General features: G+C 41.0%; 102 protein-coding genes, 1 tRNA gene, 1 pseudogene and 1 riboswitch (1 of these 105 running past the window's edge). Of the genes and pseudogenes, 51 read left to right on the top strand and 53 right to left on the bottom strand.

The genetic code is table 11. From position 1 onward, the window contains the following. Positions 1-761, bottom strand: the 5' portion of a protein-coding gene (gene accD, locus FTU13_RS14170; RefSeq protein WP_180005414.1) for an acetyl-CoA carboxylase, carboxyltransferase subunit beta. The gene continues 136 nt to the left of window position 1, outside the view; the window shows 761 of its 897 coding nt (coding positions 1-761); it begins with the start codon at positions 759-761; the stop codon falls past the left edge of the window. Continuing rightward, the gene (gene trpA, locus FTU13_RS14165; protein ID WP_180128585.1) at positions 758-1,561 is read right to left on the bottom strand and encodes a tryptophan synthase subunit alpha; all 804 of its coding nucleotides are present in this window, start codon (positions 1,559-1,561) and stop codon (positions 758-760) included. Before trpA ends, accD begins: the two co-directional genes overlap by 4 nt. Positions 1,562-1,924: 363 nt before the next feature. Between trpA and FTU13_RS14160 the strand changes: the two genes are divergently transcribed. Then, entirely contained in the window at positions 1,925-3,259 is a 1,335-nt protein-coding gene (locus tag FTU13_RS14160) for a Na+/H+ antiporter NhaC family protein (protein ID WP_180128586.1), read from the top strand. Positions 3,260-3,343: 84 nt separating this feature from the next. On the opposite strand, the gene FTU13_RS14155 is transcribed toward FTU13_RS14160, so the two are convergent. Further along, the gene (locus FTU13_RS14155; RefSeq protein ID WP_180128587.1) at positions 3,344-4,372 is read right to left on the bottom strand and encodes an AraC family transcriptional regulator; all 1,029 of its coding nucleotides are present in this window, start codon (positions 4,370-4,372) and stop codon (positions 3,344-3,346) included. Positions 4,373-4,517: 145 nt separating this feature from the next. On the opposite strand from FTU13_RS14155, the gene FTU13_RS14150 reads away from it, so the two are divergent. Continuing rightward, positions 4,518-5,393 carry a metal-dependent hydrolase gene (locus FTU13_RS14150; protein WP_180128588.1) on the top strand — a complete coding sequence of 292 codons (876 nt, stop codon included), beginning with the start codon at positions 4,518-4,520 and terminating at the stop codon, positions 5,391-5,393. A 51-nt stretch (positions 5,394-5,444) separates the two neighbouring features. On the opposite strand, the gene FTU13_RS14145 is transcribed toward FTU13_RS14150, so the two are convergent. The 6 genes from FTU13_RS14145 to FTU13_RS14120 all read right to left on the bottom strand — a co-directional run bounded on the left by FTU13_RS14145 (position 5,445) and on the right by FTU13_RS14120 (position 11,892). Continuing rightward, complete coding sequence (locus FTU13_RS14145) at positions 5,445-6,437, bottom strand: DUF2804 domain-containing protein (RefSeq protein ID WP_111885385.1); 993 nt, start codon at positions 6,435-6,437, stop codon at positions 5,445-5,447. Between the two features lie 139 nt (positions 6,438-6,576). After that, the gene (locus FTU13_RS14140) at positions 6,577-7,101 is read right to left on the bottom strand and encodes a DUF1543 domain-containing protein (protein WP_180128589.1); all 525 of its coding nucleotides are present in this window, start codon (positions 7,099-7,101) and stop codon (positions 6,577-6,579) included. A gap of 21 nt (positions 7,102-7,122) precedes the next feature. Next, positions 7,123-7,848 (bottom strand): CPBP family intramembrane glutamic endopeptidase, encoded by a 726-nt coding sequence (locus FTU13_RS14135; RefSeq protein ID WP_180128591.1) that lies wholly within the window; start codon positions 7,846-7,848, stop codon positions 7,123-7,125. A 211-nt stretch (positions 7,849-8,059) separates the two neighbouring features. Further along, positions 8,060-9,286 carry a tryptophan synthase subunit beta gene (trpB, locus tag FTU13_RS14130; RefSeq protein WP_180024528.1) on the bottom strand — a complete coding sequence of 409 codons (1,227 nt, stop codon included), beginning with the start codon at positions 9,284-9,286 and terminating at the stop codon, positions 8,060-8,062. Further along, the gene (locus tag FTU13_RS14125; protein WP_180128592.1) at positions 9,270-9,911 is read right to left on the bottom strand and encodes a phosphoribosylanthranilate isomerase; all 642 of its coding nucleotides are present in this window, start codon (positions 9,909-9,911) and stop codon (positions 9,270-9,272) included. The genes trpB and FTU13_RS14125 overlap by 17 nt, the downstream gene beginning before the upstream one ends. A gap of 160 nt (positions 9,912-10,071) precedes the next feature. Next, positions 10,072-11,892, bottom strand: coding sequence for a TonB-dependent receptor domain-containing protein (locus tag FTU13_RS14120; protein ID WP_180128593.1), 1,821 nt, complete (start codon positions 11,890-11,892; stop codon positions 10,072-10,074). 127 nt (positions 11,893-12,019) lie between these two features. Continuing rightward, a riboswitch (cobalamin riboswitch) is annotated at positions 12,020-12,184 on the bottom strand. Between the two features lie 236 nt (positions 12,185-12,420). On the opposite strand from FTU13_RS14120, the gene FTU13_RS14115 reads away from it, so the two are divergent. From FTU13_RS14115 to FTU13_RS14105, 3 genes are all read left to right on the top strand, one after another. Continuing rightward, on the top strand, positions 12,421-14,268 hold the full coding sequence (locus FTU13_RS14115; protein WP_373423912.1) for a TonB-dependent receptor plug domain-containing protein: 1,848 nt from the start codon (positions 12,421-12,423) through the stop codon (positions 14,266-14,268). Between the two features lie 46 nt (positions 14,269-14,314). After that, complete coding sequence (locus FTU13_RS14110) at positions 14,315-14,899, top strand: cob(I)yrinic acid a,c-diamide adenosyltransferase (protein WP_180128595.1); 585 nt, start codon at positions 14,315-14,317, stop codon at positions 14,897-14,899. Between the two features lie 173 nt (positions 14,900-15,072). Further along, on the top strand, positions 15,073-15,786 hold the full coding sequence (locus tag FTU13_RS14105) for a glycerophosphodiester phosphodiesterase (RefSeq protein ID WP_180078781.1): 714 nt from the start codon (positions 15,073-15,075) through the stop codon (positions 15,784-15,786). A 66-nt stretch (positions 15,787-15,852) separates the two neighbouring features. Here FTU13_RS14105 and FTU13_RS14100 read toward each other — a convergent pair whose 3' ends face one another. Further along, positions 15,853-16,386, bottom strand: a complete 534-nt coding sequence (locus tag FTU13_RS14100) for an META domain-containing protein (protein ID WP_180128596.1) — start codon at positions 16,384-16,386, stop codon at positions 15,853-15,855. A 189-nt stretch (positions 16,387-16,575) separates the two neighbouring features. Between FTU13_RS14100 and FTU13_RS14095 the strand changes: the two genes are divergently transcribed. The 4 genes from FTU13_RS14095 to FTU13_RS14080 all read left to right on the top strand — a co-directional run bounded on the left by FTU13_RS14095 (position 16,576) and on the right by FTU13_RS14080 (position 20,429). Further along, a complete protein-coding gene (locus tag FTU13_RS14095) occupies positions 16,576-17,736 on the top strand; it encodes an acyl-CoA desaturase (RefSeq protein WP_078194143.1) in 1,161 nt (386 codons plus the stop codon). A gap of 122 nt (positions 17,737-17,858) precedes the next feature. Then, positions 17,859-19,304, top strand: a complete 1,446-nt coding sequence (locus tag FTU13_RS14090; RefSeq protein ID WP_180103181.1) for a YdiU family protein — start codon at positions 17,859-17,861, stop codon at positions 19,302-19,304. Positions 19,305-19,415: 111 nt separating this feature from the next. Then, entirely contained in the window at positions 19,416-20,021 is a 606-nt protein-coding gene (locus tag FTU13_RS14085) for a murein L,D-transpeptidase family protein (protein WP_180128597.1), read from the top strand. Positions 20,022-20,057: 36 nt separating this feature from the next. Further along, on the top strand, positions 20,058-20,429 hold the full coding sequence (locus FTU13_RS14080) for an MmcQ/YjbR family DNA-binding protein (protein WP_218955154.1): 372 nt from the start codon (positions 20,058-20,060) through the stop codon (positions 20,427-20,429). Between the two features lie 77 nt (positions 20,430-20,506). Here FTU13_RS14080 and FTU13_RS14075 read toward each other — a convergent pair whose 3' ends face one another. The 6 genes from FTU13_RS14075 to baeS form a co-directional block, all read right to left on the bottom strand. Continuing rightward, positions 20,507-21,016 carry a hypothetical protein gene (locus FTU13_RS14075; protein ID WP_180128598.1) on the bottom strand — a complete coding sequence of 170 codons (510 nt, stop codon included), beginning with the start codon at positions 21,014-21,016 and terminating at the stop codon, positions 20,507-20,509. Positions 21,017-21,210: 194 nt separating this feature from the next. Continuing rightward, complete coding sequence (locus FTU13_RS14070) at positions 21,211-22,065, bottom strand: hypothetical protein (RefSeq protein ID WP_180128599.1); 855 nt, start codon at positions 22,063-22,065, stop codon at positions 21,211-21,213. Positions 22,066-22,336: 271 nt separating this feature from the next. Continuing rightward, positions 22,337-23,692, bottom strand: a complete 1,356-nt coding sequence (locus FTU13_RS14065) for an amino acid permease (protein ID WP_180128601.1) — start codon at positions 23,690-23,692, stop codon at positions 22,337-22,339. Between the two features lie 355 nt (positions 23,693-24,047). Next, a complete protein-coding gene (locus FTU13_RS14060; protein ID WP_180128602.1) occupies positions 24,048-25,745 on the bottom strand; it encodes a carboxypeptidase regulatory-like domain-containing protein in 1,698 nt (565 codons plus the stop codon). A 242-nt stretch (positions 25,746-25,987) separates the two neighbouring features. After that, positions 25,988-26,674, bottom strand: a complete 687-nt coding sequence (locus tag FTU13_RS14055; protein ID WP_111885370.1) for a response regulator — start codon at positions 26,672-26,674, stop codon at positions 25,988-25,990. Positions 26,675-26,686: 12 nt separating this feature from the next. Beyond that, entirely contained in the window at positions 26,687-28,357 is a 1,671-nt protein-coding gene (gene baeS, locus FTU13_RS14050) for a sensor histidine kinase efflux regulator BaeS (protein ID WP_180121863.1), read from the bottom strand. 134 nt (positions 28,358-28,491) lie between these two features. Here baeS and FTU13_RS14045 point away from each other — a divergent pair, with 134 nt between their 5' ends. The 3 genes from FTU13_RS14045 (at position 28,492) to FTU13_RS14035 (ending at position 33,215) form a co-directional block, all read left to right on the top strand. Beyond that, positions 28,492-29,121 carry a hypothetical protein gene (locus FTU13_RS14045; protein WP_180128603.1) on the top strand — a complete coding sequence of 210 codons (630 nt, stop codon included), beginning with the start codon at positions 28,492-28,494 and terminating at the stop codon, positions 29,119-29,121. A gap of 316 nt (positions 29,122-29,437) precedes the next feature. After that, the gene (locus FTU13_RS14040; RefSeq protein WP_078194152.1) at positions 29,438-31,240 is read left to right on the top strand and encodes an acyl-CoA dehydrogenase C-terminal domain-containing protein; all 1,803 of its coding nucleotides are present in this window, start codon (positions 29,438-29,440) and stop codon (positions 31,238-31,240) included. A 193-nt stretch (positions 31,241-31,433) separates the two neighbouring features. Beyond that, positions 31,434-33,215 carry an acyl-CoA dehydrogenase C-terminal domain-containing protein gene (locus FTU13_RS14035; protein ID WP_078194153.1) on the top strand — a complete coding sequence of 594 codons (1,782 nt, stop codon included), beginning with the start codon at positions 31,434-31,436 and terminating at the stop codon, positions 33,213-33,215. 113 nt (positions 33,216-33,328) lie between these two features. Here the strand turns inward: FTU13_RS14035 and FTU13_RS14030 are convergent, their stop codons facing one another. Together FTU13_RS14030 and FTU13_RS14025 are read right to left on the bottom strand one after the other, a co-directional pair. Further along, the gene (locus FTU13_RS14030) at positions 33,329-33,874 is read right to left on the bottom strand and encodes a GNAT family N-acetyltransferase (RefSeq protein ID WP_180128605.1); all 546 of its coding nucleotides are present in this window, start codon (positions 33,872-33,874) and stop codon (positions 33,329-33,331) included. 14 nt (positions 33,875-33,888) lie between these two features. Next, positions 33,889-34,524: pseudogene (locus tag FTU13_RS14025) on the bottom strand (FMN-binding negative transcriptional regulator). A gap of 170 nt (positions 34,525-34,694) precedes the next feature. On the opposite strand from FTU13_RS14025, the gene FTU13_RS14020 reads away from it, so the two are divergent. After that, entirely contained in the window at positions 34,695-35,192 is a 498-nt protein-coding gene (locus FTU13_RS14020; protein ID WP_180128606.1) for a phosphate-starvation-inducible protein PsiE, read from the top strand. Positions 35,193-35,260: 68 nt separating this feature from the next. On the opposite strand, the gene FTU13_RS14015 is transcribed toward FTU13_RS14020, so the two are convergent. Then, complete coding sequence (locus tag FTU13_RS14015) at positions 35,261-35,725, bottom strand: RcnB family protein (protein WP_373423913.1); 465 nt, start codon at positions 35,723-35,725, stop codon at positions 35,261-35,263. Between the two features lie 183 nt (positions 35,726-35,908). Between FTU13_RS14015 and FTU13_RS14010 the strand changes: the two genes are divergently transcribed. After that, complete coding sequence (locus tag FTU13_RS14010; RefSeq protein WP_180022420.1) at positions 35,909-36,367, top strand: hypothetical protein; 459 nt, start codon at positions 35,909-35,911, stop codon at positions 36,365-36,367. Between the two features lie 87 nt (positions 36,368-36,454). Here the strand turns inward: FTU13_RS14010 and FTU13_RS14005 are convergent, their stop codons facing one another. Continuing rightward, positions 36,455-37,921 carry a phospholipase D family protein gene (locus FTU13_RS14005; RefSeq protein WP_180128607.1) on the bottom strand — a complete coding sequence of 489 codons (1,467 nt, stop codon included), beginning with the start codon at positions 37,919-37,921 and terminating at the stop codon, positions 36,455-36,457. A 109-nt stretch (positions 37,922-38,030) separates the two neighbouring features. Next, positions 38,031-40,115 (bottom strand): zinc piracy TonB-dependent receptor ZnuD, encoded by a 2,085-nt coding sequence (gene znuD, locus FTU13_RS14000; protein WP_180128608.1) that lies wholly within the window; start codon positions 40,113-40,115, stop codon positions 38,031-38,033. 146 nt (positions 40,116-40,261) lie between these two features. Here znuD and FTU13_RS13995 point away from each other — a divergent pair, with 146 nt between their 5' ends. From FTU13_RS13995 to FTU13_RS13980, 4 genes are all read left to right on the top strand, one after another. Further along, complete coding sequence (locus FTU13_RS13995; RefSeq protein ID WP_180128609.1) at positions 40,262-41,041, top strand: DUF4184 family protein; 780 nt, start codon at positions 40,262-40,264, stop codon at positions 41,039-41,041. A gap of 160 nt (positions 41,042-41,201) precedes the next feature. Beyond that, complete coding sequence (gene aspS, locus FTU13_RS13990; protein WP_180128611.1) at positions 41,202-42,986, top strand: aspartate--tRNA ligase; 1,785 nt, start codon at positions 41,202-41,204, stop codon at positions 42,984-42,986. Between the two features lie 294 nt (positions 42,987-43,280). After that, entirely contained in the window at positions 43,281-44,147 is an 867-nt protein-coding gene (locus FTU13_RS13985; RefSeq protein WP_180128612.1) for a lysophospholipid acyltransferase family protein, read from the top strand. 125 nt (positions 44,148-44,272) lie between these two features. After that, the gene (locus FTU13_RS13980) at positions 44,273-44,494 is read left to right on the top strand and encodes a hypothetical protein (protein WP_180022426.1); all 222 of its coding nucleotides are present in this window, start codon (positions 44,273-44,275) and stop codon (positions 44,492-44,494) included. Between the two features lie 154 nt (positions 44,495-44,648). Here the strand turns inward: FTU13_RS13980 and FTU13_RS13975 are convergent, their stop codons facing one another. Continuing rightward, a complete protein-coding gene (locus FTU13_RS13975; RefSeq protein WP_180024549.1) occupies positions 44,649-45,404 on the bottom strand; it encodes a glycosyltransferase family 25 protein in 756 nt (251 codons plus the stop codon). Positions 45,405-45,505: 101 nt separating this feature from the next. On the opposite strand from FTU13_RS13975, the gene FTU13_RS13970 reads away from it, so the two are divergent. Continuing rightward, positions 45,506-46,390 (top strand): hypothetical protein, encoded by an 885-nt coding sequence (locus tag FTU13_RS13970; protein WP_180024550.1) that lies wholly within the window; start codon positions 45,506-45,508, stop codon positions 46,388-46,390. 1 nt (position 46,391) lies between these two features. Here the strand turns inward: FTU13_RS13970 and FTU13_RS13965 are convergent, their stop codons facing one another. From FTU13_RS13965 to FTU13_RS13930, 8 genes are all read right to left on the bottom strand, one after another. Further along, entirely contained in the window at positions 46,392-47,384 is a 993-nt protein-coding gene (locus FTU13_RS13965; protein ID WP_180024551.1) for a glycosyltransferase, read from the bottom strand. Positions 47,385-47,395: 11 nt separating this feature from the next. Beyond that, complete coding sequence (locus FTU13_RS13960) at positions 47,396-48,040, bottom strand: YrbL family protein (RefSeq protein ID WP_180024552.1); 645 nt, start codon at positions 48,038-48,040, stop codon at positions 47,396-47,398. Further along, entirely contained in the window at positions 48,024-49,043 is a 1,020-nt protein-coding gene (locus tag FTU13_RS13955) for a glycosyltransferase (RefSeq protein WP_180024553.1), read from the bottom strand. Before FTU13_RS13955 ends, FTU13_RS13960 begins: the two co-directional genes overlap by 17 nt. A gap of 182 nt (positions 49,044-49,225) precedes the next feature. Then, positions 49,226-50,704, bottom strand: a complete 1,479-nt coding sequence (locus FTU13_RS13950) for a phosphoethanolamine transferase (RefSeq protein WP_180128613.1) — start codon at positions 50,702-50,704, stop codon at positions 49,226-49,228. 88 nt (positions 50,705-50,792) lie between these two features. Then, positions 50,793-51,686, bottom strand: coding sequence for a mitochondrial fission ELM1 family protein (locus tag FTU13_RS13945; RefSeq protein ID WP_180128614.1), 894 nt, complete (start codon positions 51,684-51,686; stop codon positions 50,793-50,795). An 83-nt stretch (positions 51,687-51,769) separates the two neighbouring features. Beyond that, positions 51,770-52,696, bottom strand: coding sequence for a branched-chain amino acid transaminase (locus tag FTU13_RS13940; RefSeq protein ID WP_078191262.1), 927 nt, complete (start codon positions 52,694-52,696; stop codon positions 51,770-51,772). Between the two features lie 18 nt (positions 52,697-52,714). After that, the gene (gene glnE / locus FTU13_RS13935; RefSeq protein WP_180128615.1) at positions 52,715-55,474 is read right to left on the bottom strand and encodes a bifunctional [glutamate--ammonia ligase]-adenylyl-L-tyrosine phosphorylase/[glutamate--ammonia-ligase] adenylyltransferase; all 2,760 of its coding nucleotides are present in this window, start codon (positions 55,472-55,474) and stop codon (positions 52,715-52,717) included. 117 nt (positions 55,475-55,591) lie between these two features. Next, positions 55,592-56,869: a sensor histidine kinase KdpD gene (locus FTU13_RS13930; protein ID WP_180128617.1), complete on the bottom strand. Its 1,278-nt coding sequence runs from the start codon at positions 56,867-56,869 to the stop codon at positions 55,592-55,594. A 1,120-nt stretch (positions 56,870-57,989) separates the two neighbouring features. Between FTU13_RS13930 and FTU13_RS13925 the strand changes: the two genes are divergently transcribed. The 3 genes from FTU13_RS13925 (at position 57,990) to FTU13_RS13915 (ending at position 62,824) form a co-directional block, all read left to right on the top strand. After that, positions 57,990-60,224: an NADP-dependent isocitrate dehydrogenase gene (locus FTU13_RS13925; protein ID WP_180128618.1), complete on the top strand. Its 2,235-nt coding sequence runs from the start codon at positions 57,990-57,992 to the stop codon at positions 60,222-60,224. 235 nt (positions 60,225-60,459) lie between these two features. Next, positions 60,460-61,374, top strand: a complete 915-nt coding sequence (locus FTU13_RS13920; protein ID WP_180128620.1) for a LysM peptidoglycan-binding domain-containing protein — start codon at positions 60,460-60,462, stop codon at positions 61,372-61,374. A 634-nt stretch (positions 61,375-62,008) separates the two neighbouring features. Then, positions 62,009-62,824, top strand: coding sequence for an HNH endonuclease (locus tag FTU13_RS13915; protein WP_180128621.1), 816 nt, complete (start codon positions 62,009-62,011; stop codon positions 62,822-62,824). 177 nt (positions 62,825-63,001) lie between these two features. On the opposite strand, the gene FTU13_RS13910 is transcribed toward FTU13_RS13915, so the two are convergent. From FTU13_RS13910 to FTU13_RS13900, 3 genes are all read right to left on the bottom strand, one after another. Then, the gene (locus tag FTU13_RS13910) at positions 63,002-63,397 is read right to left on the bottom strand and encodes a hypothetical protein (RefSeq protein WP_180128622.1); all 396 of its coding nucleotides are present in this window, start codon (positions 63,395-63,397) and stop codon (positions 63,002-63,004) included. A gap of 509 nt (positions 63,398-63,906) precedes the next feature. Next, positions 63,907-65,214, bottom strand: a complete 1,308-nt coding sequence (locus tag FTU13_RS13905) for an integrase arm-type DNA-binding domain-containing protein (RefSeq protein WP_180128623.1) — start codon at positions 65,212-65,214, stop codon at positions 63,907-63,909. 186 nt (positions 65,215-65,400) lie between these two features. Further along, a tRNA-Leu gene (locus FTU13_RS13900) sits at positions 65,401-65,487 on the bottom strand. Between the two features lie 178 nt (positions 65,488-65,665). On the opposite strand from FTU13_RS13900, the gene queA reads away from it, so the two are divergent. The 8 genes from queA to secF all read left to right on the top strand — a co-directional run bounded on the left by queA (position 65,666) and on the right by secF (position 73,928). Continuing rightward, the gene (gene queA, locus FTU13_RS13895; RefSeq protein ID WP_180128624.1) at positions 65,666-66,706 is read left to right on the top strand and encodes a tRNA preQ1(34) S-adenosylmethionine ribosyltransferase-isomerase QueA; all 1,041 of its coding nucleotides are present in this window, start codon (positions 65,666-65,668) and stop codon (positions 66,704-66,706) included. Between the two features lie 21 nt (positions 66,707-66,727). Next, positions 66,728-67,756 (top strand): hypothetical protein, encoded by a 1,029-nt coding sequence (locus tag FTU13_RS13890; protein ID WP_180128626.1) that lies wholly within the window; start codon positions 66,728-66,730, stop codon positions 67,754-67,756. Between the two features lie 54 nt (positions 67,757-67,810). Beyond that, the gene (locus FTU13_RS13885; RefSeq protein WP_078191268.1) at positions 67,811-68,377 is read left to right on the top strand and encodes a LemA family protein; all 567 of its coding nucleotides are present in this window, start codon (positions 67,811-67,813) and stop codon (positions 68,375-68,377) included. 81 nt (positions 68,378-68,458) lie between these two features. Then, positions 68,459-69,355, top strand: coding sequence for a DUF4303 domain-containing protein (locus FTU13_RS13880; RefSeq protein ID WP_180128627.1), 897 nt, complete (start codon positions 68,459-68,461; stop codon positions 69,353-69,355). An 80-nt stretch (positions 69,356-69,435) separates the two neighbouring features. Continuing rightward, positions 69,436-70,566, top strand: a complete 1,131-nt coding sequence (tgt, locus tag FTU13_RS13875; RefSeq protein ID WP_180128629.1) for a tRNA guanosine(34) transglycosylase Tgt — start codon at positions 69,436-69,438, stop codon at positions 70,564-70,566. Positions 70,567-70,672: 106 nt separating this feature from the next. Further along, positions 70,673-71,002 carry a preprotein translocase subunit YajC gene (gene yajC / locus FTU13_RS13870; protein WP_078191271.1) on the top strand — a complete coding sequence of 110 codons (330 nt, stop codon included), beginning with the start codon at positions 70,673-70,675 and terminating at the stop codon, positions 71,000-71,002. A 54-nt stretch (positions 71,003-71,056) separates the two neighbouring features. Further along, positions 71,057-72,955: a protein translocase subunit SecD gene (gene secD / locus FTU13_RS13865; RefSeq protein ID WP_111885819.1), complete on the top strand. Its 1,899-nt coding sequence runs from the start codon at positions 71,057-71,059 to the stop codon at positions 72,953-72,955. 10 nt (positions 72,956-72,965) lie between these two features. Further along, positions 72,966-73,928 (top strand): protein translocase subunit SecF, encoded by a 963-nt coding sequence (gene secF, locus FTU13_RS13860; protein WP_111885820.1) that lies wholly within the window; start codon positions 72,966-72,968, stop codon positions 73,926-73,928. Positions 73,929-73,990: 62 nt separating this feature from the next. Here the strand turns inward: secF and FTU13_RS13855 are convergent, their stop codons facing one another. The 5 genes from FTU13_RS13855 to cysM form a co-directional block, all read right to left on the bottom strand. Next, the gene (locus FTU13_RS13855; protein WP_180128630.1) at positions 73,991-74,641 is read right to left on the bottom strand and encodes a hypothetical protein; all 651 of its coding nucleotides are present in this window, start codon (positions 74,639-74,641) and stop codon (positions 73,991-73,993) included. Between the two features lie 79 nt (positions 74,642-74,720). Continuing rightward, positions 74,721-77,027: a bifunctional (p)ppGpp synthetase/guanosine-3',5'-bis(diphosphate) 3'-pyrophosphohydrolase gene (locus tag FTU13_RS13850; protein ID WP_078194183.1), complete on the bottom strand. Its 2,307-nt coding sequence runs from the start codon at positions 77,025-77,027 to the stop codon at positions 74,721-74,723. A 33-nt stretch (positions 77,028-77,060) separates the two neighbouring features. Continuing rightward, positions 77,061-78,449, bottom strand: coding sequence for a 23S rRNA (uracil(1939)-C(5))-methyltransferase RlmD (gene rlmD, locus FTU13_RS13845; RefSeq protein ID WP_180128631.1), 1,389 nt, complete (start codon positions 78,447-78,449; stop codon positions 77,061-77,063). A gap of 6 nt (positions 78,450-78,455) precedes the next feature. Continuing rightward, on the bottom strand, positions 78,456-79,274 hold the full coding sequence (locus FTU13_RS13840) for a 3'-5' exonuclease (protein WP_180009011.1): 819 nt from the start codon (positions 79,272-79,274) through the stop codon (positions 78,456-78,458). A gap of 32 nt (positions 79,275-79,306) precedes the next feature. Beyond that, entirely contained in the window at positions 79,307-80,227 is a 921-nt protein-coding gene (gene cysM, locus FTU13_RS13835) for a cysteine synthase CysM (protein ID WP_180128632.1), read from the bottom strand. 153 nt (positions 80,228-80,380) lie between these two features. Here cysM and FTU13_RS13830 point away from each other — a divergent pair, with 153 nt between their 5' ends. From FTU13_RS13830 to rsfS, 5 genes are all read left to right on the top strand, one after another. Next, positions 80,381-83,188, top strand: a complete 2,808-nt coding sequence (locus FTU13_RS13830; protein ID WP_180128634.1) for an ATP-binding protein — start codon at positions 80,381-80,383, stop codon at positions 83,186-83,188. Between the two features lie 111 nt (positions 83,189-83,299). Then, on the top strand, positions 83,300-84,088 hold the full coding sequence (locus FTU13_RS13825; protein WP_180128635.1) for a crotonase/enoyl-CoA hydratase family protein: 789 nt from the start codon (positions 83,300-83,302) through the stop codon (positions 84,086-84,088). Positions 84,089-84,120: 32 nt separating this feature from the next. After that, positions 84,121-84,990: an NAD(P)-dependent oxidoreductase gene (locus tag FTU13_RS13820; RefSeq protein WP_180128636.1), complete on the top strand. Its 870-nt coding sequence runs from the start codon at positions 84,121-84,123 to the stop codon at positions 84,988-84,990. Between the two features lie 42 nt (positions 84,991-85,032). After that, positions 85,033-85,830, top strand: coding sequence for a hydroxypyruvate isomerase family protein (locus FTU13_RS13815; RefSeq protein WP_078191282.1), 798 nt, complete (start codon positions 85,033-85,035; stop codon positions 85,828-85,830). A 73-nt stretch (positions 85,831-85,903) separates the two neighbouring features. Beyond that, positions 85,904-86,296, top strand: coding sequence for a ribosome silencing factor (gene rsfS / locus FTU13_RS13810; RefSeq protein ID WP_086178424.1), 393 nt, complete (start codon positions 85,904-85,906; stop codon positions 86,294-86,296). Positions 86,297-86,389: 93 nt separating this feature from the next. On the opposite strand, the gene FTU13_RS13805 is transcribed toward rsfS, so the two are convergent. The 5 genes from FTU13_RS13805 to FTU13_RS13785 form a co-directional block, all read right to left on the bottom strand. After that, positions 86,390-87,007, bottom strand: a complete 618-nt coding sequence (locus tag FTU13_RS13805) for a hypothetical protein (protein ID WP_180128637.1) — start codon at positions 87,005-87,007, stop codon at positions 86,390-86,392. Between the two features lie 13 nt (positions 87,008-87,020). Then, complete coding sequence (locus tag FTU13_RS13800) at positions 87,021-88,334, bottom strand: ammonium transporter (protein ID WP_373423914.1); 1,314 nt, start codon at positions 88,332-88,334, stop codon at positions 87,021-87,023. A gap of 365 nt (positions 88,335-88,699) precedes the next feature. Then, entirely contained in the window at positions 88,700-90,154 is a 1,455-nt protein-coding gene (locus FTU13_RS13795) for an NAD(P)(+) transhydrogenase (Re/Si-specific) subunit beta (protein ID WP_180128640.1), read from the bottom strand. A 3-nt stretch (positions 90,155-90,157) separates the two neighbouring features. Next, positions 90,158-90,478 (bottom strand): proton-translocating transhydrogenase family protein, encoded by a 321-nt coding sequence (locus FTU13_RS13790; protein WP_078191287.1) that lies wholly within the window; start codon positions 90,476-90,478, stop codon positions 90,158-90,160. 11 nt (positions 90,479-90,489) lie between these two features. Continuing rightward, complete coding sequence (locus FTU13_RS13785; protein WP_180128641.1) at positions 90,490-91,617, bottom strand: Re/Si-specific NAD(P)(+) transhydrogenase subunit alpha; 1,128 nt, start codon at positions 91,615-91,617, stop codon at positions 90,490-90,492. A 942-nt stretch (positions 91,618-92,559) separates the two neighbouring features. On the opposite strand from FTU13_RS13785, the gene FTU13_RS13780 reads away from it, so the two are divergent. Next, a complete protein-coding gene (locus FTU13_RS13780; RefSeq protein WP_180128642.1) occupies positions 92,560-93,477 on the top strand; it encodes a DMT family transporter in 918 nt (305 codons plus the stop codon). A 123-nt stretch (positions 93,478-93,600) separates the two neighbouring features. Next, entirely contained in the window at positions 93,601-94,797 is a 1,197-nt protein-coding gene (locus tag FTU13_RS13775; protein WP_180128644.1) for an MFS transporter, read from the top strand. 55 nt (positions 94,798-94,852) lie between these two features. Here the strand turns inward: FTU13_RS13775 and FTU13_RS13770 are convergent, their stop codons facing one another. From FTU13_RS13770 to FTU13_RS13760, 3 genes are all read right to left on the bottom strand, one after another. Next, the gene (locus FTU13_RS13770; RefSeq protein WP_180128645.1) at positions 94,853-95,497 is read right to left on the bottom strand and encodes a HEPN domain-containing protein; all 645 of its coding nucleotides are present in this window, start codon (positions 95,495-95,497) and stop codon (positions 94,853-94,855) included. A 97-nt stretch (positions 95,498-95,594) separates the two neighbouring features. Beyond that, positions 95,595-96,005: a hypothetical protein gene (locus FTU13_RS13765; protein WP_180128661.1), complete on the bottom strand. Its 411-nt coding sequence runs from the start codon at positions 96,003-96,005 to the stop codon at positions 95,595-95,597. 187 nt (positions 96,006-96,192) lie between these two features. Beyond that, on the bottom strand, positions 96,193-97,608 hold the full coding sequence (locus FTU13_RS13760; RefSeq protein ID WP_180128647.1) for a methylenetetrahydrofolate reductase C-terminal domain-containing protein: 1,416 nt from the start codon (positions 97,606-97,608) through the stop codon (positions 96,193-96,195). Between the two features lie 284 nt (positions 97,609-97,892). Between FTU13_RS13760 and dusA the strand changes: the two genes are divergently transcribed. Then, positions 97,893-98,924 carry a tRNA dihydrouridine(20/20a) synthase DusA gene (gene dusA / locus FTU13_RS13755; protein ID WP_180024574.1) on the top strand — a complete coding sequence of 344 codons (1,032 nt, stop codon included), beginning with the start codon at positions 97,893-97,895 and terminating at the stop codon, positions 98,922-98,924. A 118-nt stretch (positions 98,925-99,042) separates the two neighbouring features. Here the strand turns inward: dusA and FTU13_RS13750 are convergent, their stop codons facing one another. After that, positions 99,043-99,564, bottom strand: a complete 522-nt coding sequence (locus FTU13_RS13750) for a hypothetical protein (RefSeq protein WP_180128648.1) — start codon at positions 99,562-99,564, stop codon at positions 99,043-99,045. Between the two features lie 389 nt (positions 99,565-99,953). Continuing rightward, on the bottom strand, positions 99,954-101,225 hold the full coding sequence (coaBC, locus tag FTU13_RS13745; RefSeq protein WP_180128650.1) for a bifunctional phosphopantothenoylcysteine decarboxylase/phosphopantothenate--cysteine ligase CoaBC: 1,272 nt from the start codon (positions 101,223-101,225) through the stop codon (positions 99,954-99,956). Positions 101,226-101,337: 112 nt separating this feature from the next. Here coaBC and radC point away from each other — a divergent pair, with 112 nt between their 5' ends. Beyond that, the gene (radC, locus tag FTU13_RS13740) at positions 101,338-102,039 is read left to right on the top strand and encodes a DNA repair protein RadC (RefSeq protein WP_180116424.1); all 702 of its coding nucleotides are present in this window, start codon (positions 101,338-101,340) and stop codon (positions 102,037-102,039) included. A gap of 75 nt (positions 102,040-102,114) precedes the next feature. After that, positions 102,115-103,026 carry a bestrophin family protein gene (locus tag FTU13_RS13735; RefSeq protein ID WP_078191309.1) on the top strand — a complete coding sequence of 304 codons (912 nt, stop codon included), beginning with the start codon at positions 102,115-102,117 and terminating at the stop codon, positions 103,024-103,026. 80 nt (positions 103,027-103,106) lie between these two features. On the opposite strand, the gene FTU13_RS13730 is transcribed toward FTU13_RS13735, so the two are convergent. After that, entirely contained in the window at positions 103,107-103,958 is an 852-nt protein-coding gene (locus tag FTU13_RS13730; RefSeq protein WP_180128651.1) for a PHP domain-containing protein, read from the bottom strand. A 44-nt stretch (positions 103,959-104,002) separates the two neighbouring features. Between FTU13_RS13730 and FTU13_RS13725 the strand changes: the two genes are divergently transcribed. Genes FTU13_RS13725 through mnmC form a run of 4 tightly spaced genes read left to right on the top strand, consistent with a single transcriptional unit; the run spans position 104,003 to position 107,459 of the window. Then, positions 104,003-104,614, top strand: coding sequence for an inner membrane-spanning protein YciB (locus FTU13_RS13725; protein WP_078191311.1), 612 nt, complete (start codon positions 104,003-104,005; stop codon positions 104,612-104,614). A gap of 28 nt (positions 104,615-104,642) precedes the next feature. Next, positions 104,643-104,945 carry a YciI family protein gene (locus FTU13_RS13720; RefSeq protein WP_078191312.1) on the top strand — a complete coding sequence of 101 codons (303 nt, stop codon included), beginning with the start codon at positions 104,643-104,645 and terminating at the stop codon, positions 104,943-104,945. Positions 104,946-104,950: 5 nt separating this feature from the next. Continuing rightward, complete coding sequence (locus FTU13_RS13715; RefSeq protein ID WP_078191313.1) at positions 104,951-105,466, top strand: hypothetical protein; 516 nt, start codon at positions 104,951-104,953, stop codon at positions 105,464-105,466. Between the two features lie 37 nt (positions 105,467-105,503). After that, positions 105,504-107,459, top strand: a complete 1,956-nt coding sequence (gene mnmC / locus FTU13_RS13710; RefSeq protein WP_180128652.1) for an FAD-dependent 5-carboxymethylaminomethyl-2-thiouridine(34) oxidoreductase MnmC — start codon at positions 105,504-105,506, stop codon at positions 107,457-107,459. 35 nt (positions 107,460-107,494) lie between these two features. Here mnmC and FTU13_RS13705 read toward each other — a convergent pair whose 3' ends face one another. Continuing rightward, positions 107,495-107,809 carry a rhodanese-like domain-containing protein gene (locus tag FTU13_RS13705; RefSeq protein WP_078194202.1) on the bottom strand — a complete coding sequence of 105 codons (315 nt, stop codon included), beginning with the start codon at positions 107,807-107,809 and terminating at the stop codon, positions 107,495-107,497. 92 nt (positions 107,810-107,901) lie between these two features. Between FTU13_RS13705 and FTU13_RS13700 the strand changes: the two genes are divergently transcribed. The 3 genes from FTU13_RS13700 to FTU13_RS13690 all read left to right on the top strand — a co-directional run bounded on the left by FTU13_RS13700 (position 107,902) and on the right by FTU13_RS13690 (position 109,554). Beyond that, positions 107,902-108,390 (top strand): YajQ family cyclic di-GMP-binding protein, encoded by a 489-nt coding sequence (locus FTU13_RS13700; protein ID WP_078194203.1) that lies wholly within the window; start codon positions 107,902-107,904, stop codon positions 108,388-108,390. A 27-nt stretch (positions 108,391-108,417) separates the two neighbouring features. Beyond that, complete coding sequence (locus FTU13_RS13695; RefSeq protein WP_180128654.1) at positions 108,418-108,921, top strand: DUF4442 domain-containing protein; 504 nt, start codon at positions 108,418-108,420, stop codon at positions 108,919-108,921. Between the two features lie 132 nt (positions 108,922-109,053). Beyond that, positions 109,054-109,554, top strand: a complete 501-nt coding sequence (locus FTU13_RS13690) for an ester cyclase (RefSeq protein WP_180035982.1) — start codon at positions 109,054-109,056, stop codon at positions 109,552-109,554. Between the two features lie 66 nt (positions 109,555-109,620). Here the strand turns inward: FTU13_RS13690 and FTU13_RS13685 are convergent, their stop codons facing one another. From FTU13_RS13685 to FTU13_RS13675, 3 genes are read right to left on the bottom strand one after another with little or no spacing between them, the layout of a single operon-like run. Then, on the bottom strand, positions 109,621-110,040 hold the full coding sequence (locus FTU13_RS13685; RefSeq protein WP_078191328.1) for an acyl-CoA thioesterase: 420 nt from the start codon (positions 110,038-110,040) through the stop codon (positions 109,621-109,623). A gap of 21 nt (positions 110,041-110,061) precedes the next feature. Further along, positions 110,062-110,493, bottom strand: coding sequence for a thioredoxin TrxC (gene trxC, locus FTU13_RS13680; protein WP_078191319.1), 432 nt, complete (start codon positions 110,491-110,493; stop codon positions 110,062-110,064). Beyond that, the gene (locus FTU13_RS13675; RefSeq protein WP_180128655.1) at positions 110,494-111,390 is read right to left on the bottom strand and encodes an alpha/beta hydrolase; all 897 of its coding nucleotides are present in this window, start codon (positions 111,388-111,390) and stop codon (positions 110,494-110,496) included. 124 nt (positions 111,391-111,514) lie between these two features. Between FTU13_RS13675 and FTU13_RS13670 the strand changes: the two genes are divergently transcribed. The 4 genes from FTU13_RS13670 to FTU13_RS13655 all read left to right on the top strand — a co-directional run bounded on the left by FTU13_RS13670 (position 111,515) and on the right by FTU13_RS13655 (position 115,125). Next, the gene (locus FTU13_RS13670) at positions 111,515-111,850 is read left to right on the top strand and encodes a TIGR01244 family sulfur transferase (protein ID WP_111885430.1); all 336 of its coding nucleotides are present in this window, start codon (positions 111,515-111,517) and stop codon (positions 111,848-111,850) included. Then, positions 111,843-112,265, top strand: coding sequence for a beta-lactamase hydrolase domain-containing protein (locus FTU13_RS13665; RefSeq protein ID WP_180128656.1), 423 nt, complete (start codon positions 111,843-111,845; stop codon positions 112,263-112,265). Before FTU13_RS13670 ends, FTU13_RS13665 begins: the two co-directional genes overlap by 8 nt. Positions 112,266-112,468: 203 nt before the next feature. Next, the gene (locus FTU13_RS13660; RefSeq protein WP_180128658.1) at positions 112,469-113,668 is read left to right on the top strand and encodes a hypothetical protein; all 1,200 of its coding nucleotides are present in this window, start codon (positions 112,469-112,471) and stop codon (positions 113,666-113,668) included. A gap of 83 nt (positions 113,669-113,751) precedes the next feature. Beyond that, positions 113,752-115,125, top strand: a complete 1,374-nt coding sequence (locus tag FTU13_RS13655; protein ID WP_180128663.1) for a dihydrolipoyl dehydrogenase — start codon at positions 113,752-113,754, stop codon at positions 115,123-115,125. Positions 115,126-115,343 lie beyond the last annotated feature (218 nt).

Raw genomic sequence — 115,343 nt, 5'->3', positions numbered from 1 at the left:
ACAGTTTGCTCAATTACACGCTTACCAGCAAAACCAATCATGGCTTTCGGCTCAGCCAAATGAACATCACCGAGCATTGCCAATGATGCAGTCACACCACCATAAACTGGATGTGTCAACACCACTAGATAAGGCAAGCCTGCATCTTTCATTTTTTGGATGGCAGCAGAAGTACGCGCCATTTGCATGAGTGACAACATACCTTCTTGCATACGCGCACCACCAGAAGCAGCGAAGCAAATAAGCGGTTGTTTTGCTTTAATCGCAAGTTCAGCAGCCTGAACAAAACGGTCACCGACAACAGTACCCATTGAACCGCCCATGAAATCAAATTCGAAAGCAGTCGCAATCATTGGAATGCCTTTCAGCGTTCCTTGCATCACCACTAAAGCTTCTGTTTCACCGGTTTTCTTCTGCGCTTCAGACATACGGTCTGGATACGCTTTGCTATCTACAAATTTAAGTGGATCTTTGGCTTTAAATTCTTGACCCAATTCTTTTTGTACTTGGTCAAAGAACCAGTTCAAACGATCACGTGCTTTCATTCGCAAGTGTTCATCACACTGTGGACAAACGTAGGCATTAAATGACATCGCAGTACGAGTCACAAGTGCATGACACTCAGGACATTCAATCGTCGGCTCAGTAAATGTCGCCTTTAATGCTTGCTGTTCATCAGGTACATGAATACCTGGTACCGCACGCTCTGTCCATGGCGTAGATGCGCTCAGAATTTTGCCTGTTTTTGCGTCTTGACTCATACTAACTCATCGAGCGCAGCTCGAAGCTCCTTCACTTTATTCACTGTTTCGATTACAGCTTGTTCTGGTGCTAAGTTTGCAAATTGTTTAACAAAAGCACTACCTACAATCACCGCATCTGCAGCAACACCCATGGCTTTCGCCGATGCTGCATCACTAATACCAAAGCCAACGCCGACAGGTACCTGAGTATACGATTTGATTTTTTGAATACGTGCCGCAGCTTCAGCAACATCTAACGTCGCTGCACCTGTCACACCTTTCAAAGAAACATAGTAGATAAATCCACTGGCTTGTTTCACCACATGCTGAATACGTTCATCAGTGGATGTTGGCGCAAGTAAGAAGATTTGATCCATGTCGTATTTTTTCAATACTGCATCTAGATCTTTTGCTTCTTCTGGTGGAAGGTCCACCAAGAGCACGCCATCTACACCGCATTCATGTGCATAGGCAACAAACTTTTCATAGCCGATTACTTCAACAGGGTTTAAATAGCCCATCAGTACCACGGGTGTTTCTGAATCGTTTTTACGGAACTCTTTCACCATGTTCAAGGCATCTAGAGTATTGGTTCCTGCAGCAAGCGCACGCTCAGCAGCAAGTGCAATAACAGGACCATCCGCCATTGGGTCTGAAAATGGAAGACCCAATTCGATCACATCTACACCTGCCTCAACCATTTGATGTAACAAAGGTACCGTTACTTGTGGATGAGGGTCACCAGCCATAACATAAGAAACCAAGGCCTTACGCTGTTGAGATTTAAGCGTTCCAAATCGAGTGGCTAAACGTGACATAGGGTTATACTTTCCTTGAATGAATCAAAACTATGATGTGGGTTTTGTCGAAATACAAGACATCGCATTGTAACGCTATTTTTTACCCATTGAACAGGGCATACAATCCTCAGTCGGCATTTCTCATGCAAACATAATTTTCCAGAACAACCCGAAAGCATCATTTACCGATATTTCAGTTTTTTTCACAATGATCAAAGATGCCTAATTTTAGGATCTGGCAAAATTATAAGGTTTTAGATTAACTTAATTTTATCATCAAAAAAATGTTAAAAATAACAGGCTTAGCATTTACATTTTAATTTTCCTTAAATTGCAAAACCTGCTTTATACTAGCCGCATACTTTTATTTTTTTATCTCCTATGTCCTCCGATTCACAAGTGAAAGTGCCTGCTCGGGCATTTGCACTGCTCCCGCTTATTGTTTTTCTGACCATTTTTTTGGGCAGTGGTATTTACCATTCCATCATTGGAACTGAGTTTGCGTTCTATCAAGTGAAAGCCCCAGTCGCTGCTCTTCCTGCAATTGTATTGGCAATTTTGCTCTATCGCGGCAAGATAAATGACGCGATTGATACATTTATGAAAGGTGCCAGCCACCCGAATTTGATCTTAATGTTCATGGTCTTTATGCTCGCTGGTGCTTTTGCCAGTGTCAGCAGTGCCATCGGTAGTGTCGATGCAACAGTGCAGTTGGGACTATCGATGATTGCGCCTGAGTTCGTGCTGCCCATGCTGTTTATTATTGCGGCCTTTATTGCCACAGCGATGGGAACCTCCATGGGCACTATTGCAGCCTGTGCACCAATTGCCTTTGGTTTTGCTCAAGTCACCGAAATTGAAGTGGTGTATGCCATTGGTGCTGTGGTCGGTGGTGCTATGTTTGGTGATAATCTGTCAATGATTTCAGATACCACCATTGCTGCAACGAACAGTCAAAAAGTTCAACTTCGCGATAAATTTAAGGTCAATGTCTGGATTGCTGTTCCTGCATCGATCGTCAGCATCTGTATCTATTTAATTATGAGTCAAGGCTCACAAGCGATTGAACACAAAGCTTATAATGCTTGGCTGATCTTGCCGTATTTAGCCGTATTTATTTTGGCCTTTTCACGTTTGCACGTGCTTGCTGTACTGACCATTGGTGTATTGTTATCTGGTTTGATTGGGTTGATCATTCAACCTGAATTTAACTTCTTAAGCTTAAATAATTCTATTTATGACGGCTTTACCGGCATGTTTGAAGTTGCCCTGCTTTCTATTTTCTTGGGTGGTATTTCTGCCCTTATGCAAAAAGAAGGCGGTTTAGAATGGCTGATTCAACGTATTTACAGCATGACACGCTGCTTTAAAGTTGGTGCTGAACGCGCAGGTGAAATTGGTATCAGTTTCTTGGTGATTTTCTCTAACCTATTTGTAGCAAACAACACTGTCGCAATTATTTTATCTGGTGACATGGCACGTGAAGTCGCCAAAGAATATGGTGTAGACCCTAAACGTGCTGCAGCGCTCTTGGATATTTTCTCTTGCGTAGTCCAAGGTCTCATTCCTTATGGTGCACAGCTGTTACTGGCTTGTTCGATCGCAAAACTTTCGCCTGTGGAACTGATTGGTAGTGTGTATTACTGTTGGGTCTTGGCAATCTTTGCCATTCTTGCCATTTTACTTCGGTATCCAAAATTAAAAGCTGCGGCATAAGTTTGGCTTTAAAGAAAAGCGGTCGTTTGACCGCTTTTTTTAATGTTGTTTGAAAGGCTTTTCTTAACGAGCAATCTGCAAGTTTTATTCTAATCTCAAGGCTTTTTTTCGCGCTAATAATGTCTCTCCGCTATATGCCTTAAAAGCACGTGCCAAAGCAGACTGATCTGAATATCCTAACTGCAACGCGATATCCGTCAAATGGGTTTGTTGTGAAAGTAGATATTCACAGCGTTTCATCCGTTCAAGCTCCAAAAGCCGTTTAAAGGAGGTGTCTTTCTCCTTTAACTGTCTTTGCAAGGTTCTGACTGACAGATGTAACTCCTCTGCTAACCACTCTATTTTAGGGGCTTGCTGTTTTCGTTTGAGATGATCAGCGATGCATTGTTGCATCTGTAGAATTGGATCTGCATGTTGCGGACGAGCGGCGATCGCCTCTTCGGCCTGACGTAATAACAATTGCATCAGTGACGGATCAGCAAGTTCTGACTTTAAATCCAAACTATCGGCATGAATCACAAATGAATATTTAAGGGTCGAAAATTCCATTTGGCAGCCATAAAACTTTTCATAGTGATAACGTGCCATCCGCGGCGCATGGGCAAAATGAATGCAGAGTAACTTTAAAGAATCTGGAAAAATTTGCTTGGCCAAATGTGCCATACAGGCCATGGTCAACTCATTCACCAAAGCATATTCATCATCATGCTGTGGCCAAGACAGAATAATTTGATGATCTTGATGGCTCATATTCATTGGCACAATTTGCGCCCCATCAATCACCAAACGACTAAATCGCATCACATATTGCAAAGCATCTGCAACGCTATTACTCAGTGTCGCCATATAGCCTAACACCCCAAAATGCTCCGCACGAATATACTTGGCCATTTCAAAAACCAATTGCGGACAATCCAGATGCTGCTGAGTCAGTTGCATGATGCTGTTAAAAAAAGAATTCGGCGATTGAGAGTCGATCGGCAAAGACAGCACATGCTGAATTTGCGCAGCATACGGCGCAATCCATTCGAGCTGTGTATAGTTTAATTCACGCTCAATTAAGACCATATTCCACAGTTGGAAGTAACCATTTGGGATCTGAATTTCAGCCATCTCGCCCCTCTTTCTGACCTGCCAATTCTGACATTTTATATTTTCATCATGGCGTAAAATGTATAAAAATTGGCAATATCTGTCAAAACAAAGTGCAATTTCTCCGACATACTGTAATCAATACGACTCGCACAGAAAAAATATCATGAATGCTATCGTCAAATATCAAGTCGAACCCATTGTTCGCACAAAACTAAATTTTAAGTTGGAAGAAATCCCGCGCTATTGGTTTGGCGGAGACCCCTTTTTAACTCGTATGTTTGATGCCTTGAGCCTGACCTTTCCTGATGGCGAGCGCTATTTTATTGAATCTGTACGTCTGTTCCGCAGTCAAATTCAAGATCCTGATTTACAGCAACGTGTCGCTGACTTTATTCGTCAAGAAGCGCAGCACGGTATGGCGCATGACAAAATGAATATGTTGATGAAACAACAAGGCATGCCTGTCGATGCGTTCATTAAACGTCTAAATAAAATTTTTAAATTTGAACTGAGCAAGCGCTCACCTGAATACAACATTGCCATGACGGCTTCTGCCGAGCACTTGACTGCGCTGATGGCTGAAACCTTTTGTAGCCAAAAGTCCGTACTAGAATCTGCGCATCCTTATGTCCGTGCATTATTTATTTGGCATGCGATAGAAGAAATGGAACATCGCGATGTGGCTTTTGATGTGATGAAAGATGTGGCTAAGGTCGATGAAAATTTAAAGAAATTCACTCTGGTCTGGACCAGTGGATTGATGCTCGGCTTTACCTTATACCGTGCCAATGTGATGCTGAAACATGACGGCTTCAGTTTCACGGAACGTTTAAAATTAAATATGAAAGGCTTACCGTGGTTCTTTGGTAAAAATGGCACCCTCACCCGAATGAGCAAGTCATATCGAGATTGGTTTAAAAAAGACTTCCATCCGAGTCAGCATCCCATTGTGCAAAACTATGATCTCTGGTTAAAAACTTATGAAGAAACCAATGATCCAATTCAAGCTGCGGAAGTGTTTTGGCAAGCTGCAAAATAAAAACTGAATAAAAAAAGCCGCATCGATTGCGGCTTTTTTATTGGCTTAGACTCACCATTTGGCATAGTGCTGCTCAAGTAAACCATATTCATTTAAGAATACTATTTCTTCGCCATCACGTTGAATTGTACCGCTAATTTTTGCCTGCCATTGACTGAACTGACTACCGACCAATCTTAAGTTCAAGTTTTCATAGCGCCGCCAACCTGTGGTGACGATCAAATTTAAGCTGTTGTCTAAAGAACTAATATTCCATTGATTATCGCCTTGTTGCTGAAACAGCACATCAGACATGGCATACAGATGTCCATTGACCCACAGGCAATTTTCATTGCCAAAGCTTTCATTTACACCAGAGGCAAGATTGATCCCAACGCGTCGATTTTGACTATCCCAAAAGTTACACGACAGCCAGAACCATGCGGTTTCAGGACGAAGAAAACCACAGGTATCATCTAAAGACACCAATGTCCGGTCATGAAATTGAATGGTCTTGCCTTGCTTATTGATAAAGAAACCTTCACAGCCTAACGTCGTCAATTTTTGAGTATAGGTCCAACCATTAATCCCTGTGGGGCTACACATGCTCAGCGGATCAGTCCCCGCACAAAACACTCGAGCGCTCAGTTTGAGTTCGCCATGTTTTGACATTTGAATGTATCGCACACCATTGGCATGCTGAATATCCAGTTGAATCCCTGACTTGATAAAATGACTTTGATTAAATAAAGGTTGTTCATCTAAAACGGTATTACGTGACAGGAAATTAATCGAATTCCATTCCAATACTTCATTCGAAATATGATCATACACATAGACAAAACCGTGCCCCGCCCACGCGATATCGGCGATCGCTAGACCAATCGTATAATGTTCATGCTGAATACAACAAAATTTAAATTTTTTATATTTTAAACGCTTACGCCAACCTTGAAGTCGTTTTCCATACGGTGTCTTATATTCATACTTACTTAAATCGATGCGATTGGGAAGTTCACTAAAACGCCCATAATGCGGCTGTCCATTCGGCCGTATTAAATCCATATACGCCATTCCATTGAGGTTTAAGGTCTAAATCCTGAATGTTATTATGCCTATTATTTAACGCCTGAAAAGACAATCCATCTGATTTCAGGCGAATATCACAAAAAAATATAAAAGCTGACATTTGAGCTCTTAATCATCACAAATGTTCATTTATTAAGATGTAATCATTTTTCCATGAATTTTGCTGGCTATGCGGGGTTTCAACCAATTCGATATAGCGCCCATAGACATGATCAATCGCAATACAATCATCAACATCTAGGGTTCGGTCGGTATGTTGTTTTTGCCAATGTGACTCAAAAAAAGCCTTGCCCCGTTGTTTTGCAACGCTGGCATTTTGTCCCGTCACCAAAACATAACGATGTAATTCACCAAATTCGCGAGCATCATATCCCCCGAGATTAATCAGCCATAATTTTTCATCTTCAGCTCGGGGCGCGGCATCACAAAATTGGATGCGATAATGCCGATTTTCAGTGCTGACTGTATGTACTTGTGCCCAAGCATCAATATGTAAGCCTTTTTGCTCACCAAACCATGCCGTTCTCAATTGAGGATAAACCTCTTCTAATGTGTTACCCACTGCAAGAATGACATCATGTACTTCGATATTTGCTCTTGGATGGCGTCCGCCGAGCATCACCATAAACAAATTGGACACAATCTTCCCCCTATTTTGACTTCAACTGCCCACATAGGGCTGAAGCAATTTCAATAAAATCACGCCGCCTAACGATAGTACTGCATTGTTGACGAAATGAATGAGTAAGACATGCCAAATGTTACGCGTCCACAAATAGATGAGGTTGAGAAATAGACCTGCAACCATAAAACTGATGGTCGCAATCAAATCGCCATCGAAATTATGATAATGAATCAAGCCAAATAAAATTGAGTTCAGTAATACCAATATCACTCGCCACAGCCAAGGCTGTATAAATAGCTTTTGCAGCAAGGTATAGCGGAAAATAATATCTTCGAGCAATGCGGTAAATAATGGCCCAAGGCTGATGATCAGCAAGCTAAAAAACGCAATCGTATTAGGATCAATGGTCGATTCTTTTTCAATGCTCTCACCGACGGGCAACAGACTGCGTGTAAAAGAAATCACCACTTGTAAAGCGACTGCACCGACAACCACCAACAGGCTTGAGCGCCAAAAGGCTTGTTTATACTTTTGCCAGTGCGTATACAGCATCGTTTTATAGAGCCAGCACACGGCAATAAATAAAATGCCGCGAAAGATCGAATCACCCAAAGCAACCTGAGCTGAAACACCAAAAAATTGGTCTAAGACATAACTGTTGAGCAAGATCAGCGGAAGAATACACAGCGCAAAAGTATCACGCCATTGCCAAGAAATATGGGTTGGAAAGGATTCTGCACGAACCAATTGGGTAAACGTCATTGTTATAAAGTCTTTCTAAAGCAATAAAATTTACACAGTATTGTGATTTATTTCACACTTTTATTCTGCATCAGTTTTGTAGTGATTTGCCTTAATAAAATTTTCAGCCAAAAAAAAATCGCGCGGAATTGCTTCTGCGCGATTTTTTAATCCTCACCTTTAACAAAGCAGGGCTTTTCCCCTCTTTATTAAAGAGGGGTTGGGGGAGATTTTACATCTCAACCATTTCCACGCCATCAATGCGGGCAACGGTCATTAAGTCTTTATCACCACGGCCTGATACAGTCGCAATAATGATTTGGTCTTTGTCCATGGTCGGCGCAAGTTTCGTCACATAAGCCATCGCATGTGAGCTTTCCAATGCAGGGATAATGCCTTCAATTTGGGTCAAATCACGGAACCCTTGTAACGCTTCAGTATCATTGATTGGCACATAGTTCACACGGTGCATATCTTTGAGGAAACTATGCTCAGGGCCTACACCTGGGTAGTCCAGGCCTGCAGAAATTGAATGTGTTTCAATGATTTGACCTTGATCATCTGACATCAAGTACGTACGGTTACCGTGAAGTACACCGACATGACCTGCGTTTAATGGTGCAGAATGCTTGCCCGTTTCAATGCCGTAGCCTGCAGCTTCAACACCGTACATTTTCACATCTTCATCATTTAAGAATGGATAGAACAAGCCCATCGCATTTGAACCGCCACCCACACATGCAACAAGAGCATCTGGCAGACGGCCTGCTTGTTCTTGAATCTGTTTACGCGCTTCACGGCCAATGATCGATTGGAAATCACGTACCAATTGCGGATATGGATGTGGACCTGCAACGGTACCAATCACATAATAAGTTGAATCAACATTGGTTACCCAGTCACGCATCGCTTCGTTCATCGCATCTTTCAATGTTTTTGAACCGCTTTCCACAGGTACAACCGTTGCGCCAAGCAAACGCATACGGTACACGTTCATGGCTTGACGTTTTACGTCTTCCGCACCCATAAACACCACACACTCAAGGCCTAAACGCGCAGCAATCGTTGCCGTTGCTACGCCGTGCTGACCTGCGCCTGTTTCCGCAATAATACGTTTTTTACCTGAAAGCTTAGCCAGTAAAGCCTGACCAATGGTGTTATTCACTTTATGTGAACCTGTATGGTTCAGGTCTTCACGTTTTAAATAAATTTGCGCACCACCCAACTCTTTCGACCATCGCTCAGCATAATACAAAGGACTAGGACGACCGACGTAATACGCCAAGTCACGGTCGAATTCTGCCAAAAACTGAGCATCATCTTTCATGCGGAAATAGAGTTTTTCTAAGTCCTTAAGTGCTGCCATTAGAGTTTCTGACACAAAACGCCCGCCATGAATACCGAAATGCCCTTGTGCGTCAGGGAATTGGGTATAGTCGATTTTATTTTGCTGATCCACGATGGACTCCTTGCATAAAGCGCTCTATGAGTTGTTGGTCTTTAATACCTTTTGCCGATTCTACACCACCACTCACATCTACGGCGTAAGCACCAGTGATTTGAATCGCATCTTCAATATTGGTCGGAGTTAAACCGCCTGCCAAAATTAAAGGAATATCGAGTTTTGGGAACTGTGCCCAGTCAAAGCTATGCCCTGTACCGCCTTTCAGTTCTGGATGCCATGCATCCAATAGTACGGCGCTTGCCCCAGCCTGTTGAAAGGCTTGGATTTCGGCAATCACATCCAGTTCAGGTTTCATCTGAATGGCTTTATACCAGCGGCGCCCAACGGACTGCGCAATCGTTTGGCACTGTTCAGGGCTTTCATCACCATGAAACTGCAGGATGTCTACAGGCGAATTTTTTAAAATATCCTGTATGTCTGCAGCCGATGCATTCACGAATAAACCGACGGTCTGCACATACGGCGGCACATGCTGAATCAGTTCAGCAGCCTGCACTGCCGTTACACTGCGCGGACTTGGCGCAAAGAATACAAATCCGATCGCATCTACGCCAGCTTGGACGACAGATTGAATATCTTGAATACGTGTAATTCCGCAGATTTTGGCACGGGTTCGCATGTTGTTTTGGCTCTAACTCCGCCCTATTCATAGCCCATCTATGAATATGAAGGCGAATCATTGTAATGCAATTTTCATGCATTGCGTGGATTTTCAGCATGATTACTGCGCAAAAATAAAAAGCCCTGAATGATCAGAGCTTTTTGAATAATTGATTCAATTATTTCATTGCATAACGTAAGGTTAGCCAAGCAGTACGGCCGTCTTGACGGTAGTAATAGTCATCAAATGAGTCATACACGGTGTAATATTCTTTATCAAACATATTGGCAAGTTTGGCTTGTACAGAAAATTCAGGGGTCGCTTGATAGGTTAAACGTACATCTGCTGTCGCAAAACTGCCAAAGCTTGTTGTATTAGCGGCATCCTTATAACGCTGGTCTTCTGCGTGTACAGAGCCACCTAGCGTCCATTTATCCATCGTATAATCTGCAGATACATTCAATAATTGACCTGCACGACCCGCAATTTGATTGCCTTTGGTCGCCCCCGAATTATATTCAGGCTCTTGATACGTATAGTTTAAGTTCCACGTGAAGTTGTCCAGTGACTGTCCGAACTCAGCTTCCACACCCTTAATTTTTGCTTTCGCAATATTGGTTCCGCCTGAAATCATATTATCAATTTCATTATGGAAGGCAGAAACAGACCAGTTCAGCCATTGCGACCCTTTGAATCCAATTTCAATATTTTCAGACTCTTCAGGGACTAAGTTTGGATTTGACCAGCCCGGATAATATAAGTCATTAAATGTTGGTGAGCGGAAAGCGGTACCGTATGAAACATAAGTGCTGTAGTTGTCATTAAATGAATAACCAACAGCGGCATTGCCTGTGGTGTGATCACCAAACTGTTCGTTATCATCTAAGCGAATAGCAGCTTGCAGGTTCACTCGACCAAAATCACCAAGATATTGCGCATAGTAACCGACATTATCACGCTCTTTTTCATCGTAATTGGTGGTGCTGTCGACTTGATCATTTAAGTAATCCACACCCACCAATAGTGTGTTATTGGCATTGAAAGATAATGTGTTTAACCAGCTAATGCTATCTTTTGTGGTATCAAATACACCAGTTGATTTATCTGCACTAAAGGTTTCGTATTTATCTTCTGAACGGCCAAATTTAAGCTGCGTTTTCCAAAGATCTACAGGAGAATAGCTAAAGCCTACGCCATACACATTTTGCTCAACCTTGTTATAAGGACTTACGTTATATGAACTATCGTAATTTGTTTCGCCATTTACATAGAGAACATTAAAATCAGCTGCAAATTGATCATTAAACTGATGACCCGCTTTAATTGACGCAGAATAGTTTTCATAACCATCTTTATCTGTTTCAGTCGGCAAAGTTGTTACATCTAAACCTTGTGTTTTCAAGCCTGCCAAACTCAGCGTCGCCCAAGAATTATCCTGACGAATATTCACACCGACATTCGCATCGTAAGTTTCATGTGAACCATACTTGAGCGAAGCAAATGGTTTTACGCCATTTTGCGTCCCTTTACGGGTAAAGATTTGAATCACACCGCCTACAGCTTCAGAACCATATAAACTTGAGCGCGGACCTTTGACCACTTCTACACGTTCAATTTGATCAACTGGCAAATGCTCAAATGAAGTTTGGCCTGAAGTTGCCGAACCCAGTTTTTGACCATCCACCAATACCAATACCGCAGTAGAACCTGTACCACGAATTGAAATACTGGTTGGCTGACCTAAACCACCAGAGTTGGTATAGGTTACACCTGGTACGGTACGTAGCAATTCTTGTAAAGACGTAAATTGCTTACGTTCAATTTCTTCACGGTTAATGACTGTGACTGCTGCCAAAGTTTTTTGTGCGTCTTGCTCAACAATATTGGCAACCGTGTTGGTAATCACTGGAAGTTGATGAACTTGGTCTGCTGCCATCGCAGCAGAAAGTGGAGATAAAACAAAAAGCGACCCGATAAGAGTCTTAGAGAAAGAATGCATGCTGTATTCCCCGATCGCACCGCCCGTGCGAAATAAAAGTGGTTAACGCGTGGCGGTTTTTGGGTAAGCGATGGCTTGCCATTTTTCAGACAAAAGCATGCAATCCCGCTATAACGCCCGCCGCATTATGTATAGGTCTGCATCAGGCCGGTCTCCGGACTTAAGGATTTATCGAAATAAAGCCTATTCACCGTTGCGGGGGCAGTGTCAGATAACAACAGCTCTATACTGCTGGACTGACTTCCCAGTTTCACTTCTCAATTAAGAAAGCACCTGAAGCGCAGGCAGATTAATTTCTGCTCCACAGCAAGTCAAGCTGTATATGTACCTATCTTCAAATACCCCATAGTTTCGATTGTTCGATAAATCGGAGTTCTCTATACTTAAGCCATTCACAACAGTTGGCATGGGAAGTTTCCACAACACTGCCCCCGCAACGGTGTGCAAGCAATGCTTTGCCAGTCCGATACCTGCTCACTGTGTTCTATCACTCAATCATTTACGTGGGGTAAATGCATGGAGCATTGTATGCCTTTTCCTTTTCAGCCGACTGCGCTTGCAGCTGGCATATCTGCCCTTTGTATTTTTAGCTCCCAAATATCTGTTGCAGCAGATTCCATTGCACAACCTAAATTGGACACCATTGTCGTCACGGCAACACGCTCACAAGAAAAATTAGAAAATGTGCCTGCGCGTATTTCCATTATTGAACCTGCAACCGTAGCGCAATCTCCTATTTCCCAAATGAGCGATTTACTACGTGACGATGCTTCTATCAATATGGTGCAAAACGGTGGTTTAGGACAAGTGGCTTCCATTTTTGTGCGAGGCACAGAATCCGACCACACCTTAGTACTACGCGATGGCGTACGCTTGAACTCGGCTACATCAGGCATGGCGCCATTACAATTTTTAGATACTACCGATATCCAGCAAATCGAAGTTTTAAAAGGCCCAGCTTCTGTATTGTATGGCTCAGATGCGATTGGTGGTGTGGTACAAATTATTTCCAAGACACCCACAGAAAATACAGCCTTTGCCAGTACAGAAGTAGGTGAACACAAAACCTATAAAAGTATTATTGGCGCAGATGCCGCAAAACATGGTTATTACGCACAGATTCGAGGGCAACGCTTAGAATCCGATGCCACCAAAGTTTTTGATTTAGATGAACTGAGCACAGCAAGCTATGACCAAAAAGGCTGGAGTGCAAAAGTCGGATCAAAACAAGAAAATCATGCATATTCATTGGACTATAGTCATAACGATGGTCGCAGCTTTTATGTCAGTTGTAGCAATGAAGATAAGGACTATAACTGCCTAAACTACAGCAATGTCGCGCAAGACTTTAGCAATGAAATGATCAACCTCCGTGGTGAAGTGCATCTTTTACCTGCTTTAGAACTGCACGCTCGCCTTTCTCAATTTAAAGATGAGCTTGATCAGGTTACAACCGCCGACTTCACCCACAATAAAACCCAAGAAGCTGAAATCTATTCCAAATTTGATCTGACGCCAAAACAAACGATTTTAAGTGGGATCACACACCGTAAAATCAGCGGTGACATCGTGTCATATGGCACGGCCTATCAAGATGATAACCGCAGCACGGGTTATTACTTACAGCATCAATATTATCAAGATGGTCTTAATACACAGCTCGGCATCCGTTTAGAAGACGATGCAAAATATGGCAGCCATACCATTGGTCAAGCTGCAATTCGTCTGCAAGCACTGCCTCTTACCAGTGTATATGCCAATATTGGTACTGCGTTTAAATCGCCAACCTTAGATGAACGCTATAACAGCTGGTCAGGCAATCCAAACTTAAAGCCTGAAGAAAGTATTTCTTATGAGATTGGCGTCGACCAAAAGCTGAATCATGGGCTAAGTACCGGTCTATCCGTGTACCATACCAAAATCGACCATCTGATTGTGAACGGTCCTCATTACACTTTAGAAAATCTAAATACAGCGGTTTATCAAGGCGTGGAAACCTATCTGCAATGGCAAAATGGGGGATGGTCAAGCAAACTTAGCTATCATTATGTGAAAGCACAAGATGATGAGAAAAAACAAGATTTACAGCGTCGCCCACGTCAGAATTTAAGCTTGACTACAGGTTGGAGCAATGACATTTATGGCATGAATGCAACCTTGAATGCCAAGTCAGATACCGTAGATTATCAGGCACGCAATCCCGGTTATGCCACTATTGATATGAGTGCATTTTGGAATATCAATCCCAACCTCAAAGTCTTTACCAATTTACAAAATATCGGTGATGTCGAATACAAAACCTCATCGTATGGTTCAGGTTTGTATTATATGAATGGCGGGCGTTTAACCTCTATAGGTGTCACTGTTAAATATTAATGCGCATCTCTTTATTCAACTTTTAATCAAAAAATGGACAATTAAAATGGGCCACCGTTTAAGTAAAATTTACACCCGCACTGGCGATTCAGGCACGACAGGTTTAGGTGACGGATCACGTGTTGCTAAGGATGATTTACGCATAGAAGCCTTAGGCGATGTCGATGAACTCAATTCAAGTATCGGCATTCTACGTTCGCACATTGCGCTTAGCAGCATTGAAGACAAAGCGACTTGGGACAAATCACTTAGCCTGATTCAACATTGGTTATTCGACCTTGGCGGTGAAGTCTGCATTCCAAACTTCAACTTGGTACAGCCTGTGTCGATTGAGTTTTTGGAAAATGACATTGACCGCATGAATGAAGCGCTGCCAATGCTCAAAGACTTTATCCTGCCTTCAGGCACTTTAGTATGTAGCTTTACCCACCAAGCCCGTGCAGTTTGCCGACGTGCAGAACGCCGTTTAATGGCAGTACATAATCGGGACCAAAACATTCAAGCGCCGTCATTGCAACTACTTAACCGTCTGTCTGACTGGTTATTTGTCGCATCAAGAACTTTACAGCGCGCCGAAGGCGGTTCTGAAGTACTTTGGCAAAAGAATATTAACGACACGATTGATCAATAAGTTTTGGTTCAAATCCTTTGACCAATTAAAAGTCTATTTTACATTGAAATAAATCGAAACATTTCGTCCGATCATTCTTGTAATTCAGAATGATCGGCTCAAAATAATAGTGTCATCTCCCTGTCATGCTTACAGGACACTATGCTTTTATCTTTCAACTTTGCAGGCCCTATATGCGCATAATCGGACACCGTGGTGCTCGTGGCGAAGCACCTGAAAACACCCTTGGCGGTTTTCAATATATTCAAGATTTAGGGATTCGTGCTGTCGAATTTGACGTTCGGCAACTGAAAGATCGTGCCCTAGTGATTATGCATGATGACCAATTTATGCGAACGGCAGGTCAAGATAAACATCTATATGAATGTAGTTCACAAGAGTTAGAACCCTATAACCATGCCGTTACTTGGTCAGAATGGAATAAAGTTGAGCCGACGCCACTGCTCGAACAAACGCTCAAAATTATTCATAACTTCGATCATATTGAAGTCGAAGTGAAAGCAGTGAAGACACAGACTGAAGCTGAAGCACTGACTGAAACCTTGGAACAACAGCTCCAAGGGTTCGAACATTCCGCGGTGATCACCAGTTTTGACCCTAAAATTCATCTTGCTTTGCAACAAAAAAAATCCGGCTTCAAACGCGGGCTTTTGGTTGAAACGGACGTAAAATTTAAAGCGATTGAACAAGCACTTGAATTAGGTTGTATCCAAATCGGTTGGATGAACCAACTTGCCAATTCAGACATTATTCAGGCCACACAGCAGGCAAAATTAAATGTGAGTGTATGGACCGTCAACGACGTTGATCGTGCTAAACAGCTTAAAGATTGGGGCATCAACGGTTTAATTACCGACTATCCTAAATTAATGATGCAGCATTTTTAATGCTGCTTTATTCACCTAGATTTGTGTAATTCACTTCTCGATCAACACGTCGCTATTTCAATCGGTCTATTTTCTTTCCAAAACCAATACAGTTTTTCCCAGACTGTTTTGCATCGTCATCTGTTTCCCTTTTATTTGGAATTGAGTTGCGGCTTGCAAGGCATCTGAAAGTTCAGCCTCTTGAGCCAAAGCCGAATCACAGCTGAAATAACCTGCTCGGGCATTTAGATCAATGCTGTGTTTTAAGGTATCGATCACATAAGTGCCACTGATAATGTTACATCCCGTATTTCCCTGAATTTGTCGAAATTGCGAATTGAACTGAAGATAAGGTTGATGATGAAAGAACTTAGCTTTTTGTCCAGCGATTTTCACAATCGTCCATGGAATGTCTTGTATCCCATCGTTCACGCGAATAACTTTTAATGGCTGCTCAATACTGTTGCCCAGTGATTTTCCGTGTGACTTTGTAGTCACTGTCTGTGTAGGAGAATTTTGACAAGCCATCAGTCCAAGACAACTGATCAGAAAGCTGCCCCAGATGCAGTATTTGATAAGTAATTTCAGATTATTTTGACAAATTTGCTGTTTTTTTGGCATCTTCTTACTCCACAAAAAGTCAAATAACTTCAGTCGTATTATGTTACTGTCTAGAACAATACAACTGTACAATAACAGTGGTGAAAACGGGTTTTCCCGTGCTACTATTCTGTACGTTTAAAATCCCTTAAAAGTTTAATGGGATTCGTCCTATCTATACCTCCCAAGGTTTCAGGAGTGCTGTTGGAGATGAATGCTCCCCTACCCAAAGCCCCAATGAACTGGATTGCCATTTTTGCATTGGTGTTTTTACCTATTGTCGCAGTTATTGCAATTCCGTTATATGCCATTAATCATGATTTTAGTGCCGCTGCTTGGATCAGTATGTTTGTTTTACTGGGTGTCAGTAGTTTAGGTATTACCGCAGGTTATCACCGCTTATGGGCACACCGTGCTTATGAAGCAACCTTGCCTTTAAAAATCATTTTAATGCTCATGGGTACTTTTGCAGTTCAAAATAGTATTTTATTTTGGGCTTCAGGCCACCGTACACATCACCGTCATGTTGATGATGTGGATCAAGATCCATACTCAATCAACCGTGGTTTTTGGTATGCACACATTGGTTGGATGCTTCGTGATTATCCTGCAGCAGCACCAAACTATAAAAATGCACCTGACTTATTAAAAGATAAAGTCGTGATGTTCCAAGACAAATATTACATCCCTCTAGTGATTGCCGTTCACGCAGCTATTTTGTTGCCAATTGGTTGGGCTGTAGGTGATATGTGGGGCGTTCTATTATTGGGCGGTTTAATGCGTTTAATCTTAAGCCATCATGTGACGTTCTTTATTAACTCACTTTGCCATATGTGGGGAAAACGTCCGTATACTGATGAAAATACAGCACGCGACAACTTTGTTCTAGCTATTGCTACTTGGGGTGAGGGTTATCATAACTATCACCACATTTTTCAATACGACTACCGTAATGGTGTGAAATGGTGGCAATATGACCCCACTAAATGGCTAATTTGGTCATGTTCTAAATTAGGTTTGGCAAAGAACTTACGCCGTATTCCAAGCTTTAATATTAAAAAAGCTGAGTTGGCAATGAAGTTTAAATATGCTGAACAAGACCTTGCGATTTATGGTCTGAATATGACCGATGACATTGCAACAGCAAAACAACGTATTTCTCAAGAATATGATGCGTTTTCGCAAACTTTGAATGACTGGGCAAAATTAAAAGAACAGGAAATTCAAGCGAAGAAAACAGCAGTTGCTGAAAAAATTCATCAAATGGATGACAAACTCAAACTTGAATTCCAGCAAGTTGAACAACGCCTATCTCAGCACCGTGAAACACTGAATCAATTAATGCGTAATTTGAAAAAGAAAACCGCTTAACTGTTTTAAAGCTCCTCAAATGATAAAGCCTCCCTTGTGGAGGCTTTATTGATTTTAAGCTACAGTTTTTCTATCTGGTCTTTGCTATAGTTTAAACATAATTTGAATTTTTAAAGATCATTATGCTGTTCAATGCCCGCTATAACACCCTGCCACCTCGCCTGTACCATCATCAGCAGCCTGTACCTTTAAAAGGCGCAAAAGCTGGGCATTTTAATGCGGCTCTTGCAGATGAGCTGCAATGGTCGGCAGAAGATCAAGCTGCGTGGGTAGACATCTGCAGCGGTCAAAAAACCTTTGCTGAATTTGAACCTTTGGCCATGGTCTATGCAGGTCACCAGTTTGGACAATGGGCAGGCCAATTAGGCGATGGACGCGGCTTATTGATTGCGCAAATCATCGATAAACATGGGCAAACCATTGACCTCCATCTCAAAGGTGCCGGCTCGACCCCTTACTCACGCATGGGCGATGGTCGTGCAGTGCTGCGCTCGACCATTCGTGAATATTTGGCAGGACATGCGCTGAACAGCTTAGGCGTTGCATCAAGCAATGCGGTGGGTTTTACCAGTTCTGAGCAAGGCGTACAGCGTGAAAAACTCGAACTCGGTGCAATGATGCTGCGTACATCTGACTGTCATATCCGTTTGGGGCACTTTGAATGGATCAATCAGTATCAGGGTGATTTACTGCCTGAATTCACGCAGAAATGTATTGAGTGGCACTACCCTGAATGCTTGGATGCCGAACAACCTATTTTAGCTTTTGCGACCCAAGTCATTCAGCGTACCGCAGTGATGATTGCCAAATGGCAGCTGATTGGCTTTGCACATGGCGTGATGAATACTGACAATCTGAATATTACTGGTTCAACGCTCGATTTTGGACCTTATGGATTTATGGAGCGCTTCCGCCCAAACTGGATCAACAACCATTCGGATTACCAAGGCCGCTATACCTATCAGCAGCAGCCGAGCATTGGGCATTGGAATTTATGGCAATGGCTGAATAATCTCGTTCCGCTCTGCCCTGCAGATTATGACAAAGAACAGTGGAAAGAAGATTTAGCTAAGTGCTTAGAGCATTTTGAACTGACCTTCTTAGAACATTATAAATTGGGCTTAGCTCAGAAAATGGGTTTGCCAAGTTTTCATAAAGACAGCTTCGACTGCGCTATGGCCTTTTTACGCATTCTGCAAAGTGAGCAACTGGATTACACGCAAAGCTTTATCCGTCTTCAAAATCATGAATACGAAGCCATTAAAGATGACTGTTTAGACCGCCGCGCCTTTGAAGGTTTCTTGGCACAATATGAAAGTATCCGTGAGCATCAGGACACCGATGCTTTAGATGCGGAAATGGCACAGGCCAATCCGCAATATATCTTGCGTAACCATATGGCGCAAAAGGCGATTGAGCTTGCTGAACGTAATGATTTTTCAGAAGTTGAGCGTTTGTTTACATTATTGAGCCAACCATTTACTAAACAACTTGACCTAGAAAAAACTGAAGATTTAGGACCTTTACCAAGTGATGTGCCTGAAGTGATGGTCAGCTGCTCGTCTTAAAAAATTATCCACAAATCCACATTTCACTCGAATCAAAATTGTGGATAATTTAAACATTATCCACAATACCGAAATGGATGGACTGTAATGCCGTCCATCCTCTAAAAAATAATGACAAGAAAACGTATCGCTATTTTTAGTTTCGCTACCCTCTTCTGTATTGTGGCGGCCTACCTTGCCTATCAAAAATTTGAAAAATATCTACCTACACCTACCAATGTACTAGCCTTTCCACCTGAATTAAGCGATGCACAAATTCAAAAAATTCGCACAGAAACGCCGATCGACAGTATTCAAGTACATAAAGCTGAGCGTTATTTAGATTTAAAACATCAGGATCAGGTCATTCGGCGTTACCCGATGCGTCTGGGTTTTCAACCGCTTGGACATAAAGTTCAAGAAGGTGATGGCAAAACGCCTGAAGGAACTTATCATATAGATTGGCGCAATCCGCAAAGCGCATTTTATAAATCTTTGCATATCTCTTACCCCAATGCGGCCGATAAACAGAAGGCTAAAAATCTAGGGGTTTCTGCAGGTGGTGACATTATGATTCATGGTTCGGCGACCAGTTTACAAATGAAAGCTGCACCACAACTGATGACGTATTTCCCGCAAAAAGATTGGACATGGGGCTGTATTGCAGTGCGCAATATTGATATGGATGAAATTTGGCAATTGGTAAATAATGATACCGTTATTCATATTCATCCTTAGGCTTTAACGTTCAAGCTTATTTTTAGGTTATCCCCTATGATTGCATTACACGCTGTAGCTGCTAAGACGGCCTTAGCCCTGCCTGAAACCACGTGCAGCCAGCCATTTGGTGAAGGCTGTGATGTGTTTAAAGTCATGGATAAGGTCTTTATGCTGAGTTTTCATTTGGAAGGCAAAGCGGCCGTTAATTTAAAGGTGCTGCCGGACAATGGCGTGATGCTCAGAGATATTTATCCCTTTATTCGTGCGGGCTGGCATATGAATAAGCAGCATTGGATTTCTGTATTTGCAGATGAAGAATTGGAAGAAGAACTGCTGCAAGATTTGGTGCTAAATTCTTATGAATTGGTGGTGTCGAAGTTAAAGAAAGGACAACGGCAGAGGATTGAATTGCTGAGAAGTGTTTAGATAACACTTCCCTTACGATCAGATTATTTTTTTAATTTCGTGTAATCGCCATTATGTTCAACAACTGGTTTCATAAATTAAAGATTTAGAAATCGAATCTTTGTTTCAGCTTTTCTAATTTCATTACTAGTAAAAGAAATAGTTGTTCCTAATGAATAAGCATAAATTCCTTGGATAGAATCATTAGATGATTCATATGAAATATAAAATCCATTATCAACCCTACCTATCCATTCAAAATTATTTTTATATTTTTCAAAAAGATAATTAATTAATTCCTTTTTTATTTCTATATTATCTGTATCAATCTCATAAGCAATACAATGAAGTTTGCCTTGCCATTCTTGAAGAAAAATAAATCCTACTGGAGTGTTTAATTTATACCATTTTGATTCTTTAATGAAATTTACTCCTGAATTCCTTACTTCTAAGCTAAATTTGCTTTGAATATCTGAAAAATTAGAACCAATTTCAAATATAAATGGCTCTAAAACTTTATTTGCGTTCAATGTATTGGTCTCTGCATATGATAAATTATTGATAGAAGTTGAAACGAAAGCGACAACTAGCATTAAAACTTTGAACATAAGTAATTTTTAAAATTAAGATTTCCTAAAATTAACATATTGCAATCTATACGAGATTCCGAATTTGATATTACACAGTTAATTTTTTAAATTATTAAAAATTAAAGCCTAGACTACTTTATTTCGTATAACAGTCATTTGAAAAATAAGAATTTCAATCATTAGACTAAAAGTTAAATTAGAAAAATGACCCTCTACTCACCTAAGTCTTTAATCAATGTGTAGTAAGAGTCCGATAAATCACAGTTTATTTTTTGCATTAATGCAGAAAAATAATCATCCGAATCATCAGCTTCAAAATAAACAGTTTTATATTTCTTAAGTAATGTTCTCAATTCATTTTGGAAGAAAAACAGATAGTCTTCCATATGATCTTCATCAATCCCTCCCAAATATGCAACTTCAATTGAATTTTCATCTGAACCACCAATAAGAAAGTAAGCACATAGTTGAGAACAATGATTTAAAAGAATTGTTGACTCCATTACATTTATATTTTTTAAATTTTCGAACAATAGGTCAGGTGAAAATTCCTGAGCTAAAGCATTAACACCTTCATGAAATCGCTTGTAGTTTTTATGGAACAACTTCTTTAATTCTTGCCATTCAACTTTCGACATCTGATTTAATTTTTTAGTTTTTATTGTTTTTATATCTGTATAGATTTCAGTTATTTCGGTTAATTCAATCAAGTAAGTTGTTCTAGCAATATAAAAACGATGTGACTCAAACTGTTCACATAAAGAATTATTCCTAGAATTAAGTATGAGTTGTAACCCTCTCGTTTTAGATTTTTTCTCTAAATTATTGATCAATTTTATCAATAGATTAGCCTCTAAATCATTTTGTACATCATGAAATAAAATATAATCACGATGAGGATGGACATGATTAGAATAAAGCATTCCCAGTGCAATAATCGTATCATCTCTTTTCGCAACGACATGATAAAAACCTATCTTTGGTAAATGATGCTCAATTAAATATTGCTGTAAATGCATATTCATTTTTGAATCAAAATGCTGAGAATCTAAAATTTTAATATTCATAATTATTTACCGATTTATTTAAAAAAAATTAATTACTCAGCCCTCAAAAATATTCACAAAATATACTTCTTACCAAATTTTTAATGTTTTTAATTAATATCAATACTTTAACCTAAACCATATAAATTTAAAGCATACTGGAACGACTGCTATTGATACGAACACTCCATAAATATGTTTATTTTCAAAATAATTTAGCAAAGACATTATTTTACAGCACGAAACAAGAACGCCTGCATATCAAAAGGCTCATCCCTAAGCCTTCATGGTATTAAATCTTCTTCGCTTGCATCACTTTAAACAGCACATACAGCAGTAAAATCCATACGGGCTGCATCAGCACCGACAGCATAAAGCCTTGATTCCACATGATGTACAAAATCATCAGCATAAACACTAAGACAAAGTAGTTGGTGAACGGCGCAAATAAGGCAGGAAACTTAGTTTGTATGCCCTGCTGCTTCATCGCTTTTCTAAACTTCAAATGAATCAAGCTGATCAGTATCCAATTCAGCACCGCAGCGCTCACCACGATATAAATCAAATAACTCAATGCTTTTTCAGGCAAGAAATAATTCAGCAGTACACAGCCAAAAATCAGCAAAGCAGAAAATAAAACCGCGGCAATCGGCGTACCGTGTTTATTCACCTGCTTAAATGCTTTTGGCGCATTGCCTTGTTCTGCCAAGCCCAGCAGCATGCGGCTATTGGCATACATGCCGCTATTACAGACCGAAACGGATGCCGTCAAAATAATAAAATTCAGCAAATGTGCCGCCCAATCAATCCCCATCTGATTAAAAATCATCACAAAAGGACTATGATCCAAACCGCCAAGTTTCAACTGATTCCACGGCACCAGCGACAGCAATACAGCCAAAGAACAGATATAAAATAAGAACACGCGGATTACGGTCTGATTCACCGCTTTCGGGATATTTTGATCAGGATTTTCAGTTTCAGCCGCCGCCATGCTGATTAATTCAATGCCGCCAAAAGCAAACATCATAAAGGCTAGCATGTAGAATAAGCCTTCAAAACCGTGCGGGAAGAAGCCGCCATGTACCCATAAATTACTAATCGAAGCGGTAGAGTCTGCGCCTGCTGTAAGTAGCAGGTATATACCAAAAATAATCATGGCAACAATCGCCACAACCTTAATCATCGACAGCCAAAATTCAGATTCTGCATACAGTTTGACATTAGCTAAATTGGCTAGCGTAATCACAGCAAAAAACACCAAAACTGAAACCCAAGCAGGCACATGCGGCCACCAGTAATTGATATATTTGCCTATCGCGGTCAGCTCGGTCATCACTACTAAAATATACAGAATCCAGTAGTTCCAGCCCGTTAAAAAGCCCGCAAATTTGCCCCAATACTTAAAAGCAAAATGACTGAATGAACCTGTGACTGGCTCTTGCACGATCATCTCGCCCAGCTGGCGCATAATCAGAAAAGCAATCAAACCACCAATCAAATAGCCCAGAATTATCGATGGTCCAGCCGACTCAATAATATGCGCAGAGCCTAAAAATAGCCCTGTCCCGATTGCGCCACCCATTGCAATCAGCTGAATATGGCGGTTCTTTAATCGGCGCTGCAGTTGAGGCATTTCGCTGCTCACAACACGTCTCATTTTATAAAAAAGTGGATTGTAGCCTGTGCAGCTCTTTGCAGCCAAATATTCGCAGTTTATTTCTGTATGAATCATTATGGAATACAGCGTGTGAGCTGCATTACTCCATAGCACTTGGTCAAATTGATAGGCTTGACAATACAGGCCATATGATTCCATTACAACATCCGAAATCTTTAGCCGCCAGTGTGCTGAAGTGGCTGAATATATTGCCCTTTCAAATATAAACAGCTCTCAATTGAGAGCTGTTTTTAGCATTCACCACGCTTGATGGTTGATTGATCGCGAATGCAGTACACCTAAACCTATTCTAACCATTCATACTGCGCCACCATGTAAATCGTTATTTACGCTGTGGAACATCCGCCCAACGTGCATAACTATTCGTGCTTTTCAGCACAGCGCCCGCTTGTTTTGCAGCGACGCCAGTATAGTCCTGAGAGAAACTATCTGAATTTTCATCAAAACTCGCTCCATCAAATAATGGGAAAGTTCCGGCTTTTTTCTGAATCACCACATCATCAATCATCCATCCGCGGAAACCGTTATAAAGTTGATCGACCGTTTTGAATTGGAATTTCAGCTGAACATTGGCCTTGCCTGCATATTCATCTAATGAAATTGCTTCTTGCTGAACAGCAGCCGGTGCGAGGTTAAAGCCTAAATTACTGTATGGAATCGGCGCGCGCTCATATGCAGAGGACGGATCTGCCAGCGGGTTTAATCGAGCCAAGGTCTTAAAGCTGTTGCCACCGTCGGTAGAAACTAAAATATTCATCAAATCGAACCCTTGATTATTTGGATTGACCGACTCAATTTCCCACCATGTTTTAAAGCTTAAACTCAAAGGCGCTTGATACTGGCTTAGATTAATGGCAGGTGAGATTAACTCACCCATATTATGGGTATTAGATGTTCCGCCATCAAACTCTGGAGCCATAGATGAATCACTTAAAGCGCCAATAAAGTTGCCATTTACTTTGTCACCATACCAATACGCAGTATTGCCTTGCAGTGGCTCAGGCACCTTGCCTTGACTTTGGTCATTTGGTGCTAAGCGTACACGCTGATTCACTTGATTATTACGGATGTTGTGACCTTTGTTTAGCAACTGCCAATCAACATTGGCCACACTTGGCTGCGACCTTGTCCATGCATTGCGGGTTGCTGAGTCCACTTCAAAAGTTTCACGCCAAACTGCATCTGCAGACACTGTTTCAGGTAGCACTTCAAATTGATAGCCCGATGCAGAAGAAGCAATGACCGTAACTTTTTTCGTAATAGTATTAATTCCTGCACCGTTAATGGTGAGCGTGGCATTTTTCAATGCTTCAAGCAGCGCACTGGATACATTAAATGAAAGCGTGAAATATCCATTGGCATCAGTCAAAGCACTAACAAATGCGCCATTGGTCGCTGTACCGCCAGACAATGACACTTGCGCATTCGCCAAAGGTTTCCCTTTAAAAATCACTTGACCAGACAATGTTCCGACCACTGCATCATTGACTGGTGCATCACTTAGTGTCTGACAGTCTTGGTCTAAGCAGTTGAGAACCACATTCAACACAATGCTCTTATTGGTATTTTTAGGATGGATCAAGAATGCCGAAACTACAGACTGTCCATTTTTAGTGACCAAAACATAATATGTGCCTGCAGCCAATTTAGGTAGTTTAACGATGCCTTGAGCATTCGCAAGGTAACTTTGACCTTTAAAATGAGTCGCTGTCGGTAAACTATTGATCGGTGGAAATAACTGCTCAGAATCATCTGCTGTAATTGTATTCGTTGCTATTTTCAGACTGCCTGCTTGTACTTTTTGCCATTCTTCATCACTTAAAATCTGAATCGACGCAGCATTTAAAGCAAGATTATTCACATCTAATAAAGTCAGCTCTTCTACACTTTTTTGTACCATAGCATCGGCAACTGGCTCTGGCGGTACACTCCCTGTCTCATCACGATCACTACCCCCACATGCCGTTAAACCCAAGACACCCGTGACCATTATTATTTTTACAAAAGCGCTATTTTTCATCTGTTCTGCCCTCTGGCTGTTCCATTTTTAAAAATTGTTATGTCTACATTGAACTCTGCCAGCTCAAACATACTGGTGAATATTCCAGCACAATAATAACCAATTTTCATTAAATGCGCAAATTTCGCATTTTATATCTTTATGGCTTTCGGTTCTTCTTGTATTTAAAATTAATGCAACTAGCTATACACGTAGCAAAAAAAACAGGCCGAAGCCTGTCCTTATAGTATTTACAATCTATTTTAATCTTCTGGATATTCAAAACGGTAGCCGACGCCATACACAGCTTGAATCCACTCATGACGGTTGCCAGTTTCAGCAGCATCCGAAATTTTACGGCGCAGGTTTTTAATGTGGCTGTCAATCACACGGTCAGCCACTTCAAAACTGTCTGGGTTAATATGATCAAGCAATTGCGCACGTGAATACACCTGCCCTACATGCTCTAAAAACAACTCTAGTAAACGAAACTCTGTTGGCGTTAAGCTCAACGCTTTTTGTTGATACCAAATGCGTTGCTGTGCTTTGTCCATACGGAATAAATCATTCACCTCTGGCTCTGCTTTACGTTCTAAACGACGTAACACTGCTTGCACACGTGCCACCAATTCTTTCGGACTAAACGGTTTGCAGACATAATCGTCAGCACCCATATTAAGCCCCAATACACGGTCAATTTCTTCAGTGCGTGCAGTCACCATAATAATCGGCAAATCAGACTGCTCACGGACTTTACGGCAAATGGTTAAGCCATCCATACGTGGCACCATTAGGTCCAAAATCATTAGACTCGGCTTACGCTGCGTGAAGCTCTCATAGGCTTCTTGACCATCATGAAACATGCTGACTTCAAAGCCTGCAGCCTCTAGATAATCACGCACTAGCTGTGCAAGTTCCACTTCATCTTCAACCAACATGATATGTTTCATGCATGCTTCCTTTTAATATTTCATCTGTTTGGGAAATGTCAATTTGCAACGCAAACCGCCCAATGGAGAATGATCAAAACTCAACTCTCCACCCAATGCTCTAGCTATTTTTACGGATAACGCCAATCCTAATCCTGTACCACCAGTTGCACGCGTACGTGAATCATCCACACGATAGAAACGCTCACCTAAACGTGCCAACTGTTCATCAGTTAAACCAAATGGGCTATCATCAACATACACGGTCCACTGGGTTTCATCTTGCTCAGTATGAACATGCACTTCACCACCAGCTTCCGTATAACGAATACTGTTACCCAATAAGTTGACCATAATCTGTTTAAAACGGTCTATATCTAATTGTAATGAAGTCCCTTCGCCCATTGCGGTAATTTTCAAATCTGCTTGCTCAAACTTCGGCTTAAAGCTTTCAACTTCCTGCACAACGACATCCCACGGATTAATCGTAGTGAGATAACAATTTAATTGCTGTGCATCAGCTTGCGCCAAATCTGCCAAATCTTTGGTCAATTTTTTCAAACTACTCACTTGATTCAGCATCGAAGTAAAATGTTCAGGCGTTGGTTTGCGGATGCCATCTTGCATCGCTTCAATCTGTGCCTGTAATACTGCTAAAGGTGTTTTTAATTCATGTGAAGTATCGGCCACCCATTGACGACGTGAGGTTTCATGCTGATCGAGAATTACGGCCAACTGATTCAATTCATTCGATAAATCACCAAGCTCATCATTACGGTTCACCGCAACTTGATGTTGATAATTGCCCTTGGTTAATTCACGTGTTCCCATTAACAAACGCTGAATCGGTTTTTTAAAGTATGTTGCCAATAACAATGCTGCAATCAAACTTGCAATAAACGTAAGCGCATAAACCAATAATAAATAACGTTTTTGCTTACTAAAGAAGTTAATACTGATCGCATCATCTTGATCGAGGACAGGTTTGAGCCCCAAATATCCCACGATTTGATTATTCACCATAATCGGACGATAAGAGATTTGTTCATCTGTCGGCTCACCCACAACAAATTGGCGATGTGCATCATATAAAGATAAACGCGAACTCAAGCCCAAGCGGTCAGGCATTTGGATAAATTGTTTCTTACCACCATTATTACTGTTACTTTGTGAGGATTGATCTGCATCTTTTTCATCTGTGTTCGACTCTTTTGGACGGAATACATTTTGGTTCGTACTTAAAGGAAATTTTAAACCTTCAAAGGGTTGGAACTCAGATGGTAAGTTTTGTTCCAACCATTTCAGCTCTTCAATTTTTTGCTCTGCCGTTTGCTGTGGTGTTGCCAGCATCGATGCTGCATTCAAACTATGATCTTGAAAATAGCGCTGCTGCAATGCAATGTCATATTGACGACGTAACCACCACCGAGAGAGACGATCATAGTCATCTGGCGCTGCCTGCCCTTCAATTTGCAGAATCTGTGCCTGAATCGCATTGCCCCAATCATGATAGACCGTATACACATCGGCTAAATTTTCAATGACATGGTCAAGCTTTTGCATCTCGACATCGGCCACATATTTGGTGAAATTACGCTGCATATTCCAATGCAAAACGCCAAGACTTACCGTTGTGATGACGAGCGTCGTCAACAGCACAGTCAGAAACAAGCGTAGGGCAATCGGGATACGACGTATTTTCAAACGAGAACTCTCATTTTTCTTCTATATTCATTATTGTAGCGAACACGCAACTAAAAAACTCTCCATTGTTTCTACATCTTTATTATTTAATCTTTAACCATCGGAAAAAGATCTAATCTGGTGGGGTAAAGACTATGAAACAAATGACCAAAATTGCTTTAATCGGTGCAAGCGTACTGAGCATGGGTGCATTAACTGCCTGTCAATCGACAACCGCACCAAAAGATAACGATCATGGCCGTATGATGAAACAACATCATGGTGATCAAGATCGTCGTATGTCACCTGAGCAACGTGAACATTTTAAACAAATGCGTGCCGAGCAACGTCAAGTGTTTGCTGATATGCAAAAAGCCTGCGTTGGCAAGGCTACAGGTTCAACAGTTCAAGTAAAAGCTGGCGATAAAAATATTGATGGTACATGTACCATGGTGTTCAAAGCAGACCGTCAAGACATGAAAAAAGCACGTGGTGAACACAAACCAATGCGCGGTGAACATCGTCCAATGCGTGGCGACATACGTAGTCAGATGCAACGCGGTGAGCCACTGACTGATGCAAAACGTGCAGAGCTGACTAAACAGTTTGATCAGCGTTTAGCGGAACGCCAAGCCAAACAACAAGCGATTATGAAAGCATGCCAAGGCAAAACCGATGGCAGCGGGGTTGCGATTAAAGTTGGCGAACAGCAGATCAATGGTAAATGTGAAGTTCGCTTCCAACCTAAAGCCCCTGTTGTCCCAACGCCAGCACCAGTGAAATAATCCAAACTTAGATCACAATATCATTGCTTAAAAAAGGCACTCCCCTGAGTGCCTTTTTTATTGGACATATCTTTTTACGCTTTTTGACTATTTGTGTCATTCATTTTCATCTAAAAGCGTTTACACTCAATGCACTTAGCTTTTTCAAGGGATATTTCTTTGACTTTACAGTCACCAACAAATCACCCTGAAATGCTTGTACCCAATAAGAAGATGTTGCACGATTAGAACCATTCCAATACGTGTCATTGAAGACACGTTCAAATGTTATTTAGGATTACTAACGCTGGTAGAAACCAGTATTGAGGAAAACGATATGCCACAATACAAAGCGCCCTTACGTGATATGCAATTTGTTCTGCATGAACTTTTAAAAGCAGAAGATCACTATGCACAACTGCCTGCATTTTCAGACACCGTAAGCCGTGAGTTGGTTGACCAATATCTAGAAGCTGCTGCTGACTTCTGTGAAAATGAACTTTCTCCTCTTAACCAAGTCGGCGACCGTGAAGGTTGTACTTGGAATGATGGCGTTGTAACAACACCAACTGGTTTTAAAGAAGCGTATCAAAAATATATCGAACTCGGTTTCCCATCTTTATCTGCTGAAGAACAATACGGCGGTCAAGGCTTACCGGTTTCTTTAGGCAACATCATTTCAGAAATGGTGGGTACTTCGAACTGGGCATGGGGTATGTACCCTGGTCTATCTCATGGTGCTGTCCGCACATTAGAACATCACGGTTCTCAAGAACAAAAAGACACTTACCTGCCTAAACTTGTTTCAGGTGAATGGACTGGTACGATGTGCTTAACAGAATCTCATGCAGGTTCTGACTTAGGTATTATCCGCTCTAAAGCTGAACCACAAGCAGACGGTAGCTATGCAATTTCTGGCGAGAAAATCTTTATCTCTGCTGGTGAACACGACATGGCTGAAAATATCATCCATATCGTCCTTGCTCGTCTTCCAGGTGCACCAAAAGGCACGAAAGGTATTTCATTATTCATCGTACCTAAATTCAATGTAAATGCTGATGGCTCAATTGGTGAGCGCAATGCGGTACGTTGTGGTTCGATTGAACACAAAATGGGTATCCATGGTAACGCGACTTGTGTCATCAACTTTGATAACGCAAAAGGCTTCTTGATTGGCCCTGAAAACCGCGGTCTAAACTGCATGTTCACATTCATGAACACTGCACGTATCGGTACTGCTGTACAAGGTCTTTCAGCTTCTGAAGGTGCTTTCCAAGGTGCGCTTGCTTATGCAAAAGACCGTTTGGCAATGCGTTCACTTTCAGGCCCTAAAGCACCTGAAAAAGAAGCAGATCCAATTATCGTGCACCCTGCAGTACGCAACATGCTGCTTACGCAAAAATCATTTGCTGAAGCTGGTCGTGCTCTGGTTTACTTATTATCTTTCCATGCAGATATCGTGGAACAAGGTGCAACGGAAGAAGAACGTAAATTCTCTGACAACATTTTGTCTCTACTAACACCAATTGCTAAAGCATTCTTAACTGAAACAGGTTCTGAATCTGCAAAACACGGTGTTCAAGTATTTGGTGGCCACGGCTTCATTTCTGAACATGGTATGGAACAAATCGTACGTGATACACGTATCTCTTGCTTGTACGAAGGTACGACTGAAATTCAAGCAATTGACTTGTTAGGTCGTAAAGTATTGGGTACTCAAGGTGCAATGTTGAAAGACTTCACCAAGATCATCCATAAATTTGTTGAAGCTAACAAAGACAACGCTGCCATGAAAGAATTTGTTGAGCCGCTTGCTGCGCTAAACAAAGAATGGGGCGACTTAACCATGCAGATTGGTATGAAAGCAATGCAAAACCCTGAAGAAGTAGGTGCTGCTGCAGTCGATTACCTCTACTTCTCTGGTTATGTAACGCTTGCTTATTTATGGGCTCGCATGGCACTAGTTGCACAAGAAACTTTAGCTGCAGGAACAACAGATGTTGATTTCTACAATGCAAAAGTAACGACTGCTCGCTTCTACTTCAAGAAAATCTTACCACGCGTTCGCTCTCATGTAGAAGTGATTGCAGGTGGCCTAGATCCTCTTATGGCATTGGATGCAGAACACTTTGCATTCTAATGTGAATATATAAAACATATTCAAAAAATTGTACTCTTGAGTGCAGAAATAGAGAAAGGACGGTCATAGCATTGGCAGTCCTTTTTCTTTATAAATAGTCTCATAATTTTACTTTGGTCAATTTTCTCCACGCTTTATGTCGATACAAATTGCCCCAAGTCCACAGATTCAAACAATAAACAGGTGAACGAACATGCCAATTTATAATGCGCCGCTTGCAGATATGAAATTCATCTTAAATGATGTTTTTAAAGCAGAACAATTCTGGCAAAACAACGAAAATCTTGCTCACGTTGATGCTGCAACTGCAGAAGCCATTCTTGAAGAAATGGCAAAATTTGCGCAAAACGTCACTCATCCTTTAAACCGCACAGGTGATGAAGAAGGCGCAACCTATAGCAATGGCAATGTCACGACTCCTGCTGGTTTCAAAGAAGCATTTAAACAATATGCAGAAGGCGGCTGGATTGGTCTAGGCGCAGATGAAGAATGGGGCGGTCAAGGCATGCCGAAAATGCTGACTGTTCTGTCTGATGAAATGCTGTTTGCAACCAACCCATCATTCATGCTCTACCCGCTTCTTTCTGTTGGTGCAGGCATGGCGTTAAACAGCTATGCATCACAAGAGCAAAAAGAAACTTATTTGCCAAAAATGTATACAGGCGAATGGTCAGGCACGATGTGCTTAACTGAACCGCATGCAGGTACAGATTTAGGTATTATCAAAACTAAAGCTGAACGTAATGAAGACGGTACTTATAACATTACTGGTACGAAAATCTTCATCACTGGCGGTGACCATGACCTTTCTGAAAATATCATCCACTTAGTTTTAGCGAAAACGCCTGATGCGCCTGCGGGCTCACGCGGAATTTCACTATTCATCGTACCTAAATTCTTGGTGAATGCAGATGGTTCATTGGGAGAGCGTAATGCTGTAGGCCCTGGTTCTATTGAACATAAAATGGGGATCAAAGCGTCTGCAACATGTGTGATGAACTTTGATGGCGCGAAAGGCTACCTGGTTGGTAAAGAAAATGAAGGCCTTGCAGCGATGTTCGTCATGATGAACTACGAACGTCTGTCTATGGGTATTCAAGGCCTAGGTGCTTCTGAATTTGCTTATCAAAATGCAGCGCAATATGCGACTGATCGTTTACAAGGTCGCAGCGCTTCTGGCGTTCAATCGCCTGCAAAACCTGCAGACAGCATCTTAGTTCATGGTGATGTACGTCGTATGTTGCTGAACGCACGTGCCAACAATGAAGCGTCTCGTGCATTTGCGGTTTATGTCGGTCAACAACTGGACATTACCAAGTTCTCTACTGACCCAGAAGCAGTCAAAGCAGCCAATAACCGTGTTGCGCTATTAACACCGATTGCAAAAGCGTATTTAACTGATACAGCTTTCCAAGCAACGCTAGATGCCCAAATGGTCTTCGGTGGTCACGGCTTTATTCGTGAATGGGGTATGGAACAATGTATCCGTGACCTCCGTATTGCACAGATTTACGAAGGGACCAACGGTGTTCAATCGCAAGACTTAATTGGTCGTAAAACCATTAAGTGCAATGGTGAATTCATTGCTGAATATATCCAAGAAATCCGCGATTTTGCCAATAACTTAGATGCCAGCTTGAACTACATCAAAGATGCAACATTAGATGCAGCAGCTGAAGTTGAAGCAGTGACTCAATATGTACTTGAAGCTGCTCGTGAAAACATTGAGTTCCCGAACTCAGCAGCAGTTGATTACCTACATGCTGTAGGCCTACTCAGCTTTGCCTATATGTTTGCCCGCATTGCAGATGCAGCAAAAGACAAAGATGGCGAGTTCTACCAAAACAAACTTGCACTGACTCTTTACTTCACGCAGCGTATTTTGCCTGAATTGGCTTTACGCATTGCTAAAGTGAAAGCAGGTTCTGAAGTGATCATGAACTTCTCTGAAGATTACTTTACCAACCAAGCTTAATTAGCCGTACAAAATCAAAAATGCCCGATTTATCGGGCATTTTTTTTTATTTTACTGCTCTTATTACATAAACACTGAGTGCAACTTTTTCAAAAAATCATAAGCATACTTACTTATTCACAATCTCCTAATTCCATTCGATATGTAAAACAAGAATGGAGCTGATCGTCTAGCATTGGAAATGTAGCCCAATGCGTTTTATCTTTATCTTGTTTAAATCCTGCCTTCATTAAGACATTTTGTGATGCTAGATGTTCCTCAGCACAAAACGATGAAACAACCTTCGTGACCTGATTCTGCTTTAAATACTTAATTCCCCCAATTAAAGCCTCAGTCATATAACCACAACCATGAAAATTCACCCCTAACCCAAAATGTATTTCCCCACGGTTGTCTTGATTGAAGAAATACAGTAAGCCCATCGCTAAATGCGTATCCTTATCACTAATCACCCATGCAAAATCAGGATTGTGTATCGACCAACAATGATCTGCCCACTTTTCTAAAACACTCTTCGTCTGTTGAATCGTTAAATGTGGCAACCGCTGCAGATAACGAGTAGCTTCTATATTCGAAAAATATGTATCAAATAATGAAATTTCATCTCCTAACTGATACTTTCTCAGGCATAAACGTTCCGTTTCAATCCTATTGGGCATGATTCTTTAGCCTGTTATTTCATGGGATAAAATTTTTTGATCGACTCCGCCATTTCAGCATTCGACATTTCCAAAGCTTTTGCCACATTCATCGCATCTATAGTGCTGCGATTTTGACTCACTTTAAACTTACCCAAAATTGAGTCTATTTCGATTTCAATCGCTACAATTTTTTTCAGTTGTTCCGCAATAAAATCATTCGGTGCATCACCCATTTTCCATGGCACGGGTTGGCTAGTTTCATGTTGTCGAGTCAGCCGAGCCAAAACTCCTCGTAAATATTTTTCATCGTCAACTTTACGAATTGTGCCTTTGACATGTACCACGCGATAGTTCCATGTCGGCACAACGCGATGATGTTCCTGCTTTCCTTCATACCAGCTTGGCGAAATATATGCTTCGTCGGCATGAAAAATCACATAGGTTTGTGCTGACTGATTTAGCAATTCAAACATTGGATTGGCCTTGGCAATATGACCGCGCAATATGCCCAATTCGCCTGACTCAGCGTCATATTATTCTAGTGGTAAATGATTCACTTCCAACTCACCATTGGGTGCAGTCAGTATTACTGTCGCCAAAGCATACTTACGCATAAGATCAATCAGATCAGGCAGTTCATCATGTTTAAAATGCGTTGGTTGATACATCGTCGCTTCATTCTTATAGGACAAAATTTAAGCTCAAACTTAACATTAAAACCTTTATTGAACCTAAAAAATATTTTTGTCATATTCGCTTCATGTGCATGAAATTTGCTTGGTACTTAATGACTTGTTCTTCATTGAATATTCACGCAATTTACACAGGAGGAATATATATGACACACCGTGATCCCAAAGTAGAAAAAATCGAAGCCCTCCTCGACCGTTTTGGCAATCTTGCAGTGGAAGGTTTCCACTACATCGCTTTATTTGTGATTGGCTGTATGATCATTTGGTCTGCAGGCCATACTATTTTTGAAATTATTACGATTAAACAGTTCGCCACAATTGATGATATTTTGCTGTTATTTATCTATCTTGAACTGGGGGCCATGGTCGGAATTTACTTCAAGACCAACCATATGCCTGTACGCTTTTTAATTTATATTGCCATTACTGCCCTAACCCGCTTGCTCATTGCGGATATTCAACATGACCATAAAGCAGATATGGGCTTGGTCATTACCACAGGTTCGATCCTCATTCTTGCTGTGGCCATTTTGATTGTGCGCTATGCCTCTTGGACTTACCCTTCGGTTATTCGAGACAAGCATTCCGAAAAGCCACTGCCTGAAGGAAAAACCCCTCGCCCACAAGATGATGAATTGGCTTAAACACTAAATCGTTCCCTCTCCTTTTAGGAGATGAGTAGCACTGCTACGCAAGGGAGAGGTTATAAACCTTATCGATTAGGCACCAGCACATAGCGACCATTTTCAAAAATCCAGTACATGCCACTTGGGGGTGCAGGTAAACCTAAACGCTGCCAATCACTAATAAAGGTATAGGTCGAACTCGAAATATTAGCGCTGGCAGGATCGCCATTAACCCAACTATAGCTCTGCGAATTTTGAGTAATCGTGGTCGGCGCATTGTATTGAATACTAATGCCACTTTGTGGATACTGCGGATAAGGTCGATTTGGATATTGCGGATAAACCGGCGGGCGACTTGGATAATGAGGATAATGTTGAGGATAATTCGGCGCATGCTGCGGATAGCCAGGCCGATTCATCGACGGTGGGCGGTGTTGTGGTTTTGATGTATCCACACCTTGGTAGTTTGCCCATTTGTTTTCCGCAAAAGTACTGGCCGAAGCACTGATCAGCATCACACCTGCAATCGCATAGAATAATGTGGTTTTCACTTAAGCTCTCCTCGACGGTTTATACGCTCAGTATAAATTCCATTGTAGGAGAAAAAATGAATAAAAATCCATCAAGTGCAAGAATTTGTTAATTTTCCGACCAAGCTGATCGCACCTTCAGGCTAGCCTGTTTTTGATTGGATTATGCTAAGATTGATTTTATTTCGTAGTGGATCAAATGCTGTGTCTGAATTAAGTTTTGACCGACTTCATCAATTTTTTTCGAAAGTACCAAGTATCCAAGAAGCCTTAATCGACTCCTACGGCACCGATGGTAAAACTGCTTGGTGGTTTAAATTTCAAATTAATGTAGATCACCCTTTAGCATGGCAAACTGTTCAAGAATTGGGCCATGTATTGAACTATATTTCTAAAAATGAACGCTTACCGACTCAATTTTTACCGGTTTCTCCGCCACCATATATGAATGGCGAAGCAAAACAATTCTTGTCTTGGGTGATTCAATGTAACCACGCCGATTTTCCACCAGATGTCATCTGTGACTGGTTAGAAGCTCGTTTGCCACAACCAGTAGATGATGCCGATAAATGGAAAATCAAAACAGATATTAAAGAATTGGATCAAATGTCAGATAAAGATTTAGATCAAATCGTTCCGCCGAATCCTGTACCGAAGAATTAAAACTGATTAAATTCCTCCTAACCTCCCTTTAAAAAAGGGAGGAAAGTCCCTCTTTTCAAAAGAGGGATTTGGGAGATTAAGACAATTCTAAAAAGTAGATATTCCGCTCCATTCCATAAAGCGATACAACACATATTTCAAGGTCGATTCATCCGCATATTTACTATAATCGACACTCATTTGTTTACCATCCAGATTTGACCAAGCGGTATTAAAGTACTGTGATGCATCTTTAAAAACTTGAGCATTTTTCAGACCGATCACGCGTAAATCAGTTTCTAAATTATAATTTTTCAAGTTACGCGCCGTGAAATTGGCAGAACCTAAAATCATATCGGCTTGATAAGCAGTACGTTTTAAAATCATCTTGCTATGGCACTGCTCACCTTGGGTATTACACCAACGTACATCAATACCGGCATTATGTAGTTCTGAAGCAACAGGACGGTTTGGAATACCATTTTTGGTTCGACCAAAAGCATCTTTATTCGGATCGAGTAATACACGAACTTTCACGCCACGTTCATGCGCAGCTATGAGTGCTTTGATAATTCTACGTTCTGACAAGTAGAACATCGCAATATCAATTTCTGTACCCGCTTTTTGTGCCGTATTAATCATATCTAATACGCCATCATAAATGGCTTTTTCAGTCAGCACCTGTACTTGAGGCTCAGTTTTCGCAGCTTCAACATCTTTAATCACCACAAAAGGTATATTGCCTTTCGACATCATGCCGACTGCTTGCTCAGTTTTTAATAGGTCAACTGCAGTCATTCCCTTCATAGTCAGAGCAACATTCGAATGTCGTGAACTTCCATCGTGCGGGTTCATTGAGGTCACAAGACCTTTCCAGCCATCGATGGTATCTACCACCAAAGTTTTTCGGTGATTCGCTTTAAAGTTAAACAGATCCATATAACTTCGAATCGTCACTTTCTCGGTTCCCAATGGATTCGGTAACCAGCCTTGTTCAGGATTATTGCCAATATCTTGACAGCAGATATACCAAAAGCCTGACCATGCAGGATTGGAAGCACGAAGCGGTACCAAATTGGTTTCCATCAACTCAATGCCCCCTTGTCGTAATTGACGATAATGCTCGGGTTGAATGCCGCCATAGACCGAATTGACCGGGTCAGTAATCACAAAAATTTCCACTTGAGGAGATAGTCGACGCTTCAAAATCAGTGCATCGGTCAACTCCTGTGTTAATTGTTCATGTTTTAATTGAGAGTCACCAACTTGCGGATTAAAGAGAAACATATCCAACACAATGGTCGACTGTGCTTCTTCGATCATTTTCAGCATTTCTTTAAAAATGCGATGTTCCTGTTGCTGCTTTCCTTGCGCATCGATATAGGTTTCATCCACTAAAAAGTTCACTTCAGCATGGCGAAGTTTTCCCGTGTAGTTCAACCCTTCTGGGAGTGGCTTTAACGTATGATAGGTTGCCGATGCCAAATAACCTAAAACCAATAAACCAATGACCACACCCACATAGCGACGACGTGACCAATTGAGCTTGTGATGTATTCGTTGAATGATGCGCATAAGAAAAAACCTAGTCTAATGCGCTCAGACTAGGTTTTATTCATTGATTTTTCAAGAGGATTTCTGTGAGTTTACTTAGACTTACTTAGAGAAGTCTGTGCAAATTCAATTAGAAACCAAATTCAAGACCAACCGTAAAATTACGACCGACTTGTGGAATATTGGCAAGGAATGACGTATGAGAGTAAACATCTTCATCCAATAAATTATTGGCTTTGAAATAGACTCGATAATCATTTTGGTCTTTCAATTGACCACTATAGGCCACACCCAAATTCACCATGTTGTAGCCATCTGTTTCACGCTCAAATGCAGTAATTTTGTCTTGTTTGAATACATGTGAATATTCTGCAAGACCTGACCAACCATCGGCAAAGTCAACATCGACCTTGGTTCCTAAGCGCCCTGCAGGCACACGTGGCGCATTTTCACCATCAATTTTGCCGCGAACATAATCACCAAAGACACTGAGTTTATACATGTCATTTACTGCATAACCCACTTGAGCTTCCGCGCCATAGAACTTGGCTTTGTCTTGGGTGTAATCAACTAAGCGGAAGTTTTCAAAATTATCTTTGGTTGCAGCATAAATGTAGTTGTCATACCAGTTGTGATACACATGAACGTGATAATCCAACTGATCTTTTTCATAATGGAAACCTAATTCGAGATTATTGGATTTTTCAACATCTAGATTTTCATTTCCACGTTCATAGGTATTGGTCGCAAAGTGCTTACCGTTTGCATAGAGCTCTTGCGCCAATGGCAAACGCTCTTGATGAGAACCCACCAAGGACAATTTATAATTGGGTGCAAATTCCCAGCTCACTGCACCTGAGTAGGAAATACCATAATCGTCATAATCTTTTTGTTCTGAGTCAATCTCAATTTTTTGCTGATCTACACGGGCACCCAGCTCGACATGGAAATCGCCAAATTGTTTATGCTCTAAACCAAACACGCTCCATTTTTGCGTTTTGTTTGGGTTCATCAATGACTCTTCGCCACTGATATTGAGCTTTTGCTGATTGTATTGTGCGCCTATCACCCCTTCCCAATCCGCAATCGGGTTATGCACCAACTCTAAACGACCATCATAGCCCTGACTTTTAAAGGTTGTTGCCGCTGTATCGCCTTCAATTTCATCATGTTGATAATCGGTATAACTTGCATGTGCACGGATTTTTTGGAAGCCCGCAAACGGATTCGCAAGTTCGGTACGGAAATCATAGCGTTCTGACTTTAAGTCGACCCATGGGCCTGCGGCATCATGATCGTGATCATGTTCGTCATGGGCTGAATGATCATGCTCATCGGTATGCCCATGGTTGTCATGACCATCACAATGTAAATGATCATCATGTGGATGGCAGCTTTCATATTCATGACTATGCCCCGGCAAGCCATATTGGTCTTGACGGTTGCTATAAGACAGTCCAGCAAAACCACGATCATGAATCCATGACGCACCCACACTGACATTTTGCCCTTCTGCAAAGGTGTTGCCGACACGGCGTTCTTTTTCTAATTCGCCATCATGATCATGAAAATAATTGGGTACAATATAGTCATTGGCTTTACGTTTCGAGCCTTCTACACGGATGGCAAATTGCTCACCTAAAGCAGCCGTCACACCGGCACTCGCCAATTTTTCATCACTGCCTGAGTTATAACGAACCCCAACTTGCCCTTCATAACCTTTATCAGGAATAGAGGTAGGAATCTTTTGATCCGTCACGTTGACCAAACCGCCGACTGTTCCTGCCGCATATAACAGTGTTGATGGTCCACGGATCACTTCAATTTGTTTTGCCAAAATCGGATCTACCGTAACCGCATGGTCAGGAGATAAAGTCGAAACATCTGCTGTTTCAGATGCATGCTCCAACACTTTGACACGTGGCCCATCTTGCCCACGTATTACAGGTCGACTTGAGCCTGCACCAAACTGATTTGAATACACTCCAGGTTGTCCGGCAATGGCATCACCAATAGTGACTCCACCTTGTGCCAAATCTTTATGCTTAATAATGTTATCTGCAACCGCAAAATCTGCAGCACTTTGATTTAAAGGATGAACCTGAACATTAATCGCCTCTAAAGTTTGTACCTGTTGTTGCTGATCATCAGCATAAATATTGGGTGCAATCACTGCAAAAATTGAGATTGTGATTAAATTCTTATGAAAAGACATTTGGAGAGACTCAAATCTGGCTAATTTTGAATAATGTTATAATATAACATTTCATTACTTTTGCAATAAAAAACATTCTAATCTGCCCAAATCATATAGACTCACCGATACCACATTGTATTTATTCATATATTTATTTTAGTTCAATGCCTTTTACCATATCCCATGCTGTACTCGCACCGCCTATTTCCAAATTAAGCGGAAATCGCCTGCCTATTGCAGCACTCGCAATTGGTAGCATGGTGCCAGATTTATTCCGTTTATTTACTAATGCTGACTATGCAGGTTCACATCAATGGTCGGGGTTAATTGTTCCAAACTTAATCCTTGGTTTGCTGTTTTGTGTGCTGTGGTATGTGCTCTATCGCCCGATGTTATTTGCTTTTTTTGGTTTAAATAAGCCGCTGAATCTACAGAATTTCAATCACTGCTGTGGGTTTATGCTCAGTCTCATCCTCGCACTCATCATTGGAACTTCGACGCATATTGTTTGGGATGGCTTGACCCATGTTGACTTTCGTACCTTTGCATTTAAGGATCTATTGAGTCTACCGATTCAATTTTTTGGTCATTCATATCCCCTACATCGCGTGTTGCAAATTGGATTATCTGGCTTGGCACTCCCCGTTTTGGCATGGATGATTTATCGTCATCATCTTCACTATCGAAGTACTGCAAACGTCCCCACATCCATCAAAGTCTATGTATATGGTTTAGCGGCCCTGTCTTTAGCTGCGGGAATCGCTAGTTATTTTTATTTTGCTGACAGTATTTATTCAGATGCATTTGTGCATGACTTGTATGCCTATGTCGGCAAAGCCATTAATTATTTTTTCCGTGCATTTTTAGCCACGTTTAGCCTCGGTAGTCTGATATTTCTGATCTTAAGCAAGAGCACCAATATTTTTTCAACGTCATCGGCTTAAGCCCATCATTGACCGAAAATTTGCTGTAAATTTGGCTGTTTTAGCAATAAGTCCTTGTGACAAAACAGCCAAAAAGAGGCATAATCCCCTATTCGAATAAAAGCGGTACGCTGTTTACGTATTCGCTGACCTTAACCCATATAGTTGGATTTCTAACGCTATGATGCGAACTCATTACTGCGGTTCTTTAACCGAAGCTCAAATTGACCAAACCGTTACCTTATGCGGTTGGGTTCACCGTCGCCGTGACCACGGTGGTGTAATCTTCCTTGACATGCGTGACCGTGATGGTCTTGTTCAAGTGGTTATTGACCCAGATACTCCTGAAGCATTCGCAACTGCGGACAAAGCACGTTCAGAATTCGTATTAAAAATTACAGGCCGTGTACGTCGTCGTTACGCAGGTACTGAAAACGCGAATATGACTAGCGGTCAAATCGAAGTTCTTGGTAAAGAAATCGAAGTGCTTGCTGGTTCAGAAACTCCGCCATTCCCATTGAATGACGACAACACAAATATTTCTGAAGAAGTACGTTTGAAATATCGTTTCTTGGATATCCGTCGTCCAGAAATGTTAGATCGTCTTCGTTTCCGTTCTAAATTGACTAACCTAATTCGTAACTACTTCGAAGAAAATGGTTTCTTAGACGTGGAAACACCGATTTTGACTCGTGCGACTCCTGAAGGTGCGCGTGACTATTTAGTACCAAGTCGTGTTTCTAACGGTAGCTTCTACGCACTTCCACAATCTCCACAATTGTTCAAACAGTTGTTGATGGTGGGTGGTATTGATCGTTACTACCAAATCGCGAAATGTTTCCGTGATGAAGACTTACGTGCTGACCGTCAGCCTGAATTCACACAAATCGACGTTGAAACATCGTTCATGAGTGACGATGACATCATGGATTTAATGGAACGTTTAACGGTTAAGATGTTCAAAGAACTTCTAAACGTTGAATTCGACAAATTCCCTCGCATGACTTATGCAGACGCAATGCGTGACTATGCATCTGATAAACCTGACTTACGTATTCCTTTGAAACTTGTTGATGTTGCAGACATGATGCAAGACGTTGAGTTCAAAGTATTCGCAGGTCCTGCAAAAGATCCTAAAGGCCGTATTGTTGCGCTTCGCGTACCAGGTGCTGGCGCGCTTCCACGTAGCCAAATTGACGAATACACTAAATTCGTTGGCATTTATGGCGCGAAAGGCTTGGCTTACATCAAAGTCAACGAACTTGAAAAAGGTATTGAAGGTCTTCAATCTCCAATCGTTAAATTCATCGAGCCAATCGTGCTTGATCTATTGAAACGTGTTGGCGCTGAAAATGGCGATATCGTATTCTTTGGTGCGGACAAAGCGAAAATCGTAAATGATGCGATGGGTGCTTTACGTATTAAAGTCGGTCACGACATGAAACTTGCAACTTGCGAGTGGGCGCCACTTTGGGTTGTTGACTTCCCAATGTTCGAAGAAACTGATGACGGTAAATGGACGTCTGTTCACCACCCATTCACGCTGCCAAAATCAAGCGTTGAAGAAGTGAAGAACAACCCAGGTGCTGCACTTTCTGTTGCTTACGATATGGTATTGAACGGTACTGAAATCGGTGGTGGTTCACTTCGTATTTATAACCTAGAAATGCAAAAAGCGATCTTCGAAGCGCTTGGTATTTCTGAAGAAGAAGCAGAAGAGAAATTCAGCTTCTTGTTAAATGCGTTGAAATTCGGTGCGCCTCCTCACGGTGGTTTAGCATTCGGTCTTGACCGTTTAGTGATGTTGATGACTGGTGCATCGTCTATCCGTGACGTGATTGCATTCCCGAAAACTAAGACTGCGGAATGTCCTTTAACTCAAGCGCCTGCGCCCGTTGAAGCGAACCAATTACGTGACTTAGGTATTCGCTTACGTGAAAAACCAAAAGCTGAAGAATCTAAATAATCTTACATTTTAAGATTTAGATTTTAAGGTTCAAAAAACCCTGCGCTATGCAGGGTTTTTTTATGTCAACCTACAAAACATAAATTAAAGATTTGATTTACTTTGCTAATATCAAAACGCTTCAAGTACGTTATGATGTTTCACTACATCCTTTGAGCAATGGAAAGCTCAATTTTCCACTTCCAATTATTTTGTTTTTAGATTCAGATCTTTTTGTACTTTTCACTGAATAAGTCCGGTCTCTTGGCAAAATTTATTTTATCCCATGCTGTCAATTTTGAGACCTTGTGATTCATGTACTTTATATTCAAAATCATCGCGCTATTGCCACTTTGGCTGTTACAAAACTTGGCCTTGATGATCGCGTTTATTCTTAACCTGTTTAACTCATCAATCAAACGTATCACCAGCATCAATATTCAACTGGCCTACCCAGATATGTCAGCGACAGCGAAGAGACAGCTCGTCAGTCAAAGTATCCGCAGCCAATGCTTGACCTATATTGAATTTATTAAATGTTGGGGTATGCCACCAAGTTATAGCCTGAGCTTACTGAAAAATATTTATGGTGAAAATATCCTCACGGAAGCACTTGCGAATAAAAAAGGTGTCATTGTTGTGGTTCCGCATTTTGGCTGTTGGGAACTACTCAATGCATGGCTGAACTTGTATACAGAACCGATGATTATGTATAAACCGAATAAAAATAAAGGGATCAATCGGTATCTGTTAGAAGCACGAGAGAAGTTCAATGCAACCTTAGTCCCAACAGATGAAACAGGGATCCGTGCCATTTTTAAACATTTAAAACAAGGCGGCCTAACGGTGATTTTACCAGACCATTTACCAAAGCCTTCAGGCGGCATTTATTCCAATTTTTTTGGGCAAAATACTTTATCGATCACACTTGTTTCAAAGCTTGCTGCAAAAACCCAATGCAATATCATCGGCTTAAGTTGTATCCGACAACCTAACCTACAGTACTTTGATGTGCATTGCCAAACCTTATCAGACGAGATTTTATCTAAAGACTTACAATCCTCTGTCGACGCATTGAACATCGCGATGCAAGACACCATTAACCAAGCACCAGAACAGTATATCTGGTCTTATAAACGCTTTCGGGTCTGCTTTGGCAATATCAATATGTACCGCAAATAAAGGTGATCTAAGAACTTCTCAACCTTTAGAGTTGTGTTCCACAGGCTTGGATTAATCTTATTGAATTGAGATCGATTATCGACAGTGGCATAATAGCCTCAATTTCCACTTTAAGTGATTCTCCTATGGCTATGCGTCCTGAAGTCCGTCGTCGTGCAATCGTGTTGATTGTTTTTTCTGTCGTACAATGGTTGTTCATGCGCTACATTTTAGCCAATGAATTATTCAACTTAACCACCTATAACCGAATCGTTTTATTCTGTGTCAGCAGCCTTGCAGGTGCATTATTAATCTTTGTCGGTTTGATTTATATGGTGTTGAAAGGTAATGCGGAAAAGGACTCTTAAAACACTCTAAAGTCTCTTTTATAAAATTAAATAGTTTAGAAATTTTATAAACTGTTAACTAAAAATTTGACCTACTTTATATTTACATGAAATTTTATTTAGAAATAAAGTAGGATATAATTTTATAAAAACAGAATAAATTATTCGTATTCAATTATTTATACTTACTTAAGAATATTTTCATAATTTTCTTTTTATATTTATTTATATATCTTTTTTTCTTACGTATTGTTAATTGTATTTGCTGTCTTTCTTTTTGCAAGTGACTATCTTTATCTACATCTAATATAGGAGGATGTTCAAAAAGATAAGATGCATAAAAATTTACTTGAGGGTATTCAACAATTAAGTCTGCCCATTGATCAGAGAGGTTCGGTGATTCATGATATTTAACTAAAACTTCTGCCATTGCTCTATCTATAACATAAGCATATGCGGACGCCATATTTTCAATAAAAAAAGGATGAATCTTCAATATATTGCGCCCAAATATTTTTTGCTCAATAAATCTACCATAGACATTTTTAGAACAACTGAGCTGAATACCACCTAAACTAAGAAAAAATGTAGATTTTAAGCTCAATTTTTTTATATGTGAATAAAACTCATCAAAATCAATCTCACTTAATAGTGAAATTGCATCATCTTCAAATACAAATGCCAATTTAGCATCTGTATCTAAAAAGTCTTGATAAGCTTTTAAATGAGAAAGTGTACAACCTAATTCACCTGGCGTTAAAGGTCTGGTTTTTCCTAATACCCCCAAATGAAAATACTCATCAACTGTTAATTTTTTACCAGCAACGCCAATTTTATTAAATGAACTTGAATTTCTAAATATTCTTTGCTGAAAAAAGCCCACTAGTCGTTCACTATTTTCTTTCTCAATAGAAATCACATATTTTTTCATGAACTGTTTCAAAATAAATGCTAAATTTATAGCTAAATCATATCATTTGTCTGTTTAATTATTCAATTGTTCGAGAATCTTAATTAAAAATAGAGTTATATATGCGGTTTATTGTAAAAAAATGGTTTTCATTTCTACAAAAAAAAAGAGAGTTAAAATTTAACTCTAGATGGTATCTCCGCTTTGGCAAACTACACCAGCCTTTTAAACCACAGCAAATTCCATCCTTACATGAAATTCATGCACCAGAAGGGCACGTTTATGCCGATCCATTTATCGTAGAAGAAAATGGACGTACATATATTTTTATTGAAGAAATTTCACCTGAGCATCCTGTTGGTTATTTATCTGTCATGGAAGTTTTTCAGGATGGTCAATACAGTCCACCTATTCCAATTATTCAATGTTCTTATCATCTCTCTTATCCCTGTGTATTCAAACACGAAGATACGTGGTATATGATTCCTGAAAGTGCAGCCAATAAAAGTATCGAGTTATGGAAATGTACAAATTTTCCATTTTCATGGGAATTTGATCGCATATTAGTAAATGATGTAAACGCTGCGGATACTACCCCTTATTATCAAAATGGAATGTGGTATCTATTTACTGCAATCAAAAATAAATATTCAAAAAAGTATGGCAATGAACTCCATATTTTTTATAGTGACCATCTACTGAGCAGCGATTGGAAATCACATCCCCAAAACCCTGTTAAAAAAGGAATTGTGCAATATCGCCCAGGGGGTCACTTGACCACAATTAATGATAAGTTAGTCCGTCCATCACAGGATTCTCTCAAGCGCTATGGTGGGAGTTTAGACCTCAACGAGATTACCAAACTTTCCCCAGAGCACTATGAAGAAAAATTTTGGATAAAATTAGATAGTGAATGGCATCCAAATGATAATGGCTGTCATACCTTTAATATTTTTAACCAGCATATGGTGATAGACGCAATTCGTGAAACGCCTAAAGATTTGTAACTTAGTTTCGATACAGATTTTCAGTTTGTGCCAACATTGACTCAAATTTTAGGTTCTGTTCTGCTTTTATAAATGCTTTCTCAAATAGAGGAAGCATTTGTGCTTTTGGTTTTAACGCGATAGAAATTAAACTCGCCATCTGTTCAACAGAGTCCGGTTCACATATAAACTGCTCATCAATAAAGTCGGCAACCATTCCCACATTAGAAGATAACACCGGTGTATGACTCAATAATGCTTCGGCCAGTGTAATCGGCCCCCCTTCTTTCAAAGAAGAAATCACTAAACAGTCTGCTTGCGTTAATAGCTTTGGAATGTCTGAACGAAAACCCAGTAATTTCACGCGGTCATTTAAATTAAGCTGAGCAATTTGAGTTTTTAAAACTTGATATTGAGTTCCGTCCCCCACTATCCATAGTTCGCTATTGATGTTTCTCCATGCTTCAATCAGGATATGAAACCCTTTGACCTTTTCTAAACGTCCAATCGCTAAAGCAATAATAGGCTTATTTTTCTTTATAACTATATCTTTGACTGGGCTAAGGAGTTGATTCCCGCCATTCCAAATCACTTGAACCGACTGTGAAGCAGGAAACTCCTCTTTAATTTTTCCACTTACAGCAATGATCTGATCAAAGGCCATAAAAGGTTTTAAATTGCTCTTCATACCATGCACGGTCACAATTTTTTTACATGAAAATTGCTTCAGCCAAGGGGCTAAAATGCTTGCTGCTTTACTTGCCTGCACATGCAAAATATCGGGTTGCAGCTGTTTTATTTTTTTAACTAACTCATAAATAAGAAATGGATTCCATCGGCTTCTTGAAAAATCAACAGCGTGCAATGTGATATTCGAACTGAGCTTTTGCTGATAAGATTGATCTGCAATTAAATGAACTTCATGATGTTGTGCTAATCCATGACATAAATCCAGGGTATGTTTTTCAAGCCCCCCCATACCACCACTTGTTGCCATAACTTGTACAATTTTCATGGTTACCCCGACTACATAGTTTTTCGTATTAACTGTTTAAGACGCTCTGCACGACGACGAATTTTCTTATGCATCAATACTCTAGACCAGTAAGATAATGGAATAATTTCTTTGCTCTTGAATGTGGATTTCACATCAATACACTTTAATCGAATGCCTTCATGATGGTGTTGGACAACTAAATTACCCGAATTTAAGTCAAACAGAGGAATATTATATTGAATCAGCCAATCGGTTAATTGATCTATCGATTGAGATACGCCATCTATATTTAAAGGCATTTTATGCTTTAAATAATGATGTAGGCTCAAAGAAATTTCCCCGTGTTCATCTCGAATTAATTCACAACTTAAAATCAGTTGATCTTCAATAACCTCCAGTTTTAAACACGCTGCAATAAATCTATTTAATTCTTTCTGATCAATGCGAGCTTGTAAACGTTGATAAGCGCACCATTCAATATAATTTTCATTAAACCGATAAAACTGAGTACTTAAAAAACGCTGTAGCTTTTGACGCCAATTTTTAATTTGACGGCGTTCTTTAGGCAAATCTATTTTCAAACATATCTTGGGGTCAGATGGAGAAACGACACAATAACGATTTGCACCTTCGCCCAGATAATGTGCAGATTCCAACTCAGCAATTGAAAACATGTGCCTTCCATTCATAGTCTTCAGTATAAGGCTGCTTAAAAATTGTCTCTAACATAAACTTTGTTACGCGTTTAGAGTTATAACTAGAATGTGTCCGGCTCCAACCTGCTTTTGCAACTTCTTGAGCTTCTGCCGGATGATGTGCAAAATAATTGATTTGATCTGCCAATTCATCAACATGACTAAAGTAGACCACTTCTTTATCCGAAAATAAAGTTTCAAATCCTGGAATACGAGGTGTAAAGGTCAACAGACCATTACCTGTAAGTTGCGTGATACGGTCTGAAGTATATAAGTCTAATGAATTAGCCCGTGAATAATTTAATCCCATACGAGACTGACTGAGGACTTTAAAATAGCCCGCCCCAAAAACCTTTGGATCTTGGTCAAATCCACAATAACGCGCCGGAATATGTTTAATTTTCGCTTGCAAACTACGGATAAACTTGGTTCGCTCTTGATCAGATGATGAACCGCAGAATACCAGTTCATTTTCAAATTCATTTTTTTCAAAATTTTTTAGGCTATCGATAGTATCTAGACTCATATTTGGCATATAAGCCACCGTATTTCCATGACCCAACGTTTTGAGGAGTTCACCACTTGTTGTCACAAAAATAGTATCTAAATATGGCGACCATTCTTTAATAAAATTCGCTTTCTTATCCACACAAATCCAGTCTACATACCAAAATGCAATTTTAGTTTGTGGATAAACTGATTTGATTGTTTTTAATGTTTCACTGCTTAATAAAGAAGAATGTCCAATTAAAATTAAATCCGGCTCAAAGTTTTCAACAATTTTTATAACTTCTTCATTCGCCCACTTTTTGCCAACTTTTTTCGTTCTCCATACTGTTCCATAGTACGCCATATCATGAAAAGAGAAATCATAAACATGATGACCATTTAAAACCAAACCTGCCGAGATTTTTCGATCAGTATTGTAGAATTCTGCACCTGACTTTTTAAACGCAAAGTTATTAATATGTAATATTTTCATAAATTAACTCAGTAATGATCTACCTGCATCGAACAACAGATTTCTAAAACTTATCAGCAATAAAAAAACCTAGACTATCTTACAAAAAAAACTTTCAAACTTTAATAAAAATTTATGTGTATTTTTCCTGCAGCCTAAACAGTAAAATTTTAATTTTATTGATTTTTATATTTAATTATGAATCATCTCATTTCACTCTCATCTAACTCTTGATAAGAAACATACGCATCCCAATCAAAAACGGTGACATTTTGATTGTCTTCGATATTCGCCAACGATTTTTTAGGATCTAATAATGGTGTTTTCACCCCCAATAAATCTGCATAAATATGCATATAATCATAGGCACTCACAGTCTTGTTATAGTGGTTTTTTGCCTGTGCATCGCTACGTAATACAAAAAACGGAACTTGATAATTATCTTTATAATCATTATCAATGTGATATGAATCTTCATCTACGGTCATACCATGATCTGAAAAATAGGTCACACTGAAACTACGCTGATCAGCATTCAAAGTGGTATATATCTGTTCTATAAAGTGATCCAACTTATTGATCGAAGATAAATAACAATTAATCGTTTCAGGTTTATTCGCATACATACGTGGTGCATTAAACAGACGTTCACAAGCATCCGGATGTGAGCCCATCATATGAATAAAAATTACATTTTTTTGATTGGCATATTTTTTTAACTGGGCCTGTAATATTTCGACCATTTTGTCGTCATCAATATTACTCGACATATAGTTACCACTTTTCAGGAAGAACTGATGATCGGCATGAATGGCAATTTTAGAAATCGCCGTATCATTTTTCCCCATAAATCCCTGATTTGAAATCCAAATGGTGTTATAGCCCGCTTGTTTTGCTAGCGTCACAACATTTTTTGCAATCTGCGGTTCACGATTTTGATCAACCAGAGTCAGCGTTCGAGTCAGACTAGTTACTGTATTCGGTGCAGTTGCGATGTAATGATCTACAACATCTAGTGGCATCTCATTTAAAAAAGGTGTGGTATCGTCTTTCGAACCGTAGAGTGATAAATGATCTCGCTGAACACTCTCACCAATGATAATCACTTGATTGTCATAGCTAGCATTCACCTGCTGAATTTCCCAATCGATATCTTGCAAATTATCTTCAAGGAGTTTGGCCTCTTCTTGTTTATATTTAACCGTCGCCATTGCAGTTTGAATACCAAACACACTAACGCCGTTAGCAATAAAGATAAGTGTCAAAATCAGCTTGGGATAATTTCCCTGATTAGATTGATTAAAAAATAAAATATAAAAACAAAGGCTTAAGAAAATAACAAAGGCAAAAACAATATATTTAGGATCGACTACAGATAAAAACTCAAAGGCTTCATTGGTATTACTTTGAAACATCGATGCCACGATTCCCAAAGACATATGCCCTTGTAAGAACCCTGTCCCACTTGCAATATACAGGCTAATGACAAAAAATAGCGCAAGGAAAATGTACTTAAAAATAGAACTATGTAGTTGTTTTACTGCAATGAAAAAAAACGTACTTGAAAGAACCAAAACAATGAATAAAGGAGCATCTTTGATTTCAGATAAATAGTCCCAAAAACCTAAGCCAACACAAAACCCAATTGAAAGCAAAAACGGAAACAAATAGGTTTTTAGCATTGACCGGACAACCCTGTAATATTATTCAAACATTTCCAAGATAGACTGAAATGTTGGTAGAAATTTTTCGTCGGGTATTATCTATACTTTAGGGACCGAGTACAATCTTTTTGGCGATACGGTCAGTTTCTTTAAATTCGCTAGCGAGATTCAAGTCAGTTAAAGTCGTCTGTAATGACACCAAACCTTGTTTTAAAATTTCATCTACAGACTTGGTAATCCGATCTTCCTTCAACCGATCCACTTCAATCACCCCGACTTTACAACCCGCGGTGAGAGCCTCGTAAATCATTGAAACACTATCTTCAGTTACCCAAACCGCTTCGGCTTTTTGCATTTCTTCGAAAATCCAACCTTGCGGTGTGTCTTCAACTGGGAAAATCTGTACTTTTTCAATATTCTTTAACTGTTTTAATTCTGCTAAAAACGCTTTTGGTGTGCGCCGTGAAGTGGTCAAAATGATTTGTGAATTTGGATTGTGCTCGACTATTTGTTCAATCGCTTGGAGTACTTTAGCCGCATTCCACTGATGGCGTTTTGACGAGCCCCCCAAAGCGATCAAGATTCGACCATGCTGATGCCGCTCTTCATTTACAATAGGATTTAACGCACCTTGTGTGGTTAGTACTTTATTAGATGCCTGAATACCATCGTGCTGTGGAATCACAGCATAATCAAACCATGCAAACGGCAAGCTTGGCTTCATTAAAATAATGGTTTTGGCTTTGTTATACACTTTGCCTAACAGCCATACTCGAAAATGTGTGTGGCTACCGACGCCAAAAATATAGGTTGGCTCGTGTTCAACAGTATGAAGCTGATGGCTAAACAGCGCAGAAATAAGTGTCACTATAGGCAAATCATCAATTGAAATTTCTTGAAATGTGACTGCTTCCTGAGATTGGCGCTGCATGGCTTTAAATAAACCCAAAGCTTGTGAGCGATGTCCTGCTTTACCATCACTGACATAAACAATATGCATAGTCTCGTTCCAAAAAATTCAATATCTTCAAGCCAATAAAAAAGGCGAAACTTAGTTTCGCCTTTTCATCTTAACCGATCAGCTTATTTTACGTAAGTTAACCAGTGCGCATATTTAGGGTCTTTACCCTGAACCGCATTAAAGAATGCAGTTTGGATTTGCTCAGTGATTGGACCACGACAACCTTCACCAATTTGACGGTCATCATATTCACGGATTGGCGTCACTTCAGCAGCAGTACCTGTGAAGAATGCTTCATCAGCGATATAGAATTCGTCACGTGTAATACGACGTTCAACCACTTCAAAACCAAGGTCTTTCGCAATCGTAATAATGGTTTGACGGGTAATACCATCAAGTGCACCACCCGCGATGTCAGGAGTATGAATCACGCCATCACGTACTAAGAATACGTTTTCGCCTGAACCTTGACATACATAACCTTGTGGGTCGAGTAACATTGCTTCGTCATAGCCAGCATGTGCCACTTCTTGGTGGGCAAGAATTGACAAAGTATAGTTACCAGATGCTTTTGCTTTACACATGGTCACGTTTGGATGATGGTGCGTAAATGAAGACGTTTTAACACGAATACCCTTCGCCATCGCTTCATCACCAAGGTAAGCACCCCAGCTCCATGCAGCAACAACGGCATGAATTGTATTGTCAGTTGCTGCAATACCTAATTTTTCTGAACCAATAAAAATAATTGGGCGTAAATAGCAAGAAGCCAATTTATTTTCACGAACCACATCAATTTGAGCTTGTTCTAATGCTGCATGATCAAATGGGACTTTCATTTGATAAATTTTTGCAGAATTTAATAAACGCTTAGTGTGTTCTTTTAAACGGAAAATAGCCGTTCCATTCGGAGTTTCATAAGCACGGACGCCTTCAAACACACCCATGCTGTAATGCAATGTATGTGTTAATACGTGAGTTTTCGCCTCACGCCAGTCAACTAATTGTCCATCTTGCCAAATAAAACCATCACGATCAGCCAAGTTCATGGCACACACTCCAAATTTTTATACACAGTCATTTTTATCCAATGCAAACGTTGCAGTTGGATCAATTAATCTTTGCCATAGCTTGCAAACGACCACTCGGGTATCGTGCCAATCGTCAGCTGAAACTTGCATGGATTGATTCGCAAGTGCTAAACGGTGGCTCTCGGCTCGTTCACGGAGATAAGCTTGAATCAATGCTGTCGCATCGGCGCTGGATAAGCAATCCGTTCTTGCGGCATCCTCAAGGATTCGTACGTTGTCAGAGTAATGGGCGAGATCGGGATTCGACCCACTCCATGCTAATACTGCATACTGTGCCATAAATTCGATGTCAACGATACCACCTGCATCTTGTTTTAAATGAAAAATTCCATCTTTTTGCTGCTCTTTAGAAGAACCTAGATGGTCTTTCATTTTTTGGCGCATTTTTAGCACTTCTGCACGAACATTGTTCTCATCTCGTGGCTGAGTCAAAATATTGCAGCGCAAGTTTTCAATTTCAATCCGTAAACTGTGCTCACCTGCAATCGTTCTGGCACGTACTAAAGCTTGATGCTCCCAGACCCAAGCATTTTTATGTTGATATTGCTCAAAGGCTTTTAAGCTGGTCACCAATAAACCCGCCTCTCCCGAAGGTCGTAAACGTGTATCCACCTCATACACTCGACCATCTAGGGTTTGCGTGGTCATTAAGGACATAAATTTTTGTGCCACCCGCATGGCAAATTCAAAGCCACTAATTGGTTTCTGTCCATCGGTATCCGCTTGTTCGTCCATATAGTGAATAAACACCAAATCCAAGTCCGAACCATAACCCAGCTCGATGCCACCCACCTTGCCATAGCCAATTACCGCGAAAGCCGTGTGATCAATCGAACAACGCTGCCCTTCTGCATCGATTGGATAGCCATGTTTTTTGGCAACAATTTGATATGCCAAATGCAAGGTTGCATTCACCGACACTTCAGCAATATCGGTCAATGCATCCGACACTTTCATCAACGGACTTTCTGCCAAAACATCACTAGCAGCTACTGCTAAGACATTGGATTTTTTAAATAATCGAAGAACACGCATTTGGTCTTCGACTTGATCAATTTCAATTCGAAGCAGTTGTTGACGTAGAGAGTCTTCTAAATCTTTACGCTTTGGCAGCTCAAAATCCATCGATAAAAACTCATCCAACAGCACGGGATAATGCGTCAATTCTTCGCAGATCCACGGACTCACTGTTGCCATTTTCACTAATCGTTGTAATGCCCCTTTGCTCTCAATCAGCATCACCAAATAGACCGTACGGCGCAGCACCGACTCCACCAAAGGCATGAGACGTAGTAAGGCCACCTGAGGTTTATCTGACTGTAATATCGCTTCAATGAGATGTGGCCAAAAGGTTTTTAAGCGCTGTACCGCCTTGGCAGGTAATTTTTTCAGTGCATGTCCATACCAAAATTCGTGAATTAAGTTTTTGGCATCATCATCTAGAACATCGTTCAACTGTGCTTCTAAATGACTAAAACTTTCTAGTAATGGATCGGGTTCTTTTTCTTTAATAAGATGCTCAAATTGGTAAATGACTTTGGCGCGTTTCTGATTGAGCACATTCAAAAAGTCATCCCAAGATACAAAACCTAAAGTATCTAAGATACGTTGGCGGGGTTCAGGCTCATGTGGCAACGATTGGGTTTGCTGATCATTGAGTGCTTGAATCGCATGTTCAATACGACGTAAAAATAAATATGCATCCTCTAAATCAGCAACCGCGGTTTTTTCTAATAATCCAACTTCACCTAAATGATGCAGACTCACTAAACATTGACGGTCTTGCAGCTCGAGTTTTGAACCGCCATAGATGAGCTGAAAGACTTGAACAATAAACTCAACTTCACGAATTCCGCCTGCACCGAGTTTAATATCATCTTCGATATTACGACGTAGCACTTCACGTTCGATCATGGCTTTCATGTCACGCATAGCTTCGAAAGCGGTGTAATCGACATATTTGCGGAAGACGAAAGGTCGGGTCATTTCCAGTAACTCGGCGCCTTCTTTACCGCCCGTGACGATACGTGCCTTAATCCAGGCATAGCGTTCCCATTCGCGTCCATGCTGGCTTAAATATTTTTCTAATGCCGCATGACTGATTGCCAAGGCAGAACCATCACCCCATGGGCGAAGGCGCATATCTACACGGAAGACAAAACCATCTGCGGTAATATGGTCAAGCAAGTAAATTAATTTTTGTCCCCACAAAATACAGAACTGCTGTACATCAATACATTTTCGACCATTGGTTTCGCCCTGTTCATCAAAGGCAAAAATAAGATCAATATCACTTGAAAGATTAAGTTCCTGTGCACCAAGTTTTCCCATGGCAACCACAATTAGGTCTTGAACTTTCCCCTTATAGCCTAGCGGTTCGCCATATTTCGAAATCAACGGCTTTAGTGCAAAATCTTTTGCCGCACAGATGGACGCATCGGCAAAGTCTGAAAGCTCTCGCGTTAAGGTGACGACATCGGTGAGTTGATTGGCATCTTGCCAAATCCAACGAAACATCAGACGTGCGCGCAGCACACGAATTGCACGCATCCAACTATTTTCATCTTGGATATCGGCAAGGCTGCTTGCGACAAAATGTTGAATTTGTGCTGTACTGAGCGAGGTTTGAAACTGATCAATTGCATAGTCTTGTTCTAAACTGGCCTGATGGATTCCGAGCACCTGTTCAGCATATTGACTGGCACGTAATGTTTTCTGCAATTGCTCCGCATTCATTTCACAAACCCTAGCGTGATTTTTTTCTAGTTATAACAGTTGATAACGCTTAGGGAAAAGTATTTTTAGGCTTTTATACCAATAGATGCGTATTAAAGTTCACTTAAGGTCCCATCTTTATAAGGTCGCATCTTTCTGTGCACTGCTACTCTCGGTATTTAGGGTTTGATGCAGGCTCGTCGCCTGTGGCAACCAGACTTTAAATTGTGTGCCTTCACCTTCTTTCGAGTTCACCACAATTTCACCCTGATTTAAGTCCACAAAACGTTTACAAAGGACTAAACCCAACCCCGTACCACGTTCTCCTGCCGTACCTTTAATACTAACCGTCAGTTTTTGCTGAAATAAATCATCGATCTGAGCTTGGGTCATCCCCAATCCAGTATCTTGAATAGTGAATACAACCCGTTCTCCATCTCGATCGGCTGAAATCCTCACCACACCTCTACCATCGGTATGGGTAAATTTCAATGCGTTTGACACCAAGTTTTGTATCACTGATGTGATCATATTGATATCTGCATTGACTTTAATGCCTTCAGGCACGGCATTGATCAGTCGAATATTTTTCTTCACAGCCAAGCTATTTAAGACATCACTTACGATTTTTGCAGACTGATGTAAATCAAAATTAATCGGATGATAAACAAAGCGACCACCTTCTGCCATTGCCCAGTTCAACAGGCTTTCTAAGAGGTTATACGTCGATTGTGTGGTGTCATATAAATAGTCTGCAATATTTTGCACGCTTGAATCATCTAAGGTATGACGCTCCTGTGCCAAAACTTCAGAAAATCCAAGTAGACCATGAAAAGGTGCTCTTAAATCATGCGCAATAATTTGGAAAAATTTAGTCTTACTAAAATTCAGTGCCGACTGCTGTTCATAGGCTTCTTTTAATTCGGCATTTTCAACACGAAGTTGAATAATATTGACTAGACTTTGTACAAATTCTTCAACGATCTTTAATTGTTTGGCTTCAAATGCAGTGACTTGATCATCAAACAAAATCACTTTACCGATAGATTCTTGATCATATTTTAAATCGAAAGCGACTAAACGCTGATGCCCTAATCCAAGTTCTTGCATATAGTCGGAATAAGCTTGGTAATTTTCAGCGTCTCGGTCTATACGAGAATGTTCAGCAAAAAACTGATCTAGACGATCATCATCAGCTTCGGCCATAAAGGCCTTAAATATGTGCTCTGACGCATACCATATATAAGGTTCATTTTTAAATGCGAGGACAGCATTATCGACTTGCACAATACCACGCGCGAACTTTAAAAATTCTGCAATGCGGTTGTCGTCGGTATAAACCCCCATCAATAAAGACAAACGACAGGCAGTTAATAATTCGGTTTGTGTACCAATATCCAGTAAACGTAAAGCCATCCCGTTGCTCTCCTCAGGGTTTATCTTAAAGATAAAAACCAACTGTTATGTTCAAGATTAATAGCAAAAATAGCCCAAACACTCAATAACAAAACCCAACAAAAAGACAAACATCATTTACGAATGCGCTATTTAATCGAACTTTCATCCAATTAGAAAATAAAAATATCTATAAAGAACATCATATTAAATGCAATACAAAAATTAAAACAATAAAATTAGAAACTAAAATTAATTTAAATTTTATTGACTGTTTATTTTAAATCGTACTTTTCGCGTTTTATTCAAACTAAAAACATGACCAAAAGAAATATTCATTTACATAAGACCTAAAAAACTGGGTTTAATTTTCTTTAAATACATCACAAAAAATAGTGAGTTTTATGACTATTCTAGGACCAGATTACTCATCAGGATGCTCGTTTCAGTCAGCTACACTAAATGAATCTATTATTAATCTTTTCTATTAGACTAATTTATTAGTTTTTATCAGTTGTGTGTCATTTGAGCATTAAACCATACTTGCTCGCTTTTACTTTATTAAACTGAGCTAAAGATTCGTTTCATGCTTCTAATGCACATGAACTCATTCACCCAAATGACTGAAGCTGAATAAGTGCCATGCCTTATTCATCAGATATATAAGTTATCGCATAAACATTCCGCGACCGCTCAAAGTCAAACGGAGCATCAAACTCACGTCGTTCTTTAATAAAGTCCCCAACCCTGACTAATTTTTGAACTTCCGCACCAAATCTACATCTAAAAGTTAAGGCATTCGGTTTGACCTATCAACCGCTTTGCTTTACAACTAAAACTTGAACGAGCCATAAAGAACAGATCAGCCCCAAAAAAATGATATAAATTTAATTGTTCAATAGCTTTAAGCTATGAATAACAAGCTTTCAATATTTCCCTTCTCGGTTTTGCGCTAAAATTGGGCGTCAAACCGCACTTCTTTTGTATCATTTTTCTACGAAATGACCACATCACAGGATCTTGCGTTGACTGAAAAGCAATGAACCCCGATACTTTCATAGTTTTATTTAAGCAAATCGGTTCATAGAGGCGAGCCACAAGCTCGGACCTCAAAGACACAATCTAAAGCAAGGGGCTATATATGGCTGGTGGAAAGTCAACTATCATCTACACACTGACCGACGAGGCGCCATTATTGGCGACTTACTCTCTGCTGCCGATCATTGAAACCTTTACTAAACCTGCTGGCGTTGAAATCGTTAAACGCGATATCTCAGTTGCAGCACGTGTACTCGCTGAATTTTCAGACTATCTAAGCGAAGAACAAAAGGTGCCAAATAACTTGGCAGAGCTTGGACAATTAACCCAAGATCCAAGCACAAACATTATCAAACTTCCGAACATCAGTGCTTCAGTTGGCCAATTAACTGCTTGCATTAAAGAATTACAGTCTAAAGGTTTTGCAATTCCGAACTACCCAGAAAACCCAGCGACTGAGGAAGAAAAAGAAATCAAGGCACGTTATAGCAAATGCCTAGGTTCTGCTGTAAATCCTGTACTTCGTGAAGGTAACTCTGACCGTCGTGCGCCTACTGCAGTAAAAAATTACGCGAAGAAACATCCGCACTCTATGAGCGAATGGAAACAGTGGTCACAAACTCACGTTTCTCACATGGATGAAGGTGACTTCTACCACGGCGAAAAGTCTATGACTTTAGACCGCGCTCGCAATGTAAAAATGGAATTGATCACGAAGTCTGGTGAAACTATTGTTCTTAAGCCTAAAGTTGCGCTTCAAGACGGCGAAATCATCGACTCAATGTTCATGAGCAAAAAAGCACTTTGCGACTTCTATGAAAAAGAATTAGATGATTGTAAAGAAGCAGGCATTTTGTTCTCTCTACACGTAAAAGCGACCATGATGAAGGTGTCTCACCCAATCGTTTTCGGTCACTGTGTGAAGATTTACTACAAAGATGCATTCGAAAAACACGGCAAATTGTTTGATGAGTTAGGTATTAACATCAACAACGGTATGTCTGGTCTTTACGAAAAAATTGAAACTCTTCCGACTTCTCTTCGTGAAGAAATCATTGCTGACTTACATGCTTGCCAAGAACACCGTCCTGCACTTGCAATGGTTGATTCTGCAAAAGGCATCACTAACTTCCACTCACCTAATGACGTAATTGTAGATGCATCTATGCCTGCAATGATCCGTGGTGGCGGTAAAATGTGGGGTGCCGACGGCAAACAGTACGACTGTAAAGCTGTAATGCCTGAATCTACTTTCGCGCGTATCTACCAAGAAATGATCAATTTCTGTAAATGGAATGGTAACTTTGACCCACGCACTATGGGTACAGTTCCTAACGTTGGTCTGATGGCGCAAAAAGCGGAAGAATACGGTTCACACGACAAGACTTTCGAAATTCCTGAAGCGGGTGTTGCCAACATCACGGATCTGGAAACAGGTGAAGTGTTGATGTCTCAAAACGTGGAAGAAGGCGACATCTGGCGTATGTGTCAGGTGAAAGACGCACCAATCCGCGACTGGGTGAAACTTGCTGTGACTCGTGCACGCAACTCAGGCATGCCTGCGATCTTCTGGCTTGACCCGTACCGTCCACACGAAAACGAACTCATCAAGAAAGTTCAAACTTATTTGAAAGAGCACGACACTACTGGTTTAGACATTCAAATCATGTCTCAAGTCCGTGCTATGCGTTATACACTTGAACGTGTTGCTCGCGGCCTAGATACAATTTCTGTAACTGGTAACATCCTACGTGACTACCTCACAGACTTGTTCCCGATTATGGAATTGGGTACTTCTGCGAAAATGCTTTCTATCGTGCCTCTAATGGCTGGGGGCGGCATGTACGAAACTGGTGCGGGTGGTTCTGCGCCTAAACACGTACAACAACTTGTAGAAGAAAACCACTTACGTTGGGATTCTTTAGGTGAGTTCTTGGCGCTTGCGGTTTCTCTAGAAGAAATGGGCATCAAAGAAGACAACGCGAAAGCGAAACTTCTGGCGAAGACTTTAGATGCTGCAACAGGCAAACTGCTGGATAACGACAAATCTCCATCACGTCGTACTGGCGAGCTGGACAACCGTGGCAGCCACTTCTACCTTGCTAAATACTGGGCTGAAGAACTTGCTGCGCAAGACGAAGATGCAGAGCTTAAAGCGAAATTCGCTCCTCTTGCTCAAGCACTTGCTGAAAACGAAGAAAAAATCGTTGCAGAACTTGCTGAAGTTCAAGGTAAAGCCGCGGACATCGGTGGTTACTACGCTGTAGATACAGCAAAAGTAAATGCTGTAATGCGTCCAAGCGCAACTTTAAATGCTGCTCTTGAGGCTGCTCAATAAGTTGATGCAAAACTAACTCGAGTTAGTGATGTAAAAAAACCAGCGCGAAAGCGCTGGTTTTTTTATACCCTCATTTATATAGTGTTATGCCAACTCTTTCATTTAATGCTTAGATCTAAATTTTATGAATGTGAGTGATCAAAGATTAGGATTTTTCATTCAACTATAGACTAATGAGCTTATATATCATCGAGTTGTTATAATTAGCATTCTCTTAATCTTCAACACATAACTCATGAAAAAACTCATTTTCATAATCTTAACTTCATTATTCAGTGCTGATATTAAAGCAGAAGATTTCTTACAAGGGATATGTGATTCAGCGACAGACTATGCATCTAGAGCAATGTCAGCAAGACAAAATGGTATTAGTCAAAAAAATGCAAACGAATTATTGGGAACCATAAAGCACAACAATGGGGAACATGTAGATGAAATTGCTAAAGACATACTGTTAAAAGCATACTCAGCTCCAATCTACAAAACCTTAGCTGAGAAACAAAATGAGGTTAAACGTTTTACAGATAAAGTCTCTGATTACTGCTCATCGATATCAAATGATACGAATCAAGAAATCAATGAACTAAAAGCTAAAGTCGAGTCATCTAAGGTTACTGAATACAAAGTACAAAAAGGAGACACTTTGGCTTCTATTGCTATAAAGCATAATGTAGATTGGCAGGAAATTACCGAATGGAATCACGTATCCCCCGAATCACCTATATATGTTGGTCAGATTTTGAAAATTCTTCCCTCTCTATCAAAAGATATGGTCGAAGAAAAAGCCAACATCAAAGAAAAGACTACTCTATCCAAGAAAGAAGATGAGACTAAGTTAAAGAAACCCACATCACTCTCTAGCTCTGACATTGATGATGACCAATATTGTAAGGCAGAGAGTTGGTTTGCTTTACAAGCAATGACTCTTAGACAAAAAGGGGCACCAAAAACTAAAGCTCTTGAGCTTAACCACGAAATGTATATAGGCTTAAAACAAAGAGGTTATGATGACAAACAAGGATATGCTGAGCGCATTACTCAAGCCAGTCGAGCCTACACACTACCTATCAAGAAAACTGAGCAAGCAAAGAAACAAGCTATCGTGGACTTTGCTAATGAGTATTACTATAAGTGTTTAGGTAATCTTTAATTACCTTAATACTTAGGATTGAGCAATTTAGTATGCTTAATGTTAAGCCCAACTAACGGATCTAATTTTAAGCAATCAATTAGCCCATCTATTGCTCTTCCTATTTTCACACCATACATTCATTAAACCTTTTCAGTTGGTGCGTATGTTTGTTTCGAGCCAGGAGTTTGCATAACGTGATCTCTTGGAAAACAGTGCCAAGTGTGGAAAAGCGGGGGAATGGAAATTGCCCTGCTTTTCTTTTATCTACTTACCATTCCAAGCAAATATGATTGGTATCACAGAGAGACCAATTTAATAAATTTTAGCTAATTGACTAGATTCAGAGTATCAGCCTGAGAAAGTTCCAAATAAAGTGTCTCAGATTGAGACACTTTGGGTATCCAAAATATTCCTTTCACAATCCAATAATTTCGCATTTCAACCACTAATAATAATTAGTCTAGGCAAGATGTAATTTAGCCAACAGAAAGTATTGATTACCAAAAGATGATAAGCATAATCAGATCACTAGCTACCTGACACATGTAGAGTCAATGAAACTTGGTTCTTCACCTTTCCAAGATTGTAGTAATTGATAAGAGTGCAATGTGTCCAATGATATTAACTTTTAATAATAAATGGCGTGAATCAAATGGCATTTTCTCCAAACGACCTGCAAGAACATTTAACCAACTATTATGGCTTTAAGCTTAAGCTCAAACCATCTGGTGAACCAAGTAATAAAAAGGTTCACAGATTACAACATCCTACCCTAGACTTCACTTTACACATACAGGATGAAGACTACACACAAGCTAATTTCGCTCTACCATTCATCCCAAAATATACTACTAAAATCGATGAATGCTTATCAATTAAAGGAGTATCCGGTGGTTATGATTCAAATCGATCATGCTTCCAAGGTTATCCAGATAAAGAACCACTCAAGCCAACCACTCAAAAACAGGCTCTTTGCTTCACAATACATGATAGAGATGCTCTACCTCAGTTCATGAAGCTGATGTTTGCTTTAGAGCCCACTAAAGACATACAAGCAAGTATTGATGATCTTCCTCTAACTCAAACTGAAAAAGAAGCGTTAGTTAAACTTCGCCTGGGACAAGGTAAATTCCGCGAGAAGTTACTTGAATACTGGGATGGTAGTTGTGCCGTTACAGGCTGCACATTAAAAGCTCTACTAGTATCTTCTCACATTAAGCCTTGGAGTATAGATAAGGGTGCTCGATTAGATCCTTTTAATGGGTTGCTACTTTCTCCCACGTTAGATCGAGCCTTCGATCAAAGATTAATTAGCTTTAATGATGATAGGTCTATCATATTAAGCCCTGTATTAACGAATATTGATCTTGAGTTATTACATTTGAGCTCCGACCTAAAACTACGAAAGCTAGATAAAAGACACCTACCTTATCTAGCATGGCATAGAGCCAACTTAGTAAAAGAGTAACAGACCTGGAATCAAATCATAATTAAGACCTTACCAATCAAATCTGAAAACTTATTTAACTCCCACCTCAAATAAGTAACCAGACTGATTGGTAAAGTCAGTGGTTTTAACAAAGGAACTCTCTATTATTCTTATAATCAAGAGACTCGCTCAAGGCACCGGAGGTGCCTACTAGTTTCACAAGATGTAATAGACATTGCTTACATAAGTACCCATTCTCTTCTTTCCCTGTTTAATGCTCTTATTAAAAATCAACATCTCTAACCGATCTCTTATAAGGGCAGGACTAAGCTCGCTACTTAGGCTTAGATAGTCGTAAAGCTCTTTAGTAGTAACACCACCTAACCCTTTTGATGCAATAAATGATTTAATATGTTCTAACTCTTTAACAATTTGATATAGCGGATGACGGTATTTTTCAAAAATTGATAAGTCGTGTCCATCCTGCTTTGGCTCAATAATGGCTAACTCCTTGAGAAGTTGCAGCAATAGCTGAATTGTCTTTTGGGGATCTGTTTTCATCCCCTTTTCAAGCAATTCTTTGATAATTTGTAGAATAATTTGCTGTGACATGTTGAGCTCCACTCATTTTGAATGGACTCGAAATTACACTTAAGAAACAGGTCATGTCAAACTATTTTATAATTAAAAAACAATAAGTTAGTCAGCGCTGACTGATCTATTTCTCCAAATAAGTACGTACTTACGTACGTATATGAAATTTGGTATAAACCCTTTATAGCCTTTAAAATATACGTATCTTTTAACAGACAAGGAAAGTCGATATGTACCCAATATCTGAAGATACTGTCATACTTAACACCATAGCTAACTGTGTGGATAAGGCTAGTTCTATAGGGCCTTTTCGTCATGAGGATGCAAAATCTACGTTCTATGTTGAACCAAAGATGCATCGCAAATTAGAGGTAATCTGTGAATATACAGGTCTTACAAAGCAAGAGATCTACTCTAAAGCTTTAGGCAATTACCTTCGTGTTGGCTATCTTAACGATATAGACATAAGTCAATTTAAAAACGACTTAATCTAATGAAAAAGCTCCCAAGGATGGGAGCTTTTTCATTTAAGCGATCTCTCTAAACTTAGTTAGATTGTCTTGGTTTGCATATTGGTATGGCGAAAGATAGCCCTTACTCTCGATATCTAATAGGTACTGACTCCACCATTGCATCATCTTCTTTCGTTCGTATAAGTACTCTGCAACATGAGTGTAAGCACCTACTACATCATTGCGCTCCTGATGGCTCATCTGCTTCTCAATAGCATCTCTTTGGAACAAGCCACACTCACCCAAGGCTGATCGTGCCATCGCTCTAAAACCATGAAAACAGATGTCCTTTTTAGTGTCATATCCCATACGCCTTAAAGCTTCATTAAACGTATTCTCACTAAGAAAAGCAGTTCCATTGTATGAGCTCGGAAAGACTACCCCTGAATTACCACTAACTCTCTTTACTTTCTGTAGCAAGCCTATCGCATGATCAGATAATGGAACAATATGTGGCTCTCGCATCTTAGCTCCACGGTCAGAATGTTTAATCCCATTTACTTGGTTTCGCTTTGCAGGCAATACCCATTGTTGTTTATTGAAATCAATCTCATCCCAACGAGCAAATCGTAATTCAGATGAGCGAATGAAAATATGTAAGCCAAGCTCCATACATAGCTTTGTTAACTCATCCCCTGAATCAGCTCTAATCCGTCGTATCAGCTCAGGTAATCTGTGTAGTGGTAATGCAGGTCTGTGATTCTTAGGAGCTGAGAGATCAAGGCTCTCCATTTCTCGTGCATGGTTTACTTCAATAAGCCCATATTGCACGGCATAGCTAAAGATCAGAATGAGGTCCGCTCTAATTCGTTGTGCATTATCAGCACTCTTTTCATAGATATGGTTTAGCACTTTACAAAGATGTTTGGGACGAAGATCATCAATTGGGTAATGGCCTAACATTGGGAATAGATGATTTTCTAGTTTACGAATGCGCTTATGCTTTGTATGTTCTTCTAATGGTTTGCGCTTGGCATATTGTTCAAGCCATTCTCTTGCAACAGATTCAAGAGAGTGATTTACCTTATCAACCTTGTATTCACCTCTCCCAAGAACCTCATCAACCTCTTTACCTAAAGCGATTGATCGTCTGTATTCAGCACCCTTCTCTCGAGCTAGAGCCAATGGTACTTCAGGAAATGTTCCTAACTTGATCTTATGAGTTTTACCTAAATCATCTCTCAGCCGAAGTATCCAAGTTTTTGTACCAGAAGGACGTACTACAAGATAAAGACCATCTCCATCAAAGAGACTGTATTCTTTGTCTGTTGGTTTAGCTCGTTCAACTTGTCTTGCCGTTAAAGGTTTTGTAATTTTAGCCATCTGATTTCACCATGAAAAACAAGGGAAAATCAGGTACTCATTTAGGGACTTATTTGCCAGAATGACCACCTGAAATCAGGCTAATGAAGTCATTAAGTTTTGAACGAATGGTTAACGCAGATTATTGATTTTAGACAATAAAAAAAGGCTCTAAGTCTTAATGTGCTTAGAGCCTTTTTAGGTAACTGGTCCCGAGGGTCGGACTCGAACCGACACATCATCTCTGATAGTGGATTTTGAATCCACCGCGTCTACCAATTTCACCACCTCGGGAAGGTGTTGAAACGTATAATAAACTGTTTCAAAAACTTGTCAACGCATGATGTTCTCATTTGATTAAAAATAAACCGTATAAGAATTTTTAGATGGATAATCCATCAATTTCAGCGTTAAAACCCAAAAAAGCTTATACTAAGCCAAATTTCATTATCCCCTTTTCAGATTTCTTAACATGCAACTTTCTGACTTTAACTTCAATCTCCCCGACGAACTCATTGCCCGCTATCCGCTTGAAACACGTAGTGCATCACGCCTGCTCCATCTCGACATCAATGGTGAATATCACGACCATCATTTCACTGACATTTTAGACTTGCTCAATGAAGGTGACTTGTTGGTACTGAACGATACCAAAGTGATGAAAGCCCGCTTGAAAGGCAAACGTGCAACTGGTGGTGCAGTTGAAGTCTTGGTTGAACGTATTCTTGACCCAAAAACCGCACATTGCCACATTAAAGCCAGCAATACGCCTAAAGAAGGTGCGGAATTATTTATCGGTCCAGACGAAGTTAAAGTGACCGTTCAAGGCCGTCATGAAAACTTATTTGTTGTGGAATTTTCACAGCCTATTTTACAAGTTTTAGATTTATACGGTGCTTTACCGATTCCGCCTTACTTTAACCGTGAAGCAGAAGCGATTGATACCGAACGTTATCAAACCGTGTTTAACGACCCAACCAAATTGGCGTCTGTCGCAGCACCAACAGCAAGCTTACATTTTGATGAAGCGCTACTCAAAAAATTGGCGGACAAAGGCGTAAATAAAACCTTTGTTACCTTGCATGTGGGTGCAGGTACATTTTTACCCGTGCGCACCAATGACATTGAAAATCACATCATGCACAGCGAATGGTGTGACGTGTCAGAAGAATCTATGGCTTTAATCCGTGAAACAAAAGCACGTGGCAATAAAGTTATTGCTGTCGGTACTACAGCGACTCGTGCGACTGAAAGTGCCGCTCAAGCCAATGGCGGCGAACTCAAGGGTTGGACTGGTGATACACAAATCTTTATCTACCCAGGTTATGAGTTCAAAGTAGTCGATCGTTTAATTACCAACTTCCATTTACCTGAATCTACCTTGCTCATGTTAGTGTCAGCGTTGTCCAGTCGAGATAATATTTTGAATGCCTATCACCATGCCGTCGAAAGCCAATATCGCTTCTTTAGTTATGGTGATGCGATGTTAATTGATAATATTAACCATCAATAACCATGCGATGACTTAGTCCCCATGCCGATCGATTCTGTAAAGCACTCCATCCATATTCGTCGTAAGAAGAATGCTGTGGTATTTCAGAATATCGCTCGGCTTTGGGATATAGGCCGAAACGCAAAAACTCACCAAGAACTCCTCGATGGGCTGCATCCATGGAATGCACCCATTACGCTCAAATTTGAAAACTTACTCCCCTTAGCTTTAGCTGCGCTGGGTATCGGCTTCATGCTGTTTATTGTGATTCAGCCCGATCATGGCTGGGCACAGCTCTGCTTTGCTGCGGGGTTGGCCATGGTGTTCTGGGCTTATATCAGCTATGAAAAAGATGATCCGCTCGAAGAAGTTATTGCGTTTTTAGAAACCGAATGCATCGCAAAAAAATACCAATTGGCTTTTAACCGACAGCCTCAATACATTTCGATGCCACTGAATAATCTACAATTTATTGGCAATCTTAAACGTATGTTCCCCGTGTTTAAACAAGGCAGCCTTTCGAATGATATTCAGACCTTCGCGAGCACCGTTTGGGAAGACGAAAATCAGCAACAGTATCAAGTCATGGTCTTTCATTATCATTATGTGAATGAACTGAAAGTACGTGACAAAGACGGTGATGAAGTCACGGTTAAAGAAATTCATAAAGACCTGTGGGGCGTATTTGTTTTTGATATTGGTATCCATGGTCTTGCCGTATCTGCAACAGGCAAAAACTTTGGCTATCCTTATAGTTTTCCTTGGCACAGCAGCGACATTCAAACTAATCAAAAATTAAAGTTTTATGGCGAGAACCAAATGGAAATCGCTAAATTGCTCAGCCCGGGCTTTGTCCTCCGACTAGCGGATTTTTTTCAAAACCGTGAAGGTGATCTGCTATTTCATCCGAGCCACCGCATAATGTGCTATCTTGGCTCTACAGATTTATTTAAAGTCAGTAGTAAAGCAAAACGAATTCAAGATGTTTCGGCATTGCGTGGACATCTCAGAACCTTTAAATTAAATGCTTTAGAAAATTTGAAAAACGATTTAACGCAGTTTTTAAAATAGATTTCATACAATAATGTTTTAACTTACGACCTTTTATCTTGAGGATAAAATTTTATGGGGCTTTTGATCTTTGTTTTAATCATCATTGCATTGGTGATTGGTGCAATCATGATTCGCAACAATATTGTTCGACATCACAATGCAACCATTCGTGCATGGTCAGATGTAGCTAGCTATGAACGTCAAAAAATCAAAATTTTAGATGGATTACAGCCTTTGGTTGAGCAATATTCCAATTTTGAACAAGGGACTTTGGCAAAAGTCACTGAACTCCGTCAAAACATTATGAATTTGAACGTAAACAGTACCGATGTCAGCCAATTACAGCGTATTGAAGCCTTAAATCAAGATCTAATGCGCAGCCTGAATGTTGTGGTTGAAAACTATCCAGAGCTCAAAGCCAATGATATTTATCTGAAAATGATGAATGAAATTGAAGAACAAAACGAAAATGTCGGTGCGGCGATTACTATTTTTAACCGCAACGTTGAGTTGTTCAACAACCACATTCAAGTGTTTCCTAACAATATTATTAATACGCTATTGCTGAGTAAAAAAGCGGTTCGCCCTTTCCGCGATCAAGCTGCCAGCCAAAATTTTGATTATCGTCCGAACTTTTAAGTTCGGGCTTTAATGCACAAAAGTAAAAAAAATAATGATGAGGTGATCAAGCACCTCCAAAACTAGAAAGAAAAATAAAATATGCAAAATCAAATTAATGCACTGAAAAATGTGCTGATTCAGGCGTTTTTCAAACTCTATGAGCAGCACCAAGACGACCATATTTACGCATGTACGTTGGTGTTCAATCCCTATTTTTCCATGGACTATATCGCAGTCTCTACGCAGCGTAGTATTTTTGCCGAAGATGAAGATTCTGCTCAATATCTTGCAGCGCATGATCGATGGAATGTGTCGAAATGGCGCTATCGTAGCCTACTGGCTTTAAGTCAAGACTTGGCGCAGTTTAAACTGACATCTGTAAATGAAGTGGGCCATTTAAACCTTGATCCATCTTCTATAAAAAGTACGATAAAGTCTGAATCGGCTAACCATCTTTCAATCTTGCTCAATGCCATACAACAAACAAAAGTCGACTTGGTTCAGTCCTACGGCATAGAACTGGACAATATTCTGTTTTTTATCACGGTCCAGACACAGCCCGAAATAGAAATTTATTCAGCTCAGGTTTTAAATACTCCAAGCACACAACTTGACGATTTTCTCAAATCCAAACAACCACTCAAGCTCGACAGCTTACCCAAGCGTATGAAGCTGTCTCAGTATGATAAAGACCTGCTGATTGATTTAGCACAAATCGTTGAAATACAACCTTATAACTATTTACATGTAGCTAATGAAGTCTATCTTTTAAGCTTAGAAAAAAGCTATGCAACCACGAATCCTTATATTCAAAAGCTTATTGACAGTATCGTGGCCATGACATCGGACCCGAAAGGCACATTTGCGATGGAAAAAGAAGAAATTTTGCAGCGAATTAACCAGTTCTATTTTAATGCCAATAGTTCAGATGAAGCCTTGTCACAAGACGCAATCTATAAATTTACAGACTTAACACCCGACAAAGCTAGCGTTTAACCGCAGAATCAAGGAAAATAGAGCACTTTTAGCACTCTTACCATCAGCGAACTGTTTTTTCGCCTTGATCTGGACCTTGTATGAAGTTTGAAAAATTGGCGCAATCGGGCCGTGCTCGTCGCGGCCGTTTAACCCTTGAACATGGTGTTGTTGAAACACCTATGTTCATGCCTGTCGGTACTTACGGTACTGTAAAAGGCATGCTCCCACGTGACATTAAAGAAATTAAATCCCAAGTTATTTTGGGCAATACCTTCCATTTATATCTTCGCCCAGGCCTAGATGTCATTCGTGAACATGGTGGTTTACACCAATTCATGAAATGGAATAACCCGATTTTGACAGATTCAGGCGGTTTCCAAGTCTTCAGTCTTGGCGCTATGCGCAAAATTAAAGAAGAGGGCGTGACTTTCCGCTCTCCGATTGATGGCTCTAAAGTCTTTTTATCTCCTGAAATTTCGATGGATATTCAGCACACACTGAATTCTGACATCGTGATGATTTTTGATGAATGTACGCCTTATCCTGCGACACATGAAGAAGCGCAAAAATCCTTGCAGCTTTCATTGCGTTGGGCGAAACGTTGTAAGACTCAACATCATGACGTGCTGAAAAACCGTAATGCACTATTTGGTATTATCCAAGGCGGCATGTATGAAGATTTACGTGATGAATCTTTAAATGGTCTCAAAGAAATTGATTTTGATGGTTATGCCATTGGCGGCTTGTCTGTTGGCGAACCTAAAGAAGAAATGATCAAAGTATTGGATTATCTTCCAGAGAAAATGCCTGCGGATAAACCACGTTACTTGATGGGTGTCGGTAAACCAGAAGATATCGTAGAAGCGGTTCGTCGCGGTGTCGATATGTTTGACTGTGTAATGCCAACTCGAAATGCACGTAATGGTCATTATTTTGTGACCGACGGTTTAGTGCGTATTCGTAATGCCAAATATCGTCATGATCAAAGTCCACTTGACCCACATTGCGACTGTTATACATGTACAAACTTCACCAAATCTTATCTCTTCCATCTTGAGAAATGCGGCGAAATGCTCGGTTCGATGCTCGGTACTATTCATAACTTACGTTATTACCTGCGTCTGACTGAAGCGATGCGTGATGCACTCGATAACGGTACATTCGATGAATTTGTTCAGGACTTTTATCGTCGTCGCGGCATGGAAGTGCCACCTTGTCCTCAAGATTAATTCTTTCAGCATTTGCGCTGAAGAAAAAGACAAGGTAAATTGCTGAACAAGTCCAATTTATTTATCAAAGTATTGATAACCAGTTTTTTTAGTTTAGGAAAATGAAATGAGCCTTTTTATTTCTACTGCTCACGCGGCAGGTGAAGCTGCACAGCAACCAAGCATGATGGCAAACCTGTTGATGATTGCGGTATTTGTCGCAATCTTCTACTTCTTGATCTGGCGCCCTCAATCAAAACGTGCAAAAGAACATCGTGCACTAATTGAAAGCCTAGGTGTTGGTAGTGAAGTTGTTTTTGCGGGCGGTTTAATGGGTAAAATCACAAAAATCGAAGGTGATTTTGCAGTTGTTGAACTGAACCGTGGCGTAGAAGTAAAAGTACAACGCGCAAGTGTGATTTCAGTTCTGCCTGAAGGCACTCTAAATAACCTTTAATCAAAAAATAAGTCGTGCACCCGCACGGCTTTTTTCATTTTAAGAAGAAAACGAATGCGTTACCCAGCATGGAAATATCTACTGATTCTAGTGGTACTAGTCATCAGTACATTATATGCCCTGCCAAGTTTGTATCCTGATGAACCTGCTGTTCAAATTTCAGGTGCCAAAGCCGGTACCCAGATTGATCAAAGCATCGTACAAAAAGCAGAGCAGATTTTAAAATCTGAAAATATTGCCAGCCATGACAATAGCTTCACCAATAATGCCGCTTTATTACGTGTTGATTCGAGCGAACAACAATTAAAAGCGAAAGAAGCACTACGTCGTGGGCTCGGTGAAAATTATGTCGTCGCACTGAACCTTGCGCCTACTACGCCAGAATGGCTACAAAAAATTGGTGCTAAACCAATGAAGCTAGGTCTGGATTTACGTGGTGGTGTACATTTCCTACTTGAAGTGGATATGGATAAAGCCATTTCACAACGTATGGAAACGTCTGCGGCTGACTTACGTCGCCAACTTCGCGACAATAAATTAAAATTCAATAGCTTATCTTTGAACAACAACACCATTACGATGCAATTTGCAAATAATGATGATCGTTCTGCAGCTATGGATTTCCTTCGTCGTAACGGCAATGAATATACTCAACAAGCGGTTGCAACAACTGAAGGTTCAACACTACGTTTAAGCTACACAGATACACGTAAACAAGAAATTCAGTCTTATGCTGTCAACCAAAACTTAACAACTTTACGTAACCGTATTAACGAGTTAGGTGTAGCGGAAGCATTAGTACAAACTCAAGGTAGCAATCGTATTGTGGTTGAATTACCGGGTGTGCAAGATACTGCTGAAGCAAAACGTGTACTTGGTCGTACTGCGAACCTTGAGTTCCGCTTAGTTTCTGATTTAAATGATCAATATATCGATCCTTACACAGGTCAAGCAAAAGGCTCATTACCGCCAGGTACAGAAGCTTTTGCTTATGAATCTTTGGACAGTGGTCGTCAATTATTGCTTAACCGTAACCGTATCTTAACAGGTGAACGTGTACAAAATGCGTCATCAGGCTTTAGCCAAGATACAGGTGGTGCTGAAGTAAACATTACTTTGGACACTGCGGGCGGTAAGTTGATGTCTGAAGCTACTCGTAATGCTGTAGGCAAACGAATGGCTGTTCTGTTCATCGAGAACAAACAAAAAATTAGTTATGTTGCAGATCCTGCAACAGGTACACAAACTGAAGTTCGTACACCTTATACCGAATCTGTGGTCATCAATGCGGCAACTATTCAAGCCGTATTAGGTTCTCAGTTCCGTATTACTGGTCTAGATTCACCTCAAGAAGCGTCTGAACTTGCATTGATGTTACGTGCAGGTGCTTTGGCAGCGCCAATGTACTTCGTTGAAGAACGTGTGATTGGTCCGAGTCTCGGTCAAGAAAATATTGACAAAGGCGTATTATCAACTCAAATCGGTTTCTTATTGGTTGCGATTTGGATGGTGGTCTTCTTCCGTGTGTTCGGTTTGATTGCCAACTTTGCTCTCGTGGTTAACCTTGCCATGATTTTAACCATCATGTCTTGGATTGGCGCGTCCCTCACCCTTCCGGGTATTGCAGGTATCGTGATTACCATTGGTATGGCGGTCGACGCCAACGTACTGATCTGTGAGCGGATACGAGAAGAAATTAAATGGGGTGCCTCGCCGAAACAGGCGATTGTTGCGGGTTATGATCGTGCGTATAACACCATCTTTGACTCCAACTTAACCACATTCTTAGTGGCTTTCATTCTGTTCGCAATTGGTACTGGCCCAATTAAAGGCTTCGCGGTTACCCTAATGATTGGTATTGTCTGCTCAATGTTCACAGCAATTACTGTGACACGTGCAATCGTACAAATCATTTATGGTAAAAAACGTAACCTGAAGAAGTTGAGCATTTAGGAGATCGAAGATGACTGAAAATACTCAACCGAAACAATACGGCCGTCCGGACAACGAGCGCATTATTCCATTTATGAAGATTGCCAAACCGGCAGCCTTGATATCGATTATTTTAACGCTCGCAAGTATCTTTTTTATTTGCACCAAAGGTCTAAACCTCGGTTTGGACTTTACTGGCGGTGTGGCAGCAGAGTTGAACTATAGTCAACCAGTAAAATCTACCGATGTGAGCTCAGCGCTGACAAAAGCTGGTTTTAAAGACCCTGTGGTACAAACCTTAGGATCTGACCGCGACCTGATGGTTCGTATGCCAGTTCAAAAAGACATTGAAGCTGAAGACCTAACCAAAGCCATTACGACTGCCGCTCAATTGCCAGGCAATAAAGCAGAAGTACATAAAGTTGATGTGGTTGGTGGTCAAGTCGGTAATGAACTCTATGTGCGTTCTGCGGGCGCTGTAGGTCTTGCCCTACTGCTCATGCTGGTTTATGTCACTATTCGCTTTGAGTTCAAACTTGCAATGGGTGCTGTATTGTCTTTATTCCACGATATCGTGGTAACCATTGGTATCTTTGCCATGATGCAGTGGCCGTTTGACTTAACAGTTTTGGCTGCGCTACTCGCGATTATTGGTTTCTCGCTCAACGATAACATCGTTGTATCTGACCGTATTCGTGAAAACTTCCGTAAGATTCGCGGTGCTGAACCTCTTGAAGTTGTGAACAGTGCTTTGACTGAAACACTTCGCCGTACCATTCACACCTCTATGACACTGTTACTGGTTGTTGTGGCGATGATGGTACTGGGCGGTGATGGTCTGAAATGGTTCTCTGTTGCAATGTTTGTTGGTGTATTTGTGGGTACATATTCATCAATCTACATTGGTACAGCCTTCGCGTTATGGCGTGGCCTGAACCGTCAAGACTTCATTGTACAAGTGAAGCCTGAATTTGAAGAAGAAGAGATTCCTTAAGCTTTTCAACTTATAGTTCAGATCAAAACCCATCTTCGGATGGGTTTTTTTATGCGACTACCTTAAATAAATGAGCTAGGCAAAATCGCAATAATAGGATGTAACTTTTTAATATCGGATTGCAGGAATTCTACCTGTCGTTTTTGGTCTAGACTTGCAAATTGCCATGTATCATCTGTTTGCTGTATCACGTTTAAAATTAAATTTAAGCCATTTCGCAAATATACACAGGCTAGATCCGATCTCTCTACCCCTCGCCGTTCATCACAGACCACAAGCCAACCCTCTTGTAATATAGGTGCATAATACGACGCTGTGATGATAATGAAATACAGGTCTTGAGTGTTTTTAAATAATGCTGAATATTGAGATGAATCATTTGAAATCGGTTTTAACGAAAATGCCTGTGTCTCAACCACCTGCATTTCAAAAAGGACCAAGCTTGCTTGCTCCTCAGTGCACTTGTCTTGTTCTATAAACTGAACCTCATTATCTAAACTTCCCTTAATGAGTCCCAATTGTGACTCTAATTCACGTGCAAATTTCTCTCCAATCTGCCGATGACTATTTAATAATTGGGAAATTAAAGGAACCGCTAAGCCAAAATGTTCACACACAGCTTTACCATTTTTAAAGGGGCCTGTTGCAACCCAATGGTCAATGGCTTGTGTTAGATTCTGTCGACGCTTTTCAAAAAGCTCTGAAGGCAGCATAAGTATTCAATTTTATAATTTCTCTCCCCCAATATAATAAAAAACCCGCATGCAGCGGGTTTTTTATACAACTTTATTTTTAGCTACCTTGTACCAAGCGACGTGCGCTGATAATGCCCGGTTGTTGCTCTAGACGTGCCAATAGTTTCGATAACTGCGCCAAGCCCTTCACTTCAATCAACAGCTTCATATTGGCAATACCATCACTCTCGGAAATGGTATTCACCTGACGAATATTGATTTGGTCTGAGAAAATCACTTGAGTCAGATCTTTAAGCAAACCACGACGGTCATAAGCTTCCACCACGATTTGCACACTTTGACCACGAGTTGGTTGCATTTCCCAATCCGCTTCAACCGCACGTTCAGGCTCTTGCCCAATCATACGGATATAATCCGGACATGCGACCTTATGGATACTTACGCCACGATTCAGGGTGATATAACCAGCAATCGATTCACCATGCACAGGCTGACAACACTGAGCAATGTGTAGTTCTACATTGTCCAAACCATCAATCAAAATACCATGCGCCGAAAGCGTATGACTTGCACGTGGGTTCAAGGTTGGTTTTAACACCAGTTCAGGCTCATCCTGATCGAGGTGCATATGACGGTTAACCTGATTGATTAAAGCATGCAAGCTAATGTCACCACTCACCAAGCCAATCAATATATCTTCACCCAATTTCACATTAAAATGATTGCAGTAATCATTCAAATCGATACTTTTCGGGTGAATCGCCAAACGTGACAATTCTTTATTAAGAATCTCACGTCCCACTTCCAAGTTTTTACTACGGTCTTGCTGACGGAACCAATGACGCAACTTATCACGTGCACGAGCCGTCTTGATATAACCCAGCGAGTTTACCAACCAATCTCGGTTAGGCTCACGATCTTTCTTGGTTAAAATCTCGACCTGTTCCCCAGTTTTTAGGGTATAGGTTAAAGGTACATAACGTTGGTTCACCCGTGCTGCATAGCACTTGTTGCCCACTTCAGTATGCACATGATAGGCAAAGTCAAGCACGGTCGAACCGCGTGGTAATTCTTTGATATCACCATCACGACTAAACACATAGATTTTCTCAAAATCTTCAAACTCTTGGATTTGTTCGAAGTTTTCAGAAGCCTCATCTTCTTTATGGGCGCTAGCATCATTTCGTTCTTGATAATGTTCAAGCACTGCACGTAAAGAATGTAAGCGATGATTAAATGAATAATCTGTGGTTTTAGAACCTTCTTTATAGTTAAAGTGCGAACACACCCCGAGCTCAGCTTCTTCGTGCATATTATGTGTACGAATTTGCACTTCTAAAGATTTGTTCTCTGCAATCACGGCCGTGTGCAGTGAGCGATAACCATTGGCTTTCGGGTTGGTAATATAATCATCGAACTGATGCGGAATATGACGCCAAATCTGATGAACGATCCCCAGTGTGTGATAACACTCAGGTACATTATCCACCAAAACGCGAACTGCTCGAATGTCATAAAGCTGATCAAAGCTCAGGTTCTTACTCTTCATTTTTCGATAAATCGAATAAATGTGTTTCACCCGTCCATTAATCTCGGCCTCAATGCCATGATCTAAGAGTTCTTTACGCAACTTTTCTGTCACGAACTGAATATATTGCTCACGCTCTAAACGTTTTTCATTCAGTAAAGAGGCAATTTCTTTATAGCGTTCAGGTGCTAGATAACGGAAAGCAAGATCTTCAAGCTCCCACTTAAGCTGTGCAATCCCTAAACGGTGCGCGAGCGGCGAATAAATGGTTAAAATTTCTCGTGCGACACGCTCTTGTCGCTCTTTGGTTGAGTGCGCCAACTCACGTAATGCATAGGTACGTTCAGAAAGTTTGATTAATACAACACGAACATCTTCGGTCACAGAGATCAGCATTTTATAAATGCCGGTCAAATGTTCACGCTGATTATTATTAAAATGATCTTCTAGACGTTTATTTTGCTCGATCAGATCAGACAACTTACCCATGGCAAGCGTGCCTTTCACCAAAGCATGCACTTGATCGCCAAATTTGCTTTGGACTTCTTCTAAACTGGTTACGCCTTCACGAACACTTCGATACAGCATGGCTGCTGATAACGTATCTTCATCCGCATACAGATGAGCAAGAATATCCGCCATTTCAATACCGGTATAGAAGGTATTCGAGCGATGGTTGACCGTTGTTTCAAGTTCATTCTGTAAGGTCAGATGGGCAACTTCTTCGAGTTGCTTTAGAGGAGCCCCGTCAAACATGCCACTCACACGCTCTAGCCATTCAGCCAAATCATGCTGTGCTTGCTCGGCATGTTCTACAGTCGTTTCCTGAGACAGCTCATTGAGACGTCCAGGTAATTGTTCACGTACTGTGACCATACCCTACTCCTAGTTTTCTACGCTTCATAACTTTTAATCGTTTATCTGATTTTCTTTTTCGAACAAAGCAATCGATTCGACATGCCCTGTATGGGTAAACATGTCCATGACACCCGCTTTTTTCAAACGGTAGCCTTGTTGTACCAGCATTCCAGCATCGCGTGCTAGTGTTGCAGGATTACATGACACATAAACGATTCTTTTTGCACCAAATTTGGGCACATAACGCATTATTTCTTCTGCACCAGATCGTGGTGGGTCTATCAATAATGCATCAAATCCTTGTTTTGCCCAAGAATGATGCGAAAAATCTTTTGTTAAATCTTGTGAATAAAATTTCAGTTGCGAAAGGCCATTGTTTTGTGCATTTTCTGCACCACGCTGAACCATTTCTTCACTCCCTTCAACTGCAACGACTTGACCCGTTGAACCCACACATTGAGCAAGTGGTAAAGAAAAGTTTCCTAAACCACAAAACAGATCTAGAACTCGCTCACCTTGTTGTAACTGAAGCAATTCACATGCCAGTTTCACCATTTGCGGATTAATCGTGGAATTCACTTGCGTGAAGTCTTGAGGATTAAAGCCAAATTCCACACCAAAGTCACTTAGACCATAGTGCAGACGCATCGGTGCATCGGGATGATCCACACGATGTAAGCTGTCTGGCCCTTCAGGTTGTAAGTACAGTTGCCACTCTTTATGTAACGCAAATTTTACTAATTGGTTGACATCTTCCGCGCAAAGTTCCGCCGTATGACGAATCAGGAGAGCAATTTCTTGATCTCCCATGGCCAGTTCCATATGCCCAATATCTGCTTTACCTTGCAAACCTTGTAACAGTTGTTTGAGTGTGGTGATGGAGCCAAACTCACGATCCAACACCATACAACGGTCAATCGAAGTCAGTTTATTTGACTGGCTCTCACGAAAGCCGACCACGAGCTTATCTTTTGCAGGTAGGTAACGCACACCGATACGCGCTTTGCGACGGTAATCTTCACGCAATGAACGTAACGGAGCTAACCATTGATCAGGTTGTATCCCTGCAAAATGTTGCAAATGTGATTGTAAAACGTCTTGTTTTAAACGAATTTGCTCGTCGGGATGGATATGTTGCATGCTACAACCACCGCAGACCCCATAATGTGGGCAGGCCGGTTTTACTCGTAGTGTAGACTCTTCACTCAGCAACTCCAGACTGTCTGCTTCTTCAAGGCGCTTAACGACATTGGTAATACGCGCACGCACGGTTTCACCCGGCAAGGCATAACGGATAAAGACTTTCTTACCGTGTTTTTCTGCAGGATGATCTGGATGCGTCCCAAAGTGCGCTATGCCTCGCCCCTCATGTGAAAGCGATTCAACCTGAAATGTATAAATGGGTTGTTGGGCTTTTTGGGGTTTGGCTTTGTGTTTCATGCGTACCTAATGTGTGGAAGATGGGAAATCAGATTGGGTGAATTCGGTACGTTGCGAGGTTTGCTGCCATACCAATAAAAAGTCAGCGTGTTGCGGCTGAGTTTGTAAATATTGAATCGTACTTTGAATCAAGTGCTGATGATCATTTAACAATAACTGTCCTTTCAGCAACAGCCAGCGTAAATAAATCAACCATGTATTGAGCACATCACCTTCACAGTAGCTGGTCAGTTCCATCCACTGTTGTTCACGTACATATTCAGGCACATGGTAGCCACCATCACCACGTTTACCGGGGAAACCAAGTAAATGTGCTGCATCGTCGAGCTTTTGAAAATGACGACCATGGAACATGGCCATGACATCCATCAAATCTACATGACGATGATGATAACGATTCTGGTAGTTATTATAGCGCTTTTGCGTATCAATCTCGCCCTGATCGAACAAACTTGGTGCAGATAGTCCGTGATACATGGCACGGAACAAAATCACAGGCAAATCAAACTGTGAACCGTTCCAACTGACCAAGGTCGGATGACGCTTTTCAAAAATAGAAACGAATTTTTTTAAAATTTCAGCTTCGCTATTGTCTTCACGGCTAAATGAAAACAACTTCATGCCCTTTTCATCAATCCATAGTCCAGAGATACAGACAATTTCATGCAAGGCCAAACGCTGAAAATCCGTGCCCGCCTCTTGGCGACGCAGTTTAGTCAGCGCAGCATCTAGATCCACCTCAGGCAGATCCAGTCCATACAAATGCGCACCTGACTTCAAATCTGTCAGTGTTTCGATATCAAAAATTAAAACAGGTAAACGCATAAGTACTCACCAGTGCCGATCGGCCACTGTAATTATTCAAGATCAACAACAGAGAATAGACCAGTAGACAAGTAGCGGTCACCACGGTCACATACGATGCAAACAATCACGGCATCCGGATTTTCTTCAGCCAATTTAACTGAAGCCCATACCGCACCACCCGATGAGGTACCTGCACTGATACCTTCTGTACGTGCTAAACGACGAGCCGTTTTTTCCGCTTCAATTTGCGGAATATCCATAATAAGGTCAACGCGTGAAGGATCAAAAATCGTAGGAAGATATTCTTGTGGCCAACGGCGAATACCAGCAATGTTTGAGCCTTCAGACGGTTGTAAACCAACAATTTGAATATCCGGATTTTGTTCTTTTAAATATTTCGAAATCCCCATAATGGTCCCGGTGGTTCCCATTGAGCTGACGAAATGTGTAATTTTACCGCCTGTTTGTTTCCAAATCTCAGGCCCCGTAGTGAGGTAATGTGCTTCCACATTGTCCGGGTTACCAAACTGGTTTAGGACTAAACCTTTGCCGTCTTTTTCCATTTGAAGGGCAAGATCACGTGCTTCTTCCATGTTTTCAGATTCGATCAGTTCAGCACCGTAGGCACGCATGGCATCTTTACGCTCTTGGCTAGAACTTGCAGGCATGATCAAGGTCATTTTATAGCCACGCATTGCTGCAACCATAGCTAAAGCAATCCCTGTATTTCCGCTCGTCGCTTCAATCAACGTATCACCCGGTTTAATCTGACCACGCTTTTCCGCTTGCATAATCATGTTATATGCAGGGCGATCTTTGACCGAACCCGCTGGGTTATTGCCTTCTAACTTGGCTAATACTGTTGCTTGAGTATGACTTGCCAGACGCTGTAAACGCACTAACGGCGTGTTGCCGACGTAATGGTCTAATAAAAAATCGTCTGCTTGAAAATCAGGGGTTGTATTACTCATTATTCACACCTATATCGAGGTGCGCCTATTGTATGAAAAAATGCCTTTGCCTGCACCCATTTGCCTCGCTTTTTCGCGAAAGTGATTAAAGCGCAATCAGTTTTAAATAATCCATGCTAATATTCGGGGCATAAGGAATAAACTGCTTAAACCATGTCAAATATCAACAAAAAGCTTTTTAAACGCCTACACTTAAATCATGCCTATGGTCAGTTGATTGCACTTATTTTCGTGCCGATCACCATTTTGGCTTGTGTCGGTGCGATGTTGGTAATAACAGAAACCTCCAATGCAGCCAAAGCACAACAAAAACAAATGGCTGTCGCGATCCTGACGCGTTATCAACCGACATCAGAATCTGCCATAGAGTTGCTCAACCATTATCCGTGGCAGTTTGATCAAGCTCGTAATGCCATGCAAAGCATGTTGAACGAAAAACATTTGATTCGTGCCGCGATTTTAGATCTCAAAGGCAACAACCGCCTGAGCATTGGCTTTCAAGATCAAGATATTTGGCCTGCTTTAAACAGTAAGGCGTCTTTTATCGGACCGATTGCACATCAGGGCAACCATATTTATGCCCTGAAAATTTCAGACTCAACCCAGACCCCAGCATGGTTAAGCATTGAACTGGACAATCAACCGCTGCAAATTGCCCGCTATCGCGTGTTAATCGTGTTGATTGCAACAGGCTTATTGACGCTCTTATTACTTTTGCTGTGTTTGAATTTTTATTCACGTCGTTGGATCGCACCAATGTACGAAATTCGCATGCAGTTACAACGTTTAAATGCCGACACTCTAGATCAGCACATGATCATTAACAGTACTGGAGAACTCCGGTTATTACAGCGTGATATAGCCAATGTGGTTAAACGCTTACATTTCAGTTTCTTAGAGCTACGTGAACATACCGAACAAACGGAAGATGACTTAAGACGCACGCTTGATACTTTAGAAGTGCAAAATATTACCTACCGCCAAGCACGTGACCAAGCAATTCAAGCCAACCAATCAAAATCGGTGTTTTTGGCCAATATTTCCCATGAACTGCGCACACCGCTGAACAGTATTGATGGCTTTATTCATCTTTTACTGCGCCAAGGCAACCTCAGTAATGAACAAAATTTATATCTACAAACGATTCGTAAATCTTCTGCGCATTTATTGGCTTTAATTAATGACGTGCTTGATTTCTCCAAAATCGATGCAGGCAAACTAGAACTCGAAACTGCGCAATTCGACTTAGAAGAAGCCGTCTTTGATGTAATGGATATGTTGTCGCCATTGGCAGCACAAAAACACATCGATATGACCTTCTACTATGCGGACAATGTGCCGAAATTTGTGGTTGGTGATGTCCTACGCTTCAAGCAAATTTTGACCAACTTAATTTCAAATGCAATTAAATTCACTCCAGATGGTGAAATTATTGTCCGTGTCCGTATGGAGCACGATGACATCGGTCAATGTCTGCTGCACTTTAGTGTACAAGACAGTGGTATCGGCCTAAGCGGTACCGACCGTAAGAAACTGTTTGAATCCTTCTCGCAAGGTGATGCATCTGTTACCCGTCAATTTGGCGGTACAGGTTTAGGTCTTGCCATCTCCAAACAATTGGTCAGCCTAATGCATGGACAAATTGGTTTTGAAGATAACCAAGAACGTGCCCCAACAGAAAAAGGCTCAACCTTCTGGTTTACTGCGCGCTTTGTGGTCGATGAAGAAATTGAAATTGTGCATCCACAATTTAGCAATCTACAAGTCGTTTCCTACTTAGCACATCCAGCAACCGCCAATGTCCTGCGTCATTACTTAGAAAATTATGATGTTGAACATATTGAAACGCAGTCAATCCTAGATTTATTTAGCCGACTCAATCAGTTGCAAACCAATGAAAATACTTGGTTAATTGTTGACCATAGTGGTGACTCCGAAGCTTTACTCAAAGAAATTCGTCATCGGTATAGCGGTAACTTAGCTGTTTATGGCTACCAAATGATGCTCGATCCAAGCATGTTGAACGAGTACCGTGCTCGCCCATTGCATCAACCACTCAGCCGTACAGCGCTGATTCAGTTATTGAGTAATGAGCCTTGGTTTGATCAAGAGCAGCATGAAGAATTTAATGGTCAAGGTCTGCACATTTTGGCTGTCGACGACCATTTGCCAAACCTGATTGTGCTTGAAGCCCTGCTCTCTGAGTTAAATGTGAAAACCACCAAGGCTTTGAGTGGACAAGAAGCCATTGAAATCATTCAAGCTCGCCAACAGCAAGGGTTGGGGGCTTTTGACCTCATCTTTATGGATATTCAAATGCCTGTGATGTCAGGTGTCGATACCACGCGTGCCATTCGTTCTCTTGAGTCGACTTTTGAAAATCATAAGCGCCTTCCAATTATCGCTTTGACGGCACATGCGCTCTCTGATGAAAAACAAAAGCTCCTACAAAGCGGTATGGATGACTATGTCACCAAGCCTATTCAAATGGATCAAATTATTCAAATCTTGACCCAATGGACTACCGATAACTTTAAGAAAGTGCCCGTTTTAGAGCGAAGTTCGGTGATTGAAGCCCTAGAGCCAAGTATTTTAGATTGGCAGCAAAGCTTGCAGTTGGCCGCGAATAAAGAAGACCTTGCGGTCGATTTACTGAAAATGCTCGTCGATAGCTTTGAACAAGAAATCCATGAAATGGCACAGCTCATCGAAGATGAAGATTTTCCACAATTAGAGCATGTGCTACATCGGCTTTATGGCGCAACCCGCTATGTGGGCGCTCCGACCCTCCAAGAGGTTTCAGGTCAATTTGAGCAATTTGTATCGACCTTACGTAAGGAACGCCGTAAAGCGGATGATGCTTTTGTTCAAGAAACCCTGAACCGTTTTGATGAGTTAAAAAATGTCATGGGGCAAGTTGAACACGCAGCTCAACAAATCTTAGCCAAACAAAATAATTAAGCGCAGTCCGACTAAAGTCAGTGCCGTCCAGCTTCTGTTGTGACTGCACTGTCATGTATCCTGTCAGGGTGCATGCTATGCTCGGGCGCAGTAACAACAAGAGTAATTACCATGACTTTATTACGTGTAGAAAAAAATAATGGCATTGCAACGGTTTACTTAAACCGTCCAGAAAAACGTAATGCAATGAGCTTTGCATTGCTCAAAGAATTGGTCAGCACCGCTGAAAAATTAAAAAAAGATCGTAGCTTACGCTGCGTCATTTTAACGGGTGAAGCCAATGTATTTAGTGCTGGCATTGATTTGGCTGACCTGAATGATCCGAAAAATCGTGCCTATGCTGCGTGGGAACTGTTAAAGCCCGGTCAAAGTTTATTTCAAAAAGCCTTTCTGATTTGGCAGCAACTTCCTGTTCCCGTAATTGCAGCACTTGAAGGCTTTTGTTTTGGTGCAGGCATGCAACTTGCCTTGGCTGCCGATATCCGTATTGCCCACCCGAAAACGCAAATGTCAATTATGGAAAGTCGTTGGGGCTTAGTTCCTGATATGGGCTTAACTCGCTCACTCAAAGGTGTGATAGGACTGGATTTAGCCAAAGAATTAACCTTAACAGCACGTATTTTTGACGCAGAATATGCCAAGGATATTGGCTTAGTGACGCATTTAAATGATCAGCCTTTGCTTCAGGCGCAGCAATTAGCCGAAGAATTATCACAACGTTCACCAGATGCCTTGGCAGCAGCAAAACAAGTGCTAGATGCCATGGAACATAGTCCAAAACGATCTTTACGCTTAGAAAAAATCTGGCAATTTAAATTACTGCTCGGCAAAAACAGCCAATTGGCACGTAAAAAAGACAAGAACCCAGAGGTTCAGTTTTTACCACGCCAATATAAGTAAAATAGTCACACAGGATAGATTGAGTACCGCATATGGCTTTTGATCGTAATACAAAAATTGCATTTCTAGGTATGGGGCTGATGGGTAGCCGTATGGCCACGCGTCTCATTCAGGCAGGATTTGAAGTTGCGGTGTGGAACAGAACTGCTGCTGCGTGTGATGAGTTGATTGCGATTGGCGCGACAGCGCTTCAATTGGAGAAGATTGCCCATTATCCTGTGGTTTTATCTTGTCTCGCAGACGATGCTGCTGTTGCTGCGGTATATGCAAGCATCGAAAATCATTTAGCGGCAGGACAAATTATTGTCGACTTCTCGAGTCTTTCTGTGAATCAAACTCATCAATTGGCTCATGCTGCAAAGTTGAAACAAGTCACTTGGATTGACTCTCCTGTTTCTGGAGGCACAGCCGGTGCTGAACAAGGCACTTTGGTGATCTTTGCCGGTGGTGATGCTGAAACGATTCAAGATTTGAGTCTGATCTACAATGTTTTATCTCAACGTGTTACTCGCATGGGCGACTCAGGTACAGGTCAAGCCACCAAAACTTGTAATCAGCTGATCGTCGCTGCCAATAGCACATTAATCGCAGAAGCTGTCGCATTGGCCGAGAAATCAGGTGTAGACACCACGTTATTAGCACCAGCACTTGCCGGTGGTTTTGCAGATTCAAAGCCTTTTCAGATTTTAACTCCACGTATGGCAACGCATCAGTTCGAGCCCGTGCAATGGAAAGTTCAAACTTTATCTAAAGACCTGAATAATGCAGTCCAACTGGCTGCCCAGTTTGAATTAAGCATCCCTGTTGCCAGCCTTGCTTTATCGCAACTCAAAGCCCATCAGGACAATGGTTTTGCAGAAAAAGATTTAGCCACCATCATTCAACATGTCGAACAAAACTAACGACTTTCACTTTAGAAGTAAATTGCTTCAAGGACGATATACATGACACAGCTCGCGGTTAATTTATCCATGATTTTTACCGAAGTGCCGTTGTTAGAGCGTTTTGCTTTGGCTCGTGAACACGGTTTTAAGCATGTAGAAATTCAGTTTCCGTATGAGCTGAGTATTGAGCAGATCCAAACCCAACTCACCATCAATGATTTAAGCCTGTGTTTAATCAATGTCCCTGCGGGTGATTTGATGCAAGGCGGTGATGGTCTTGCTGGAGTTCCGGGGCGTGAAAATCAATTCCATCAGGCCTTAGAACAATGCATTCGCTATGCCACTGCGTTAAATGTACCGAGTGTCAATATTTTAGCCGGCAAACAGCCACAAGATGCTGACTTGCTCCCATGTTTAAATACCTTGTCGAGCAACCTCAAACTGGCGTGCCACATGTTGTCTGAACATCATATTCAACCGGTATTTGAAATGATTAATGGCACTGATATGCCGCGCTTTTTGGTGCAAAATATTGCCCAAGCTCAGGAAATGCTTGAAGCTGTACAACACTCTACTTTGAAGATGCAATATGACTGCTACCACATGGCGATGATGGGTGAAGATATTCTCAGTACTTTGGCAGAAAATATTCAGGATATCGGTCACATACAGTTTGCTGACTGTCCGGGGCGACATGAACCTGACTCAGCGCAGATTCCATTTGCTGAGATTTTTAAATGGTTAGATCAAAGCCAATATACAGGTTACATCGCGGCTGAATACCGACCACGAAGCAACTCATCACATTCTTTTGCGTGGAAAGACAAATACTTCCCTCATTTAGCCAATGGTCAATGACGTGTTGATTTGAAATTCATCAACAAAACCGCTATATTAGAACATGTAAAATTGTCAGGAAATCATACCCTCTATGAATTTAGAACCATCGCCCAGCGCTTCTAATTCTCACGATCTCGCAAATATCAAAGATGTACAAGCTTGTTTAGCTGTTGTACGTGAAGCACTTGAAGATGTAAAAGCCAAAGATATTGTTGAACTTGATATCAAAGCAATCAGCAATGTCGCAGATGCGATTGTAATTGCGAGCGGTACTTCAACTCGTCACATTAAGTCTCTTGCAGACAACGTGGCAGAAGAAGCACGTAAAGCTGGATTCCGCCCGATTGGCGTTGAAGGTGAACGTGATGCAGAATGGATCCTGATTGATCTCGGTTTTGTAGTGGTACATGTGATGTTACCTACAGCACGTAAATTCTATGATTTAGAAAGCTTATGGCGTACAGCTCCAGAAACTGTAGCTTAAGCTTCCAGAAAAAAGCGACCTAAATAGGTCGCTTTTTTTTATCCCTTGATTTCATACACGGACAATCAGCTTCATGGTGTTTTACCCCCTACACTAAAGCAGTTGGTGTAAATCCACCTCAGGATAGTTGGCTTTAATTTTCAGCTTGGTTTGTGCATAAACTTGGTCCGCACGCATCGGTCCATAAAAGTCACAATACACTTCATAAATGCTCGTTAAAACTTTGGCATAACTGGTAAATGGCAAAAACTCGACAAAACTCGCTGAATTAATTTGTGCATTTGCCGCAATTGCCAGCCCGATTTCTTCTAATTGCTCAATCACATCTTGGGTGAAATCAGCCTGATCTGTAGATTTCATCGTCAGCATGACTGACTCGATAAAGCCTAAAAAAGCTTCGCTAATGGTCTCTGCAATGAGCTCGTCTTCTTGCTCCTGCTCCTGCGTTTTTTCACCCCTTAACAGTTCCTGCTTTTCTAAGGTAGATAACTCATACAAGACTTGCTTCAGCATATCTTTACGATAAAAGCGAAGCTCCTCTGTGGTACAGATATCATTTAAGAAGCGATTCAAGACAAATGACGGTTTCATGCTGTACTGCTGCTCCCAGTGCCGTAGCGCACTGTCGAGTAACGTCCCATGAATAAATTGTTGTAAGCCTTTTTCTAAAGCTTCGCGGCGTTGTGCCAAATTCAACAGTTCGGTGCTCATTGCTTTACTCCTGTTAATGACGTTTGGTCATATCATCCGTTTCAAAAGTCACATCTTTTTGAAACTCGGGATAAGACAATTCAGCATGTTCGGTATAGTCCAAACCCCGTTGTTCATGTTGCTTACTCACACGTAAGCCACCCAACAATTTGTCCAAGACCTTAAATACAATGAACGCAACGCCAAAGCCCCATAAAAAGGCTGCAATCACCCCAAGCCCTTGTATCGCGATGACATCGCCATTAAACATATTATTTTCAAGGAAGATCCCTGCAGCCAATGCTCCCCATGCGCCACAGAAACCATGTACCGTCACCGCATCCACCACATCATCCAGTTTCATTTTTTCCATGAGCATTGGCAGGAAGGTCACCATAACACCTGCACATAAACCGGTGATGACCGCATACAGTGGAGACATCGTTGCACAGCCTGCCGTAATGGCAACTAAACCACCCAGTGAGGCATTGATCGTGCTGCGGATCAAAATGGCTTTGGATCGGATGAGACAGAGCAACATATATGCAACCGCTGCAGCACACGCTGCAAGGTGCGTATTTAAAGCAATACGTCCTACGCTGACATTGGCATTAATGGTCGAGCCTGCATTAAAACCAAACCATGCTAACCATAAAATAAAACCACCTAATGCCACTAATGGTAAGTTATGCCCCGGTAAATAATGGCTTTGCCCATTGCGTCCAAATCGTCCCAAACGTGGACCCAATACGATAATGCCCGCTAAGGCCACCCAGCCACCCATCGAATGCACCACGGTCGAACCTGCAAAATCGATAAACCCGAGTGCTTTTAACCAACCGTCTCCGCCAAATAAACTGCCCCATGCCCAACTACCAAAGACAGGATAAATCAAACCGGATACAACGGCCGCACTCACCACATAAGCGACAAAATGAATCCGCTCTGCCATCGCACCACTGGCAATAGTGGTTGCCGTTGCAGCAAACATCATTTGGAAAAATAGAAGGTTCCAGTGCCAATCATCCAGTTGATCGGGTGCAAAATGACTTAAGCCAAACCAGCCCGTGGTATTAACCCCAAACATCAGACCAAAACCCACCAGCCAAAACACCAGACCACCTAAGCAGGCATCCATGTAGTTTTTCATGAGTACATTCACGGTATTTTTACTGCGAACTGAACCACTTTCGATCATGGCAAATCCGGCTTGCATAAAGAACACCAAGATGCCACCCAGTACAACCCAAATACTGTCGAGCGAAATACGAATGTCTTGAATATTACTGGCGTTTTGCGGGTCGACTGCCCATGCAGTCGATGTCAGGACACTCAGAAATGGTGCCATCAAGTATGTTTTTTTCATGATTATCCCCCCAAGAATAACCATGCTGTGCAAAAAGAATACCAAATTTCAGACAATTAATTATTTTTCAATGCATTGCGTCACAAAATCAGTTCGCAACGATGTTCTGAATCACTGAGATCAAATTTAATGAAACAAAACAGCGCATCGATCTGCACCTTGTTTTCAAAACACGCATCAATTTGATTCAAGCACCTGATGCGCTAAATATTTGTGCACTTTTAGTGTGAAGCATCAATTAATCAAAAGCGAAGAAAATAAAAGCAAAGAAAACAAAAAACCACCCGAAGGTGGTTTTAAATCTTCCTCAATCCCGCTTTATCACAGCGGGACTTTGGCAATATGAATTAATGACCGCCGCCATTAATGGCTTTTGTCATATCTTCCACAACTTTCTTCGCATCACCGAAGATCATCATCGTTTTATCGTTATAGAACAAGTCATTATCTAGACCTGCGTAGCCTGTAGCCATAGAACGTTTGATCACCATAATGGTACGTGCTTTATGCGCTTCAAGAATTGGCATACCGTAAATTGGAGAACTTGGATCGTCTTTTGCCGCTGGGTTCACAACGTCATTCGCACCAATCACCAGTACTACATCTGTTGCTGGGAAGTCTGAGTTGATCTCGTCCATTTCAAGAATGTCTTCGTATGCAACATCAGCTTCAGCTAAAAGTACGTTCATGTGACCCGGCATACGACCTGCCACTGGGTGAATCGCAAAACGAACTTTTACACCTTGTTCTTTTAAGATTTCACACAATTCTTTCACGGCATTTTGTGCACGACCTTGCGCCATACCATAACCCGGTACGATCACCACGCTGTCCGCATTTGACATCAAGAAGCCAGCATCATCTGCAGAACCTGAACGGTGATTACGCTGTGCTTTTTCACCATTATCCGCCGCCGCTACTGCTGTACCACCCATTGCACCACCAAACAGAACGTTGATGATTGAACGGTTCATGGCTTTACACATGATGTAAGACAGAATTGCACCCGATGAACCAACCAGTGAACCTGCAACAATCAGCATGTTGTTTTCAAGCGTGAAACCAATCCCTGCTGCTGCCCAACCTGAGAACGAGTTTAGTAACGATACCACCACTGGCATATCACCACCGCCTACTGGCGCAATCCATACCCAACCAAATACAAGTGCAAGAACAGTCATTGCCCAGAAAGCATTCATGTTGCCTGTAGTGAAGAAGTAGATACCACACGCCAACATCGCTAGGAAAATTAAGGCTTGAATAGGTTTTACCCATCCACCTGAAATGGTTTTTGCCCATTTCTTCGCAGCCAATTTACCGTAAGCAAATACCGACGCTGTGAAGGTAATCGCACCAACAAAACAGCCTACAAACAATTCAAATAAATGAACTTTGCTCATGTGGGCATGTTCTACACCCGCAGCTGTTAATACCGCTTCATTCTCCGCGAATGCCGCAGTCAATAGGTTGTTGTGTAGAATCGCAGCGATCGCAATCAGTACCGCAGCCAAACCGACCAATGAGTGCATCAGTGCCACAGTTTCAGGCATTTGCGTCATTGGAACTGTTTTTGCACGTGCAATACCTACAACTGCACCCAATACCATTGCACCCACAATCATCCAAATCACCGGATGATCTGCGACAAAGAATGTGGTGATTACAGCAATCGCCATTGCGATCATGCCGTAACGGTTACCTTGAATCGCAGTTTTTGGACCAGACAAACCACGCAACGTTAAGATAAAAAGAACGGCACCAATCAGGTAGAACCAATCCGCATATTCTTTAATGAATTCCATGGATTAACCCTCTTTTTTCTTTTGCTTAGGTTTGAACATTTCAAGCATACGTGCAGTCACCGCAAAGCCACCAAAAATGTTGATACTTGCAAGGAAAACGGCAATTGCACCTAAAATACTCACCACGTTAATGCTTTGGAACTGTACGCTTGCATCCACAATACCTGGGATACCAACGGTTTGAATCATCGCACCAACGATAATGATCGATGACAAAGCATTGGTTACAGCCATTAATGGTGTGTGTAGTGCAGGTGTTACCCCCCAAACCACGTAGTAACCAACAAAGATTGCCAAGACAAAAATAGTAATCGTTTCAACCATGATGATTCTCCTTAACCACGTTTCAGCAGCACTTGGCCGCCATGAGTGACAAGTAGTGCTTTTTGAATTTCTTCTTCAGGGTTAATTGCGAAGTTCTTTTCGCTATCAAACAGGGTTTCAATGAAATTCAAAACGTTACGTGCATACAGTGCCGACGCTTCAGTCGAAACTGTTGAAGGAATATTTGGAATACCGAGAATTTTCACACCATTGGCAGTCACGACATTTTCGCCGCAAACAGAACCTTCAACGTTACCGCCAGTTTCAACCGCCATATCTAAAATGACTGAGCCTGGTTTCATTTTGGCAATAGTTTCTGCTTTGATTAAACGTGGTGCGTCACGACCCGGCAATAATGCAGTCGTAATCACGATGTCAGCATTCGATACGGCTTTATCAACAATAATCGCTTGGTCGCGAATGTAGTCTTCACCCGGCATCCAGCCATAACCATTTTTCGCAGCATCAGCTGCTTTTTGTTGCTCTTCTGGTGACATTGGTACGTCTAACCATTTACCACCCAAAGATTCAACTTGGTCACGTGCTGTAGGACGTAAGTCAGTGGCTTCAACTACGGCACCTAAACGTTTCGCTGTTGCAATGGCTTGTAAGCCTGCGACACCTACGCCCATGATCACAACACGTGCAGGTTTTACTGTACCTGCTGCTGTCATCAGCATTGGGAACATACGTTGATATTCTGCCGCAGCCAAAAGCACAGATTTATAACCTGAAAGGTTGGCTTGAGATGAAAGTACGTCCATGTTTTGCGCACGAGATAGGGTTCGTGGCAAAAGTTCCAATGCAAATGCAGACACGTTTTGTGACGCAAATTGGTCAAGTTCGGTGTTGCGGTAAGGGTCAAACATCCCCACAACGGTGGTACCCGCTGTGAGTTTTTGAATTTCGTCACCTTTAGGCGCACGAACTTTCAAAATCATTTGACTACCGGTATAGGCATCATCCGTAATTTTGGCACCAACTTGTTCATAGGCACTATCGATGTAAGCAGCGTTTACCCCTGCTCCACGTTCAATAACGACGCTATGACCAGCGCTGATCAACTTCTTTACTGTTTCAGGCGTCGCAGCGACGCGATTTTCACCGACAACAGTTTCGGCTGGAATTCCGATCTGCATGAGCGTTCCTCAAGCTAATTTTTCTTAAGTAAACATCGCAATCCGCGATGTCTCCCCTCAGGATGTGTTTTTGTACAATTTTTGGATTCTAATTGAACTTTTTTAAAATACTACCCAATATTTATTTAATAAATACCCATATTTTGAACTCATGATTCATGAAAAGAATGGAGCGATATTTCATTTATTCAGTTTTATTTGTCGATTTATTACTCATTTTTATCCCATTTATAACTTTTTAATATTACTTAAGACCAAAAACATAAATAATTTCGCTGGTTTTAGTGCTGATTGTTTCAGTGCGTTGATCATTGTGACATTTTCATTCGACAACTAATGACCTGAACGTGTCGTGAAAAATCGACTTAAGTCAGGTAAAGCCGCTCTTTCATGCAGACTGCATCAGCTCGTTGACTCATTTGACAGTTTTGACGTGCTGACCTGCATTGAAAACTGACTTTTTTCTGCCACAATCTCGTCAAATCGGTCAACTTGAATATCCGATGGATTTTTGCGCACGTTTCGGGTTTATTGAGATCTTGCTCTCCCCACCTGATGCTTCGCCTTAAGTCTTAGAATTGACTTTTTTAGCTAAAAAAATAATTTTTTGAATATTTAGCATTATGATATCGCTACTGACTTTCTATCCCTAAAAAACACTATTGCACCATTTGTGTGCAATTTTCACCTTAAATGTTTCAGCCTGATATATTTGACCTGCCGAGTCATGTTGAGATTTAAAAAATTTAAAAACAAATTGGTCATTTCTTCCGCTGTTTTTCATGTTTGATCTAGCAATCCCTTATGCATAAAGGAATAAGTACTATTCTTTTTTTGCATTTTTACTCACACGATGCATTTTTTATAATCAAAATGATAGTTCAAACTTATCGGATCAATGCTGTCGAATTCGTTCAGTCGTCATGAGGCACACCTTAACTTATGTCAAGAAACCTTAGTCCGCACTTCATCGGTGCAATTTTTGCGCTGATTGCTGCCTTCTTGTTTAGTACCAAAGCAATTTTTATTAAGCAAGTCTATGCACTTTCTCCTCTTGTCGATGCCACTGTCCTCATGACCTTACGCATGATGAGTGCATTGCCGTTTTTCTTGGTCATTACATGGCTGAGTCGACGTTCTTATCAAACGATTCAACGAAAAGATTGGGTGCTCTTGCTCATTTCAGGATTAATCGGCTATTACTTTTCGAGCTGGCTCGACTTCCGTGGCTTGATGTATATCAGTGCTTCGCTTGAACGAATTATACTTTTCCTATATCCCACATTAACCGTGCTGGCTTCCGCTGTTTTATTCAAAAAGCCACTAAGTTTTAAAACCATTCTTGCCCTGATTTTAAGTTATGGCGGGACAGTTTTAGTGATGCTACAAGAACAAAATGCCACACCACATGATCAGTACTTTTGGCTCGGATGTAGTTTGGTTTTTGCCAGTGCCGTGCTATTTGCAATTTACTTATTACTCACGCCAGGCCTCATGCAAAAGTTTGGTTCTTTACACTTTACCGGTCTAGCCCTGAGCATTGCCTGCGTTGGGACGATTATTCATTTTCTATTTGCAACACCACAGCCTATCGCCTTGCTCCAACAACTCCCGAGACAAGTCTGGTTGTATGGTTTAGCGCTCGGACTATTGGTTACTGTGCTTCCAACCATTTTGATGATGCAAAGTATCGTCCGACTTGGGGCTGCACAATCGGCTATGATTGCCTCTATCGGGCCCATTTTAACGATTTTACTGGCTGTCGCGTTGTTGAATGAACATTTAAACCTATGGCAATGGGTCGGTTGCGGTCTGAATATGCTGGGTGTCTTGATGATCAGTCTCAGTAAGAAATCCTAAACCCCTACTTGTATACTATTCACAGAGAAACACTTTAAGACCTGTTTGATTTTCCTTATAGTGACCACAACAGCGTGGCAGCAAATTCTTTGTATACGCTTCCGCCCAATATCTGGACAATTTATGAAAGCCTCGATCGACATTAGCCATGATAAAACCCTGTTGTGGCTTATGGCTGCTGCATGTGGTTTATGTGCGGGTGCCAATTATTATTGCCAACCTTTAGTCGCTTCTATCCAACAGAGCTTTCAGATTCCACAATCAGAAGTGGCGTTAACCGTCACCTTTGCGCAAATTTCTTATGCTTTGGGTCTACTGTTTATTGTGCCGATTGGCGATATTGTGAATAAAGCCAAATTTATTCCTCTGCTCATGCTTGGAGCGACTGTGGGTTTAGCCCTCTGTGCTTTTTCAACCAATCTATACATGCTTTGGGCAGGAACCATTATCACCGGGCTATTTTCAGTGGCTGCTCAGGTCCTCATCCCTTTGGTCACGGTTGCGATTCGACCTGAAAAAATTGGGGCAGTTGTTGGCTTTTTAATGAGTGGGTTATTGGTCGGCATTCTGTTATCAACCAGTCTCTCTGGCTTATTGTCCTATCTGTTTCATTGGAAATCGATTTACATCCTCAGTGCTCTCTTGATGTTGGTATTAGCCGTCTTACTCAAAAAGCGTCTGCCTGTGGTTAGCATCACACGGATGCCCTACAGCCAAGTTTTCCAATCCATGGGCGCATTACTCAAACATGAGCCACGGTTAATTTTCCGATCTCTGATTGGGGGCTGTGTCTTTGCTGCGATGAGTATGCTGTTTTCCACCATTGCCATGTTACTGACTGAGCCACCTTTTCAATTAGCCGATGTTTGGGTCGGTGTTGTAACGTTAGTTGGTGTGTTTGGTGCCCTATCAACACAGTGGATCGGGCGTTGGGCGGATTTGGGTTTCAATAGAAAATTAACTTGGCTCGGTTGCAGCATCTTAGCCCTCAGTTGGGGAGTGCTATATTTGGGTGGATCATCTCTTGCTTTTTATATTTTGGGCTATGGTTTAATTAACCTCGGTTTGGCAATGGTGCATAGCTGTAATCAAAATATTATTTTCCAACTCAACCCGATTGCACGATCTCGAATTAATTCAATTTACATGACTTTTTATTTTGTCGGTGGTGCATGTGGCTCAGCTTTGGGCGTATTTGCATGGCATCATGGCGGCTGGACCACCACCTGCATGACAGGGATTGCCTTAGTCATTGTTGCTGGATTTTTTGTCTTGATCGATCAACTCTATACTGCGCGTCAACTAAAATATCCACAATGAAATGTATGGATCATTACTCTAAAGCCACATTACTGTGACTTTAGTTTTTTTAAAATTAACTAACCTGCACTACGGGATAAAAGGGTTTGCCTAAATCCAAGGTTTCTGCATTTTCTAAAAGAATCACCATAAACACCGGTAAGAGTGCCAACAGTATTGTGCAGCCATCTTGAAGTTGTTTCCGATTGACCGAACTTTTATAGGTCGCGCCGCCATGAACCATTTGATTGCGTAGCGTATACATGCGATTGAACAGCACCATTAAAATATCAACGGAATCTTTTTCTTTAAGCGCGCGTAGTACTTTCTGTTTTTCATGCGCCAAGCCCTCTTTGCATACGTCATGGCTAATTTTTCGATTTTGATAATCCCAAAAACCTTGATAAACATAGGGATTATCCAAAAACAACCGTATCGGCTGACTAAAACGTTCCCATAAAATATTATAGATTTTATGCTCTGCATCCTTTTGGCAAATCAGATATAAAAACTGCCTTAAGCTTTGCTTGTCCTGCGCAATCTGTAAGTCTTGCGCATATATTGCGTTGAAGGACACCCACAAACTGATAAATTGCAAATCGAGGTCATCTTGAAGATCAATCGACTTTTTCAGCCAACTTAAACCTCGATGAATGCGTAAATTAAATTGGTCGGTATGTTCCGACTTTTTACTTTTGAATATTTCTTCAAGTAGCATCATGCCTGCTAAATTCCAATGGATAATTCGTTTATTTTTCTACCATTTGAACTTAGCGCAATTGTTTACCGGCATGCAATCAAAATATCTCTGTATTCAACTATTTGGTTTCATCTTGTGTGAGATAGGTATAACGTTCTAACAGATCATTTTCATCAAAAATCAATTCATAAGACATTTTCTTTCCATTAAAAACGGATTCGGCAGGTGTTCCTAAAAGTTCCCATAACCCCACGGTCGCCACATCTGCTGCACCATGCCAAAACGCACGTCCGACTTTACTGGCAGTCGAATAACCTTGGGTAAAAGTATAAATTTCATAGCGTTTGCCATTTTTATATTCAGAGGTGATCGGTGCGCCAAATTCAGCAATCACCAAGTTACGAGACAGCCCTTGTTGAATCATTTCGGTATTTTTCTTGTTTGACTGCTTGCTTGCCATAACAACAGAACAGCCTGTTGTGCCTGACAATGTGAAAACTAAAGCTATTCCTAAGCAGGTCTTTTTCATCATGTGGTATTCCCCAAATTCTTCACATTTCTATTTTTAATTTTTGATTTTCATCTGCTGTTGATCTTAATTGTTTCTTTCATCTTTTTCATTTTTTTATACGACTATTCGTCTGATTTTTAGAATGATTAGCGCTTGAAAGATTCACCTTTATGAATGTTTCAGACTGAATAATGCTTTAAGTGAATTAATGTTCTGTTGGTGGCGATGTCGGTGGAACGAACCAGTTTTTCCAAGAACTACTGTGCCGAGTTTCAATTGCAACGGTAGGGATGAGCTCTTGCTTCAGCATTTTTTCTTGACCGACGGCTTTCGCCAACCGCGCTTTGACCGAGTGTATACACTCACGGTCTTCAAACTCACAGCGGTCAAGGTTGGAACCACCACAAGGTCCATTGGCTAATCCTTTGGGACAGGTTTCAGGACAAATATATAAGGTTTCACCTAAACGACATTGTCCGCAACTTTCACAGCCCACGATGCCATGTTTACTGATAAATTCTGTTTTCAGCAAGGCCGCATCAGCTTTCGGTTTTTGCCATAATTTGGCCGAAAAAATATAAGATCCCGCCCCTTTGGCCAGTTTTGAACTAAAAAATAACTCATGCATGACATGCATACTTTTATATTTCAAAACCTGTTCAACTGGAGCCTTATGGTTATTTGCGCCCGTCGGTTGGAAGTTCACCTCAACACTAGAGCGCCAAAGCATTTTCCATTTTGCTAAACATTGTTCAAACGTTAATGTGGCAAATTGCAGAATTGCTTTTTGCAACTTCTCTTGTTCTTCTGGTTTATGGCAAGCCGACAAATGAACCCCTGCATAGCCCAATTGCTGACACATTAAAATTTGTAAGGCACAGCGGTCATAGACATTTTGTTCAGCTTGTATGACATCAGTTTGCTGTTCTTGTTGCAAAAAATTTAATACATCTGCTGAAAGCACGATGCCTGCAACTTTTTGCTTGGCCATAAAACGGGCACGGGCAAATGTCAGCGGCATGACACAAGCCAATACAGGTATACGTGGATAATATTGCTGCATGTAGCGTTGGTAACTAATCAACACATCCATGTCAAAGCCCAACTGTGTAATCACATAGTCAGCGCCAGCTTGAATTTTTTTATTCAGTTTAAAATACTGCGCATCCTTTTCTGCTTCTGCATATTTAAAAGGATTAAATGCTACCCCTAAATAAAACCCGCCATAGTCTTTGGCTGCCATGACTTGATTGACAGACTCTAAATAACGGCTCCGTAGAGTCGGATCATTTGCCCCATCCTGATGCTGCTTGAGTTTATCACCACTGAGCAAAAGTAAATTCTCTACCCCGTGCTGCTGAGCATCTTTCAGAAAAGTTTGAAAATCTGAGATATCTCGACCTTTCCCCGAATAATGCAGAATTTTTTCAATGCTTTGAGGGTAGTCTTGCATTGCTTCTAAAGGAGCAATATCCGTGTCACTTTGTACTCGGTCAGCCAATGTCATGCACACAGGAAAGCCTGCAAATGTCGTTGGGACACAATGCGGTTTTTGCGTCGTTAGATATTCAAACGAGATACAAAACTGGCGTTGCAATAGATATTGGGAAAATAAAGACATAAAGGCAGGCAGTTAAATCTGCTGAGAAACCATACAATAAAGTTTATAAAATTATAGATTAATCACATAAAAATTTAAATTACTTAAGCAACACTTCCGACTCTTTCTAGCCTGACCTTGAATTCGTCACGCTAGCAAGACCATGTCCCAAACCACAATTTATGCTAATATTGCGCGCGTCTTGAAATGCGGTTTTTTTCATCGTATTTCGGACTGCTTTTGTAATTTTTTCACCATTTTCCATTTCGTTCTTCCATCTTGTTCTTTTAAGGCGTGTTTTTTTAATGACTGATCTCCAACCCATTGAAAATAAACTTCAACCACGAATCAGTGTTGCGCCAATGATGGATTGGACGACTCGTGACTATCGTTTCTTTGCACGTTTGTTTAACCCTAATGTGATTCTCTACACCGAGATGGTCACCACAGGTGCGATTTTATTTGGTGGTGCGAATCGTCATTTGGACTATAACAACGAAGAACACCCGATTGTGTTACAGCTTGGCGGTTCAAATCCTAAAGATTTAGCAACTTGTACCAAGATGGCACAGGACTGGGGCTATGATGAAGTGAACCTCAATGTCGGCTGTCCGAGTGACCGCGTTCAGAACAATAAAATTGGCGCATGCTTGATGGCAGAGCCTGATTTGGTTGCAGAATGTATTACTGAAATGCGAAATGCTGTTGATATTCCAGTGACCGTGAAACACCGCATCGGGATTGATGACATGCAGTCTTATGAAGAAATGCTGCATTTTGTTGATACGGTTGCAAAGACTGGCTGTAACAATTTTATCGTGCATGCTCGTATTGCCCTGCTGCAAGGTTTGTCGCCAAAAGAAAACCGTGATGTGCCACCTTTACGTTATGAAGATGTTTATCGTCTGAAACAAGAACGTCCAAATTTATTGATCGAAATTAATGGCGGGGTGAAAACCTTTGCTGAAACACAGCAACATTTACAACATGTTGATGGCGTGATGATTGGTCGTGAGGCTTATCACAACCCCTACTTATTGGCTGAGATCGGTCAGCTTTGGGATCTCGAATTACCTAACCGTTTCGATATTATCGATCAGATGCTGCCATATATTGCGAAACGCATGGAAGAAGGTGCGCCACTTTCTATCATTACCCGTCATATTTTAGGTTTATTCCAAAACCTACCGGGTGCTCGAAAATGGCGTCAGGCTTTAAGTGGTGGCAATGCCAAAACCTTTGCCGATGTGGAAAATGCCATCCAAAATATTAAGGATGCAATGCAACGTACAGAAGACTATTTACGTGATCATCCTAAAGTCGTTTTAGAAGATTAATCTTCTAAAAGTAAAAGCCCACTATTTTGCGGGCTTTTTTATTTTCATGTCTCACAAAGTACGTGTTTAGCAACATCGTCACAACTCAGCTAAATCATCTAAACAGTCACATCATTGCTCAATGACTATTGACCGTAACGTTCCCTTTGGGAAAAGGTTCATCATCATAGCCAGTCCATTGATAATCGGATGGATCTTCTTCCTCACGCAAACCCACGTAACTCTCAGGCGTCGATTTAACAAGTTCAATTTCCTCGGTTGGTTGTTCCAATTCTTCAACCAAATGATTCAACTCTTGATCTAACTGCGCCTGATATTTTGCAATTTCAGCTTCGTCAATGAAGGCAAATTGTTCTTCATCTATTTTCCATGCATAGCCTTGCAAATCTTTGTAAATCTCAACCAAAACAGTGTAAGGCTGACCATCGTATTGCAACGTCGCCTGAGCCTTAAAGCTTAATCCCTTACGCTCTAATACTTTTATATTTTGAATCCGTAAATGGTACTGCCGATAATCTGGATTCTGATCAAACTCGTGCTGCATCTGCTGCTCAATCTGCCGAGATAATTCATCTGTCGAGACAAAATAACTACAACCAGCCAAACTCAACAGTAAAAAAATGGTGAGCCATCGAAACATATTGCATCCCCCATGATGCATTTATTCTTGATGAAAAAGTCAGACCGATCACAGATTGCGATCCAAACATTCCTCATTGTTTGCTTCATAATAGCCAATAAAACACACAGTACAAGCCAAATTATCAAGATTTCTCAATTTTATATTTAATTTTGATATCAATCACTTAAATTGCATTTTTGCTGTTTTAAAACACTGACAGCCTTGGTCTCTTGCTGACATATTTTTGTTGAAAATGACCATTTTGGTAGTAGTTTCCTAACCTTCATATTTTCAACATGAAAACGATTCCATTGTGAATTTTCAATATAAATCCTGAAATAAAACATCGTAAAGGCGCCATAAAAAATCCCCGAACATTGCGGGGATTTTTAAGGAATCAACTGAAATTATTCATCGTCCATTTCAGGCTCATGATGTAGCGCATCATGTATGGCTTCCACCAATTGCTGTGCAATTTCTTGTTTTGACGCCTTCTCTAAATCACGCTTTTCCATTTGATATTGATCGGCGAAGAACACGGTCATGGCATTTTCGTCTGAAGCAAAGCCAATGTCTTTACGTGAGACATCATTGCACGCAATCATATCGAGTTTTTTCGCCACAAGTTTGCCTGCAGCATACTCTTCGACATTGCGTGTCTCGGCGGCAAATCCCACCATAAATGGACGTTTTGACTGCTGCGCAATCGTTGCAACGATATCTGGGTTTTTAATTAATGCCACATTGAGTTCATCACCAGCTTTTTTGATTTTATGCTCTGCAACTTCTGCCACGCGATAATCCGCAACAGCTGCTGTTGCGATAAAAATATCACAGCCTTCATCTAACATTTGCAGACTGGTCTCTAACATTTTAATTGCAGACTGCACATTAATCCGTCGTACACCATTTGGTGTATCTAAACTTACGGGTCCTGCGATCAGCGTTACTTTAGCCCCAGCTGCATAACAAGCCGCTGCCAGTGCGAAACCCATTTTACCTGTGCTGTGGTTGGAAATATAACGTACAGGATCTATCGACTCACGTGTTGGACCGGCTGTAATCGCCACATGTTTGCCTGCAAGCATGCCAAATTTTTCAGCAATAGCTCGCTGTGCTTGATGAAAATAGGCCGTCACTTGATTCGCTAAATCTTCTGGCTCAGGCATACGCCCTAAGCCCACATCACCACAGGCTTGAGAACCGGCATCGGGCATGATCACATGTACGCCATCTTCAACCAGTGTATTTAAATTACGCTGTGTCGCTTTGGCTGCCCACATTTGCTGATTCATCGCAGGGGCAACCCAAACGGGTGCTTTTGTTGCAAGATAAAGTGTAGAAAGAAGGTCATCTGCTAAACCCGCCGCAAATTTTGCCAGCGTGTCGCAACTTGCAGGAGCAACCAATACCAAATCAGCCCAACGTGCCAATTCAATATGCCCCATGCCCGCTTCTGCTTCGGGATTGAGTAATTCGGTATGCACAGGGTTGCCTGAAAGCGCCTGAAACGTTAACGGGGTCACAAAGGCTTGCGCACCTTGAGTCATCACCACGCGCACATCAAATCCGGCATCTTTTAATCGACGGACAAGAATGGCACTTTTATAGGCTGCGATACCACCAGTGACACCTAAAAGAATATTTTTTGTGGGCATTACACTTAAATCAAAGCTCACGAACAGGCTACCTATCTGTTGCAGTGGCGCTCACAATAGCATTAAATATGCACTGACCCAACAATCTGCTGTGAAAAAGCCGATTGACTGATAATAAAAAAGTCTAAGAATAATGAATAATTCAATTAAAAATTGGCCTGAACAAGAGCGCCCACGTGAGCGCCTGATTCAACAAGGCGCACAAAGTTTATCCGATGCTGAGCTACTGGCTATTTTCCTACGCTCTGGTTCCCAGCAGCACTCTGCTGTCGAACTCGCACGACTCCTGATCCAACATTTTGGTCAGTTGCAAGCGCTAATGAATGCGTCACTTGAGGATTTGCGTCAGTTTCATGGCATCGGAAACAGTAAATATGCGCAGCTCATGGCGGTAAAAGAACTCGGTAAACGCTATGTGAGTCAACATTTTCAAAATGAAGCCTTGCACTTGCAACACTCTGAACAATTACAAAATTTTCTTCGCTTTGAATTTTTAGCGGAACGTCAAGAAGTCTTTGGCGTGCTCTGTCTAGATGCGCATTTAAGAAAAATAAACTTTAAAAAACTTTTTTATGGCAGCCTCAATACCTGTGAAATTTCCATCAATCAACTGCTGCGTTATGCCATTTCTGAACACGCCAGCAGTATTGTCATTGCACATAATCATCCTTTCGGTCGTGCAGAACCCTCTGCTGCCGATCTGGAATTGACTCGACTCATTCAGCAGGCTTGTCAGCTGGTGGAAATTCGACTGATCGATCATTGCATTATCTCAACAGAAGGGAGTTTTTCCTTTGCTGAACATGGCTTGCTCCAAGCACACTCATCTGCATGAAACAGTTATTGACAAGTGCTTGAGCAAACCCGAAGATCATCATAATTTTTTAAAACTAGAAATTATCATTCGAACATGATCGTCCGTGACCAACCGAGTATTTTTAAACTGCTATTTTCTTGGCGAGGAACGATTTTACCTAAGGTTTTACCGCCGCTCGGGATCGTTATGTTGCTGTCTGCCATTGTGGGCGGCTTATCCTATGTCGATATCTTCCATTTTACCGAATTTCCTTTGGTCGGCTTTACCCTAATCGGTGTTGTGCTGTCGATTTTCTTAGGCTTTAAAAACTCAGCCTGCTATGACCGTTGGTGGGAAGCTCGGCGTTTATGGGGCATTTTGATTGCCAACGCGCGACATTTTGACCGTGACTGCCGTTTACTCAGTCAAGGTCGTCGTGAACGTGTGATTCAACATGTGATCGTCTTTGCCAACGTTTTACGTGACCGACTCCGCCATCAAACCGCCAATCCCACTGAACTGGTTGAAACCAGCGGCATGAGTGCGAATGCCATCACCCAGTTATACCAACAGGCCAATGCCCCGCAGTACACATTGAGTTTGATTCAATGGGAGCTGATGCAGGCGCTCAAAGATGGTGAAATTTCAGATATTATTTATACCCAGATGAATCAGCATGTGATGGAACTCAGTACCGTACAAACCGGCTGTGACCGTATTGCCACTACGCCATTACCGTTTGCTTATTCGGTCTTGCTGAATCGAACCGTTTATTTTTTCTGTTTTGTCTTACCCTTTAGCTTGGGTTCTACTTTAGGTCTTGCGACCCCCCTTTTGGTGGGGATTTTGGCCTATACCTTTTTAGGCTTAGATGCACTAAGTTCAGAGATTGAAGAGCCCTTCGGTACACAAAGCAATGACCTTCCTTTGGACTCGATGGTGCGTACTATTGAAATTGAATTACTTGGGACTTTAGGAAAACCCACCCCACCACCGATTCAAGCCAAAGATCATAATTTACTGTAATTGATCAATGGGTCTAAACCCTCGCTTACATAGCTTTGCGTACACTTTTTTGTACATCGAAAATATGTAAGTGAGAGCATTTAAGCAAAGCTCTCCCAGATTCCAACTTGCCCCTCTTTCACTCGAGGGATATTGCCGAGTTTAATCCACGGCATATTGTCACCATGAAAATCACTGCCAACAGAAACTTTTAAGTTAAAGGCAGCAATCATACGATCTACCATTTGACGAGTCGATAATGGCTCAATTGCCGGTGGTAACTCCACGGCATCACCACCCGCTTCAGCAAAGATTTCAATCAAATAACGAATATTGGTCGCAGATAAATCATATCGCGTTGGATGCGCCAACACCGCAAAGCCACCACTGGCATGAATCACCTCAATGGTTTCAGCAAGACTCGGACCTTCAAATTTTACAAAGGCTTTTTTGCCTTCTTTAATATATTTATCAAAAGCTTGTTGTGGACGTGAAACTACCCCCTTTTCCACCAAAGTTTTGGCAATATGGGTACGTGTTACCCGATCTGGAATATGTTCGACCTTGGCAATCACATCGCTATAAATATCTTGACCAATTAACGGTATCAGTAAGTCACAAATCTGCCGAGCACGTTCCGCTCGAATACGCTTTTGATCCATTAATAAGGCTTGTAAGGGCGCAGGATTTTGCATATTTAAAGCGACGATATGCACACCATAACTTTTTTTGGTCGCAGGTCTCGACCACTGGCTAGAAATCTCCACACCAGAGATTAATTGCAGCTTTAATTCATGCGCAACCTGCTCTGCAGCCAACAATCCGTCCATCGTATCGTGATCAGTCAAAGCCAGCGTATGAATTCCAATAGCACTTGCAGCCTGCACCAGAGCCTCTGGTGACAAAGTACCATCAGAAATATTACTGTGTGTATGTAAATCTACGCCTTGCATCTCTATACTATGTCATTTATTTGATCAGATTTAGATACTCTAACATGAAAGCACTTTTAGACTTTGTGCCACTCATTATTTTCTTTTATTTATATAAAACTGTAGATCCAAAAGATACGCAGCACCCATTATTACAATTAATTGGTTCTGCTGGGGGTGTCGATAACAATAACATTCTTGTGGCAACATCAGGTCTCATCATTTCCATGCTTGTGGTTTATGGTGCATTGTTTGTCATGCAAAAATTCCGTCTAGATAAACAACAATGGATTGTGTTGTTCATGACCGTGATTTTTGGTGGTATTACCCTGATGCTAAGCGATGATTTTTATATTCGTTTAAAAGCCGTTTTACTGAACTTAGTGTTCGCAGGGGCATTTTTACTTTCTCCACTATTTAGTAAAGATAAGAAACCACTCATCGAACGTTTATTTGGTCCAGTCTTAAATTTAACCGCTGTCGGTTGGAAACGATTGAACTATGCTTGGGCTGCAATGTTCGTGGTGATGTCATGTTTACACACCTTTTTCGCTTATTTGTTTGCAGACGGAAAATATTGGGGTGAATTCACTGCTTTTGGTGACATGATCGTGATGTTTTCCTTTATCATTATTCAGTTTATTGTATTACGTAAATACTTTAAGACCTCAGAATAATCCATTCGGTCAAAAATCAGGAAAAGTCATGCCATTATTCGTCGTAAGCTGTACAGATAATGAAGGTACAGTGGAAAAGCGCCTTGCGGTTCGTCCTCAACATCTTGAACGTCTACAAAAACTTGATGATGAAGGTCGTCTGATTGTTGCAGGTGCAATGCCTAAAGATCCGGCAAACCCGCAAGCTGGTTTTTATGGCAGTACGATCATTGTCGATTTTGATAGTCGTGAAGCCCTAGACCAATGGTTGGCAGATGAACCTTTCCTCAAAGAAGGGGTTTATGGCCAAATTGATGTCAAACCATTTAACAAAGCATTTCCTAAAGGATAAGGTTCATGCGCGTCGTTGTTTCTAGTTTACTGGGCTTATCTTTAATTTGTTCAACTGCATGGGCTGAAGAACCGGCTCCTGCACCTGCTGTAGCCCCTGCTGCTCAAGCAACGACTGCAACACCTCCTCCAAATCCTGTGCCGCATACCATTCCTGCCAATAAACCGGGCATCATTAAAGTGGCGGCAACCGTCAATCCTAATGGTCAACCTCAAGATGCAAATCCATTGACCATTGAGCAATTGGCAAAAAATAAAGCGCTACAAGATGCCAAAGTCAAAGCGATGGTCAAAGACCAATCTGTACGCTTACAACAGTTAGAAAAAGCTAACCTTGAAGCCTTGGCGCAAAACCAAGAATTACAACTTAAAAATGATAGCTTGGGCGTACAAGTACAAGTGCTACAAAGTGAACGTAGCGCGCAGATGTTTTTATATGGCGGGACCACACTTGGTGTTGGCGTGATTTTAGGTTTCTTGTTGGCCAGTTACGTCTATACCAAACGTCGTCGTCAATGGTAATTCGTTTTTCTACTTCAATTTAAAGGTTGCTTGAGTTTTGTCAGGTGCAATTCAGACTGCCGATCTCGATTGGCAAATGATCGATGGCATTGATATTCCAGTGTCTAAACAGTTTGGTGATGTGTATTTTTCGAAGGATAACGGCCTCCTCGAAACACGTCATGTGTTTTTAAAAGGGAATGACCTCGACACTCGCCTTGCGGCACTGACTGATTTTGAATATTTCAGTGTCGGCGAAACAGGTTTTGGTACAGGCTTAAATATTTTGGCCTTGTGGCAATTATGGCAACAGGTTCGTCCAGATAATCACAGTCATCTGCATGCCATTTCTGTAGAAAAATTCCCTTTATCTAAAGTAGACCTCATTCGTGCATTAAATGCATGGCCTGAATTACAACCTTTGGCACAACAACTGATTGCGCAATATCCTGAACCTATTGCGGGATGTCATCGACTCAATTTTCCAGAAGAACGTTTTTCAATTGATCTTTGGTTAGGCGATGCACACGACGTTTTTCCCGTCATGGCAAAAACTGCTACGGTCAATGCATGGTTCTTGGACGGTTTTGCACCCGCCTGTAATCCTGACATGTGGGAAGAAAACGTACTCAAAAATATCGTGCGTCTATCAGACATTGGGACGACCTTCTCCTCATTTAGTGTGGCAGGTGTACTGAAACGCGGCTTACGTGAGCATGGTATTACCATTACACGACCTCGTGGCTTTGCTCATAAGCGTGAAATGCTCAAAGCTTTTTGGCTCGCACCTGAAAAGTTAGATGATCAATCCGTAGTTGCTGACATACCCACTTTAGACGAAAAAAAAAATTCTGAAATCACTGTAGGTCATAAGCCCCGTCAAATCGCGATTATTGGCGCTGGCATCGCCGGTTTAAGCTGTGCTTGGGCATTTGCTCAACGCGGGCATCAAGTGCGTATTTACGAGAAATCAGCACCACTCAGCGGTGGATCGGGTAATCCTCTTGCCCTACTCAACCCTAAACTCTGTCCAATTGAACAAAGTGCTGAGCATCTGATGACCCTGAGTTGGTTATATGCGCTCAAGCATTATCAAAACTTCAAGGCATTTCGTCCCTTACAGATTCACCAATCTATTTTAAAAAATAAAGCAGAGCACCTTGATTTAGCTCAAGCTTATCCTTCAGAGGTATTAGCTGCTGAAGAAGGCACGCTAAATCAATTAGCCTCAACATATCCAACCTTGCTCCTCAAACAAGCAGGCGCAGTCAGTCCACATCAGCTTCGTGACCAAATCTTGGCGCATTCACACATTGAGTTGTTACAAGCAGATATTCAACGCATTGAGCAGCAACAAAATGGCGTTGCGCTATTTACACAGGATCAGCAGCTTCCATCTGCCGAGCATGTCATTCTCTGTGCTGCACGTGAGAGCATGCAGCTACAAACAGATTATCCAGAACTGCGTGCCATTCGTGGACAAGTCAGTTGGTTGAACAATCCCGCTCAACAAATGGATATGCATACCGCCTATAGTTATGGGGGCTATTGTATGCAACTAGATGCCGAACAGATGATTATGGGCGCGTCATTTTATCCCGGCCGTGATGACACCGACGTTCTCACAGAAGATCATGTGCATAACTATGAACTTATCCACAGTGTGTTCCCTGACTTTGCCAAAACCTTAGCACCGATTGAGCAATGGCAAGGACGTGCCGCAATTCGCGCACAGACAAAAGACTTTTTCCCAGTAATTGGTGCAGTCCATGAAGATCAGCACATTTATAGCTGTAGTGGACTCGGTTCCAAAGGTTTCCTGTATGCACCGCTCTGTAGTGAAATCATTGCCGCGCTGGTCTTAAAAGAAGCCTGCCCTATTCCAACACAGCTACTCGATAAAATTCATGCAGCACGTTTTATACGACGCGCCAAAGCCAAACAAAAAACTAAGAAGCCTTATTTTCAGGGTCAGATGCCGTCATCTCCACCTCAAAAAAATAACCTGCAATAAAAAAAGCGCCTTTCGGCGCTTTTTTTGATTCGATCTCATTTCCCTTGTTCCAAAGGAAGACCGGCATCACGAGCAGCACGCGTGCCGCCCATTAATATTACATATTCACGTGAGCTGTCAAAACCCTCTAGTAACTCTGCTGCACGTGGAGCTTTACTTCCACCACCACATAAAATGTAAATGGGTTGATCCGTTGACACCTGAGTCAGTGCATCTGATGACAATGCGTTGATCGGTCGGTTAACCGCACCTTTCACATGTGCTTCAGCATAAGCACTTGCATCGCGAACATCCCAGATAATCGAGTCTTCTGGGAACTCAAATGTTGTAATTTCTTGTTTACGGATCATTGCGCACTCCTTTTGATGTAAACAACACTTGGCAAATGAAGAAAACATCCCTAGCATCTCAGATATTCTTTCCCTTTGTAAAGGTCTAATCTATGCCTTCTTTTGATATTGTTTCCGAATTAGAAGTTTTTGAAGTAAATCATGCAGTTCAAAACACGCAAAAAGAAATTGCGACGCGTTTTGACTTCCGTGGTCAAGACGTTTCAATTGAGTTAAATGAGAAAAATAAGGAAATCAAAATCTCAACAGAAAGCGATTTCCAATGTGAGCAAGTGTATACCATGCTCGAAAATCATTTCTTCAAACGTAAAGTTGACATTCAAGCACTCGATCCACAAAAAATGACGGCTTCTGGTAAAAATGTCATTCAAGTGATCAAACTAAAAGACGGTCTTGACTCTGATACTGCAAAAAAAATCAATAAAGCCATTAAAGAAAGCGGCATTAAAGTGCAATCTTCTATTCAAGGCGACAAAATTCGTGTGACTGACAAGAAACGTGACACTTTGCAACAAGTGATGGCGTTCTTAAAAGAGCAACAGTTTGGTGTGCCGCTTCAATTTAATAACTTTAAAGACTAAGGCATTACATTTGCCATAGAGGACGACATGACACGACCAAACCGCCTACATAAAATCGTAAACGCATCATCTAAATTACCGAAAGGTCTTCAGAGTCGTTTGCTCAGTCAAGCATTTGGTCGTGTCGTGCCCATGGTTGGAACAGCTAAGATCCAATATCAACATGTCAGCCCTGAGCGTGTTGAGGTGAGCATCGCCAATCATAAGGCGATGCAAAACCATATCGGGCAAGTACATGCCTGTGCCATGGCGCTGATCGCAGAAACAGCCACAGGCTTTGTCACAGCAATGAACGTCCCAGACAGTGCCATTGTCCTGATTAAAAGCTTCAAAGTTGATTTTAAACGTCCAACCCAAGGTGGGATGAAAGCCATCGCAACGCTTACACCCGAACAGCAACGACAAATGCAAAGCACAGAAAAAGGTGAAACATTAGTACAGGTCTTAGTCACCGATGAATCTGGTGAAGCACCGATTCAATGTGAAATGCTTTGGGCTTGGGTGGCAAAATCCGCTCTGAAAAATAAATAAATGTAAATAAAACTTACTTTTAGGTAAGTATAAGCTTTACCAAATTTCAGCAAAATCAAGACTGTTTTTTACTATTTATACGCCGTAATTCCGCTCAATATGCTTGCACGACACAAATATATTGAGCACTTTATGAAAAAAATCATTCCCCTTTCATTCATCAGCATGGCGGTGTTTTTAACTGCTTGCCAAAGCACAATTCCTGCAACGCCAACGACTTCAAATCAAGCGGCTGATAGCAATATTCAAACCAGCCAAGCAGCAGAAAATAAGAAAATCGTGATTGATTTTTATGAAGGTGTCTTTCTTAAACATCAAGTTAAGACATATGCTGACCGATATATTGGCAATCAATATATTCAACATAATCCGCATGTACCTGATGGCAAAGCGCCTTTTGTCGATTATTTCATCCAGTATTTTAAACAAAATCCTGAAGCAAAAAACCAGATCAAACGTGCCGCTGCCGAAGGTGATTTGGTCTATTTACATGTGCATTCTACGCAAAATAAGCAAGACCGTGGAGAAGCCATTATTGATATCTTCCGTGTTGAAAATGGCAAAATTGTTGAACATTGGGATGTGCAACAAAGCATTCCTGAAACCAGTGCCAATTCAAACACGATGTTCTAATTTCTTGGTCACTATTCATAAAAAAGCCACTCGATTGAGCGGCTTTTTTATTGCGTCTAACTTTAATTAAGCTTGATCTGCAGCAAATTTAGCTTTTGCATCCGCAGGAATTTGACGCTTAGCACCTTTCACATCCACAGCGACAAATGTAAATACACCTTCGGTTACGCGAATTGGATCACGTGAACTGTCGTGACTATCCCAAACTTCAATCTGCATTTGGATAGAGGTATTACCCACTTTTAAAATTTTGGTATATACACTGATGACATCCCCGACTTTCACTGGAACGAGGAAGGTCATTTGGTTAATTGAAATCGTTGCACAGCGTCCTTGACTGAAACGCTCTGCGTGAATTGCACCGGCCAAGTCCATTTGTGACACGATCCAACCACCGAAAACATCACCACTCCAGTTGGTGTCTGCAGGCATCGCGATGGTTTGTAGGGAAAGCGTTCCTTCAGGTTTTACATGAGTTTCTGACACTTTAGCTCCTGGCGCTGACATTTATTGAGGTAGATTTAACTGCTGGTTGAGCCATTGTTGTAACTCACCAGCACGCATTGCACCACTTATTCTAGCAATTTCGTTGGTTTTATTCATCAAAACCAGTGTAGGAATACTACGAACATTAAATGCACCGCTCAATCGAGGGTTTGCTTCGGTATCAATTTTGGCAAAAACCACCTTCGGATTTGATTTTGCAACTTGTGCAAAGTGTGGCGCCATCATCTTACATGGTCCACACCATTCAGCCCATAAATCGATCAGCACAGGTAAATCACTATTGCTAATAAAGTTGGCAAAGTTCTTTTCATTCAACTCGATGGGCGCCAATGGAATCAATGCTTGATGACATTGACCACATGCAGGTCCAACTTCGAGTTTTTCTTCAGGTACACGGTTTTTTGCACCACATTCAGGACACACAACGATCATTTAGCTGACTCCAACATGTTGATGTAAAAATTCTAATTGGGTTGCCATGGCTTTTTCAAACCATTGCCCATGATAAATATCAAAATGTTGCATTTCCCACTCATAATACTGCACATACGGTGCAATATTGGTCGCAGTTTCTCGGCTTGATTCAATGGAAATCAAATTATCTTCTTTGGCTGCAATAAAAAGTACTGGTATGCTAATTTTACGGACATCCAAAATTGGACGATAACGAATTAACTTAAAAAAGGCCCGAGCCGGAATTTCGCCACTCCAATAAAAATCAGGATTGACAATCGATAAATAGCCCGCATAACTGTCTTCAGACTGTAAAAAACATAATCGATGTGGATCGACTACAGGCAAAGTCGTTGGGCTCATCCCAACTTTAGACCCCATATAGTCCTGACTCGATAATTTTAACGCTTTAGGTAATTGCTGTAAGGGATACAATTTTGCACTTTCAGCGCCGTCGACAAATGGGACTTGTACCATCACCGCTTTAATATTTTTAAGCTCTGCCGCCAAACTAAGTACATAGCCACCACTCAGCGATGTTCCCCATAATACAATGCGTCTCGAATCAATCGATTTACGCTGCTGTAAATGATCGATCATGGTCCGCCAATCTTCAAGTTGAGCTTTAAGATTCACCAACTCTCTCGGACGCCCTGTGCTGCCCCCCCAATAGCGATAATCAAACAACACAACAGCATAGCCCGCTTGTACAAAGCGCTTGGCATATTGCACTAATTTAAATTGGCGTAATGCAGCCAAACCATGCGCCATGAGAATGACTGCAGGTTTTTCAACAGATTTTGGACGATAAAAGTCAGCAGCTATAACATCTTGTCCGCTTTTGACATACAGTGGTTCGACTGTATAGGCGTGCATACGCGCTCCATTGCGTTATTTTATGGTTGTAATCGCTTATAAAAATTTAAGAACATTCTGCTCAAGTTTGTGCTTAATGCTATCATAAAGCATAAATCTATGAATTAAATTATGGAGTGACTCAATGAGCGAAAATGTTGGTTTTGCAGGTCAAATCGGCCCAGAACATGTAGCGCAAGTGGTTGAAAAAGGCTTTAAATCGATTATCAATAACCGCCCTGACATGGAAGGTGGTCCTGAGCAACCAACCAGTGCTCAAATTGAAGAAGCAGCTCGTACCGCTGGTTTAGATTATGTTCATCAACCGGTTGTTGCGGGTCAAATTTCTGAGCTAGATGTCCGTAACTTTGCGAATCATTTTAATGAATTGCCAAAGCCTGTTCTAATGTTCTGCCGTACAGGTAACCGTTCAAATAATCTATATCAACTAGCAAAACAGATGGATCTTTTGGATGACTAAGGCTTTCATTCAAAAAGCTTTATTGATCGCAACATGCATCTTTTCGGCACCCACATTTGCTGATAATAACAGTCAGCCCTTAAATGCAAATTTAAGTGTCTCTGGACAAATGACCACAGATAAGTTTTCAAGTTTACTCAAACGACTTAAATTTAAATCTGTAATTGTGAATCGACCAGATAATGAGGCGGGCAATGAAGTGACTGTTTTACAGTTACGAGGCATTGCGGAAAAGTCTCATGTGAGTGTTGTGTATCAACCTGTGCAAAGCGGTAAAATTTCTCAAACAGACGTGAAAGAATTTGCCAAATATTATAATGAGCTTCCTAAACCCATTTTGATGATTTGTCGTAGTGGCTCTCGTTCGACAGCTCTTTTCAATCAAGCTAAGGCTCAAGGTTTGCTCAATGACTAAATTCGTGTTTGTAGTTTTATTTACAACGTTGTTGCTAACAGGGTGTAATTCTATGAATGTACGTCCAACCGTTGGTGTAAGTGTCGGGACTGCACTATAAAATGACGAATATAAAGATGGCGCTATTTGCGCCATTTTTTATGTGTGGTATCTTTACGCAATATAACTTTTTCTATACATAAATAACTATTTTGGGGTACTTCATGAAATTCGTTCAAGGGACACTTGTACTTACTTTAGCAACGATACTTACTGCTTGTGGTGGTGGTGGTAGTGATGGATATTTTAATAACGAAGGAACAGATTCTTCTAATCAAAACAATAACAATGGTGGTACAACAACCCCAGCTGAAACAGCAAAAGCACAGTTAGAAATTTTAAAACGTGAAGGGCAATATTTATTCGGTAATTATGATCCTAACGATGCATCAACAGCAAAAGGCTATATTGATCATTCAATGGATACATTTGCACAAGGCCCATTACAATTAAGTTTAGATATTAGAAAAATAAACTTAAACTCATATAAAAATACTTATCACTACAGAGATAAATGTTTCTATTTAAGTAAAACTGACTATAGAGCATGTTATGTTTTTATTGGCGAAGATATTAAAAATATCTTACCGGGTTATGACAACTGGGATTTCGATATTACAGCTAATGATCTAAAAAACATCAAATTACAACATGATGAAGTGACACCAAACTTAGAAGAATATGAATCCAATACTCGCATTTACGTATTTGAAAATGAAAATGGAGATAAAAATTTCCATGATGTAACAATTACTGGTGCATTTGCTTATCCATTTCAACAGTCTTGGGGAATACAACAAACTCAACAAAAAAGGTTTGTTTTAATAAATGGCAATACAAGCGACTATAAAATTACAACAACAGCAATAGTTACGGATCCAGAAACTGGTGATGATATTGAACGTGAAGTAACAACAGGTGCTATCAGTATTTACAAAGATCTCTCTTCTCTCGATGGAGATTTATACAATATTCAATCTGGATCAGGATTTAATGTATTAATTAACGATAACCCAAATATTCCTTTTGCAGAACCAATTTCATTCGTATTAAACTCAACACCAGGTACCACAAGTTCAGCAAGTTATCGTGTGAAAGCTTCAGGTGAACAAGAACTAATTTTACCTAGCATCACAACAATCGATGGGACTCGAGTTGAGAATGAAGCCTCTAGTTTAAATAGCCAGACATTTACTGGAAGCATTAAATTAACAGGGACGAATATTTTGAAATTTAAACAAGCTACAAGTGGTAGTCTTAGTTTTGAACATGCTATTAATGGAATAACATTCAAAGGTTCATCTACTAATAATGCAGGAACTGTAAGTACAAGTTTAACATTACCTTCTGGTATTAAATTTTAAGTGTAAAAAAATGCAATTAAACCCTCTATACTGAGGGTTTTTTTATATATTAGATCTAAACTCATGAAATGAAGCATATCCAAATGTACGACATCATCATTATCGGTTCAGGAACAGCAGGCATTTCAGCCTATAAAGAAGCAATTAAAAAAACACAAAATCTTCTTATCATTAATGATGGGCCTTGGGATACTACCTGTGCACGCGTTGGTTGTATGCCAAGTAAAATACTTATCTCTACTGCCAACCGTATGTACGAAATAAGACATGCAGATAATTTAGGACTAGATGTCAAAAGTGAAATTGATACCTCTAGCGTCATGCAACATGTTCAAACCTTACGTGATCGTTTTACAAGAGCCACGTTAAAAGATGTTGAAAGTTGGCCAAGCCAACATAAAATTTCAGGTAAAGCTGAATTTATTGATTCAAATACCATTCAAGTAAACAACCAAACATTTAAAGCCAAGTCATTTATCCTTGCTGTAGGTACAACTCCTGCTATAGATGCTGAACAAAAACAAATATTAGGCGATAAATTAATTACATCAGATCAGATATTTGAATTAGAACAACTCCCTAAATCAGTCGCAGTTATTGGAAGTGGTGTCATCGCTTTGGAATTAGCGCAGGCTTTAACACGCCTCAATGTAAACACTACAGTTTTTGCACGTAGTCGAAAAATTGGCTCACTGAGTAGCCCTATATTGCAAAAGCTCGCACAGGAAGAATTAAGTAAAGAGTTAAAGCTAAAGTTTGAAATTTTACCTGAACATTATGCTATTGAAAGCGATCTAGTTCATTTAACCTATACTGAAGAAAACGTACAAAAGTCGCTACAAGTTGACTATGTCTTAGCTGCAACTGGCAGACGTACATTATTAAATACATTAGGTTTAGAACGTGTAAGTGCGGAATTTAAAGATATTAAAAATTTGCCAATTAACCCACATACAAAGCAACTTGCAGATTATCCTATTTTTATTGTCGGCGATGCACATACCAGTACCCCTATCCAACATGAAGCAGCTCATGAAGGTAAGTTTGCAGTACAAAACTGTTTAAACTTTCCACAAATTAAACCCATCAAGACGCTAACACCTCTAGGCATCTTATTTTCTACACCACAAATGGCAACCATTGGGCAAAGCTATAAGCAACTACAAGATAAAAACACAGAATTTGTCATTGGTTTTGTTTCTTATGAAAAACAAGGTCGTGCGATTGTTGCTGCTAAAAACAAAGGGGCTACTGAAGTATATGTGGATACAATCAGCCATAAACTATTAGGAGCTGAGCTATTCTGTGCAGAAGCTGAACATTTAGCACATTTATTAGCTTGGATGATTTCAGAAGAACTAAGCATACATGAAATTTTGGATAAGCCTTTCTATCATCCAACTTTAGAAGAAGGGTTAAGAACAGCATTAAAGCATGCACGACGTCAGTTAAGATAATTTTATCGTTCTATGTAAACTTATAGCGTTGGATATCCAACGCTTAATTTCCGTATCCCCCTCTATCTTTTTCCTTTCCCTTTTTCTTCGTGCATAAAAAAACACCCCCTGAAATATCAGGGGGTGTTTCGAATAATGAGCTGGCGATGACTTACTCTCACATGGGTAACCCCACACTACCATCAGCGCTAAGAGGTTTCACTTCTGAGTTCGGGAAG

It is taken from the genome of Acinetobacter sp. YH12064, from assembly GCF_013419735.1.
In the GTDB taxonomy this organism is placed as follows: domain Bacteria; phylum Pseudomonadota; class Gammaproteobacteria; order Pseudomonadales; family Moraxellaceae; genus Acinetobacter; species Acinetobacter amyesii.
This window is presented reverse-complemented; position numbering and strand designations above follow the sequence as displayed.

Excerpts from the sequence above, each read along its gene's own strand:
- trpA (WP_180128585.1), bottom strand. The coding sequence starts at position 1,561 with ATGTCACGTTTAGCCACTCGATTTGGAACGCTTAAATCTCAACAGCGT.
- FTU13_RS14160 (WP_180128586.1), top strand. The coding sequence starts at position 1,925 with ATGTCCTCCGATTCACAAGTGAAAGTGCCTGCTCGGGCATTTGCACTG.
- FTU13_RS14155 (WP_180128587.1), bottom strand. The coding sequence starts at position 4,372 with ATGGCTGAAATTCAGATCCCAAATGGTTACTTCCAACTGTGGAATATG.
- FTU13_RS14150 (WP_180128588.1), top strand. The coding sequence starts at position 4,518 with ATGAATGCTATCGTCAAATATCAAGTCGAACCCATTGTTCGCACAAAA.
- FTU13_RS14145 (WP_111885385.1), bottom strand. The coding sequence starts at position 6,437 with ATGGATTTAATACGGCCGAATGGACAGCCGCATTATGGGCGTTTTAGT.
- FTU13_RS14135 (WP_180128591.1), bottom strand. The coding sequence starts at position 7,848 with ATGACGTTTACCCAATTGGTTCGTGCAGAATCCTTTCCAACCCATATT.
- FTU13_RS14125 (WP_180128592.1), bottom strand. The coding sequence starts at position 9,911 with ATGCGAACCCGTGCCAAAATCTGCGGAATTACACGTATTCAAGATATT.
- FTU13_RS14120 (WP_180128593.1), bottom strand. The coding sequence starts at position 11,892 with ATGCATTCTTTCTCTAAGACTCTTATCGGGTCGCTTTTTGTTTTATCT.
- FTU13_RS14115 (WP_373423912.1), top strand. The coding sequence starts at position 12,421 with ATGCCTTTTCCTTTTCAGCCGACTGCGCTTGCAGCTGGCATATCTGCC.
- FTU13_RS14110 (WP_180128595.1), top strand. The coding sequence starts at position 14,315 with ATGGGCCACCGTTTAAGTAAAATTTACACCCGCACTGGCGATTCAGGC.
- FTU13_RS14105 (WP_180078781.1), top strand. The coding sequence starts at position 15,073 with ATGCGCATAATCGGACACCGTGGTGCTCGTGGCGAAGCACCTGAAAAC.
- FTU13_RS14100 (WP_180128596.1), bottom strand. The coding sequence starts at position 16,386 with ATGCCAAAAAAACAGCAAATTTGTCAAAATAATCTGAAATTACTTATC.
- FTU13_RS14095 (WP_078194143.1), top strand. The coding sequence starts at position 16,576 with ATGAATGCTCCCCTACCCAAAGCCCCAATGAACTGGATTGCCATTTTT.
- FTU13_RS14090 (WP_180103181.1), top strand. The coding sequence starts at position 17,859 with ATGCTGTTCAATGCCCGCTATAACACCCTGCCACCTCGCCTGTACCAT.
- FTU13_RS14085 (WP_180128597.1), top strand. The coding sequence starts at position 19,416 with ATGACAAGAAAACGTATCGCTATTTTTAGTTTCGCTACCCTCTTCTGT.
- FTU13_RS14080 (WP_218955154.1), top strand. The coding sequence starts at position 20,058 with ATGATTGCATTACACGCTGTAGCTGCTAAGACGGCCTTAGCCCTGCCT.
- FTU13_RS14075 (WP_180128598.1), bottom strand. The coding sequence starts at position 21,016 with ATGTTCAAAGTTTTAATGCTAGTTGTCGCTTTCGTTTCAACTTCTATC.
- FTU13_RS14070 (WP_180128599.1), bottom strand. The coding sequence starts at position 22,065 with ATGAATATTAAAATTTTAGATTCTCAGCATTTTGATTCAAAAATGAAT.
- FTU13_RS14060 (WP_180128602.1), bottom strand. The coding sequence starts at position 25,745 with ATGAAAAATAGCGCTTTTGTAAAAATAATAATGGTCACGGGTGTCTTG.
- FTU13_RS14055 (WP_111885370.1), bottom strand. The coding sequence starts at position 26,674 with ATGAAACATATCATGTTGGTTGAAGATGAAGTGGAACTTGCACAGCTA.
- FTU13_RS14045 (WP_180128603.1), top strand. The coding sequence starts at position 28,492 with ATGAAACAAATGACCAAAATTGCTTTAATCGGTGCAAGCGTACTGAGC.
- FTU13_RS14040 (WP_078194152.1), top strand. The coding sequence starts at position 29,438 with ATGCCACAATACAAAGCGCCCTTACGTGATATGCAATTTGTTCTGCAT.
- FTU13_RS14035 (WP_078194153.1), top strand. The coding sequence starts at position 31,434 with ATGCCAATTTATAATGCGCCGCTTGCAGATATGAAATTCATCTTAAAT.
- FTU13_RS14030 (WP_180128605.1), bottom strand. The coding sequence starts at position 33,874 with ATGCCCAATAGGATTGAAACGGAACGTTTATGCCTGAGAAAGTATCAG.
- FTU13_RS14020 (WP_180128606.1), top strand. The coding sequence starts at position 34,695 with ATGACACACCGTGATCCCAAAGTAGAAAAAATCGAAGCCCTCCTCGAC.
- FTU13_RS14005 (WP_180128607.1), bottom strand. The coding sequence starts at position 37,921 with ATGCGCATCATTCAACGAATACATCACAAGCTCAATTGGTCACGTCGT.
- znuD (WP_180128608.1), bottom strand. The coding sequence starts at position 40,115 with ATGTCTTTTCATAAGAATTTAATCACAATCTCAATTTTTGCAGTGATT.
- FTU13_RS13995 (WP_180128609.1), top strand. The coding sequence starts at position 40,262 with ATGCCTTTTACCATATCCCATGCTGTACTCGCACCGCCTATTTCCAAA.
- aspS (WP_180128611.1), top strand. The coding sequence starts at position 41,202 with ATGATGCGAACTCATTACTGCGGTTCTTTAACCGAAGCTCAAATTGAC.
- FTU13_RS13985 (WP_180128612.1), top strand. The coding sequence starts at position 43,281 with ATGTACTTTATATTCAAAATCATCGCGCTATTGCCACTTTGGCTGTTA.
- FTU13_RS13980 (WP_180022426.1), top strand. The coding sequence starts at position 44,273 with ATGGCTATGCGTCCTGAAGTCCGTCGTCGTGCAATCGTGTTGATTGTT.
- FTU13_RS13975 (WP_180024549.1), bottom strand. The coding sequence starts at position 45,404 with ATGAAAAAATATGTGATTTCTATTGAGAAAGAAAATAGTGAACGACTA.
- FTU13_RS13970 (WP_180024550.1), top strand. The coding sequence starts at position 45,506 with ATGCGGTTTATTGTAAAAAAATGGTTTTCATTTCTACAAAAAAAAAGA.
- FTU13_RS13965 (WP_180024551.1), bottom strand. The coding sequence starts at position 47,384 with ATGAAAATTGTACAAGTTATGGCAACAAGTGGTGGTATGGGGGGGCTT.
- FTU13_RS13960 (WP_180024552.1), bottom strand. The coding sequence starts at position 48,040 with ATGTTTTCAATTGCTGAGTTGGAATCTGCACATTATCTGGGCGAAGGT.
- FTU13_RS13955 (WP_180024553.1), bottom strand. The coding sequence starts at position 49,043 with ATGAAAATATTACATATTAATAACTTTGCGTTTAAAAAGTCAGGTGCA.
- FTU13_RS13950 (WP_180128613.1), bottom strand. The coding sequence starts at position 50,704 with ATGCTAAAAACCTATTTGTTTCCGTTTTTGCTTTCAATTGGGTTTTGT.
- FTU13_RS13945 (WP_180128614.1), bottom strand. The coding sequence starts at position 51,686 with ATGCATATTGTTTATGTCAGTGATGGTAAAGCAGGACATCGCTCACAA.
- FTU13_RS13940 (WP_078191262.1), bottom strand. The coding sequence starts at position 52,696 with ATGAACTTGGCTGATCGTGATGGTTTTATTTGGCAAGATGGACAATTA.
- glnE (WP_180128615.1), bottom strand. The coding sequence starts at position 55,474 with ATGAATGCGGAGCAATTGCAGAAAACATTACGTGCCAGTCAATATGCT.
- FTU13_RS13930 (WP_180128617.1), bottom strand. The coding sequence starts at position 56,869 with ATGGCTTTACGTTTACTGGATATTGGTACACAAACCGAATTATTAACT.
- FTU13_RS13925 (WP_180128618.1), top strand. The coding sequence starts at position 57,990 with ATGGCTGGTGGAAAGTCAACTATCATCTACACACTGACCGACGAGGCG.
- FTU13_RS13920 (WP_180128620.1), top strand. The coding sequence starts at position 60,460 with ATGAAAAAACTCATTTTCATAATCTTAACTTCATTATTCAGTGCTGAT.
- FTU13_RS13915 (WP_180128621.1), top strand. The coding sequence starts at position 62,009 with ATGGCATTTTCTCCAAACGACCTGCAAGAACATTTAACCAACTATTAT.
- FTU13_RS13910 (WP_180128622.1), bottom strand. The coding sequence starts at position 63,397 with ATGTCACAGCAAATTATTCTACAAATTATCAAAGAATTGCTTGAAAAG.
- FTU13_RS13905 (WP_180128623.1), bottom strand. The coding sequence starts at position 65,214 with ATGGCTAAAATTACAAAACCTTTAACGGCAAGACAAGTTGAACGAGCT.
- queA (WP_180128624.1), top strand. The coding sequence starts at position 65,666 with ATGCAACTTTCTGACTTTAACTTCAATCTCCCCGACGAACTCATTGCC.
- FTU13_RS13890 (WP_180128626.1), top strand. The coding sequence starts at position 66,728 with ATGCCGATCGATTCTGTAAAGCACTCCATCCATATTCGTCGTAAGAAG.
- FTU13_RS13885 (WP_078191268.1), top strand. The coding sequence starts at position 67,811 with ATGGGGCTTTTGATCTTTGTTTTAATCATCATTGCATTGGTGATTGGT.
- FTU13_RS13880 (WP_180128627.1), top strand. The coding sequence starts at position 68,459 with ATGCAAAATCAAATTAATGCACTGAAAAATGTGCTGATTCAGGCGTTT.
- tgt (WP_180128629.1), top strand. The coding sequence starts at position 69,436 with ATGAAGTTTGAAAAATTGGCGCAATCGGGCCGTGCTCGTCGCGGCCGT.
- yajC (WP_078191271.1), top strand. The coding sequence starts at position 70,673 with ATGAGCCTTTTTATTTCTACTGCTCACGCGGCAGGTGAAGCTGCACAG.
- secD (WP_111885819.1), top strand. The coding sequence starts at position 71,057 with ATGCGTTACCCAGCATGGAAATATCTACTGATTCTAGTGGTACTAGTC.
- secF (WP_111885820.1), top strand. The coding sequence starts at position 72,966 with ATGACTGAAAATACTCAACCGAAACAATACGGCCGTCCGGACAACGAG.
- FTU13_RS13855 (WP_180128630.1), bottom strand. The coding sequence starts at position 74,641 with ATGCTGCCTTCAGAGCTTTTTGAAAAGCGTCGACAGAATCTAACACAA.
- FTU13_RS13850 (WP_078194183.1), bottom strand. The coding sequence starts at position 77,027 with ATGGTCACAGTACGTGAACAATTACCTGGACGTCTCAATGAGCTGTCT.
- rlmD (WP_180128631.1), bottom strand. The coding sequence starts at position 78,449 with ATGAAACACAAAGCCAAACCCCAAAAAGCCCAACAACCCATTTATACA.
- FTU13_RS13840 (WP_180009011.1), bottom strand. The coding sequence starts at position 79,274 with ATGCGTTTACCTGTTTTAATTTTTGATATCGAAACACTGACAGATTTG.
- cysM (WP_180128632.1), bottom strand. The coding sequence starts at position 80,227 with ATGAGTAATACAACCCCTGATTTTCAAGCAGACGATTTTTTATTAGAC.
- FTU13_RS13830 (WP_180128634.1), top strand. The coding sequence starts at position 80,381 with ATGTCAAATATCAACAAAAAGCTTTTTAAACGCCTACACTTAAATCAT.
- FTU13_RS13825 (WP_180128635.1), top strand. The coding sequence starts at position 83,300 with ATGACTTTATTACGTGTAGAAAAAAATAATGGCATTGCAACGGTTTAC.
- FTU13_RS13820 (WP_180128636.1), top strand. The coding sequence starts at position 84,121 with ATGGCTTTTGATCGTAATACAAAAATTGCATTTCTAGGTATGGGGCTG.
- FTU13_RS13815 (WP_078191282.1), top strand. The coding sequence starts at position 85,033 with ATGACACAGCTCGCGGTTAATTTATCCATGATTTTTACCGAAGTGCCG.
- rsfS (WP_086178424.1), top strand. The coding sequence starts at position 85,904 with ATGAATTTAGAACCATCGCCCAGCGCTTCTAATTCTCACGATCTCGCA.
- FTU13_RS13805 (WP_180128637.1), bottom strand. The coding sequence starts at position 87,007 with ATGAGCACCGAACTGTTGAATTTGGCACAACGCCGCGAAGCTTTAGAA.
- FTU13_RS13800 (WP_373423914.1), bottom strand. The coding sequence starts at position 88,334 with ATGGCACCATTTCTGAGTGTCCTGACATCGACTGCATGGGCAGTCGAC.
- FTU13_RS13795 (WP_180128640.1), bottom strand. The coding sequence starts at position 90,154 with ATGGAATTCATTAAAGAATATGCGGATTGGTTCTACCTGATTGGTGCC.
- FTU13_RS13790 (WP_078191287.1), bottom strand. The coding sequence starts at position 90,478 with ATGGTTGAAACGATTACTATTTTTGTCTTGGCAATCTTTGTTGGTTAC.
- FTU13_RS13785 (WP_180128641.1), bottom strand. The coding sequence starts at position 91,617 with ATGCAGATCGGAATTCCAGCCGAAACTGTTGTCGGTGAAAATCGCGTC.
- FTU13_RS13780 (WP_180128642.1), top strand. The coding sequence starts at position 92,560 with ATGTCAAGAAACCTTAGTCCGCACTTCATCGGTGCAATTTTTGCGCTG.
- FTU13_RS13775 (WP_180128644.1), top strand. The coding sequence starts at position 93,601 with ATGAAAGCCTCGATCGACATTAGCCATGATAAAACCCTGTTGTGGCTT.
- FTU13_RS13770 (WP_180128645.1), bottom strand. The coding sequence starts at position 95,497 with ATGATGCTACTTGAAGAAATATTCAAAAGTAAAAAGTCGGAACATACC.
- FTU13_RS13765 (WP_180128661.1), bottom strand. The coding sequence starts at position 96,005 with ATGAAAAAGACCTGCTTAGGAATAGCTTTAGTTTTCACATTGTCAGGC.
- FTU13_RS13760 (WP_180128647.1), bottom strand. The coding sequence starts at position 97,608 with ATGTCTTTATTTTCCCAATATCTATTGCAACGCCAGTTTTGTATCTCG.
- dusA (WP_180024574.1), top strand. The coding sequence starts at position 97,893 with ATGACTGATCTCCAACCCATTGAAAATAAACTTCAACCACGAATCAGT.
- FTU13_RS13750 (WP_180128648.1), bottom strand. The coding sequence starts at position 99,564 with ATGTTTCGATGGCTCACCATTTTTTTACTGTTGAGTTTGGCTGGTTGT.
- radC (WP_180116424.1), top strand. The coding sequence starts at position 101,338 with ATGAATAATTCAATTAAAAATTGGCCTGAACAAGAGCGCCCACGTGAG.
- FTU13_RS13735 (WP_078191309.1), top strand. The coding sequence starts at position 102,115 with ATGATCGTCCGTGACCAACCGAGTATTTTTAAACTGCTATTTTCTTGG.
- FTU13_RS13730 (WP_180128651.1), bottom strand. The coding sequence starts at position 103,958 with ATGCAAGGCGTAGATTTACATACACACAGTAATATTTCTGATGGTACT.
- FTU13_RS13725 (WP_078191311.1), top strand. The coding sequence starts at position 104,003 with ATGAAAGCACTTTTAGACTTTGTGCCACTCATTATTTTCTTTTATTTA.
- FTU13_RS13720 (WP_078191312.1), top strand. The coding sequence starts at position 104,643 with ATGCCATTATTCGTCGTAAGCTGTACAGATAATGAAGGTACAGTGGAA.
- FTU13_RS13715 (WP_078191313.1), top strand. The coding sequence starts at position 104,951 with ATGCGCGTCGTTGTTTCTAGTTTACTGGGCTTATCTTTAATTTGTTCA.
- FTU13_RS13705 (WP_078194202.1), bottom strand. The coding sequence starts at position 107,809 with ATGATCCGTAAACAAGAAATTACAACATTTGAGTTCCCAGAAGACTCG.
- FTU13_RS13700 (WP_078194203.1), top strand. The coding sequence starts at position 107,902 with ATGCCTTCTTTTGATATTGTTTCCGAATTAGAAGTTTTTGAAGTAAAT.
- FTU13_RS13695 (WP_180128654.1), top strand. The coding sequence starts at position 108,418 with ATGACACGACCAAACCGCCTACATAAAATCGTAAACGCATCATCTAAA.
- FTU13_RS13690 (WP_180035982.1), top strand. The coding sequence starts at position 109,054 with ATGAAAAAAATCATTCCCCTTTCATTCATCAGCATGGCGGTGTTTTTA.
- trxC (WP_078191319.1), bottom strand. The coding sequence starts at position 110,493 with ATGATCGTTGTGTGTCCTGAATGTGGTGCAAAAAACCGTGTACCTGAA.
- FTU13_RS13675 (WP_180128655.1), bottom strand. The coding sequence starts at position 111,390 with ATGCACGCCTATACAGTCGAACCACTGTATGTCAAAAGCGGACAAGAT.
- FTU13_RS13670 (WP_111885430.1), top strand. The coding sequence starts at position 111,515 with ATGAGCGAAAATGTTGGTTTTGCAGGTCAAATCGGCCCAGAACATGTA.
- FTU13_RS13665 (WP_180128656.1), top strand. The coding sequence starts at position 111,843 with ATGACTAAGGCTTTCATTCAAAAAGCTTTATTGATCGCAACATGCATC.
- FTU13_RS13660 (WP_180128658.1), top strand. The coding sequence starts at position 112,469 with ATGAAATTCGTTCAAGGGACACTTGTACTTACTTTAGCAACGATACTT.
- FTU13_RS13655 (WP_180128663.1), top strand. The coding sequence starts at position 113,752 with ATGTACGACATCATCATTATCGGTTCAGGAACAGCAGGCATTTCAGCC.